Annotated in this window: 80 protein-coding genes and 2 pseudogenes; 32 read left to right on the plus strand and 50 right to left on the minus strand. The window is 70.6% G+C overall.

Features of this window, described 5'->3' with window-relative positions; all coding sequences use genetic code 11:
* Window positions 1-141: 141 nt before the first annotated feature.
* The 3 genes from AB0I94_RS37990 (at window position 142) to AB0I94_RS38000 (ending at window position 2,928) form a co-directional block, all read left to right on the plus strand.
* A complete protein-coding gene (locus tag AB0I94_RS37990) occupies window positions 142-1,068 on the plus strand; it encodes an ABC transporter ATP-binding protein (RefSeq protein ID WP_363314359.1) in 927 nt (308 codons plus the stop codon).
* On the plus strand, window positions 1,065-1,835 hold the full coding sequence (locus AB0I94_RS37995) for an ABC transporter permease (protein ID WP_363314360.1): 771 nt from the start codon (window positions 1,065-1,067) through the stop codon (window positions 1,833-1,835). The genes AB0I94_RS37990 and AB0I94_RS37995 overlap by 4 nt, the downstream gene beginning before the upstream one ends.
* A gap of 103 nt (window positions 1,836-1,938) precedes the next feature.
* Window positions 1,939-2,928: a COX15/CtaA family protein gene (locus tag AB0I94_RS38000; protein WP_363314428.1), complete on the plus strand. Its 990-nt coding sequence runs from the start codon at window positions 1,939-1,941 to the stop codon at window positions 2,926-2,928.
* 13 nt (window positions 2,929-2,941) lie between these two features.
* Here the strand turns inward: AB0I94_RS38000 and AB0I94_RS38005 are convergent, their stop codons facing one another.
* The 3 genes from AB0I94_RS38005 to AB0I94_RS38015 form a co-directional block, all read right to left on the minus strand.
* On the minus strand, window positions 2,942-4,030 hold the full coding sequence (locus AB0I94_RS38005) for an amidohydrolase family protein (RefSeq protein ID WP_363314361.1): 1,089 nt from the start codon (window positions 4,028-4,030) through the stop codon (window positions 2,942-2,944).
* A gap of 93 nt (window positions 4,031-4,123) precedes the next feature.
* Window positions 4,124-4,471, minus strand: coding sequence for a hypothetical protein (locus AB0I94_RS38010; RefSeq protein ID WP_363314362.1), 348 nt, complete (start codon window positions 4,469-4,471; stop codon window positions 4,124-4,126).
* Window positions 4,472-4,567: 96 nt separating this feature from the next.
* Window positions 4,568-5,521 (minus strand): heme o synthase, encoded by a 954-nt coding sequence (locus AB0I94_RS38015; RefSeq protein ID WP_363314429.1) that lies wholly within the window; start codon window positions 5,519-5,521, stop codon window positions 4,568-4,570.
* Between the two features lie 390 nt (window positions 5,522-5,911).
* Here AB0I94_RS38015 and tkt point away from each other — a divergent pair, with 390 nt between their 5' ends.
* The 5 genes from tkt to pgl are packed head-to-tail and all read left to right on the plus strand — an operon-like array spanning window position 5,912 to window position 12,489.
* Window positions 5,912-8,005 carry a transketolase gene (gene tkt, locus AB0I94_RS38020; RefSeq protein WP_363314363.1) on the plus strand — a complete coding sequence of 698 codons (2,094 nt, stop codon included), beginning with the start codon at window positions 5,912-5,914 and terminating at the stop codon, window positions 8,003-8,005.
* A 35-nt stretch (window positions 8,006-8,040) separates the two neighbouring features.
* The gene (gene tal / locus AB0I94_RS38025; RefSeq protein WP_363314364.1) at window positions 8,041-9,159 is read left to right on the plus strand and encodes a transaldolase; all 1,119 of its coding nucleotides are present in this window, start codon (window positions 8,041-8,043) and stop codon (window positions 9,157-9,159) included.
* Complete coding sequence (gene zwf / locus AB0I94_RS38030) at window positions 9,156-10,688, plus strand: glucose-6-phosphate dehydrogenase (RefSeq protein ID WP_363314430.1); 1,533 nt, start codon at window positions 9,156-9,158, stop codon at window positions 10,686-10,688. The genes tal and zwf overlap by 4 nt, the downstream gene beginning before the upstream one ends.
* Complete coding sequence (gene opcA / locus AB0I94_RS38035) at window positions 10,685-11,713, plus strand: glucose-6-phosphate dehydrogenase assembly protein OpcA (RefSeq protein ID WP_363314365.1); 1,029 nt, start codon at window positions 10,685-10,687, stop codon at window positions 11,711-11,713. Before zwf ends, opcA begins: the two co-directional genes overlap by 4 nt.
* Window positions 11,710-12,489: a 6-phosphogluconolactonase gene (gene pgl, locus AB0I94_RS38040; RefSeq protein ID WP_363314366.1), complete on the plus strand. Its 780-nt coding sequence runs from the start codon at window positions 11,710-11,712 to the stop codon at window positions 12,487-12,489. The genes opcA and pgl overlap by 4 nt, the downstream gene beginning before the upstream one ends.
* A gap of 96 nt (window positions 12,490-12,585) precedes the next feature.
* Here pgl and pgi read toward each other — a convergent pair whose 3' ends face one another.
* The 13 genes from pgi to AB0I94_RS38105 form a co-directional block, all read right to left on the minus strand.
* Window positions 12,586-14,238, minus strand: coding sequence for a glucose-6-phosphate isomerase (gene pgi, locus AB0I94_RS38045; RefSeq protein WP_363314367.1), 1,653 nt, complete (start codon window positions 14,236-14,238; stop codon window positions 12,586-12,588).
* A gap of 179 nt (window positions 14,239-14,417) precedes the next feature.
* Window positions 14,418-14,753, minus strand: coding sequence for an RNA polymerase-binding protein RbpA (locus AB0I94_RS38050; RefSeq protein WP_363208051.1), 336 nt, complete (start codon window positions 14,751-14,753; stop codon window positions 14,418-14,420).
* A 193-nt stretch (window positions 14,754-14,946) separates the two neighbouring features.
* Window positions 14,947-15,177 carry a preprotein translocase subunit SecG gene (gene secG, locus AB0I94_RS38055; RefSeq protein WP_363314431.1) on the minus strand — a complete coding sequence of 77 codons (231 nt, stop codon included), beginning with the start codon at window positions 15,175-15,177 and terminating at the stop codon, window positions 14,947-14,949.
* Between the two features lie 125 nt (window positions 15,178-15,302).
* The gene (gene tpiA, locus AB0I94_RS38060) at window positions 15,303-16,079 is read right to left on the minus strand and encodes a triose-phosphate isomerase (RefSeq protein ID WP_363314368.1); all 777 of its coding nucleotides are present in this window, start codon (window positions 16,077-16,079) and stop codon (window positions 15,303-15,305) included.
* Between the two features lie 6 nt (window positions 16,080-16,085).
* Complete coding sequence (locus tag AB0I94_RS38065) at window positions 16,086-17,297, minus strand: phosphoglycerate kinase (protein ID WP_363314369.1); 1,212 nt, start codon at window positions 17,295-17,297, stop codon at window positions 16,086-16,088.
* 108 nt (window positions 17,298-17,405) lie between these two features.
* Window positions 17,406-18,416, minus strand: a complete 1,011-nt coding sequence (gene gap / locus AB0I94_RS38070) for a type I glyceraldehyde-3-phosphate dehydrogenase (protein WP_363314370.1) — start codon at window positions 18,414-18,416, stop codon at window positions 17,406-17,408.
* Between the two features lie 189 nt (window positions 18,417-18,605).
* Window positions 18,606-21,587: a M14 family zinc carboxypeptidase gene (locus AB0I94_RS38075; protein ID WP_363314371.1), complete on the minus strand. Its 2,982-nt coding sequence runs from the start codon at window positions 21,585-21,587 to the stop codon at window positions 18,606-18,608.
* A gap of 159 nt (window positions 21,588-21,746) precedes the next feature.
* Window positions 21,747-22,736, minus strand: a complete 990-nt coding sequence (whiA, locus tag AB0I94_RS38080; RefSeq protein ID WP_363208056.1) for a DNA-binding protein WhiA — start codon at window positions 22,734-22,736, stop codon at window positions 21,747-21,749.
* Complete coding sequence (gene yvcK / locus AB0I94_RS38085) at window positions 22,727-23,734, minus strand: uridine diphosphate-N-acetylglucosamine-binding protein YvcK (RefSeq protein ID WP_363314372.1); 1,008 nt, start codon at window positions 23,732-23,734, stop codon at window positions 22,727-22,729. Before yvcK ends, whiA begins: the two co-directional genes overlap by 10 nt.
* A complete protein-coding gene (rapZ, locus tag AB0I94_RS38090) occupies window positions 23,731-24,663 on the minus strand; it encodes an RNase adapter RapZ (RefSeq protein ID WP_160504364.1) in 933 nt (310 codons plus the stop codon). The genes yvcK and rapZ overlap by 4 nt, the downstream gene beginning before the upstream one ends.
* Complete coding sequence (uvrC, locus tag AB0I94_RS38095; protein ID WP_363314373.1) at window positions 24,660-26,762, minus strand: excinuclease ABC subunit UvrC; 2,103 nt, start codon at window positions 26,760-26,762, stop codon at window positions 24,660-24,662. Before uvrC ends, rapZ begins: the two co-directional genes overlap by 4 nt.
* Before the next feature lie 207 nt (window positions 26,763-26,969).
* Window positions 26,970-27,803, minus strand: coding sequence for a hypothetical protein (locus tag AB0I94_RS38100; RefSeq protein ID WP_363314432.1), 834 nt, complete (start codon window positions 27,801-27,803; stop codon window positions 26,970-26,972).
* Window positions 27,804-27,808: 5 nt separating this feature from the next.
* A complete protein-coding gene (locus AB0I94_RS38105; RefSeq protein WP_363314374.1) occupies window positions 27,809-28,414 on the minus strand; it encodes a papain-like cysteine protease family protein in 606 nt (201 codons plus the stop codon).
* A gap of 228 nt (window positions 28,415-28,642) precedes the next feature.
* On the opposite strand from AB0I94_RS38105, the gene AB0I94_RS38110 reads away from it, so the two are divergent.
* Window positions 28,643-29,590 carry a hypothetical protein gene (locus AB0I94_RS38110; protein WP_363314375.1) on the plus strand — a complete coding sequence of 316 codons (948 nt, stop codon included), beginning with the start codon at window positions 28,643-28,645 and terminating at the stop codon, window positions 29,588-29,590.
* Between the two features lie 42 nt (window positions 29,591-29,632).
* On the opposite strand, the gene AB0I94_RS38115 is transcribed toward AB0I94_RS38110, so the two are convergent.
* Window positions 29,633-30,058, minus strand: coding sequence for a Rieske (2Fe-2S) protein (locus tag AB0I94_RS38115; RefSeq protein WP_363314376.1), 426 nt, complete (start codon window positions 30,056-30,058; stop codon window positions 29,633-29,635).
* 217 nt (window positions 30,059-30,275) lie between these two features.
* Between AB0I94_RS38115 and AB0I94_RS38120 the strand changes: the two genes are divergently transcribed.
* Window positions 30,276-31,187: a carbohydrate kinase gene (locus tag AB0I94_RS38120; protein ID WP_363314377.1), complete on the plus strand. Its 912-nt coding sequence runs from the start codon at window positions 30,276-30,278 to the stop codon at window positions 31,185-31,187.
* Window positions 31,188-31,238: 51 nt separating this feature from the next.
* Here the strand turns inward: AB0I94_RS38120 and AB0I94_RS38125 are convergent, their stop codons facing one another.
* Window positions 31,239-32,093: a helix-turn-helix transcriptional regulator gene (locus AB0I94_RS38125; RefSeq protein ID WP_363314378.1), complete on the minus strand. Its 855-nt coding sequence runs from the start codon at window positions 32,091-32,093 to the stop codon at window positions 31,239-31,241.
* Between the two features lie 102 nt (window positions 32,094-32,195).
* Here AB0I94_RS38125 and AB0I94_RS38130 point away from each other — a divergent pair, with 102 nt between their 5' ends.
* On the plus strand, window positions 32,196-32,786 hold the full coding sequence (locus AB0I94_RS38130) for a YceI family protein (RefSeq protein WP_363314379.1): 591 nt from the start codon (window positions 32,196-32,198) through the stop codon (window positions 32,784-32,786).
* An 8-nt stretch (window positions 32,787-32,794) separates the two neighbouring features.
* Here AB0I94_RS38130 and AB0I94_RS38135 read toward each other — a convergent pair whose 3' ends face one another.
* Window positions 32,795-33,559, minus strand: coding sequence for a crotonase/enoyl-CoA hydratase family protein (locus AB0I94_RS38135; protein WP_363314380.1), 765 nt, complete (start codon window positions 33,557-33,559; stop codon window positions 32,795-32,797).
* 145 nt (window positions 33,560-33,704) lie between these two features.
* Window positions 33,705-36,761, minus strand: a complete 3,057-nt coding sequence (gene uvrA, locus AB0I94_RS38140; protein ID WP_363314381.1) for an excinuclease ABC subunit UvrA — start codon at window positions 36,759-36,761, stop codon at window positions 33,705-33,707.
* A gap of 223 nt (window positions 36,762-36,984) precedes the next feature.
* On the opposite strand from uvrA, the gene AB0I94_RS38145 reads away from it, so the two are divergent.
* Both AB0I94_RS38145 and AB0I94_RS38150 read left to right on the plus strand, forming a co-directional pair.
* Window positions 36,985-37,710, plus strand: a complete 726-nt coding sequence (locus tag AB0I94_RS38145) for a maleylpyruvate isomerase family mycothiol-dependent enzyme (RefSeq protein WP_363314382.1) — start codon at window positions 36,985-36,987, stop codon at window positions 37,708-37,710.
* A 10-nt stretch (window positions 37,711-37,720) separates the two neighbouring features.
* Window positions 37,721-38,377, plus strand: a complete 657-nt coding sequence (locus AB0I94_RS38150; RefSeq protein WP_363314383.1) for an MBL fold metallo-hydrolase — start codon at window positions 37,721-37,723, stop codon at window positions 38,375-38,377.
* A 19-nt stretch (window positions 38,378-38,396) separates the two neighbouring features.
* Here the strand turns inward: AB0I94_RS38150 and aroQ are convergent, their stop codons facing one another.
* Window positions 38,397-38,858 (minus strand): type II 3-dehydroquinate dehydratase, encoded by a 462-nt coding sequence (gene aroQ, locus AB0I94_RS38155; RefSeq protein ID WP_363314384.1) that lies wholly within the window; start codon window positions 38,856-38,858, stop codon window positions 38,397-38,399.
* A 79-nt stretch (window positions 38,859-38,937) separates the two neighbouring features.
* Between aroQ and AB0I94_RS38160 the strand changes: the two genes are divergently transcribed.
* A complete protein-coding gene (locus AB0I94_RS38160) occupies window positions 38,938-40,254 on the plus strand; it encodes an MFS transporter (protein WP_363314385.1) in 1,317 nt (438 codons plus the stop codon).
* 29 nt (window positions 40,255-40,283) lie between these two features.
* Here AB0I94_RS38160 and AB0I94_RS38165 read toward each other — a convergent pair whose 3' ends face one another.
* The 6 genes from AB0I94_RS38165 to AB0I94_RS38190 all read right to left on the minus strand — a co-directional run bounded on the left by AB0I94_RS38165 (window position 40,284) and on the right by AB0I94_RS38190 (window position 48,488).
* Entirely contained in the window at window positions 40,284-41,381 is a 1,098-nt protein-coding gene (locus tag AB0I94_RS38165) for an ionic transporter y4hA (RefSeq protein ID WP_363314386.1), read from the minus strand.
* A 120-nt stretch (window positions 41,382-41,501) separates the two neighbouring features.
* Window positions 41,502-42,503, minus strand: coding sequence for a TerC family protein (locus AB0I94_RS38170; RefSeq protein WP_363314387.1), 1,002 nt, complete (start codon window positions 42,501-42,503; stop codon window positions 41,502-41,504).
* 230 nt (window positions 42,504-42,733) lie between these two features.
* Window positions 42,734-44,671 (minus strand): TerD family protein, encoded by a 1,938-nt coding sequence (locus tag AB0I94_RS38175; protein WP_363314388.1) that lies wholly within the window; start codon window positions 44,669-44,671, stop codon window positions 42,734-42,736.
* A 55-nt stretch (window positions 44,672-44,726) separates the two neighbouring features.
* Window positions 44,727-45,305, minus strand: a complete 579-nt coding sequence (locus AB0I94_RS38180) for a TerD family protein (protein WP_160504381.1) — start codon at window positions 45,303-45,305, stop codon at window positions 44,727-44,729.
* A gap of 134 nt (window positions 45,306-45,439) precedes the next feature.
* On the minus strand, window positions 45,440-47,578 hold the full coding sequence (gene uvrB, locus AB0I94_RS38185; protein WP_363314389.1) for an excinuclease ABC subunit UvrB: 2,139 nt from the start codon (window positions 47,576-47,578) through the stop codon (window positions 45,440-45,442).
* A 40-nt stretch (window positions 47,579-47,618) separates the two neighbouring features.
* On the minus strand, window positions 47,619-48,488 hold the full coding sequence (locus tag AB0I94_RS38190; protein WP_363314390.1) for an MHYT domain-containing protein: 870 nt from the start codon (window positions 48,486-48,488) through the stop codon (window positions 47,619-47,621).
* A 249-nt stretch (window positions 48,489-48,737) separates the two neighbouring features.
* Here AB0I94_RS38190 and AB0I94_RS38195 point away from each other — a divergent pair, with 249 nt between their 5' ends.
* The 3 genes from AB0I94_RS38195 (at window position 48,738) to AB0I94_RS38205 (ending at window position 51,681) form a co-directional block, all read left to right on the plus strand.
* Window positions 48,738-49,658, plus strand: a complete 921-nt coding sequence (locus tag AB0I94_RS38195) for a glycerophosphodiester phosphodiesterase family protein (protein ID WP_363314391.1) — start codon at window positions 48,738-48,740, stop codon at window positions 49,656-49,658.
* 52 nt (window positions 49,659-49,710) lie between these two features.
* Window positions 49,711-50,289: a methylated-DNA--[protein]-cysteine S-methyltransferase gene (locus AB0I94_RS38200; protein ID WP_363314392.1), complete on the plus strand. Its 579-nt coding sequence runs from the start codon at window positions 49,711-49,713 to the stop codon at window positions 50,287-50,289.
* Between the two features lie 129 nt (window positions 50,290-50,418).
* Entirely contained in the window at window positions 50,419-51,681 is a 1,263-nt protein-coding gene (locus tag AB0I94_RS38205) for an MFS transporter (protein WP_363314393.1), read from the plus strand.
* A 41-nt stretch (window positions 51,682-51,722) separates the two neighbouring features.
* On the opposite strand, the gene AB0I94_RS38210 is transcribed toward AB0I94_RS38205, so the two are convergent.
* Together AB0I94_RS38210 and AB0I94_RS38215 are read right to left on the minus strand one after the other, a co-directional pair.
* Window positions 51,723-52,088 (minus strand): cupin domain-containing protein, encoded by a 366-nt coding sequence (locus AB0I94_RS38210; protein WP_363314394.1) that lies wholly within the window; start codon window positions 52,086-52,088, stop codon window positions 51,723-51,725.
* A 107-nt stretch (window positions 52,089-52,195) separates the two neighbouring features.
* Entirely contained in the window at window positions 52,196-52,630 is a 435-nt protein-coding gene (locus tag AB0I94_RS38215; protein ID WP_363314395.1) for a VOC family protein, read from the minus strand.
* 99 nt (window positions 52,631-52,729) lie between these two features.
* Between AB0I94_RS38215 and AB0I94_RS38220 the strand changes: the two genes are divergently transcribed.
* Complete coding sequence (locus tag AB0I94_RS38220; protein ID WP_363314397.1) at window positions 52,730-53,635, plus strand: pseudouridine-5'-phosphate glycosidase; 906 nt, start codon at window positions 52,730-52,732, stop codon at window positions 53,633-53,635.
* Between the two features lie 34 nt (window positions 53,636-53,669).
* Entirely contained in the window at window positions 53,670-54,575 is a 906-nt protein-coding gene (locus AB0I94_RS38225) for a PfkB family carbohydrate kinase (RefSeq protein ID WP_363314433.1), read from the plus strand.
* A gap of 179 nt (window positions 54,576-54,754) precedes the next feature.
* Here AB0I94_RS38225 and AB0I94_RS38230 read toward each other — a convergent pair whose 3' ends face one another.
* Window positions 54,755-55,555, minus strand: a complete 801-nt coding sequence (locus tag AB0I94_RS38230) for a methyltransferase domain-containing protein (protein ID WP_363314398.1) — start codon at window positions 55,553-55,555, stop codon at window positions 54,755-54,757.
* A 146-nt stretch (window positions 55,556-55,701) separates the two neighbouring features.
* On the opposite strand from AB0I94_RS38230, the gene corA reads away from it, so the two are divergent.
* Window positions 55,702-56,838 carry a magnesium/cobalt transporter CorA gene (corA, locus tag AB0I94_RS38235; RefSeq protein ID WP_363314399.1) on the plus strand — a complete coding sequence of 379 codons (1,137 nt, stop codon included), beginning with the start codon at window positions 55,702-55,704 and terminating at the stop codon, window positions 56,836-56,838.
* A 162-nt stretch (window positions 56,839-57,000) separates the two neighbouring features.
* Here the strand turns inward: corA and AB0I94_RS38240 are convergent, their stop codons facing one another.
* From AB0I94_RS38240 to AB0I94_RS38250, 3 genes are all read right to left on the minus strand, one after another.
* Complete coding sequence (locus AB0I94_RS38240; protein ID WP_363314400.1) at window positions 57,001-57,420, minus strand: CBS domain-containing protein; 420 nt, start codon at window positions 57,418-57,420, stop codon at window positions 57,001-57,003.
* A gap of 185 nt (window positions 57,421-57,605) precedes the next feature.
* Complete coding sequence (locus AB0I94_RS38245; RefSeq protein ID WP_363314401.1) at window positions 57,606-58,010, minus strand: PPOX class F420-dependent oxidoreductase; 405 nt, start codon at window positions 58,008-58,010, stop codon at window positions 57,606-57,608.
* A 131-nt stretch (window positions 58,011-58,141) separates the two neighbouring features.
* Complete coding sequence (locus AB0I94_RS38250) at window positions 58,142-58,774, minus strand: uridine kinase (protein WP_363314402.1); 633 nt, start codon at window positions 58,772-58,774, stop codon at window positions 58,142-58,144.
* A gap of 117 nt (window positions 58,775-58,891) precedes the next feature.
* Here AB0I94_RS38250 and AB0I94_RS38255 point away from each other — a divergent pair, with 117 nt between their 5' ends.
* From AB0I94_RS38255 to AB0I94_RS38265, 3 genes are all read left to right on the plus strand, one after another.
* Window positions 58,892-59,647 carry a DUF2293 domain-containing protein gene (locus AB0I94_RS38255; RefSeq protein WP_363314403.1) on the plus strand — a complete coding sequence of 252 codons (756 nt, stop codon included), beginning with the start codon at window positions 58,892-58,894 and terminating at the stop codon, window positions 59,645-59,647.
* Window positions 59,648-60,017: 370 nt separating this feature from the next.
* A complete protein-coding gene (locus AB0I94_RS38260; RefSeq protein WP_363314404.1) occupies window positions 60,018-60,497 on the plus strand; it encodes an anthrone oxygenase family protein in 480 nt (159 codons plus the stop codon).
* Between the two features lie 135 nt (window positions 60,498-60,632).
* Window positions 60,633-62,123 carry a glutamate synthase subunit beta gene (locus AB0I94_RS38265; RefSeq protein ID WP_363314405.1) on the plus strand — a complete coding sequence of 497 codons (1,491 nt, stop codon included), beginning with the start codon at window positions 60,633-60,635 and terminating at the stop codon, window positions 62,121-62,123.
* Between the two features lie 33 nt (window positions 62,124-62,156).
* Here AB0I94_RS38265 and AB0I94_RS38270 read toward each other — a convergent pair whose 3' ends face one another.
* Complete coding sequence (locus AB0I94_RS38270) at window positions 62,157-62,372, minus strand: DUF397 domain-containing protein (protein WP_361188955.1); 216 nt, start codon at window positions 62,370-62,372, stop codon at window positions 62,157-62,159.
* 93 nt (window positions 62,373-62,465) lie between these two features.
* Window positions 62,466-63,326 carry a helix-turn-helix transcriptional regulator gene (locus AB0I94_RS38275; protein WP_363314406.1) on the minus strand — a complete coding sequence of 287 codons (861 nt, stop codon included), beginning with the start codon at window positions 63,324-63,326 and terminating at the stop codon, window positions 62,466-62,468.
* A 206-nt stretch (window positions 63,327-63,532) separates the two neighbouring features.
* Between AB0I94_RS38275 and AB0I94_RS38280 the strand changes: the two genes are divergently transcribed.
* A complete protein-coding gene (locus AB0I94_RS38280; RefSeq protein WP_363314407.1) occupies window positions 63,533-63,958 on the plus strand; it encodes an ATP-binding protein in 426 nt (141 codons plus the stop codon).
* 30 nt (window positions 63,959-63,988) lie between these two features.
* A complete protein-coding gene (locus AB0I94_RS38285; protein ID WP_363314408.1) occupies window positions 63,989-64,456 on the plus strand; it encodes a hypothetical protein in 468 nt (155 codons plus the stop codon).
* Window positions 64,457-64,640: 184 nt separating this feature from the next.
* Here AB0I94_RS38285 and AB0I94_RS38290 read toward each other — a convergent pair.
* Together AB0I94_RS38290 and AB0I94_RS38295 are read right to left on the minus strand one after the other, a co-directional pair.
* Window positions 64,641-65,012: pseudogene (locus AB0I94_RS38290) on the minus strand (acetoin dehydrogenase dihydrolipoyllysine-residue acetyltransferase subunit); the annotation flags it as partial.
* Window positions 64,976-65,299 (minus strand): alpha/beta fold hydrolase, encoded by a 324-nt coding sequence (locus AB0I94_RS38295; RefSeq protein WP_363314409.1) that lies wholly within the window; start codon window positions 65,297-65,299, stop codon window positions 64,976-64,978. The pseudogene AB0I94_RS38290 and the gene AB0I94_RS38295, both read right to left, overlap by 37 nt.
* 471 nt (window positions 65,300-65,770) lie before the next feature.
* On the opposite strand from AB0I94_RS38295, the gene AB0I94_RS38300 reads away from it, so the two are divergent.
* Window positions 65,771-67,591: an ABC transporter ATP-binding protein gene (locus AB0I94_RS38300; RefSeq protein WP_363314410.1), complete on the plus strand. Its 1,821-nt coding sequence runs from the start codon at window positions 65,771-65,773 to the stop codon at window positions 67,589-67,591.
* Between the two features lie 15 nt (window positions 67,592-67,606).
* Here AB0I94_RS38300 and AB0I94_RS38305 read toward each other — a convergent pair whose 3' ends face one another.
* The 3 genes from AB0I94_RS38305 to AB0I94_RS38315 form a co-directional block, all read right to left on the minus strand.
* The gene (locus AB0I94_RS38305) at window positions 67,607-67,819 is read right to left on the minus strand and encodes a hypothetical protein (protein ID WP_363314411.1); all 213 of its coding nucleotides are present in this window, start codon (window positions 67,817-67,819) and stop codon (window positions 67,607-67,609) included.
* Between the two features lie 116 nt (window positions 67,820-67,935).
* Window positions 67,936-68,625: a DUF899 domain-containing protein gene (locus tag AB0I94_RS38310; protein WP_363314412.1), complete on the minus strand. Its 690-nt coding sequence runs from the start codon at window positions 68,623-68,625 to the stop codon at window positions 67,936-67,938.
* A 136-nt stretch (window positions 68,626-68,761) separates the two neighbouring features.
* Window positions 68,762-70,123, minus strand: a complete 1,362-nt coding sequence (locus tag AB0I94_RS38315) for an amidohydrolase (protein WP_363314413.1) — start codon at window positions 70,121-70,123, stop codon at window positions 68,762-68,764.
* A gap of 105 nt (window positions 70,124-70,228) precedes the next feature.
* Here AB0I94_RS38315 and AB0I94_RS38320 point away from each other — a divergent pair, with 105 nt between their 5' ends.
* Complete coding sequence (locus AB0I94_RS38320; protein ID WP_363314414.1) at window positions 70,229-71,185, plus strand: endonuclease/exonuclease/phosphatase family protein; 957 nt, start codon at window positions 70,229-70,231, stop codon at window positions 71,183-71,185.
* 18 nt (window positions 71,186-71,203) lie between these two features.
* On the opposite strand, the gene AB0I94_RS38325 is transcribed toward AB0I94_RS38320, so the two are convergent.
* Window positions 71,204-72,268, minus strand: coding sequence for a phosphatidylinositol-specific phospholipase C domain-containing protein (locus AB0I94_RS38325; protein WP_363314415.1), 1,065 nt, complete (start codon window positions 72,266-72,268; stop codon window positions 71,204-71,206).
* Window positions 72,269-72,477: 209 nt separating this feature from the next.
* Here AB0I94_RS38325 and AB0I94_RS38330 point away from each other — a divergent pair, with 209 nt between their 5' ends.
* Window positions 72,478-72,978 (plus strand): DUF3574 domain-containing protein, encoded by a 501-nt coding sequence (locus tag AB0I94_RS38330; protein WP_363314416.1) that lies wholly within the window; start codon window positions 72,478-72,480, stop codon window positions 72,976-72,978.
* 33 nt (window positions 72,979-73,011) lie between these two features.
* Here AB0I94_RS38330 and AB0I94_RS38335 read toward each other — a convergent pair whose 3' ends face one another.
* A complete protein-coding gene (locus tag AB0I94_RS38335; protein WP_363314417.1) occupies window positions 73,012-74,952 on the minus strand; it encodes an FUSC family protein in 1,941 nt (646 codons plus the stop codon).
* A gap of 192 nt (window positions 74,953-75,144) precedes the next feature.
* Between AB0I94_RS38335 and AB0I94_RS38340 the strand changes: the two are divergent.
* Window positions 75,145-75,234 (plus strand): annotated as a pseudogene (locus AB0I94_RS38340) (winged helix-turn-helix transcriptional regulator); the annotation flags it as partial.
* Window position 75,235: 1 nt separating this feature from the next.
* Here the strand turns inward: AB0I94_RS38340 and AB0I94_RS38345 are convergent.
* Entirely contained in the window at window positions 75,236-76,714 is a 1,479-nt protein-coding gene (locus AB0I94_RS38345; RefSeq protein WP_363314418.1) for an SWIM zinc finger family protein, read from the minus strand.
* Window positions 76,711-79,722 (minus strand): DEAD/DEAH box helicase, encoded by a 3,012-nt coding sequence (locus tag AB0I94_RS38350; RefSeq protein WP_363314434.1) that lies wholly within the window; start codon window positions 79,720-79,722, stop codon window positions 76,711-76,713. The genes AB0I94_RS38345 and AB0I94_RS38350 overlap by 4 nt, the downstream gene beginning before the upstream one ends.
* Window positions 79,723-79,925: 203 nt before the next feature.
* Between AB0I94_RS38350 and AB0I94_RS38355 the strand changes: the two genes are divergently transcribed.
* On the plus strand, window positions 79,926-80,351 hold the full coding sequence (locus AB0I94_RS38355) for a RidA family protein (RefSeq protein ID WP_363314419.1): 426 nt from the start codon (window positions 79,926-79,928) through the stop codon (window positions 80,349-80,351).
* Window positions 80,352-80,373: 22 nt separating this feature from the next.
* Here AB0I94_RS38355 and AB0I94_RS38360 read toward each other — a convergent pair whose 3' ends face one another.
* The 3 genes from AB0I94_RS38360 to AB0I94_RS38370 form a co-directional block, all read right to left on the minus strand.
* On the minus strand, window positions 80,374-81,627 hold the full coding sequence (locus tag AB0I94_RS38360) for a glycoside hydrolase family 6 protein (RefSeq protein ID WP_363314420.1): 1,254 nt from the start codon (window positions 81,625-81,627) through the stop codon (window positions 80,374-80,376).
* Window positions 81,628-81,946: 319 nt separating this feature from the next.
* Entirely contained in the window at window positions 81,947-82,669 is a 723-nt protein-coding gene (locus AB0I94_RS38365; RefSeq protein ID WP_363314421.1) for an aspartate/glutamate racemase family protein, read from the minus strand.
* Window positions 82,669-84,192 (minus strand): NCS1 family nucleobase:cation symporter-1, encoded by a 1,524-nt coding sequence (locus tag AB0I94_RS38370; protein WP_363314422.1) that lies wholly within the window; start codon window positions 84,190-84,192, stop codon window positions 82,669-82,671. Before AB0I94_RS38370 ends, AB0I94_RS38365 begins: the two co-directional genes overlap by 1 nt.
* Window positions 84,193-84,377: 185 nt before the next feature.
* Here AB0I94_RS38370 and AB0I94_RS38375 point away from each other — a divergent pair, with 185 nt between their 5' ends.
* Entirely contained in the window at window positions 84,378-85,034 is a 657-nt protein-coding gene (locus tag AB0I94_RS38375; protein WP_363314423.1) for a GntR family transcriptional regulator, read from the plus strand.
* A gap of 138 nt (window positions 85,035-85,172) precedes the next feature.
* Here AB0I94_RS38375 and AB0I94_RS38380 read toward each other — a convergent pair whose 3' ends face one another.
* Genes AB0I94_RS38380 through AB0I94_RS38390 form a run of 3 tightly spaced genes read right to left on the minus strand, consistent with a single transcriptional unit; the run spans window position 85,173 to window position 89,265 of the window.
* Window positions 85,173-86,378: an MFS transporter gene (locus AB0I94_RS38380; protein ID WP_363314424.1), complete on the minus strand. Its 1,206-nt coding sequence runs from the start codon at window positions 86,376-86,378 to the stop codon at window positions 85,173-85,175.
* Window positions 86,375-87,901, minus strand: a complete 1,527-nt coding sequence (locus AB0I94_RS38385) for a YfcC family protein (protein ID WP_363314425.1) — start codon at window positions 87,899-87,901, stop codon at window positions 86,375-86,377. Before AB0I94_RS38385 ends, AB0I94_RS38380 begins: the two co-directional genes overlap by 4 nt.
* Window positions 87,898-89,265: a M20/M25/M40 family metallo-hydrolase gene (locus tag AB0I94_RS38390; protein WP_363314426.1), complete on the minus strand. Its 1,368-nt coding sequence runs from the start codon at window positions 89,263-89,265 to the stop codon at window positions 87,898-87,900. Before AB0I94_RS38390 ends, AB0I94_RS38385 begins: the two co-directional genes overlap by 4 nt.
* Window positions 89,266-89,433: 168 nt before the next feature.
* Here AB0I94_RS38390 and AB0I94_RS38395 point away from each other — a divergent pair, with 168 nt between their 5' ends.
* Window positions 89,434-89,904 carry an RNA-binding S4 domain-containing protein gene (locus AB0I94_RS38395; protein ID WP_363314427.1) on the plus strand — a complete coding sequence of 157 codons (471 nt, stop codon included), beginning with the start codon at window positions 89,434-89,436 and terminating at the stop codon, window positions 89,902-89,904.
* Window positions 89,905-90,016 lie beyond the last annotated feature (112 nt).

Genomic DNA, 90,016 nt, shown 5'->3' on the forward strand with positions numbered 1-90,016 from the left:
GTCTCCGCCAGATCCAGTACCGCAGCAACCTCATCGACGGATGCCTCGCCGAAACCGGCCTCATCTTGACGACATCACGCCAACAAGGTCAGTAGCAGCCCCCTGGCCGCGGGCCCCGGATCGCTCTCTAGACTTCCCGGCATGGGAATTGAGTCCGTCGTCCAGGTCACCGGCCTGGTCAAGCGGTACGGCAAGAAGACCGCGGTGGACGGCCTCGACCTGCGGGTCCGCGCGGGCACCGTCACCGCTGTCCTCGGGCCGAACGGCGCCGGGAAGACCACCACGATCGAGACGTGCGAGGGCTATCGCAGGCCGGACGCGGGCACGGTCCGCGTCCTTGGCCTCGACCCGGTACGCGAGGCCGGCGCGCTGCGCCCCCGCATCGGCGTCATGCTCCAGTCCGGCGGCGTCTACTCCGGTGCCCGCGCCGACGAGATGCTGCGTCACATGGCGAAGCTGCACGCGCACCCCCTGGACGTGGGCTCGCTCATCGAACGCCTGGGCCTGGAGAGCTGCGGCCGCACCACCTACCGGCGGCTCTCCGGCGGCCAGCAGCAGCGCCTCGCGCTCGCGATGGCGGTGGTCGGACGGCCCGAACTGATCTTCCTGGACGAGCCGACCGCGGGCCTGGACCCACAGGCACGCCGGGCCACCTGGGATCTCGTACGTGATCTGCGCACCGACGGCGTCAGCGTCATCCTCACCACGCACCACATGGACGAGGCCGAGCAGCTCGCCGACGAGGTCGCGATCATCGACGCGGGCAAGGTCATCGCCGAGGGCACCCCGGAGGAGCTGTGCCGCGGCGGCGCCGAGAACACCCTGCGCTTCTCCGGGCGTCCCGGACTCGACGTCGGCTCGCTCCTCAAAGCGCTGCCGCCCGACTCGGCGGCGGCCGAACTCACCCCCGGCGCCTACCGCGTGAGCGGCACGGTCGACCCGCAGCTGCTCGCCACGGTCACCTCCTGGTGCGCCCAGCACGGTGTGATGCCGGAGAAGATCGCCGTCGAACGCCACACCCTGGAAGACGTCTTCTTGGAGCTCACAGGCAAGGAGCTGCGCGGATGAGCGCCGCCGGTACGTACACACCGAAGCCGGGCGCCGCCCCGCTCCCCCGCATGATCGCCGCGCAGGCGGCGCTCGAGACGAAGATGCTCCTGCGCAACGGCGAGCAGCTGCTGCTCACGGTGGTGATCCCGGCCCTCCTGCTGGTGTTGTTCAGCGCGGTCGACATCGTCGACACGGGCAAGGGCGAAGCCGTGGACTTCCTCGCGCCCGGCATCCTCGCCCTCGCCGTGATGTCGACGGCGTTCACCGGGCAGGCCATCGCCACGGGCTTCGAGCGGCGCTACGGCGTGCTCAAGCGGCTCGGCGCCTCGCCGCTGCCCCGCTGGGCGCTGATGGCGGCGAAGACCCTGTCGGTCCTGGTCACCGAGGTCCTGCAGATCGTCCTCCTCACGGTGATCGCCTTCGCGCTCGGCTGGTCACCGCACGGCAGCCCCTTCGCCGTGCTCCTCCTCCTGATCCTCGGCACCGCGGCCTTCTCCGGCCTCGGACTGCTGATGGCCGGCACCCTGAAGGCCGAGGCGACGCTCGCCGCCGCGAACCTCGTCTTCCTGCTGCTGCTGGTGGGCGGCGGTGTCATCGTGCCGCTGGACAAGTTCCCGGACGCCGCCCAGGCGGTGCTCGGCCTGCTGCCGATCTCCGCCCTCTCGGACGGCCTGCGGGACGTGCTCCAGGACGGCGCGGGGATGCCGTGGGGGAACCTCGGGATTCTGGCGGTCTGGGCGGTCGTCGGGCTCGGGGCGGCGGGCAAGTTCTTCCGCTGGGAGTAGGCGGGCGAGCGGACCGGGCGTAAGGCGCGTCACAGAAGCACCGGATACGTCCCCCTCGTGAAGCCGTGCACAAGCGGCCCCCTACGATGGGCCCGTGCCAAACGTGACCCGAGCCGACGCCGCTCAAGCCGTGCGCAATCCGCTCGCCTTCATCGCCGAGCGCTGGACCCCGCAGCAGCGGACCGTCCGGCGCGCCGCCCTCATCTCGCTCGCGATGACGGTGTGCATCGTGGTCACCGGCGGCGCCGTCCGTCTCACCGGTTCCGGCCTCGGCTGCCCGACCTGGCCCAAGTGCACCGACGAGTCCCTGACGGCCACCCACGAGATGGGTTTCCACGGATACATCGAGTTCGGCAATCGCCTGCTGACGTACGTGCTCTGCGCGGCCGTCGGCTGGGCGATCATCACGGCGCGCTCGCAGAAGCCGATGCGGCGCAGCCTGACGCGGCTCGGCTGGGTCCAGTTCTGGCTGGTCATGGGCAACGCCGTGCTGGGCGGCATCGTGGTGCTCGTCGGCCTGAACCCGTGGACGGTCGCGGCGCACTTCCTGCTCTCCACCGCCCTGATCGCGGTCGCCGTCACGATGTGGCAGCGCACCCGCGAGGGCGACGGCGAGGCGCGTCCGCTGGTCGGCAAGGCCGTGGCGCAACTGGTGTGGTTCCTGGTCGCGGCGTCCGTGCTGCTCATCGCGGTCGGCACGATCGTGACGGGCTCCGGTCCGCACGCGGGCGACTCCAGCGAGGTGCCGCGGATGGGCTTCGACTGGGAGACCGTCAGCAAGCTGCACGCCGTGCTCGCCTGGATCGTGGTGACACTGACGTTCGCCCTGTGGTTCGTCCTCAAGGCGGTCGACGCCCCCAAGGGCCCGCTGCACCGCACCCGCGACCTGTTCCTGATCCTGCTCGCCCAGGGTGCGATCGGGTATGTCCAGTACTTCACGGACCTGCCCGAGGTCCTCGTCGGCCTGCACATGTTCGGCTCGTGCGTGGTCTGGATCGGCGTGATGCGCGTCCTGCTCTCACTGCGCGAACGGCCGTACGCCACCGCCGACGTGCCCTCCCAGACCGGCGACTCCCAGCTGTCGGCCGTCTGACGCCTGAGAGTCCTCAGGCGTCCGCGAGCCCGTACACGCGGCGGGCGTTGCCCGCCGCGATGAGCCCCGCGACGCGCTGCGCGTCCGGCAGCGCCCACGCACCCTCCGCGACCCATCCGCCGAGCACGCGCCCCAGCGCCTCCCCGAAGAGCCGCGCGCCCACCACGTGCAGCTCGGGAAGGCCGTGGGCGCCGCTGGAGAACAGCAGCTTGCCGAAGGGCGCGAGCTCCAGGATCTCCGCGAGCACGGCGGCGGCGCGGGCCCCCGTGCGCACCAGGGCGGGGCCCAGATCGGCGTACACGTGCGGGAAGATCCCCGCGAGGTCCGCAGCGTTGCGGTGGTACGGATAACCGTGCAGCAGCACCAGATCGGTGCCGAGCCCCGCGGTCGCCCGCGCGAAACCGCCGAAGTACCCCTGCGGGTCACCGGCCCCCGCGTGCAGTTGCAGCGGACGCCCCGACGCGACGGCGATCCACAGCAGGTGCCTGAGCAGCACGGGGTCCTGGAGCGCCCCGCCCACCTGCCGCCGGGCCAGCCAGCGGCCCGCCGCTCCCCGCACCTCGCCGGGGCCCGGCGGTTCGGGGGCCAGGGCGAGAGAGCGCCGCACGCCCGCGACCGAGGTGAACGCGACGGCGTTCGCGGCGGCGGCGTGCACCGACTCGGCGAGGTTGGCGAGGAACGAGTCGACGGTGCCGGAGGTGTCGGCCACCTGTTCGGCCAGTAATTCCAGGCGGACGATCTCGTGAGCGTCGGCGTCACCGGTGGACGCCATCTCGCCGGGCCCCGTCAGATCGCCGGGCAGCCCCGTGTCGACGAGGTACGTCGTGATGCCGCTGCCCCGCAGCAGCCGCCGCCCCGACTCCAGGACACCCAGATCGCGGCGGCGGGCGAGATAGCGGGCGGGCGGGCAGTGCGGTTCGAGGCCGAGCAGCGGCGGGCACCAGCGGCGTACGGCGAAGCCCGTCTGGGTGTCGAAGAAGGTGGTGCCGGGCGCGGGCGGGCCCTCGCCGCGGCCGAGGTGGGCCTCGAAGGTGCCGAGGCCCAGCTCCGTGCGCAGCACACCGTGGCAGTACTGGTCCACCAGGGACGGCGTTTCGATCATCCGGGCTCCCTGCGGACGGACCGTGCTCTTGTCCGTCCTAACGGGTGACCCGGGCGTCAGGTGTTGCTTGCGGCCGTTCCGTCCGCGACGGCCTCAGCCGTTGCTCGGGCCGCCGAGCTGGATGCCGGCCATGCGCGACCACTCGTACGGGCCGGTCTTCACCTTGGCCGCGAAGTCACCGTCGAACTCCTCGTGGACGGTGATCCCGGCCTTCTCGACGGCGCTCTGCGCGATGGCGTAGGTGGGCGCCACCAGGTCGCCCCAGCCGCCGTCCTCGCCGACCAGGACGATGCGAGTGCCTTCGTGCCCGATGTACGCGACCTGGCCCTCGGCGCCGCCGTGCGCCTTGGCGAAGGCACCGATCTGCTTGGCCAGCTTCGCCGCCTTCTTCTCCGCGCGGGCGGCCTGCTTGCTGTCCTCAACCTGCTGCGTCTCTGCCATAGCCAGGATGCTACCGACGGGTAGATCAACTGGCGACGGGCGGGGCGCGTGGCGTTGGACACCACGCGCCCCGCCCGTCGGCGAAGTCCTGAGGACTCAGCGGAGGAAGGGGTCCACCGCCACCGCGACGAAGAGCAGCGAGACGTAGGTGATCGACCAGTGGAAGAGCCGCATCTCCTTGAGCTTGCCGCCGGTCACCTCGGCCTTGGCGCGGTTCTGCAGGCCGTGCGCCTCCCACAGCCACCAGCCGCCGGTCACGAAGGCGACCGCGGTGTAGAACCAGCCGGTGTAGCCGAGCGGCTGCAGCAGCAGCGAGACGGCGACCATCACCCAGCTGTAGAGGACGATCTGACGCGCGACCACCTTGTTCGAGGCGACGACCGGCAGCATCGGCACGCCCACGCGGGCGTAGTCCTCCTTGACCTTCATGGACAGCGGCCAGTAGTGCGGCGGCGTCCAGAAGAACATGACGAGGAAGAGGATGACCGGCGCCCACGACAGGGAGTTGGTGACCGAGGACCAGCCGATGAGGACCGGCATACAGCCCGCGATGCCGCCCCAGACGATGTTCTGCGAGGTCCGGCGCTTCAGGATCATCGTGTAGACGACCACGTAGAAGAGCAGCGCGCCGAGGGCGAGCCACGCGGACAGCCAGTTGACGACGAGGCCGAACAGCAGCGTGGAGGCGACCGCCAGCGCGACGCCGAAGACGAGGCACTCGCGGGGGCTGACCATGCCCGTGACCAGGGGCCTCTGGGACGTGCGGTCCATGAGGGCGTCGATGTCACGGTCGATGTACATGTTGAGCGCGTTTGCGCCGCCCGCCGAGAGGTAACCCCCCAGACAGGTCACGAAGACCAGCCAGAGGTCGGGCACCCCCTGCTCGGCGAGGAACATCACCGGAACGGTGGTGATCAGGAGGAGCTCGATGATTCGCGGCTTGGTCAGCGCCACGAACGCCATGACACGGGCCCCGAGCGGCCGGTGGCTTGGGCTAGAGCTCGCCCCGATTGCTCCCGCTGGACGGGATTCAACGGCCGTCACGCACACCCCTGACAGAGACTTCCCAGCAAGCCGCGTCGGACGTTCAGACATGAAGATCCGGTAAAGGCTCGCGCGTACCACGCCACTGTAGACGTTGCCCATACCTCGCCCTTCGCGGGGGTGGGGTCGTGTTGAGCGGCATGTTGGTACGCCCGAAACACGGGCTCGACACCCATTCAGATGAGCGGTGCGGTACTCGTTCCGAGAGTCCAGATGAGCGGCCTGTGGATCACATGGTGAACACCGTGGATCCCTTTCAGGAGGCGGATACCGGCACACCCCGGCACTCTGGAATGACTCGAAAAAATGCACGTCTTTACAGCGGTAGGCTCGACATTGGCCGGTGGGATCTACATCGCCGGCATTCGACATTGTGGAGAGGAGCCCTGACTCAGGGTGAGCACCAAGCCGACCACCACAGACCTCGAGTGGACCGAACTGGACCAGCGGGCTGTTGATACTGCCCGCGTCCTGGCCATGGACTCCGTACAGAAGGTCGGCAACGGCCATCCTGGTACGGCCATGAGCCTCGCGCCCGCCGCGTACACCCTCTTCCAGAAGGTGATGCGGCACGATCCCGCGGACGCCGACTGGACCGGGCGCGACCGGTTCGTCCTTTCCGCGGGCCACTCGTCCCTGACCCTCTACATCCAGCTCTACCTGGCCGGCTTCGGCCTGGAGCTCGATGACCTGAAGGCGTTCCGCACGTGGGGTTCCAAGACCCCCGGCCACCCGGAGTACGGGCACACCACGGGCGTGGAGACGACGACCGGTCCCCTCGGCCAGGGCGTCGCGAACGCCGTGGGCATGGCGATGGCCGCCCGCTACGAGCGTGGCCTGTTCGACCCGGAGGCCGCTGCCGGCGAGTCGCCGTTCGACCACCACATCTTCGCGATCGCGGGCGACGGCTGTCTCCAGGAGGGCATCTCCAGCGAGGCGTCGTCGCTGGCCGGGCACCAGAAGCTCGGCAACCTCGTACTGCTGTGGGACGACAACCACATCTCCATCGAGGGCGACACGGAGACCGCGGTGTCCGAGGACACCATGAAGCGGTACGAGGCCTACGGCTGGCACGTCCAGCGCGTGGAGCCCAAGGAGAACGGCGACCTCGACCCGGCCGCCCTGTACAAGGCGATCCTGGCCGCGAAGGCGGAGACGGAGCGCCCCTCCTTCATCGCGATGCGTTCGATCATCGCCTGGCCCGCGCCGAACGCGCAGAACACCGAGGCCGCGCACGGCTCGGCGCTCGGCGACGAAGAGGTCGCGGCCACCAAGCGCGTCCTCGGCTTCGACCCGGAGCGGACCTTCGAAGTCTCGGACGAGGTCCTCGCGCACACCCGCGCCGCCCTCGACCGCGGCCGTGACGCCAAGGCCGAGTGGGAGAAGGGCTTCGCCGCCTGGCGGACCGCCAACTCCGCGCGCGCCGCCGAGTTCGACCGCGTCGCCGCGGGTGAGCTGCCGGCCGGCTGGGAGGAGAAGCTCCCGGTCTTCGAGACGGGCAAGGGCGTCGCGACGCGTGCTGCGTCCGGCAAGGTCCTGCAGGCGCTCGGCGCGGTGATCCCCGAGCTGTGGGGCGGCTCCGCCGACCTCGCCGGCTCGAACAACACCACGATCGACAAGACGTCGTCGTTCCTCCCGGCGGGCAACCCGCTGCCGGAGGCGAACCCGTACGGCCGCACGATCCACTTCGGTATCCGCGAGCACGCCATGGCCGCGGAGATGAACGGCATCGCGCTGCACGGCAACACGCGCATCTTCGGCGGCACCTTCCTGGTGTTCTCCGACTACATGCGCAACGCCGTGCGTCTGTCCGCGCTGATGCACCTTCCGGTGACGTACGTCTGGACGCACGACTCCATCGGTCTCGGCGAGGACGGCCCGACGCACCAGCCGGTCGAGCACCTGGCCTCGCTGCGCGCCATCCCCGGCCTGAACGTGGTCCGCCCGGCGGACGCGAACGAGACGGCGGTCGTGTGGCGCGAGATCCTCAAGCGCTACACCAAGGAGTTCGGCAAGGGCGCCCCGCACGGCCTCGCGCTGACCCGTCAGGGCGTGCCGACGTACGACCGCGAGGTCACCGAGGGCGCGGTCAAGGGTGGCTACGTCCTGTTCGAGGCCGACGGCGGCACCCCCGAGGTCGTCCTCATCGGCACCGGCTCCGAGGTGCAGCTCGCCGTCGAGGCGCGCGAGCAGCTCCAGGCCGCGGGCGTTCCGACGCGCGTCGTCTCGATGCCGTGCGTCGAGTGGTTCGAGGCGCAGGACCAGGGGTACCGCGACAGCGTCCTGCCGCCGTCCGTCAAGGCGCGCGTGGCGGTCGAGGCGGGCATCGGCCTGACCTGGCACCGCTTCGTGGGTGACGCCGGCCGCATCGTTTCGCTGGAACACTTTGGCGCTTCCGCGGACGGCAAGGTGCTGTTCCGTGAGTTCGGGTTCAGTGCCGATCACGTCGCCGCCGCAGCCCGGGAATCCATCGAAGCCGCTCAGCGCTGACGCGAACATACGACCAAGTAGGAGATGTAATCCTCATGACAGACGCACTCAAGCGCCTCTCCGACGAAGGCGTCGCGATCTGGCTGGACGACCTGTCGCGCAAGCGGATCACGTCCGGCAACCTCGCCGAACTGATCGACCAGAGCCACGTGGTGGGTGTCACGACGAACCCGTCGATCTTCCAGAAGGCGATCTCGCAGGGCGACGGCTACGACCAGCAGCTCTCGGAGCTCGCCGCCCGCGAGGTCACGGTCGAAGAGGCCATCCGCATGATCACGACGGCGGACGTCCGTGACGCCGCCGACATCCTGCGCCCGGTCTTCGACGCGACGGGCGGCCAGGACGGCCGCGTGTCCATCGAGGTCGACCCGCGCCTGGCGCACAACACGAAGGCCACGACGGCCGAGGCCAAGCAGCTCGCCTGGCTGGTGGACCGTCCGAACGCGCTCATCAAGATCCCTGCCACCCAGGCGGGCATCCCGGCGATCACCGAGGTCATCGGCCTCGGCATCAGCGTCAACGTCACGCTGATCTTCTCGCTCGAGCGCTACCGCATGGTCATGGACGCGTACCTCGCGGGGCTGGAGAAGGCCAAGGAGCGCGGCCTGGACCTCTCCAAGATCCACTCGGTGGCTTCCTTCTTCGTGTCCCGCGTGGACACCGAGATCGACAAGCGCCTCGACGCCATCGGTACGGACGAGGCGAAGTCCGCCAAGGGCAAGGCCGCGCTCGCCAACGCCCGGCTCGCCTACGAGGCGTACGAGGAGGTCTTCTCCTCCGACCGCTGGGCCGCGCTCGACAAGGCGCAGGCCAACAAGCAGCGTCCGCTGTGGGCCTCGACCGGCGTCAAGGACCCGGCGTACAAGGACACCCTGTACGTCGACGACCTGGTCGCGCCGAACACGGTCAACACGATGCCGGAGGCCACCCTGGAGGCCACCGCCGACCACGGCTCGATCACCGGCAACACGATCGCGGGCACCTACGACCAGGCGCGTGCCGAGATCGCCGCCGTCGAGAAGCTCGGCATCTCGTACGACGAGGTCGTGCAGCTCCTCGAGGACGAGGGCGTCGACAAGTTCGAGGCTTCCTGGAACGACCTGCTCAAGTCGACCGAGGCCGAGCTCAAGCGCCTCGCTCCTTCGAAGGGCTGACCACTTTGTCAAGCAGCAATCCGCTGCGTGACGCCGCAGACCGACGGCTCCCGCGTATCGCGGGGCCGTCGGGCCTGGTCATCTTTGGCGTCACGGGCGATTTGTCCCGTAAAAAGCTCATGCCCGCTGTCTACGACCTCGCCAACCGGGGCCTGCTGCCGCCGGGCTTCGCACTCATCGGCTTCGCGCGTCGCGACTGGGAGGACGAGGACTTCGCCCAGGTCGTCCACGACGCGGTCAAGCAGCACTCGCGTACGCCGTTCCGTGAGGAGGTCTGGCAGCAGCTCATCCAGGGGATGCGCTTCGTCCAGGGCAACTTCGACGACGACGCCGCCTTCGAGCAGCTCAAGGCCACCATCCAGGACCTCGACAAGGCGCAGGGCACGGGCGGCAACTTCGCCTTCTACCTCTCCGTGCCCCCGAAGTTCTTCCCGCAGGTCGTCCAGCAGCTCAAGAAGCACGAGCTCGCGGAAGCCCCGCAGGGCTCCTGGCGCCGTGCCGTCATCGAGAAGCCCTTCGGGCACGACCTGGCGTCCGCCAAGGACCTCAACTCGATCGTGCACGAGGTGTTCGCCCCGGACCAGGTGTTCCGGATCGACCACTACCTCGGCAAGGAGACCGTCCAGAACATCCTGGCGCTCCGCTTCGCCAACCAGATGTTCGAGCCGATCTGGAACCGGTCGTACGTCGACCACATCCAGATCACCATGGCCGAGGACATCGGCATCGGCGGCCGTGCCGGCTACTACGACGGCATCGGCGCCGCCCGCGACGTCATCCAGAACCACCTGCTCCAGCTGATGGCGCTGACCGCGATGGAGGAGCCCGCCTCCTTCGACGCCGACGCGCTGGTCGCCGAGAAGGCGAAGGTCCTCGGCGCCGTTCGGCTGCCGAAGAACCTCGGCGAGAGCACGGTCCGCGGGCAGTACGCCGCCGGGTGGCAGGGCGGCGAGAAGGCCGTCGGCTACCTCCAGGAAGAGGGCATCGACCCCAAGTCGAAGACCGACACCTACGCGGCCATCAAGCTGGAGGTGGACAACCGCCGCTGGGCGGGCGTCCCCTTCTACCTGCGTACGGGCAAGCGTCTGGGCCGCCGCGTCACCGAGATCGCGGTCGTCTTCCAGCGCGCGCCCCACTCCCCCTTCGACCACACGGCGACGGAGGAGCTGGGCCAGAACGCGATCGTCATCCGCGTCCAGCCCGACGAGGGCATCACGGTCCGGTTCGGCTCGAAGGTGCCCGGCACCTCGATGGAGATCCGCGACGTGTCGATGGACTTCGCGTACGGCGAGTCCTTCACCGAGTCCAGCCCGGAGGCGTACGAGCGCCTGATCCTGGACGTCCTGCTCGGCGACGCCAACCTCTTCCCGCGCACGGAGGAGGTCGAGCTGTCCTGGAACATCCTCGACCCGATCGAGGAGTACTGGGACAAGCACGGCAAGCCCGCGCAGTATTCGTCCGGGACCTGGGGCCCGTCCGAGGCGGACGAAATGCTCGCACGAGACGGACGGAGCTGGCGTCGCCCATGAAGATCGACCTTACGGACACCACGTCCAGCAAGATCAACAAAGCGCTCGTGCAGGGGCGCAGGGCGATCGGCACCCCGGCCGTCGGCATGGTGCTCACCCTCGTCATCGTCACCGACGAGGAGAACGCCTACGACGCCCTGAAGGCCGCCAACGAAGCGTCCCGCGAGCACCCCTCGCGCACGCTGGTCGTCATCAAGCGTGCCGCGCGCTCGCCCCGTGACCGCACGACGTCGCGCCTCGACGCCGAGGTACGGGTCGGCGTCGAGGCGGGCACCGGCGAGACGGTGGTCCTGCGGCTGTACGGCGAGGTCATCAACCACGCCCAGTCGGTGGTCCTGCCGCTGCTGCTTCCCGACGCCCCCGTGGTCGTGTGGTGGCCGGTCAACGCGCCGCTCAACCCGGCCAAGGACCCGCTCGGCGCGCTCGGCCAGCGCCGCGTCACGGACACGTACGCCGCCGAGCAGCCGATCCACGAGCTGACCGCGCGCGCCGAGGCCTACCACCCCGGCGACACGGACCTCTCCTGGACCCGGATCACCCCGTGGCGCTCGATGCTCGCGGCGGCCCTCGACCAGATCGCCTGCAAGGTGACGTCGGTCGAGGTGGAGGGCGAGGAGTTCAACCCGAGCTGCGAGCTGCTCGCCATGTGGCTCGCGGACCGGCTCGGCGTCCCCGTGAAGCGCTCGCTGTCCGCGGGCCCCGGCCTCACCGGCGTACGCATGGACACCGACTGCGGCCCCATCGTGCTCGGCCGGGCCGACGGCTCGCTCGCCACGCTCTCCATCCAGGGGCAGCCCGACCGCGCGGTGGCGCTCAAGCGCCGCGAGACGTCCGAGCTGATCGCCGAGGAGCTGCGCCGTCTCGACCCGGACGACACCTACGCGTCCGCGCTGAGGTACGGCGTGGACCGCCTGGGCGAGTACCGCGAGGAGACATCCGTTCCCGCGGTGGAGGAGCCCGCGGAGGCGGCGAAGAAGAGCGCTCCCGCGAAGAAGACCACGGCCAAGAAGGCGGCGACGAAATGAGCGCGGCCCCGCAGCTGGTGGTCCACCGCGACAAGGAGCTGATGGCGCAGGCCGCCGCGGCCCGTCTCATCACGAAGATCGTCGACGCGCAGGCCGCCCGCGGCTCCGCGTCGGTGGTCCTCACCGGTGGCCGCAACGGCAACGGCCTGCTGGCGGCGCTGAGTTCGTCCCCGGCGAAGGACGCGATCGACTGGTCGCGCCTGGACCTGTGGTGGGGCGACGAGCGCTTCCTGCCGGACGGCGACCCGGAGCGCAACTACACCCAGGCCAAGGAGGCGCTGCTCGACTCGGTGCCGCTCAACCCGGCCCGGGTGCATCCGATGCCCGCGTCGGACGGCGCGTACGAGGTGGACGCGGCGGCCGAGATGTACGCCGCCGAACTCACCGCGGCCGCGGGGCCCGAGGACCACGGTCCGGTGCCGACGTTCGACGTGCTGATGCTCGGTGTCGGCCCGGACACCCATGTCGCCTCGCTCTTCCCGGAGTTGCCCGCGGTCCGTGAGACGGAGCGGTCGGTGGTCGGCGTGCACGGCGCGCCCAAGCCGCCGCCCGTGCGCATCACGCTCACGCTCCCGGCGATCCGGTCGGCGCGTGAGGTGTGGTTGCTCGCCGCCGGCGAGGACAAGGCGAACGCCGCGGCGATCGCCCTGTCGGGCGCGGGCGAGGTACAGGCGCCCGCCGCGGGCGCGTACGGCAGGGCGCGGACGCTGTGGCTGCTCGACGCCGCTGCGGCCTCGCAGCTGCCGCGCGATCTGTATCCGCCGGCTTCTCCCTGAGCCCGGCTCCGCCTGAGCCTGGTTCTGCCTGAACGGCTGCGCAAGCAGTACGGCCCGGTCCACCTCCTGGTGGGCCGGGCCGTACTGTTCAGCGGCTCAACGCCCGCGCAGCGTCCGGTACTTGGCGACGAGCGCGGTGGTCGAACCATCCAGGTCCGGCACGTCCGCGCCCTCCGTCAGGGCCGGCTCGATGCGCTTGGCGAGGACCTTGCCGAGCTCGACGCCCCACTGGTCGAACGAGTCGATGTTCCACACGGTGCCCTGGACGAACACCTTGTGTTCGTACAGCGCGATGAGTTGACCGAGAACCGACGGCGTCAGTTCCTTGGCGAGGATCGTCGTCGTCGGATGATTGCCCTTGAACGTCTTGTGCGGGACGAGCTCGTCCGGCACCCCCTCGGCCCGGACCTCGTCGGGCGTCTTGCCGAAGGCCAGCGCCTGCGTCTGCGCGAAGAAGTTGGCCATCAGCAGATCGTGCTGGGCGACAAGACCGGGCAGCAGATCGGCGACGGGCTCGGCGAAGCCGATGAAGTCGGCCGGGATCAACTTCGTGCCCTGGTGGATGAGTTGGTAGTACGCGTGCTGGCCGTTGGTGCCCGGGGTGCCCCAGACGACCGGTCCCGTCTGCCAGTCGACCGGCTCGCCGTCACGGTCGACGGACTTGCCGTTGGACTCCATGTCGAGCTGCTGGAGGTAGGCGGTGAACTTGGAGAGGTAGTGCGAGTACGGCAGGACCGCGTGCGACTGCGCGTCGTGGAAGTTGCCGTACCAGATGCCCAACAGGCCAAGGAGCAGCGGCACGTTGGACTCGGCGGGCGCCGTTCGGAAGTGCTCGTCGACGAGGTGGAAGCCGTCCAGCATCGCGCGGAAGGCGTCCGGGCCGATCGCGATCATCAGCGAGAGACCGATCGCCGAGTCGTACGAGTAGCGGCCGCCGACCCAGTCCCAGAACTCGAACATGTTGGCCGTGTCGATGCCGAAGTCGGAGACCTTCTCGGCATTCGTCGACAGGGCCACGAAGTGCTTGGCGACGGCGCTCTGGTCGGCGCGCAGACCGGTCAGGAGCCAGTCGCGCGCGGAGGTCGCGTTCGTGATCGTCTCGATCGTGGTGAACGTCTTCGAGGCGATGACGAACAGCGTCTCGGCCGGGTCCAGGTCCCGCACGGCCTCGTGCAGGTCGGCGCCGTCGACGTTCGACACGAAACGCACGGTGAGGTCGCGGTCGGTGAAGGAGCGCAGCGCCTCGTACGCCATGGCGGGGCCGAGATCCGAGCCGCCGATGCCGACGTTCACGATGTTCTTGATGCGCTTGCCGGTGTGCCCGGTCCACTCGCCGGAACGGACCTTGTCGGCGAAGGCGGCCATCTTGTCGAGCACGGCGTGCACGGCCGGCACCACGTTCTCGCCGTCGACCTCGATCACCGCGTCCCGCGGAGCGCGCAGGGCCGTGTGCAGGACGGCGCGGTCCTCGGTGGTGTTGATCTTCTCGCCGCGGAACATGGCGTCCCGCAGACCGAAGACATCGGTGGCCGCGGCGAGCTCGCGCAGGAGCGTCAGCGTCTCGTCCGTGACGAGGTGCTTGGAGTAGTCGACGTGCAGGTCACCGACCTGGAGCGTGTACTGCGTGCCGCGCGCCGGATCCTTGGCGAAAAGATCACGCAGCTGCACCTCCCCCAACTGCTCACGGTGCTTGCCGATCGCCGCCCATTCGGGCGTCTGGTTGAGCCTGCCGCGGCTTTCTGCGTTCATCTCGGACTTCAGCCTTCTCTCGTACCTGTGTACGTACCTTGCCCCGCTGCACGATCCAACCTAATTGATCAGGGCCCGATATGAGATCTCTGAAGCTGTCTGTCCGCACACGTGCCGGTAAACGCCGCGTGAAAAACACAGCGGCCGGACATCCACAGATGTCCGGCCCTTCTCGCGCCCTAGATCTCGCCCCGCAGCTTTGCCAGCGCCTCCGCGAGAATCGCCTCACCGTCCGCGTCGGTGCGCCGCTCCCGTACATACGCCAGGTGCGTCTTGTACGGCTCGGTGCGGGGCGGGTCCGGCGGGTTGTCTCGGTCCTGACCTGCGGGGAAGCCGCAGCGAGGGCAGTCCCAAGTATCGGGGACCTGCGCGTCGCTGGCGAAGCTGGGCACCGTCTCGTGTCCGTTGGAGCACCAGAAGGAGATGCGCAGACGCGGCGCGGACTCACCGCGCTCGGCCTCGCCCATCGGCCCCGCCCCGACCCGACTTCCACGGATCGCGTTGCCACTTGCCACGGTCGTAACTCCCTGCGTGATGGTGCTGCTGCGGGCGCCTCAGTCTACGTAAGGCCCAACGCGCGTCCAGTGTTCGGAGTTACACCCTCACCCCGACACGCAAGCCCCATGATAATCCGCGCTGGAGAGCGCGCACCGTACATGGGGCTTTAAGCGAAGCTTTCGCAAGGTAGCAATCAAGCCGCTTTCGCGGTCAGTTGTTCACCTTCATCAACAGGCCGAGCACGACAATGCACGCGAACCAGATAAGACCGACCACGACGGTGATGCGGTCCAGGTTGCGCTCGGCGACCGACGAGCCGCCGACGGAGGACTGCATGCCGCCACCGAACATGTCGGAAAGACCGCCGCCCTTGCCCTTGTGCATCAGGACAAGAAGCATCATCAGCAGGCTGAAGACGATCAGGGCGATCGAGAACCCCATAACCACGGCTGGACCAACTTCCTCGGATCTGAATCGACTCTGTATCGACGACGGGGGCCGGATGCCTCGCTGTGCGAAGCCGCCCGGCCCCCGCAAGGGTACGACGTATCGGCGCTACCGCATACTCACTGGTCGCGGAAGCGCACGATCTTGACGAACTCGTCGGTGTCGAGCGCCGCGCCGCCCACGAGGGCGCCGTCGACGTCGGGCTGCGCCATGATCGCGGCCACGTTGCCGGACTTCACGGAGCCGCCGTACTGGATGCGCACCTTGTCGGCGAGCTCCTGGGAGTACAGCTCGGCCAGTCGGCCGCGGATCGCGCCGCACACTTCCTGGGCGTCCTCGGGGGTCGCGACCTTGCCGGTGCCGATGGCCCACACCGGCTCGTACGCGATGACGATGGACTCGGCCTGCTCGGCGGGGAGGTCCTTCAGACCGCCGTCGAGCTGGGCGAGCGTGTACTGGATCTGCTGGCCGGCCTCACGGATGTCGAGGCCCTCGCCGATGCAGAGGATCGGGGTCAGGCCGTGCTTGTAGGCGGCCTTCACCTTGGCGTTGCAGATCTCGTCGGTCTCGTCGTGGTACTGACGGCGCTCGGAGTGGCCGACGGCCACGTACGTGCACTTCAGCTTGGCCAGCATCGGGCCCGAGATCTCGCCGGTGTAGGCACCGGTGTCGTGCGCCGAGATGTCCTGGGCACCGTACTTGATCTTGAGCTTGTCGCCGTCGACCAGGGTCTGCACCGAGCGGAGGTCGGTGAAGGGGGGCAGGACGGCGACCTCGACGGCCTCGTAGTCCTTGTCGGCCAGGGCGAAGGCGAGCTTCTGGACGTGCGCGATGGCCTCGAGGTGGTTGAGGTTCATCTTCCAGTTGCCCGCCATCAGCGGGGTACGCGTAGTCATCAGGTGTCAGTTCTCCAGTGCGGCGAGGCCGGGGAGCGTCTTGCCCTCGAGGTATTCGAGGGAGGCGCCGCCGCCGGTGGAAATGTGGCCGAATGCGTTCTCGTCGAAGCCCAGCGTGCGGACGGCCGCGGCGGAGTCGCCACCGCCGACGACCGTGAAGGCCGGGGAGTCGAGGAGGGCCTGGGCGACCGCCTTGGTGCCCTCGGCGTAGTCGGGGTGCTCGAAGACGCCCATCGGGCCGTTCCAGAAGACGGTGGCCGCGTCGGTGAGCTTCGAGGCGTAGAGCTTACGGGTCTCGGGGCCGATGTCGAGGCCCTCCTGGTCGGCCGGGATGGCGTCCGCGGCGACCGTGGTGGGGTTGGCCGGGGCCTTGGTCTTCAGGTCCGGGAACTCGGTGGAGACCAGCACGTCGACGGGGAGGACCAGCTCGACGCCGCTGTCCTCGGCCCGCTTCATGTACTCCTTGACGACCGGGATCTGGTCCTCCTGGAGGAGGGAGATGCCGACCTCGTGGCCCTGGGCCTTGAGGAAGGTGTAGGCCATGCCGCCGCCGATCAGGAGGCGGTCGGCCTTGCCGAGCAGCTGGTCGATGACGGCCAGCTTGTCGGAGACCTTGGCGCCGCCGAGCGCGACGACGTACGGACGCTTGACGTCCTCGGTGAGCTTCTTCAGGACGCCGACCTCGGTGGCGATGAGGTAGCCCGCGTAGTGCGGCAGGCGCGCCGGGAGGTCGTACACGGAGGCGTGCTTGCGATGCACCGCACCGAAGCCGTCGCCCACGTAGACGTCCGCGAGGGCGGCGAGCTTGTCGGCGAACTCGCCGCGCTCGGTGTCGTCCTTGGACGTCTCACCGGCGTTGAAGCGGAGGTTCTCGATGACGGCGACCTGGCCGGACTCGAGACCGTCGACGGCGTCGTGCGCGGCCGGGCCGACCGTGTCCTGGGCGAACGCCACGGGCTTGCCGAGGAGTTCACCGAGTCGCTCGGCGGCGGGAAGCAGCGAGAACGCCGGGTCCGGGGCGCCCTTGGGGCGGCCGAGGTGCGAGGCGACGATCACCTTGGCGCCGGCTTCGGCGAGCTTGGTGACGGTCGGCAGGACGGCGCGGATGCGGCCGTCGTCGGTGATGGTGCCGTCGGCGAGCGGCACATTGAGGTCGGCGCGGACGAAGACCCGCTTGCCTTCGACCCCTTCGGAAAGAAGTTCGTCGATCGTCTTCATGGCTGGACTCCAGGACTCCTTAAGAGGGCTGACGTGCGACAAGGCCCGGACCACGCAGTATTGCGCGGTCCGGACCCTGTGCTTACATCGAGGTGCCTGCTCTGCTGATCAGAGCTGACCGCCGACGAAGACCGTGAGGTCGACGAGGCGGTTGGAGTAGCCCCACTCGTTGTCGTACCAGCCGAGGATCTTCACCGTCTTGCCCTCCTGGACCATGGTCAGGGAGGAGTCGAAGGTGCAGGACGCCGGGTCGCCGACGATGTCCGAAGACACGATCGGGTCCTCGGTGTAGGTGAGGAAGCCCTTGAGGGCGCCATCGTCGGAGGCCTTCTTGAACGCGGCGTTGACCTCGTCCTTGGTGACCTCGCGCTGCAGGTCGACGACGAGGTCGGTGGCGGAACCGGTCGGGACCGGGACGCGCATCGCGATGCCGTCGAGCTTGCCCTTGAGCTGCGGAAGGACCAGAGCGGTGGCCTTGGCGGCACCGGTCGTGGTCGGGATGATGTTCTCGGCGGCGGCGCGGGCGCGACGCAGGTCCGAGTGCGGGAAGTCCAGGATGCGCTGGTCGTTGGTGTACGCGTGGACCGTCGTCATCAGGCCCTTGACGATGCCGAAGTTCTCGTCGAGAACCTTGGCCATCGGCGCCACACAGTTGGTGGTGCAGGACGCGTTCGAGATGACGTGGTGGTTGGCCGCGTCGTACTTGTCCTGGTTGACGCCCATCACGATGGTGATGTCCTCGTCCTTGGCCGGAGCCGAGATGAGGACCTTCTTGGCGCCACCGGCGATGTGCTTCTCGGCATCGGCCTTCTTGGTGAAGATGCCGGTCGACTCGATCACGATGTCGACGCCGAGCTTGCCCCACGGAATGTCGGCGGGGTTGCGCTCGGACAGCACCTTGATGGTGTGGCCGTCGACCGTGATGGTGTCCTCGGTGTGCGACACCTCGGCCTTGAGACGGCCCATGATGGTGTCGTACTTCAGGAGGTGCGCCGTAGTCGCGGTGTCACCCAGGTCGTTGACAGCCACGATCTCGATGTCCGCACCCTGCTCAAGCAGCGCCCGGAAGTAGTTGCGCCCGATGCGGCCGAAGCCGTTGATGCCTACGCGGATCGTCACGAACCGATCTCCTCGTTGGTACGCCGGTTTCAGACGCCGGCGAGTTGTATGGGATGTCCCCGACCGCCTCCGACCCTACCTCTCTGAGGGCCTTTGGGTGACATCGACAGGGGGTCCGGACGGCACGGTGGCTCGTACCCCCGAGTAGGGAGCACGAGCCACCGGGACCCAGGTCCTGATTACGCAGCGTCAGCGGCGCAGATGTGCAAGGGATGCGCCCATAAGAGCGGCCCGTTCGGCCTTTCCGGGTACATGCTCGAACCCGAAGCCGAGCAGCACGCTGTCACGCGCTGTGACGGCCGCGTAGGGCTTGTAGAGCTCTCCCGTACGGGCCCAGTCACCCGTGATGTTGGGGCTTCCGGGGGGCGCCGGAGCGACCGCCCAGGTGCCCAGCGAGGCCTCGAATCCCTCGGTCTGCGTGGCGTTGCCTCCTATCACGAGCTGGGCGTTGTCGGCAAACAGTCCGCGGCCCCCGCTGGAGGGGTCGGTGATGGCGCTGAGGGACACCTCGACCGTCTTGCCCGCGTAGGCGCTCAGGTCGAAGGAGACGGGCTTCCAGCCGCCGGAGGAGCCGGTGAAGCTGTTCCAGCTCCCGCTGGTGCCGGACGCCGTGCAGCCGGTCGCCGACTGGGTCAGATAGTGGCGCAGGAACGGGTGCCCGTTGAGGAAGAATCCGGCCTCGCACTCGGCGGGCACGGTCTGGGACGAGTTCCCGTTCGCGTCCGGGAGCGTGGTCCAGTCGTCGTCGCCGGTGGTGTGCGCCTCGAGCACGCCGTGGTCGTAGCCGGTCTCCAGGTTCCAGTTGAGCGCGAACCGCAGCTCCGGCTTGTCCGCGGCCGAGACCCCGGTCAGGTCGATGGTGCGGGTCAGCCGCTTCCAGTCCTGGTCGGCGTGGGACGCCGAGGCCATGCCCTGGCCCTCGAAGGGCGCGTACGGGTTGGTGAGCCCCGGGTAACTGCCTGCCGCCGCACTCTTGAACTGCGGGAACTCGTCGGCGGGCAGGCTGTCGGACGTGACGGTGTAACGGCCCGCCTTGTCCAAGGGGTTGCCCTCGGCTGCGGCGAGCGGCGTCTTCACGCCGTCGAGCGCTCCGCTGCCGGCGAAGCTGGTGGCGCCGGGCGCGTTGAGGCGTTCGTACGCGCCCAGGTAGTACTGCGCGAAGTCGTTGGTCAGCGCGTCTCCGAGGTCCACGTTGCCGCCCGTGCGCTCACCGGACTCGATCAGCTTGCCGCCCTCGTTGAGGTAGGCGCGCAGGGCGAGTTGGGTGGCCGCCGACGGCACCGGGTCGCCGGTGTAGTGCACGACCGCGGAGAAGTGCGACAGGACGCCGAGCGGATGCGGGGCGCCTTGCTCGGCGACGTCCCAGACCACGGCCGAACGGCCGTTGGCCTTCAGGGCGTCGACGTACTTCTGGGTCTGCTGCGCCGTGGCGCCCTCCTCGGCGACGACGAGGGTGTTCGCCTTGGCCCGCTCGGTGACGGTGTACGTGAAGTGCGGGCTCTGTGTGCGGCCCTTCTTGGTGCGGCCCGTGAACCAGACCTCGACCTTGTCGCCCACGCGCGCGTCCTCGACCTCGGCGCGGTACTGGTCGAAGTGGAGGTTGTCCTCACCGCCGTACGTCTCGCCGCCCTTCCAGGCCTTGAGGTCCTCGTCGTGCGTACGGCCGCCGTTGATCCGGTAGTTGAGTTCCTTGTCGCGCACCGACTTGCGGGCGGTGACGGCGACTTCCTGGTCCCCTCCGCGGGCGTACGAGTCCGTGAAGGTGTCCGGCGTGAAGTCGGGGGCCTCGATGCCGGTGACGGAGACCGGCTGGTCGGGGTGGAGTGCGGTCTCGGCCACGGCGAGCGCGTACGGGACGTTCTTGGCGAACTCGTCCTGGATCAGCTTCTCGTCGTCCGGGAAGGTGAAGATCGAGGCGCAGTCCTCGGGCTTCCAGGGGTCGTTCGGGTCGATGTTGGAGACGGTCTGACAGGTGGACATCTCCGGGGTGAACATCGACATGCCGTTGATGTTGGCCGCGTGACCGTCCGACTCGCCGTTGGTGGTGTAGAGCTCCGAGGCGACCTGCGGGTGGTAGCCGGGGATCGCGGGCTTCTCCGGGGTGCCCGCGAGCGCCTTGTAGAGCACGTCGTCGGGGGTGGGGGTGGCGACCTGCCAGCCCACTCCGTAGAGGATCAGTTCGGCCGCCGAGTGGTAGTTGATGCCGTACTCGAAGCCGATGCGCTTCTGGAACCGGTCGAGTGCCTTGGTCTCGGGCTCGGAAAGGGGGCCCGTGCCGCGATAGGTCTCCGAGGAGGGCGCCGGGGACGAACCCTCGTTGTCGTAGCCCCACTTGTAGGCGAAGTTGCGGTTGAGGTCGACGCCGTCGCCCGCAGCGATCTTGCCGTCGCCGTCGATGTCGCGGAGGTTCTTGCGCCACTGGCGTTCGCCGTCGGCCGCGTGCGTGAAGTCGTAGCCGTCGGGGTTGGCGGAGATCACGAACCACAGCTCGGTGGAGTCCACGAGCTTGGTGATCTGCCTGTCCTTGCCGTAGTTGTCGAGGTAGTGGTGCATCAGGCGGCGGGTCATCTCGGGGGTGATCCACTCGCGCGCGTGCTGGTTGGACAGGTAGAGCGTGGACGGCTTGGAGCCGTCCTTGGACTTGCTCGCGCCCTTGGAGAGCTTCAGGGCGAGGATGTCCTGTCCCCCCACCGACTTGCCGATGGAGACGACCTTGGTGAGGCCGGGGTGGGCCTGACCGGTCTTGACGATCTCCTCCTTGAGGCCGCCCTTGCCGCTGTACGGGCGGAAGACGCCGTCCCCCGCGGCCTTGAGCTTCTGCTGCGTACTGGCCGACACCTTCTGCTCGGTGAGTTCGACGCCCTCGCTCTCGACGCCCTTGGCCTGCGCCTCGGTCAGATAGACCTCGACGCGGGCGGTGCCGCGCTCCCGGGTCTGCCCCGCGAGCTCGTGGGCGTCCTGGCCCGCCTCGATGAGGATCGGGATCTGCTTCTCGGTGACCCGGGCCTCGTAGACCTTCACGGCCGCCGGGTCATCGGCGGCCGGGGCCTTCGCCCCGCTGTCGGCCTGGGCGGGCGGCACTGCGACAAGGCCGCCGACGAGCAGTGCGCCCGCGGCGACGACGGATCTGAAACCGGCTCTGGATCTTTTGGATCTCTCTCTTGGTCTCACGAGCCCCCCTGCGATTGTCCGGCACATTTGTGCGCGAACGCCAGGCTCGTCACACTTCATGATCATGTCAATATGGCGTCAGGCGTAGCGCGGAAAAGGATGCGAAGAAGCCGCCGATGCCTTGTGGGCACCGGCGGCTCTGGAAGAAGCTGGGGGCCGTCAGACGGCCATGTTGTCGGCGAGCTCCTCGCTCAGGTTGGACTCCGTACCCGGAATCCCCAGGTCCTGGGCGCGCTTGTCCGCCATGGCGAGCAGCCGGCGGATGCGGCCGGCGACCGCGTCCTTCGTCAGCGCCGGGTCGGCGAGCGCGCCGAGCTCCTCCAGGGACGCCTGCTTGTGCTCCATGCGCAGCCGTCCGGCCGCCGCGAGGTGCTCGGGGACCTCGTCGCCGAGGATCTCCAGGGCGCGCTGCACGCGGGCACCCGCCGCGACGGCCGCGCGGGCCGAGCGGCGCAGGTTGGCGTCGTCGAAGTTGGCCAGGCGGTTGGCGGTGGCGCGCACCTCGCGGCGCATCCGCCGCTCCTCCCAGGCGAGCACCGACTCATGGGCGCCGAGCCGGGTGAGCAGGGCGCCGATCGCGTCGCCGTCCCGGACGACCACGCGGTCCACGCCGCGCACCTCACGGGCCTTGGCCCCGATCTGCAGCCTGCGCGCGGCGCCGACCAGGGCGAGCGCGGCCTCCGGGCCCGGGCAGGTGACCTCCAGGGAGGAGGAACGGCCCGGCTCGGTCAGCGATCCGTGCGCGAGGAACGCCCCGCGCCACGCGGCCTCGGCGTCACAAGTGGCCCCCGAGACCACCTGTGGCGGCAGCCCTCTGATGGGGCGCCCCCGGCCGTCCACGAGCCCCGTCTGACGGGCCAGCTGATCGCCGCCCGCAACCACCCGAACGACGTAGCGCGAGCCGCGCCGCAGCCCGCCGGGGGCCATCACGATCAGCTCCGAGCTGTGCCCGAAGATCTCGAGAATGTCCCGCTTGAGCCGCCGCGCGGCCATCGCCGTGTCCAGCTCCGCCTCGATCACGATGCGGCCGCTCACCAGGTGAAGGCCGCCCGCGAACCGCAGGATCGCCGAGACCTCTGCCTTCCTGCAGCAGGTCCGGGTGACGGGAAGCCGGGAGATCTCGTCCTTCACCGCTGCCGTCATCGCCATGGGCCGATCCTTCCATGCATCCGAAAAATACGGTCGTACGCGGTGGCCAGGAGCTCCGGATCGTGCCTCGGAGTGCCATCGTGCCTGGCCACCGGCGCCAGCTCGACCGTGGCGCCGAGCCGCTTGGCGGCATCGGTGAGTGACTCACGGTCGGGCACGGCGGCGTCGTCGGCCAGCACCACGTCCAGGGCGAGTTTAGGGGCGTGTCGGGCCAAAACCTCCAAATGACGCTGCGGAGAGAACCCATCGGTTTCGCCGGGTTGCGGCGCGAGGTTGAGCGAGAGGACCCTGCGGGCCTTCGTCTGGATGAGCGCGTCGAGCAGTTCGGGGACCAGCAGATGCGGGATCACCGAGGAGAACCAGGAGCCGGGGCCGAGCACCACCCAGTCCGCGTCGAGCACCGCGGCGACCGCTTCGGGGACGGCCGGCGGGTCGTGCGGAACGAGGTGCACGGACTGCACCTCACCCGGGGTGAGCGCCACCGTGGCCTGTCCGCGCACCGTGTCCACCTCGTCGGGGCGCTCCGGGTCGTGCCCCTTGACCAGGGCCTGGAGCTCCAGCGGCACCGCCGACATGGGCAGCACGCGGCCGTGCGCGCCGAGGAGCTTGCCGACCAGGTCGAGGGCCTGTACGTGGTCGCCGAGCTGTTCCCACAGGGCCACGATCAGCAGATTGCCGACCGCGTGCTCGTGCAGGTCGCCCTTGGACTGGAAGCGGTGCTGGATGACGCGGGACCAGGTCTGGCCCCAGTCGTCGTCCCCGCACAGGGCGGCCAGCGCCTTGCGCAGGTCACCCGGCGGCAGGACGCCCAGTTCATCGCGGAGCCGGCCGCTGGAGCCGCCGTCGTCGGCGACGGTGACCACGGCGGTGAGGTCACCGGTGATGCGGCGCAGCCCGGCGAGAGAGGCCGACAGGCCCATCCCGCCGCCGAGCGCCACGACCTTGGGCTGAGCGCTCCGCTTGCGGCCCAGACGGTTCAGCCGCAGGGAGGACTTCACTCTCGCCCCATGTCCCGATGGACGAGGACGGTCTCGACGCCCTCGGACACGAGGCGCGCCGCGAGCTTCTCCGACATGGCGACGGAGCGGTGCTTGCCGCCCGTACAGCCGACCGCGATCGTCACGTAACGCTTGCCCTCGCGGCGGTATCCCGCGGCGATGAGCTGGAGCAGCTCGGCGTACCGGTCGAGGAACTCCTTGGCACCGGGCTGATTGAAGACGTAACCGGACACCTCCTCGTTGAGCCCCGTGAAGGGCCGCAGCTCCGGCACCCAGTGCGGATTGGGCAGGAAGCGGCAGTCCACGACGAGGTCGGCGTCGACCGGCAGGCCGTACTTGTAGCCGAACGACATGACCGTGGCCCGCAGCTCAGGCTCCTCGTCGCCCGCGAACTGGGCGTCCATCTTGGCGCGCAGCTCGTGCACGTTCAGGCTGGAGGTGTCGATCACCAGGTCCGCGTCGCCACGCAGCTCGCGCAGGAGTTCGCGCTCGGCCGCGATGCCGTCGACGATGCGGCCGTCGCCCTGCAGCGGGTGCGGGCGGCGCACCGACTCGAAGCGGCGCACCAGGGCGTCGTCCGAGGACTCCAGGAAGACGATGCGCCGGGTGACGTTCTTGGCCTCCAGGTCCGCGAGGGACTGGCGCAGATTGTCGAAGAAGCGGCGGCCACGCACGTCGACGACGACCGCGATGCGGGCGACGTTCCCCTGCGAGCGGGCGCCGAGCTCCACCATGGTGGGGATCAGCGCGGGCGGCAGGTTGTCCACGACGAACCAGCCGAGGTCCTCGAGACACTTCGCCGCGGTGCTGCGTCCGGCTCCCGACATGCCGGAGATGATCACCAGCTCCGGGACCACCTCCGCGGCCTCACCTGGCGTGATGGTCGTGCCCGTACTCACTTGCTCGCCGCCTTCGTCATGCTCGGTCATGTCTCCTGCCCCCGTCGTTCTTCTGAGGTGCCCGCGGAAACGGGCCCCTCGCCATCCTCCGAGGTGCCCGTGCGCACGGGCTCCTCTTCTTCAATGATCTCTCCGGTCGCCGTGTTCACGGCGGGCCCGGCGGGAGTCGCTCCGGCCAGGGCCACGATGACGGCCTCGGCCGTCTTGCGGCCTATGCCCGGAACCTCGCAGATCTGGTCGATTGTCGCGGATCGCAGCCTCTTCACCGAACCGAAGTGCTTGATCAGCGTCTGCTTGCGTGCGTCGCCGAGGCCCGGCACGGCGTCCAGCGGCCCGGCCTTGAAGCGCTTGGCCCGCTTGGCACGCTGGTAGGTGATCGCGAAACGGTGCGCCTCGTCGCGTACCCGCTGGAGAAGGTACAGGCCCTCGCTGGTGCGCGGCAGGATCACCGGGTCGTCGTCGCCCGGCACCCAGACCTCTTCGAGGCGCTTGGCGAGGCCGCACACCGCGATGTCGTCGATGCCGAGCTCGTCCAGGGCCCGCTGGGCCGCCGCCACCTGCGGTTTCCCGCCGTCCACGACGACGAGCTGGGGCGGATAGGCGAAACGCTTGGGGCGGCCGTCCTCCTCGGTCAGGCCGTTCGCCTCGCCGTTCGGCGCGCCGATCTCGCCCGACACGGAGGGCGTACCGGTGCCGCCCGGCTCCTCGGGGTCCCACTCCCCCGTCTTCTCCTTGTCGAAGAGATAGCGCTTGAAGCGGCGCGTGAGCACCTCGTGCATCGAGCGGACGTCGTCCTGACCCTCGAAGCCCTTGATCTGGAAGCGCCTGTACTCGCTCTTGCGGGCGAGGCCGTCCTCGAAAACGACCATCGAGGCCACGACGTCGTCACCCTGCAGATGCGAGATGTCGTAGCACTCGATGCGCAACGGCGCGCTGTCGAGGTCCAGCGCCTCGGCGATCTCCTCCAGGGCGCGGGAGCGGGTGGTCAGGTCGGAGGCGCGCTTCGTCTTGTGCAGCACGAGCGACTGCTGTGCGTTGCGCGCCACCGTCTCCATGAGCGCCTTCTTGTCGCCGCGCTGCGGGATGCGCAGCGAGACGTTCGAACCGCGACGCTCGGTGAGCCACTGCTGAACGGGCTCTATCGGGTCGGGCAGCGCGGGGACGAGGACTTCCTTCGGTACGGAGTCGCCGCTCTCCTCTCCGTAGAGCTGCTGGAGGGCGTGCTCGACCAGGTCGCCGCTGGTGACCGCCTCGACCTTGTCGGTGACCCAGCCGCGCTGGCCGCGCACACGGCCGCCGCGGACGTGGAAGATCTGGACGGCCGCCTCCAGCTCGTCCTCGGCGAGGGCGATGAGGTCGGCGTCCGTGGCGTCGGCGAGGACGACGGCGCTCTTCTCCATGGCCTTCTTGAGGGCCCCGACGTCGTCGCGGAGGCGGGCCGCCTTCTCGTACTCCATGTCCTCGGCGGCTTGCGCCATCTGCCGCTCGATCCGGCGGATGTACGCGCCCGTGCGGCCCGTCATGAACTCGCAGAAGTCCTCGGCGAGTTCGCGGTGCTCCTGAGGGGAGACCCGCTCCACACAGGGCGCCGCGCACTTGCCGATGTAGCCGAGGAGGCAGGGGCGGCCGGTGCGCTCGGCGTTCTTGAAGACTCCGGCCGAGCAGGTGCGGACGGGGAAGACACGCAGGAGGAGGTCCACGGTGTCGCGGATCGCCCACGCATGACCATAGGGCCCGAAGTAGCGGACGCCCTTCTTCTTGTGGCCGCGCATCACCTGGACGCGCGGAAACTCCTCGTTCATCGTCACCGCGAGGTACGGATAGCTCTTGTCGTCGCGGTACTTGACGTTGAACCGGGGGTCGAACTCCTTGATCCAGGAGTACTCCAGCTGCAGCGCCTCGACCTCGGTGGAGACCACGGTCCACTCGACGGAGGCGGCCGTCGTCACCATCGTGGCGGTGCGCGGGTGCAGGTTCGTCAGGTCCTGAAAGTAGCTGGCCAGGCGCTGACGCAGGCTTTTCGCCTTGCCTACGTAGATCACCCGGCGGTGTTCGTCGCGGAACCGATAGACCCCCGGCGAGTCGGGGATCTGTCCCGGCTTGGGGCGGTAGCTGGAGGGGTCTGCCATGCTCCACACCCTACTGGCGGGGGCTGACAGTCAGGGGTTGGAGGGGGCTGCGTTCCGCTTCGGGGCGGGGCTGGGGGCTTGGGGCTCCGGAGCTGGGGATTCCGGAGATTGAGAACCGTCCACTCCCCTCCCCCTCTCTTCCTCCCTTGAGCCCACCCGCCCCGGAGGGCGGGTGGGTGGGGAGCCCCGGCCGGAGGTCGGGGCAGGTCAGCCGTGCTGCCGCGTGCGACGGCGCAGGACGGCGACCCCGGAGAGGCCGAGGGCGAGCAGGGCGCCCGCTCCGGCCACGGAGGAGGCGACCGTGACGGGTCCGTCAGCCGAAGCCGCGGCGGCAGGAGCAGCCGGAGCCGCCGAGGACTCTCCACCCCGCTCCTTCGGGGCGAAGCCCCCCGCCTTGCCGGACTTCGCGTACGCGCTTCCGGGCAGCTTGTCGGCGTACGCCTCGTGCACGCGCTTCTGGTAGGCGGCGACCGAGGCGCCGCCCGCCCCCACGGCACGCACCGCGTCCGCGTCGAGCGGCAGCACCCGCCCCCGCCCCTGCACGTACCAGGCATTGATCTGCGGCTCGTGGAAAACGGTGCCTCCGGGGAGCTTGTCGGCGCCCACGCGCGCGTAGTGCGTCTCGTCGTCCCCTGTGGCGATGTTCACCACCTGCCAGGAGCTACCCTGCCTCACCGTCCACAGGGAGGCCTCCTGCCCGTCGGAGGAGACCGCCTTGCTGGCGAGGAACTCGACGCGGGCGACCGGCGCGCCCTTCTCCCCGGCGACGAACTCCGGGGAGAGGTAGCGCACGGGCACCGCCTCGTCGCCCTGCACGCGCGGGTCCGCAGCGGCCTTGCTGACGGCCCCCTCCCGCGCGAAGAAGCGGGAGAGCGTGTCGAGGGTCTTGGGGGCGCTCGCGGCGTCGTGGGCCGCCTCACGGGAGGCGGACGAAGGACCGGAGTCCGCGGTGGCCGACGGCGCGGCGAAGCCGAGCAGCAGCGTGGCGGCCGAGCCGGCGAGCGCCGCCCTCAGCAGGTGGCGGGGAAAGTCACGGGTCATCGCGCTCACGCCCCTATCCGGTACAGCGAGTGCGTCCAGGAGAAGGTGTTGTTGTTGACGTACCAGTTGTGCGAGGCCCAGTTGTAGCGGTCGCTGGAGGGCCACGGATCGCCCCAGTAGACCCAGCTGCTCGCGTCGTCGTACCCGTAGAGGACGTGCATGTGACCGCCACCGTTCGACCACTGGATGCGGGTCTCGACCGGGCGGCCCGCGTTGATCTCAGCCTGCACGGTCGGGTAGCGCAGCCAGCCGCTGACATACGAACCGGCGTTGATGCCCGCCCAGTCCAGACCGTTCTGCACGTCGCCGAGCGTGGCCTGCGAGTTGGGGCACTCGGTGTTCTGGCTGCGCCCGAAGGCGGCGTTGCAGAACTGGTTCTGGCTGTACTTCTTGCCGTAGAAGGTGGCGATCGTGTTTCCGGCCGCGGCCCAGCACCAGTTGGTCTTCTGCTGGGCCTGCATCGTGATGTTCAGGCGCTTGGCGGCGAGAGCGGACTGATCGTCGGGCGCGGCCGTGGCCGTGGCCGACGGTGCGGCGACCAGGGCGGCCGCCACGAGGGCGAGCGCGGGCAACCGTCTGCGTCCGCCGTACCTGCTGGTTCTGTGGCGCATCGCGTTCCTCCCATGCGGGGGGTGGGGTGGTGGAGGAGCGCGTCCGGACGCTGCGATTGAGCATCGAGTGTTGTCGGGTGCAGGTCAACAAGGTTCAATGCGGGATTACCTGGGCCGTGAACGTCGGCGTACGTATGTGAACACCCCTCGTACGCCCACCTGGCGGCCCGCTCCGACCGGCGCGTACGCCCGGACGGCCGATGTGAATGTTCACAGGAGGGCCTTGCGATGCGGCACGGCACACAGCTCGCGGACGGCGCGCCTGCGGACCTGGAGGCCGCCCTGCGCACCGGCCCCTTCCACGTGGCGCTGCGGGCCGCGATCGCCGCACGGCGCCTGCCCCTGCAACGCGTACGGCATCATCTCGCCCGGCAAGGCGTCAACGTCGGGGTGACCAGCCTGAGTTACTGGCAGCAGGGCGCCCGGCGCCCCCAGCGCACCGAGTCGCTCCGTGCCGTGCGCGCCCTGGAGGAGATCCTCGACCTCCCCGAGGAGTCGCTGATCCGGCTCCTCGCCAAGCCCTCCGAGCGCCCCGACTGCGAACGCCCCGCCGCCCGCTCCTACCGCTCGCTCCTGGACGCGTCCGACGTCCTCCAGGAGCTGATCACCGAACTCGGGTCACCCCTCGACGGCGGCCTGCACACCATCGGCCACCACGAGCGGGTACGGATCGGCGGGCGCCGCGAGCTGCTGGGCCGCGACTCGCAGCACGTCGTGCGCGCCCACCGGGACGCCGTCGACCGCTACCTCGCGATCTACCACGGCGACCCCGGCTGTGTCCCGGAGCGCGTCGCCGTGCACGCCCTGGAGAACTGCCGCCCGGGACGTGTGCGGTGGCACCACGAGACAGGGGTGCTCGTCGCCGAACTGCTCTTCGACACGCGCCTGCGCGCGGGCGACACGCATCTGTTCCGTTACGGCTTCGAGGACGGCACCGCGGGGACGGCCACCGAGTACTTCCGGGGCTTCACCTTCGCGGGCGGGCAGTACGCGCTCCAGGTGCGCTTCGACGAGGGGGCGCTGCCCGTACGATGCCACCGCTTCACCCAGCATTCGGCCGCCGCACCGCGCGGCGGGCGCCAGGAGCTGACGCTGAGCGGCAGCCACCGGTCGGTGCACGTCGTGGAGCCGCAGGTGCGGGCGGGGATCGTGGGGATCGCGTGGGACTGGGAGTGAACGGGCGCGCGGGGCTGGGAGTGAACGGCCGCGCGGCCGCCCTCAGCCCGCGACGATCTTGCCGTCCTCCACCTTCACCGGCAGCTCCGGGAGCGGCGTGACGGCCGGATCGTGCAGCACCTTGCCGTTCGTGGCGTCGAACTGGCTTCCGTGGCAGGGGCAGATGAGCTTGTGGCCCTCAAGCTTGTTGATGGGGCACTTGGCGTGCGTACAGATCGTGCTGAACGCCTTGTACTCGTCGTCGGAGATACGGCTCACGACCACGTTCTCGTCCTTGTAGAGCTTCGAGGCCCCCACCTTCACCTCGTCGGACGCGCCGAGGTCCGTCGGCGCGGTCGGCGCCGAACGGTTGGAGCCGCCGCCGTCGCCACCGCCGGACGAGCAGGCCACGGCCCCCAGCCCCGCGGCCGGGACGATGGCGGCGGCGCGCAGCACGGTGCGGCGGGCGGGGGGCGGCGTGCCGGGCATGGAGTCTCCACAGGTCAGGCGCTTCGGTGACGGATCAGACCCTACCGGTGGGGTGCCGCTTGCCCGCGTTGGGCGCGACCGTGCCCGAGTGCCGCCCGTACCGGGCCACGGCCGCGGGAAAGCTCTAGCCTGTGGCGACAGGCGGGGAGCACGTCCGCAACACAACACCGCAGCGCACCGACCGCATGCGCGATCGCAGAGCCGAGAGGAACCACCCGTGATAGTCGTCGCAGGAGAGGCCCTGATCGACCTCGTCCCGCAGGGCCCCACCGACGCCGGGCTGCCCGCGCTCGCCCCGCGGCTCGGCGGCGGTCCGTACAACACCGCGGTGGCACTCGGCCGTCTCGGCTCCCGCGTCGCCTTCTGCTCGCGGATCTCCACGGACGCGTTCGGCGAGGCGCTGATCGACGCGCTGCGGACCGCGGGCGTCGAGGTGTCGTACGTGCAGCGGGGCGCCGAGCCGACCACGCTCGCGGTCGCCTCCATCGGCGCGGACGGCTCCGCCGGTTACTCCTTCTACGTCGAGGGCACGGCTGACCGGCTCTTCACGGCCCCGGACCGGCTGCCCGACGACGTACGCGCGGTGTCGTTCGGCACCTGCTCGCTCGTCCTCGAACCGGGCGCGAGCGCGTACGAGGTGCTGATGCGCCGGAAGGCGGCGCGGGGCGTCTTCACCGCGCTCGACCCCAATGTCCGGGCGGGTCTGATCCCGGACGCGGATGCCTACCGGGCCCGGTTCAAGAGCTGGCTGCCGTCGGTCTCGCTGCTCAAGCTGTCCGAGGACGACGCGAGTTGGCTCGGCGGCACACCGCGCGAGTGGCTCGCTTCCGGGCCCGGCGCGGTGGTGATGACGCGGGGCGGCGAGGGTCTCACCGTCTTCACGCGGGACGGCGGGGAGTGGTCGGTGCCGGGCGAGGCGGTCGACGTGGTGGACACCATCGGCGCGGGAGACACGGTCAACGCGGCGCTGCTGCACGGGCTGCAGGCTCGGGACGCGCTGTCCGTGGAGGCCCTGAGCGCCCTCGGCGCGGACAGTTGGGGCGAGGTGCTGCGCTTCGCGGCACGCGCGGCCGCCGTCACCGTGTCCCGCGCGGGCGCGGAGCCTCCGTACGCGAAGGAGTTGGGCTGACCCAAGTGACTCAGGTGACTCACGTGAGTCGGGTGACTCGGCGTGAGGCTCTCAGCCGGTCACCGCGCGGAGGCCGCCGGGCCGGCGGCCGTTGAGGCGGTCGAGCGCCGCCGATGAGGCCTCGTCGGCGGGCAGGTGGACGACCAGACGCTGGCCGTCGGCGTCCGGCAGCGTCAGCGTCTCGTACGACAGCCGCACCGCACCGGCCTCCGGGTGCGTCAGGCGCTCGACGCCGCTCTGCCGGGGCAGCCTCGGCACGGCCTCCATCCGGTCGGCGAAGGGCGCGCCGGCCACGACGGTCAGCTCGTCGGCGAACGCCTCGGCATGAGGGTCGGGGAGCATGGACGCGGCCCGGTACACGGCGACCTGCTCGTCGGCGGCCTGGTCCCACTCGGGGTAGGCGGCGCGGGCCCGCTCGTCGGTGAACAGAAAGCGGATGAGATTGGGCCGCTCGTCGTCGAGGAGCCCGATGGGCCGCATGATCCGCTCGTAGCCCGAGGTGTAGGCGAGGACGTCGCCGAGCCGGTTGAGCAGGACGGCGGGGGTGGGCTCCAGGCGGTCGACGAGCGCCCGCACGGTGGGGCGCACCGACCGCGACGGCACGCTCGCCGTCGGGCAGCAGGGGTCGCCTCTCGTCGCCTTCTCCAGGTTGCGCAGGTGGAGGCGTTCCTCCAAAGACAGCCGCAGGGCGTCCGCGAGCGCCCCCATCACCTGCGGGGACGGGTGGCGGTCGCGGCCCTGTTCGAGGCGGGTGAGGTACTCGACGCTGACACCCGCGAGGGTGGCGACCTCCGAGCGGCGCAGGCCCGGTGTGCGGCGCCGGGGCCCGGTCGGGAGCCCGACTTCGGCGGGCGTGACCGCTTCACGGGAGGTGCGCAGGAAGGTGCCGAGCTCGTTGTCGCTCACCGGCCGAACGTACCAGCCGTCGCCCGGCCGCAGCGTGGCCCTGTCACTACCAGTCTCGGCTCGGCCTTCCTCGGGCGCGGGCGGCCTCGCATCGTGGACGGCATGACCACTGACACGAGCGCTTCCGGCACGAGCACCGCCCCGACGACCGCGCTGCCCCTCCCCACCGGGAGCTGGGAGATCGATCCGTTCCACTCCGCCGTCAACTTCACCATCCGCCACCTCGGGATCTCGAAGGTGCGGGGACGGTTCACGGAGCTGTCGGCCGAGCTGGTCGTGGGCGAGAGCGCAGGGACGTCGTCGGTGACGGCGACCATCGCCCTGGCCTCGATCGACACCGGCAACAAGGACCGTGACGCCCACGTCCGCGCGCCGGACCTTCTTGACGTGGAGCGCCGCCCCACGATGACGTTCCGCTCGACGCGGGTGCGCGGCGGCGAGGACGAGTGGACCCTGGAGGGCGAACTGACCATCGGTGACGTCACGAAGCCCGTCACCCTCGCCGTCGAGTTCGGCGGTCTCCAGGCCTTCCCGGGCGACTCCCGACGCCATGCGGGGTTCGAGGCGACCGGGGAGATCAGCCGTGGGGACTACGGGCTCGACTTCGGTACCGGGCTGCTCGGTGATGTGGTGAAGATCCAGCTGGACATGCAGTTCCTGGAGCCTGCCGACTCCCCCGCCGCTCAGGGCTGAGCCGGGCCTCAGCCGTCCGTGAACTCGCCGTGCCGGCCCGCCCCGGCGGCGAACCTGGCCGCGCCGTCCGCCGCCTCGGTGAGGGACCGCAGGCCGTGACGGAGTTCGCCCGCCATCGCCTCCTCCTCGGTCAGGCCCCCCTGCTCCTGGACGGACAGCCGGTCGTTTTGAAGGCAGGTCTGGGGGAACGCCGCGATCTCCGCGGCGAGGCGTTCGGCCGCCGCGCGGCAGGTGCCCGGCGGTACGGTCCGGTTGACCAGGCCCATCGCGAGCGCCTCCGCCGCGGGGACGGGGCGCCCGGTGAGCACCAGGTCCATGGCCCGGCTCTCGCCGATGAGCCGGGGCAGCCGCACCGTACCGCCGTCGATGAGCGGGACGCCCCAGCGGCGGCAGAAGACTCCGAGTACGGCGTCATCGTCGGCGACCCGCAGATCGCACCAGAGGGCGAGCTCCAGGCCTCCGGCGACCGCGTGTCCGGAGATCGCCGCGATGACGGGCTTGGTGAGACGCATGCGGGTCGGCCCCATGGGCCCGTCGCCCTTGTCGGTCACCTCGTTACCGGACGGTGTCCCGACGGCCTTGAGGTCCGCACCGGCACAGAACGTGCCGCCCTCGCCCCACAACACGGCGACGTGCGCGTCGGCATCCGCGTCGAAGGCACGGAACGCGTCGGCGAGGGCGCGGGCGGTGGGCCCGTCGACGGCGTTCCGCACGTCGGGCCGGGACAGCACGATGGTGGTGACGGGGCCTTGGCGTTCGCTGCGTACGGGCATACCGGCCAGGCGAACATGGGAACGGGCCGCCGGACAAGGGGAAACCCTGCCCAACGGCCCGTTCACAGCACCTCGGGGGCGCCCCGAAGGGGCGCGGGGAACTGCGCGACCAGCCACAACCCACCCGCGGATGGGCATTACCGCATCAGGCCTTACGAGCCCTGGTCGCCTTCTTCGGAGCAACCTTCTTGGCGGTGGTCTTCTTAGCGGTGGTCTCCTTGGCGGTGGCCTTCCTAGCCGTCGTCTTCTTGGCGGCAGTCTTCACCGTCGCCGACTTCTTCACCGCCGCCGAGGCCACCACCTTCTTCGCTGCGGCCTTGCGCGCCGGAGCCCGCCCCTGCGAGGACCCGTCACTGAACCGGTCCACCGCGAGGATGTCCCGCAGGAACTTGCCCGTGTGGCTCGTGGCGACCCCGGCGACCTCCTCGGGTGTGCCCTCCGCGACGACCAGACCGCCGCCGTTGCCGCCCTCGGGGCCCATGTCGACGACCCAGTCCGCGGTCTTGACGACGTCGAGGTTGTGCTCGATGACGATGACCGTGTTGCCCTTGTCGACCAGGCCGGACAGGACCGTGATCAGCTTGCTGATGTCCTGGAAGTGCAGACCCGTGGTCGGCTCGTCCAGGACGTAGACGGTGCGTCCCGTCGATCGCTTCTGGAGCTCGGAGGCCAGCTTCACGCGCTGTGCCTCACCACCGGAGAGCGTCGGCGCGGACTGGCCGAGCCTGACGTACCCGAGGCCCACGTCGTTGAGCGTGCGCAGGTGGCGGGAGATGGCCGGCACCGCCTCGAAGAAGTCGAGCGCTTCCTCGATCGGCATGTCCAGGACCTCGGCGATGGACTTGCCCTTGTAGTGGACGTCCAGCGTCTCGCGGTTGTAGCGCGCCCCGTGGCAGACCTCGCAGGGGACGTACACATCCGGCAGGAAGTTCATCTCGATCTTGATCGTGCCGTCACCGGAGCAGTTCTCGCAGCGACCGCCCTTGACGTTGAAGGAGAAGCGGCCGGGCAGATAACCCCGGACCTTCGCCTCCATCGTCTCCGCGAACAGCTTGCGGACGTGGTCGAAGACTCCGGTGTACGTCGCCGGGTTCGACCGCGGCGTGCGGCCGATGGGCGACTGGTCGACGTGCACGACCTTGTCGACGAGGTCGTCGCCCTCCACGCGCGTGTGGCGTCCGGGGACGGACCGGGCGCCGTTCAGCTCGCGCGCCAGGTGCGTGTAGAGGATGTCGTTGACCAGCGTCGACTTGCCGGAGCCCGAGACGCCTGTGACGGCGGTGAGGACACCGAGAGGGAAGGAGACGTCGATGTCCTGGAGGTTGTTCTCCCGGGCGCCGTGCACCGTCAGCCGGCGGGTGGGGTCCGCGGGGCGGCGCACGTCCGGCACCGGGATGGACTTCTTGCCCGACAGATACTGCCCGGTGATCGACTTGTCGTTGGCGAGCAGCTCCTTCATGGAGCCGCTGTGCACGACCTTGCCGCCGTGTTCACCCGCGCCGGGGCCGATGTCCACGACCCAGTCGGCGACCTTGATGGTGTCCTCGTCGTGCTCGACGACGATGAGTGTGTTGCCCATGTCGCGCAGGCGCACGAGGGTCTCGATCAGGCGGTGGTTGTCGCGCTGGTGCAGGCCGATGGACGGCTCGTCCAGAACGTAGAGAACACCGACCAGGCCCGAGCCGATCTGCGTGGCCAGACGGATGCGCTGGGCCTCACCTCCGGAGAGGGTGCCCGCCGCGCGGTTCAGGGAGAGGTAGTCCAGGCCGACGTCGACCAGGAACCGCAGCCTCTCGTTGACCTCCTTCAGGACGCGCTCGGCGATCTTCTTGTCGCGGGCGCCCAGCTTCAGCTCGGCGAGGAAGTCCGCGCAGTCGCTGATGGACATCGCCGAGACCTCGGCGATGGACTTCCCCATGACCGAGACGGCCAGGACGACCGGCTTGAGACGCGTGCCCTCACAGGTGGGACAGGGCACCTCGCGCATGTAGCCCTCGAAGCGCTCGCGGCTCGCGTCGCTCTCGGCCTCGCTGTGGCGGCGCTTGACGAAGGGGACGGCGCCTTCGAAGGCGGTCGTATAGACCCGCTCGCGGCCGTACCGGTTCCTGTAGCGCACCTCGATCTGCGTCTTGTGGCCGTTCAGCAGGGCCTTCTTGGCGCGCTGCGGGAGTCCGGCCCAGGGCATGTCGGTGGAGAAGCCGAGGGCGTCGGCGAGCGCGCCGACGAGCCGCCCGAAGTACTCCTTGGTGTGGCCGTGCGACCAGGGGTGGATGGCGCCCTCGTCGAGCGACTTGTCCTCGTCCGGGACGATCAGCTCGGGGTCGACCTCCATGCGCGTACCGATGCCGGTGCAGTCCGGGCAGGCGCCGAAGGGCGAGTTGAAGGAGAAGGAGCGGGGCTCGAGCTCCTCGAAGGACAAGTCGTCGTACGGGCAATAGAGGTGCTCCGAGTACAGGCGCTCGCGTTCGGGGTCGTCCTCGGGGAGGTCGACGAAGTCGAGCACGACCATGCCGCCGGCGAGGCCGAGCGCGGTCTCCACGGAGTCGGTCAGGCGGCGCTTGGCGGAGTCCTTCACCGTGAGGCGGTCGATGACCACCTCGATGGTGTGCTTCTCCTGCTTCTTCAGGGTGGGCGGCTCGGAGAGCTGGATCGTCTCGCCGTCCACGCGGGCGCGGCTGTAGCCCTTGGTCTGGAGGTCGGCGAAGAGGTCGACGAACTCGCCCTTGCGCTCGCGCACCAGCGGCGAGAGGACCTGGAAGCGGCTGCCCTCCGGCAGTTCGAGAACCTTGTCGACGATGGCCTGCGGCGACTGCCGGGCGATGGGACGGCCGCACTCGGGGCAGTGCGGCTTGCCGATGCGCGCGAAGAGCAGGCGGAGATAGTCGTAGACCTCGGTGATGGTGCCGACCGTGGAGCGCGGGTTGCGCGAGGTCGACTTCTGGTCGATGGAGACCGCGGGCGAGAGGCCCTCGATGAAGTCGACGTCCGGCTTGTCCATCTGGCCGAGGAACTGCCGGGCGTACGAGGACAGCGACTCCACGTACCGCCGCTGGCCCTCGGCGAAGATCGTGTCGAACGCGAGCGAGGACTTGCCCGACCCGGAGAGCCCGGTGAAGACGATGAGGGAGTCGCGCGGGAGGTCGAGCGAGACGTTCTTGAGATTGTGCTCGCGCGCGCCACGGACGATGAGACGGTCGGCCACGCCGGTCCGCACCTTTCTTGAGAGAAGTGACAGGGGCGGGACCCCCGTCGTTCACAGACTAGGGCGAGCCACTGACAACGCCGGGGCGGTCGCCCTGGTTGATAACAAAACCGGGCCACCAAGAATGCCCGGTGCCGCACTCGACCATATAGCACGTGCATTCGATTTGCGGTGCTGCTCAGATGCCTTCACCCGAACGTGTGGCGCGACTATCGTCGGGCGCATGATTGATCATGTGCGCGACCTGGCGTCTGTACGTGACGCGACCGACCGGCTGCTCAGCGCAGCCGCGAAACTGAACAACGATTCGACTGCCGAGCCGTCACGCCTTCCGGGCTGGACCCGCGGCCATGTCCTCGCTCACATCGCGCGGAACGCGGACGCGCTCGTGAATGTGCTGGCCGGGCGGCCCATGTACGTCAGTGGTGACGCACGCGACAACGACATCGAACGTGACGCGCCCCGGCCGCTGACCGAGCAGCTTGCGGACGTACGCGAGTCCGCGGAGCGCTTCGAGGCCGCGGGCACGATCCCCGCGGACTGGTCCCGGACCGTCGAGCTGCGCAACGGCGTCACGGACTCTGCGGCGAACGTGCCCTTCCGGCGGTGGATCGAGGTCGAGCTGCACCACGTGGACCTCGGCATCGGCTACGAGCTTGAGGACCTCTCGGAGGAGTTCACGCAGCGGGAGATCAACTTCCTCGCCAACCGCTTCCGGAACGCCCCGGGGCTGCCCGCGCTGATGATCAAGCAGGACGACGGCCGGGGGCTCTGCACGGGAGCCGTGGAGGGCGTCACGCTGGAGCAGATCAAGAGCGGCTACGAGTCCCCCGTGGACATCACCGTCAGTGGCCGCCAGGCCGACCTCCTCGGCTGGCTCTCCGGCCGTCGCGACGGCTCCGCGCTGAGGGCCGAAGGCGGGCTCCTGCCCTCCCTGCCGCCGCTATAGGCTGAGGTACATGACGTACAGCGGAGCAGTGAAGGTCGGCGGCGGCGCGGACGTGCACGAGCTGCAGGACCTGATGATCTCGAAGGTCGCGGTCGGCCCGATGGACAACAACGCCTATCTGCTGCGCTGCCGGGCCACGGACGAACAGCTTCTGATCGACGCGGCGAACGACGCCGAGACGCTGCTCACGCTGATCGGTGACGACGGCATCATGTCCGTCGTCACCACCCACCAGCACGGCGACCACTGGCAGGCACTCGCCGCGGTCGTCGAGGCCACCGGGGCCCGGACCTACGCGGGCCGCGAGGACGTCGCCGGCATCCCCGTACCCACGGACGTCCCGCTCTCGGACGGCGACACCGTGAACGTCGGGCACGTCTCCCTCACCGCGCGCCACCTGGTGGGTCACACCCCGGGCTCGATCGCCCTCGTGTACGACGACCCGCACGGCCACCCGCACGTCTTCACCGGCGACTGCCTCTTCCCCGGCGGCATCGGCAACACGCACCAGGACCCGAAGGCCTTCGCGAGCCTGCTGCACGACGTCGAGACGAAGATCTTCGGCACGCTCCCCGACGAGACCTGGGTCTACCCCGGCCACGGGAGCGACACGACGCTGGGCGCCGAGCGCCCGCACCTCCAGGAGTGGCGTCAGCGAGGCTGGTGAGCCCCGTACGGCGACGGGCTCAGGCCGCGCCGACCAACGCCGCCACCCGTTCCACCGCGAACGCGTACCCCTGCACACCGCACCCCGCGATGACACCGTCGGCGCGCTGGGAGACGTACGAATGGTGCCTAAACGCCTCCCGCTGATGGATGTTGGAGATGTGGACCTCCAGCACCGGCATCCCGTCACAGGTGTTGAGCGCGTCCAGGATCGCGACTGACGTGTGGGAGTAAGCGGCCGGGTTGATGACGATGCCCGCGTGGTGCTCGCGCGCCTCGTGGATCCAGTCCACCAACTGACCCTCGTGGTTGCTCTGCCGCAGATCCACGGTGCCGCCGTGCGCGGCCGCCGCCTTGGCGCACAGCGCCTCCACGTCGGCGAGGGTGTCGGAGCCGTAGATCTCGGGCTGGCGCTGACCGAGCAGGTTCAGGTTGGGGCCGTTCAGGATCATGATCGGGGCGTTGGCAAGGGTGCGCGTCATGCCGTCAGCGTACTGAGGAGGCTCCCCGCGCCTCCGCACGCCCCCGTGACCGGCCGTCACAGCGGGTAGTTGACGCGGCATGCGCAAGAGCCACTCCCCCGCCGGGCCACCTTCTCCGCCCAGACCCCCGTCGCTGGCCCGGATCGCGGCCGCCTCGCTCGCCGGGACCGCCATCGAGTTCTACGACTTCTTCATCTACGGGACGGCCGCGGCCCTCGTGCTCGGGCCCCTCTTCTTTCCGACCTTCTCTCCGCTCGCGGGAACTCTCGCCGCCTTCGCGACATTCGGAGTGGGCTTTGTGGCGCGGCCCCTCGGGTCCGTCCTCTTCGGGCACATCGGTGACCGGCGCGGGCGGCGGCCCGTGCTCATGATCTCGCTGCTCCTGACCGGCCTCGCCACGGTCGCCGTCGGCTGTGTGCCCACGTACGACTCCATCGGGATCGCCGCTCCCGTGCTGCTCCTTGTGCTGCGGTTCCTGCAAGGTCTTGGGCTCGGCGGGGAGTGGGGCGGGGCGGTGCTTCTGACCGCCGAGCACGCGCCGCCCGAGCGGCGCGGGCTGTGGTCGAGCTTTCCGCAGATGGGGCCGCCCTTCGGGTTCCTGCTTGCCAACGGGATCATGCTGGTGCTCTCGGCGACCCTCACCGACGCGCAGTTCACCTCCTGGGGGTGGCGCGTGCCGTTCTGGGCGGCGGGCCTGCTCGCGGCGGCCGGGCTCGCGCTGCGGTCGTCCCTCGCGGAGAGCCCGAGCTTCCTGGAACTGCGGGAGCACGCGCGCGTGCCGCTCGCCGAGGTGGTGCGCGAGCACTGGCGGCTCGTGCTGCTCACCGCGGGCGCGCTCGCCGTCGGGTACGCGGTGTTCTACGCCGTGACGACGTGGTCCCTCGCCTACGCGGTGGAGCGCCTCGACGTGAGCCGTACGGTCATGCTCACCTGCATCATGGCGGCGGTCGTGGTGAAGGGCGCGGTGACGCCCGTGGCCGCGATGCTCGGTGACCGGTACGGACGGCGGCCCCTGTGTCTGCTGGGGTGTGCGCTCTGCGCGCTCTGGATGTTCCCGATGATCGCGCTGCTCGCGACCGGCGAGCCGCTGCTGATGTTCCTCGGCTTCCTGGTCGCGATGCTCGCGTTCATCACGATGTTCGCCGTGATCGCCGCGTATCTGCCCGAGCTGTACGAGCCGCGGGTGCGCTGCACGGGCGCCGCGGTGGGCTACAACCTGGGCGGCGTACTCGGTGGCGCGCTCACGCCGATCGTGGCGACGGCGGTGGCGCGGGGCGAGGGGACTCCGTGGGGCGTCGCGGCGTATCTGACGGCCGTGGCCCTGCTGAGCCTTGGCTGCTTCGCGCTGTTGCCCGAGACGCGCCCCGCTCCAAAACCGGCCCCTGCCACGGCGTGACCGACGGGCGTACGTGGACCTCGTGGTCCTCAGGGCGTGACCGCGAGCTCCAGGTACGCCGCGAACAGCACCAGGTGCACACCGCCCTGCAGCAGAGTGGCGCGCCCTGGCACCACCGTGAGCGTGCCGACGATCACGGTGAGCGCGAGCAGCACCATATGGGTCGGGCCGAGTCCGAGCACCAGCGGCCCGGAGAGCCAGACCGAGGCGACGGCGACGGCCGGGATGGTCAGGCCGATGCTGGCCATCGCGGACCCGAGGGCGAGGTTGAGGCTGGTCTGCACCCGGTCGCGGCGGGTGGCGCGCAGGGCCGCGATGGTCTCCGGCAGCAGCACGAGCAGCGCGATGATCACGCCTACCACGGAGTGCGGCATGCCGGCGCTCTCCACGCCGGACTCGATGGTCGGCGAGACCCCCTTGGCGAGGCCCACCACGCCGATCAGGGCGAGGGCGAGCAGACCCACGCTGATCAGGGCGGAGCGGGTGGAGGGCCCACCGGCGTCCTCGGAGTCGATCACCTCGCCCTTGCGGGTGATCGGCAGGAAGTACTCGCGGTGCCGCACGGTCTGCGTGGTCACGAACAGGCCGTACAGGACGAGTGAGGCGAGGGCGGCGAAGGTGAGCTGCGCGGTGGAGAACTCCGGTCCCTGCTTGGTCGTGGTGAAGGTCGGCAGGACCAGGCTGAGGGTGGCGAGCGTGGCGACGGTCGCGAGGGCGGCGCCGGTTCCCTCGGACTGGAAGACGACGACGCGATGGCGGAGCGCGCCCACCAGGAGGCACAGGCCGATGATGCCGTTGCAGGTGATCATCACGGCGGCGAACACGGTGTCGCGGGCCAGCGTCGCGCTCTTGTCGCCGCCGTCGATCATGAGGGTGACGATCAACGCGACCTCGATGACCGTCACGGCGACCGCGAGGACGAGCGAGCCGAAGGGTTCACCGACGCGGTGCGCGATCACCTCGGCGTGGTGCACGGCGGCGAGCACGGCCCCGGCCAGCACGAGCGTCACCACGGCCACGACCACGCCGGGCAGATCGCGTCCCCAGGTGAGGGCGAGCAGGACGACGGCGAGGACCGGCACGACCGCGGTCCACTGCGTGGCGAGTGCCCGGAGCCGAGTGATCATGCCTTCGATGCTGCACTGCCCTCAGCGGGCACGCGACCGGGACGGAAACGGCACGGGCAGTGGCCCGCGGCATCCGCCGCGGGCCACTGCCCGTGCTGGTAACTCCTGCGTTCGACGCCGTCAGGCCTCGATGCTGTCCTTCGGAGTCTCGTCGGCCGCCTTCTCCGCGGCCTCCTTCTTCGCCTGCTTCTTGGTGGCCATGAGGCTGGTGATCGTCGTGATCACCAGGACACCGCAGATGACGCCGAGCGAGACCGGGATGGAGATCTCGGGGACGTGCAGACCGTTCTCGTGCAGGGCGTGCAGGACCAGCTTCACGCCGATGAAGCCCAGGATGACCGAGAGGCCGTAGCTGAGGTGGACCAGCTTCTTGAGCAGTCCGCCGATGAGGAAGTACAGCTGGCGCAGACCCATCAGGGCGAAGGCGTTCGCCGTGAAGACGATGTACGGGTCCTGGGTGAGGCCGAAGATCGCGGGGATCGAGTCCATCGCGAAGAGCAGGTCGGTGGTGCCGATGGCGAGCATGACGACCATGAGGGGCGTCATGATCTTCTTGCCGTTCTTCTGGATGAACAGCTTCGTGCCGTGGTACCGGTCGGCGACGCCGAACTTCTTCTCGGCGGCCTTCAGGAGGCGGTTCTCCTCCCACTCCTCTTCCTCGTCGCCGGCGCGCGCCTCCTGGATGAGCTTCCAGGCGGTGTAGATCAGGAACGCGCCGAAGATGTAGAAGACCCAGGAGAAGTTGGCGATGACCGCGGCGCCTGCGGCGATGAAGATCGCTCGCAGTACGAGCGCTATCAGCACACCGAACAGCAGCACCCGCTGCTGGAGATGGCTGGGCACCGAGAACTTCGCCATGATCAGGATGAAGACGAAGAGGTTGTCGACACTGAGTGACTTCTCGGTGATGAAGCCCGCGAAGAACTCGCCCGACGCCTGGCCCCCGCCCCAGATCAGCAGGCCCACTCCGAAGAGCGCGGCCAGCACGATCCAGACGACCGTCCAGATTCCGGCTTCCTTGATCGATACGTCGTGGGGCTTGCGCCCGATGAAGAAGTCGACCGCGATCAGGGCGATGAGACCAAGAATGGTCAGCACCCAAAGGGTCATTGAAACGTCCACTGCGCCTCCGGCGTCGTACGGCTACTGATCAGCGTCGTCGCTGCCGGAGGTCTCTTCCACCCGAGGCGGCTCACCGCCCCGCGGGCCGACGCCCCGGGACCGATGGCGGTCCGTATTGACGGGTACGTCGCGTTCGGGAGTACTCCCCTCCGCTGCAAGAAGAGTACGTGAAGTACCAAGGATTAGTAAAGAAGATGGCAAACGAAAGCCAAAACCCCAGGTCGGAAAGGTCAGCGGCCGCCCGTGCGCCGGGCGTGCGCGACCTGGTTCAGGACCTGCTCGATCACCCGGCTGCCGGGCGGCGCCATCGGCGGTTCGTACGTCCACGCGTGACCGACCCAGGGGTCGGCGAGGTGGTCGTCGGCCACCGGGGTCAGGCGCAGCAGCGCACGCCAGAGCGGGTCGAGCAGCGGGCCGTACTCGGCGGCGTCCTCGCGGTCGGCGACCATCATCAGGTGCACGCCGACCGCCGGGCCCTCGTCCGCGAGGTAGCGGAGCTGGGTCACGGCGCGGTCGTCGAAGCCGTGCGGGAAGTCGTTGACGATCAGGAGCTGCTCGGCGGTGTCCAGGTCCGGCGGCAGCGCGTCGGCGGCGCCCGCGCGGATCGCCATCTGCACCAGGTCCACGCGCTGGGTGAGCTTGGCGAGCACGGCGGAGACGCCTGCCGCCCCGGCGGTGGGGGGTTCGTCGAGCACGCCCGCCGTCACCAGCGGGGAGAGCGCGCCTGCCGCGGAGCCCGCCGCGTCGATGACGTGCACCGTGAACTCACCCGCGGGATAGACCGCGAGCAGGCGCGCGGCGTGCGCGACCGCGCTGTCCATGGCGAGGCGGCGCAACTGGTCCGTGTCGGCCACGGAGTCCGTGCCCGACGAGCGGCCGCTGTCGATCCACAGACCGCGCTCCAGGGGCAGCCGGACCAGCATCGGGATGTGCAGGTCGGGGCGCTCGGGCAGGTGGAGGTCGCCAAGGCGCAGCGCCATGGGGATCTCCATGGGTGCGCGGTAGGCGTGCCAGACCGGGCTGTCCCAGCCCGCGTACGCCATGGGCAGGGCGGGCTCGACGACCTCGGACTCGGCGGCGAGCTGGCCCAGGTCGCGGTCGAGGGCGGCCCTCGCACGGTCGACGAGGAGGCCGTGCTTGGCGCGGGCTGCCTCGCGCGCGATGTCCCCGGTGTTGCCGATGCGGCTGCGCGGATCGGAGAGGACCTTGTCGAGTTCCTGGTCCATGCGGGACTCGGCGAAGTCGACGGCGCTTCGGTACGCGGCCGTGGTGCGGGCCAGGTCCTCGAACATGCCCCACACCTGGTTGTAGAGGCGCTCCTCCAGCGACCAGCCGGTCGCGTCGCCCGCCACGGGCTGGGCGGGCTTGCCCGGTTCGGCCGGTGCAGCGGCCGGCGGGGGCGGCGGCGGCGCGCTGGTCTGGCGGCCGGGGTGGGTGTAGTTGACCGGGCCGCCCGTGGTGCCACTCGCGTCGCCCGGCTGGTGCGCCGGGGCGGGCTGCGGTGCCGCGGTGCTGTCCGGGCCCGGCGCCGCGGGCACGGGTGCGGCGGTCTGTCCCGTCGTGCGCACGCGGGCCTCGTCCGAGGAGCGGGGCGGCGGCGCGGACACCGAGCGGGCCAGGCCCTGGGCCACCGCTTCGTTGATCGAGCTCGCCAGCTCGTGCGCCTGTGGGAGGCCCTGGTCGGTGAGCATGTCGGCGAGGCCGCCCGCGTATCCCTGGCCGACGGCGCGCACCTTCCAGGCGTCCTGCCTGCGGTAGAGCTCCAGGGCGACGACGGCGGACTCGGCGTCCAGGTCGGTGATGGTGTAGCTGGCGACCTCGGAGCCGTCGAGAGCGGTGACGGCGACGAAGGGGGCGGCGAGGGAGCCGAAGCTGACCGGCCCTCCGACGCCGACGGGCAGCGCGAGGAGGACGTTGACCCGGTGCACCGCCTCCGGGACGGCGCCGAGGTCCACCGCGAGGCGATGGTCGGCTGCCGCCTGCCGGGGCACTTCGAGTCCCGGCAGCGTGGGCGAGCCGGGGTGGGCCACCCACTCCGTGCCACGCACCTTGCCCTGGTCGTCGCTGAGCGTGACCCCCGCCACGATCGGCTTGCCGATCGAGACCCGGATCTCCAGACGGGTCTCGGGAAGCGGGTGGTTCTGCCCCCGGACCAGCTCGGCCGTCATCGCCTTCGTCCCCCTTGTGCCCTCTGTACTTGTTTGTGCCGCGCGTGCCGCCTGTTTACAGGTGCGGCAGGATCGACGGCATCAGGTCCTGGAAGGTGCGGCCGTTGGCGGGATTGCCGATGGCCGTCATCTGCCAGCCCGTGCCCGCGCGGTGGACCTTCGCCATGATCTGCGCGGTGTACTGACCGCCGCCGTCGAGTGTGTAGCGGGCGAGCTCCTGGCCGTTGGTCTCGTCGACCAGGCGGCAGAACGCGTTCTGCACTTCCTGGAACGTCTGGCCCGTGAAGGAGTTCACCGTGAAGACGATCTGGTCGATGTGGACCGGGATCCGCTGCAGGTCGACGAGGATCGCCTCGTCGTCCCCGCCCTGGCCGACACCGCCGACCAAGTTGTCACCGGTGTGCCGCACGGAACCGTCGTCACTGACGAGGTGACGGAAGAACACGACGTCCACCGGCTGCTTGTCGGCGAACAGGACCGCCGACGCGTCCAGGTCGACCTCGCGCGTGCGCGTGCCGAACAGGCCACGCCTCGGGGCCGCTTGCCAGCCGAGTCCCATGCGCACCGCGGACAGGGCGCCCCCGTCGTCCTTCTGCAGGTTGATGGCCTGACCCTTGGTCATGTTGACCGTCACGCGCTGTCCCCTCTCGAACTGCCCTGGGCAACCGCCGGTCTGTGCGGTTGCCCAGCACCCTACGCAGAGGCACTGACAGTGCCGCACCGCGGGCAGCACTTTGTGTCGGTCTTGCAACACACCAGGCAGTACGCCTACGCCTGCCCCGCCTCCCTCATCTGCCTGAGCTCCTTCTTCATCTCTGACACCTCGTCACGCAGCCGTGCCGCGATCTCGAACTGGAGGTCCGCGGCGGCAGCGCGCATCCGGGCGGTCATCTCCTCGATCTGCTCGGCCAGTTCGGCCGCGGGGCGGTTGGTGGGCACCTTCTCGGCGGCCTTGCCCTTGGCCGCCCTGCCGGCCTTCCCGCCGAGCGCCGGCACCGGCGCCTTGGCGGCTGTCCCCGCGTCGGCGCCCTTCCCCTTGCGGTAGTCCGTGCCGAGGAGTTGCTCCGTGTCGACCTCCTCGCGCGCGATCGCCGACACGATGTCGTTGATCTTCTTGCGCAGCGGCTGCGGGTCGAGCCCCTTCTCCTTGTTGTACGCGATCTGCTTCTCGCGGCGGCGGTTCGTCTCGTCGATGGCCTGCTCCATCGCCGGGGTGACCTTGTCCGCGTACATATGGACCTGCCCGGAGACGTTGCGCGCCGCGCGGCCGATGGTCTGGATCAGTGAGGTGCCGGAGCGCAGGAAGCCCTGCTTGTCGGCGTCGAGGATCGACACCAGGGAGACCTCGGGCAGGTCGAGTCCCTCACGCAGGAGGTTGATGCCGACCAGGACGTCGTACTCACCGGCGCGCAGCTCGCGCAGGAGCTCGACGCGGCGCAGGGTGTCGACGTCGCTGTGCAGATAGCGGACCTGGATGCCCAGCTCGAGGAAGTAGTCGGTGAGGTCCTCGGCCATCTTCTTGGTGAGCGTGGTGACCAGGACGCGCTCGTCCTTCTCCGTGCGCGTGCGGATCTCGTGCACCAGGTCGTCGATCTGCCCCTCGGTGGGCTTGACCACCACCTCGGGGTCGATGAGGCCGGTGGGGCGGATGATCTGCTCGACGAAGCCGTCGCCGCGCGAGAGTTCGTACTTCCCCGGGGTCGCGGAGAGGTAGACGGTCTGGCCGACGCGGCCGAGGAACTCTTCCCACTTCAGCGGACGGTTGTCCAGCGCGGACGGCAGCCTGAAGCCGTGGTCCACCAGGGTGCGCTTGCGCGACGCGTCCCCTTCGTACATCGCGCCGATCTGCGGGACCGTGACGTGCGACTCGTCGATGACGAGCAGGAAGTCCTCGGGGAAGTAGTCGAGGAGGGTGTTCGGGGCGGTGCCGGGCGCACGGTCGTCGAAGTGCATCGAGTAGTTCTCGACGCCGGAGCAGGAGCCGATCTGGCGGAGCATCTCCAGGTCGTACGTCGTGCGCATGCGAAGGCGCTGGGCCTCCAGCATCTTGCCCTGCTTCTCCATCTCGGCGAGGCGCTCGGCGAGCTCCTTCTCGATGCCGGTGACGGCCTTCTCCAGGCGCTCCGGTCCCGCCACGTAGTGCGAGGCCGGGAAGACGTACAGGTGGTCGTCGTCGCTGATGACCTCGCCCGTGAGGGGGTGCAGCGTGGAGAGCGCCTCGATCTCGTCGCCGAACATCTCGATGCGCACGGCCAGCTCTTCGTAGACCGGGAAGATCTCGATGGTGTCGCCGCGGACGCGGAACGTGCCGCGGGCGAAGGCCACGTCGTTGCGGGTGTACTGGATCTCGACGAAGCGGCGCAGGAGCTGGTCGCGGTCGATCTCGTCGCCGACCTTGAGCGACACCATCCGGTCGACGTACTCCTGCGGGGTGCCGAGGCCGTAGATGCAGGAGACGGAGGCGACCACGATGACGTCACGCCGGGTGAGCAGCGAGTTCGTCGCGGAGTGGCGCAGGCGCTCGACCTCCTCGTTGACCGAGGAGTCCTTCTCGATGTACGTGTCCGACTGCGGGACGTACGCCTCGGGCTGGTAGTAGTCGTAGTACGAGACGAAATACTCCACCGCGTTGTTCGGGAGGAGCTCTCGGAACTCGTTGGCCAGCTGGGCGGCCAGCGTTTTGTTCGGCGCCATCACGAGGGTGGGGCGCTGGAGCTTCTCGATCATCCACGCGGTGGTGGCCGACTTTCCGGTGCCGGTCGCGCCGAGCAGGACGACATCCTTCTCACCTGCGCGGACGCGCCGCTCCAGGTCGGCGATGGCCGCCGGCTGGTCGCCGCTTGGCGTGTAGTCACTGACGACCTCGAAAGGTGCCACCGTGCGTTCGATCTTGGATACGGGCCGCATGGAATCCACCGTACGACCCCGCACTGACAACGGGGTCGGATCACCAGCTCTGCGGGGTCTTCGGACCGGGTCGCTGCGGGGGCCTGCGGCCCGCCCGAGGGTCGTGGCGGTCGCCCGAGCGAGGGACGGGGGGGTAGGGGGCGTGCTGTCCCTGTGCGGCACTCCGCAGGTCGGTCTTGCCCATCACCATCAGCGGGTCGAACATCACGATCACCCCCGCGAGGAGCAGGAAGGCGAGCGGGCCGATCATCATGGGCGCCAGCAGTTCGGCGGGTGAGTCTCCCGCGGTCGGCGCCGCGTCCGAGCCGTGCAGATGGACGCTGAGGGCGGCCATCCCCACGTAGTGCATGCCGCTGACGGCGAGACCCATGACGAGACTGGCGCCCAGGCTCCAGAGGAATCCCCTGACCTGCCCGGCCGCCCACAGGGCCGCGGTGGCGGCGACGACGGCGATCACGACGGACGCGGAGACGGTGAGGGTGTTGTACTCCAGCGTCCCGCGCAGACGCATACCGGCCATTCCCAGATAGTGCATCGAGGCGACGCCCAGACCGGTGATCGTTCCCCCGGTGAACAGCGCCGTCCCGGTCGCGCCGCGGTAGCCCACGATGAAGATCCCGATGCCGACCATGAGTATGGCCACGCCGAGACTCGCGAAGGTCAGCGCCTTGTCGTAGTGGATCGGGGCCTCATCGACGGTGAAGCCCATCATGGCGATGAAGTGCATGGTCCAGATGCCGGACCCGATCGCCGCCGACCCGAGTGCGAGCCAGCCCGGCCGCCAGGAGTGCGCGACGAGGAGCGACCTGGTGGTGCAGCGCAGGCCGAGCGCTCCGCCGAGACACGCCATGAGGTACGCCGCCACCGGCGTGACAAGTCCATAGCTGAAACCGTCGACCGTGCCCTGCATGCGCGGTAGCCCTCCGCCCGTTGTGTTCGAATGCCCGGGATTGCCCCCAAGTGGCCCAAGCCAATCCCTGTACTGACAGGCCATGAGCTGACGCAGAGAGTAAAGCTCACTCCGGAACTCGCGAACGATTTTCCGGGAAAGAATCCCGGCTGTCTCCGTTCAACCTGTGGCCATCCTGCACCTGTCTCGCGTTGGCCGTGGACTGTCACTCTCATCCGGTCCGTGCCCGCACATCGCGAGGAGTCACCGTTGTACGCACGCGTTGCCGCTGCCACCACCGCCGCTCTTCTTGGAGCCGGTGCACTGGCTCTCCCTTCCGCCTCCGCTCACGCCGCCGACCAGAAGTCGGCGCAGACGGCCACGCGGACGCCCGCCCAGACGTCCGCCTCGCACGACAGCCCCCTGGTGGTCGCGCACCGGGGCGCTTCCGCCTACGCGCCCGAGAACACTTTCGCAGCCATCGACAAGGCGGCTGACATGGGGTTCCGGTGGGTGGAGAACGACGTCCAGCGCACCAAGGACGGCGAGCTCGTGATCATGCACGACGACACCCTGAAGCGGACGACGAACGTCGAGGAGCTCTTCCCCGACCGCGCGCCGTGGAAGGTCGCGGACTTCACCGCGGCGGAAATCGCCAAACTGGACGCGGGCAGCTGGTTCAGCCCGAAGTACGCGGGTCAGCGGGTGCCGACCCTGAAGCAGTACATGAACCGCGTCTCGCGCAACCACCAGAAGCTCGTCTTTGAATTCAAGAAGCCCGAGCTGTACCCGGGCATCGAGAAGCAGGGCCTCGACATCCTGCGCAAGACGGGCTGGCTGGACCGGCACCACGTCAAGAGCAAGCTCGTCATCCAGAGCTTCAGCGCGAACAGCGTCAAGGAGGTCCACCGGCTGCGGCCGGACATCAAGACCGGCTTCCTCGGTAAGCCCGCGGTCGCCGATCTGCCCGAGTACGCCAAGTTCTCCGACCAGATCAACTCGACGCACGGGTCCATATCGCGTGAGTACGTCGCCGCGATCCACGCCCTCAAGGGGCCGCACCGCAAGCCCCTGGAGATCTTCACGTGGACCGTGAACGACGCGGCCGCAGCCAAGCGGGTGGCCGAGTTCGGGGTGGACGGCATCATCACGAACACGCCCGATGTCGTGCGTAAGGCCATAGCCGACTGACGCGGCTTCGCCGTGGGCGGCGTTGTCAGTGCCCGGTCGTACGGTGGTCCACATGAACGCCAACGGGCAGCACGGGCAGGGCCGGCCGGATCAGGACGGATCGCGGCAGGTGGTGTGGGCCGTCGTGGCGAGCGACATCGGCCCACTGCTGCTCGCCGCGACCGACGAAGGCCTGGTCAGCGTCGTCTTCCACGCCACTGAGGAGATACGCGACAAGGCGCTCGAGCGGCTCGGCTCCCGGTTGGGGGCCGAACCGGTCGAGGCTCCCGGGTCTCCGCTCCTCGCCGAGCCCATACGTCAGCTCTCGGGGTATTTCGCGGGCGAGCGGCACGACTTCGAGCTGCCGCTCGACTGGTCGCTGATCTCCGGCTTCAACCGCCAGGTCCTGCGCGAGCTGACCACCGTTCCGTACGGCGCCGTCGTGGGGTACGGCGACCTCGCCCGCCGCGTGGGCCAACCCGGCGCGGCCCAGGCGGTCGGTATGGCGATGGGCGCCAACCCGCTGCCGGTCGTGGTGCCGTGCCACCGGGTCGTCGAGAGTGACGGCGGCATCGGCGGTTTCGGCGGCGGCCTCGAGACCAAGCGCCGGCTTCTCGCCCTGGAGGGGGTACTGCCACAGCCGCTGTTCTGACGCCGCCGCCCGCGAGGCCGTGCTCCCGGGAGCTCCCGGGACCCACGCCTGCCGGGACCGCTTCCTCGGCGCCTCGGTGAGCCGGGAAATCCCTGTTCCCGTGTCCGCACGTCCTGGCACACTGCGTCAGTGACTTCGACCCTCGACGCTCCTGACATACCCGCGCCAGAAGCGCTGCCCGCGCTGCGCCGCCGGACCATGGCGGTGCTCGTCTCCAGTCAGATACTGGGCGGGCTCGGGGTACCGATCGGCATCGCCCTCGCGCCGATGCTGGCGACCGAGGTGAGCGGGACGGAGGCGCTGTCCGGCCTCGCGCCCACCGCGTCCGTGGCCGGCACGGCCCTGCTCTCGCTGCCGCTCGCCGCCCTGATGACGTCGCGCGGACGGCGGCCCGGCCTCGTCCTCGCGTACGCGATCGGCGCACTGGGAGCGGGACTCGTGGTCCTTGCCGCGGTCATCGAGAGCTTCCCCCTGCTGCTGCTCGGCATGGCCGGCTTCGGGGCGGGCTCGTCGGCCAATCTCCAGGCCCGCTTCGCCGCGTCCGACCTCGCCGAGCCCGACCGGCGCGGCCGCGCCATCTCCCTCGTCATCTGGGCCACCACCATCGGCTCGGTCCTCGGCCCGAACATCGCCGCGCCCACGAGTCGCGCCTTCTCCGGCACCTCCATACCCGAGGCGGCCGGGCCCTTCCTCTTCGCCGCCGGGATCTTCGCCGTCGCCGGTCTCGTGGTGGCGGTGCTGCTGCGTCCCGACCCCCTGCTCACCGCCCGCGCGCTCGCCCCGCAGGAGAACCACTCCGCGCAGAGCCGCTCGCTGCGGGCCGGTGTCGCCGCGGTGGCCGCGTCGCCGATGGCCCGGCTCGCCCTGGTGACGGTGGCCGCGTCGCACACGGTGATGGTCTCGATCATGGTCATGACCCCGGTCGACCTGGGGCACCACGGAGCGAGCCTGCAATTGGTCGGCCTGGTCATCAGCGGCCACATCGCGGGCATGTACGCGCTCTCGCCGGTGATGGGCTGGCTCGCCGACCGGTTCGGGCGGCTCTCCGTGATCGGGCTCGCGGTCGGGCTGCTGTGCTGCGCCGCGCTGCTTGCCGGTACGGCCGGGCCGAGCCACGGCCAGACCGCCGCCGGTCTCTTCGTGCTCGGCCTCGGCTGGTCCGCGGGCCTGGTGTCGGGCTCCGCGCTGCTCACCGACTCGGTGCCGCAGCCCGCGCGCGCCGCCGTGCAGGGCCTTTCGGACCTGACCATGAACACGGCGGCGGGCATCGGCGGCGCGGCGGCGGGCCTGATCGTGGCGCAGGCGAGCTACGGCTGGCTCAACCTCATCGGGGTCTGCGTACTGCTGCCGATGGCGGCGCTCGCGCTCCGCCGAGCGGTCAAGAAGGCCTGAGCCGAACAGGCCTGACCCAGAGGGGGGCCGGAGCCCGGCGGTCAGGGCAGTGTGATGTGGTACGCCTTGCGCAGCGTCTCGTGCACGGTCCACGTCGTACGGTCGCCCTCGCGCAGGACGGCGGCGTCGCCGGGGCCGACCTCGATCACGTCGCCGCCCTCGACCGCGATGGTGGCGCGGCCGCTGACGACCACGAAGAGCTCGTTCGCCTCGGTGTCGGTGACCACGCCGGGCGTGATCTGCCAGATGCCGCGCAACTGCTTGCCGTCGGCCGACTCCCACAGGACCTTGCCGGTGACCTCCGGGGTGCCCGAGACGATCTGCTCGGGGTCGAGGGGCTCGGCCTCCAGGTCGACATCCGGAATGTGCACGGCAAAGGACGCAACGGCTTGATCATTCGTGGTCATGGCCGGTCACCTTAGCTGGGCACGGCGCGGCCTTCGGGACGGGGCACCTCATCTCCGCCGTCCTCCGCCCTCCCTCACCGTTCCCCGCCGTTCTCCGCCGCGTCCGTCTACTCCTCCCCGTAGTGCCGCGCTTCGAAGATGTTGCCGTCCGGGTCGCGGAAGTAGAAGCTGCGGCGGGCCATGCCGCGGGCGCCGAACGCGTTGTGCGAGATGTCCGACACCGGGGTGCCGTGCTCCTCCAGGCGGGCGCGCAGTGCCTCGAATGCGGTCTCCGCCAGGGCGAGGCAGACATGGTTGACCGGGTGGCCGGCGCTCTTGTCCGCGTCCGGTACGACGTTCATGCGCTCGGCGAGCGAGAGGGGGGCGAGGTCGAAGATGGTCTCTTCGTTGAGCCGAACGGAGGGGAACGAGGCCTTGCCCGCCGTGAAATCGGCTACGCGCAGGGGTTCGAGGCCCAGCACTTTCTCGTAGAAGCCGGCTGCCGCCGCGGGATCGCGCACCCACAGGACGACGTGGTCGAGACGTGTCGTGTTGTCCGTCATGCCGTCAGGCTGCTGTCCCGTCCCCGGCGCCGCAAGGGTTTGGCGCGGCGCGCCGGTCGCCAGGGATGAGGGGAGACCCGACAGGCAGGAGGCAGGCCCGTGTTGGTGGTGTCCGACGAGGTACAGACGGCTGTGGCGGACCGGCGGCCCGTGGTCGCCCTGGAGTCCACGATCATCGCGCACGGGCTTCCGCGCCCGCGCAATCTCCAGGTCGCGCGTGAGCTCGAAGAGGTCGTACGCGAAGAGGGGGCCGTCCCCGCGACGATCGCCGTCCTGGACGGACGCCCTCATGTCGGCCTGGACAAAGGGCAGCTGGAACGGATCGCGAACGAGGACGACATCCGCAAGCTGGGCCACCGCGACCTGGCGCTCGCGGTCGCGGCGGGCGCGAGCGGGGCGACGACGGTGTCCGCGACGGCGCTGCTCGCCGCGCGGGCCGGCATACGGGTGTTTGCCACGGGTGGGCTCGGCGGGGTGCACCGGCAGTGGACGGTGACCCAGGACGAGTCCGCCGACCTGGGGCTGCTCGCCCGGACGCGCATCACGGTGGTCTGCGCGGGGGTGAAGTCGATCCTGGACGTGGCGGCGACGCTGCAGCGCCTGGAGACGCTGGGCGTGGCGGTGGCCGGGTACGGGACGGACCGCTTCCCCGGCTTCTACCTCACCGACTCCGGGCATCCGGTGGACTGGACGCTGCGGACCCCGGCGGAGGTCGCGGCGGTGATGCGGGCCCAGGACGCGGTCGGCGGCCCGGAGTCCGCGCTCCTCGTGGCGAACCCCGTGCCGGAGCCCGAACAGCTCGATCCCGAGCTCCACGCGCGCGTGCTGGCCGAGGCATTGCAGGAGTGCACCGACCGGGCCATCACCGGCCAGGCGGTCACACCCTTCCTCCTGGACCAGCTGATGCGACGTACCGAGGGCGCATCACTGAACGCCAATCTCGCGGCGGTACGGGGCAATGTGCGCCTCGCGGGACGCATCGCGACGGCTTGGGCGGGGCGGTGAGGTGGGGGCGGTGACGTGGGAACGGGGCGGGGCGGTGGCGTCGGGGCAAGGTGGGGCCTTGTTGGTCGTGGGGGATGTCGTCACCGACGTTGTCGCCCGGCACCGAAGGCCGCCGCTTCCCGGCACGGACACCGTGGCGGCGATCCGTACGGTGCCGGGCGGCGCGGGCGCCAACGTGGCGTGCTGGGCCGCCTCCTGGGGATGCCGCGACGTGCGGTTCCTGGGACGGGTCGGCGCGGACTCCGTGGCGTGGCACGAGGAGGCGCTCACCCGCGCGGGGGTGCGTCCACGGCTCGTCGTCGACTCCGAGGCGCCTACGGGGACAGTGATCTGCCTGGTCGACGAGGACGCCGGGGCCGAGCGGACGTTCCTGACGGACAGCGGAGCGTCACTGCGTCTGTCGGCCGCGGACTGGTCGCCGGGGTTCTTGGACGGCGTGGGCCGGCTGCACCTGTCGGGGTACTTGTTCTTCGCCGGGCCGAGCAGAGAGGTGGCCGAGACGGCCCTGGCGGCGGCACGCGCGCGTGGAGTGCCGGTAAGCGTGGACCCGGCGTCGGCGGGCTTCCTCGTCGAGCTGGGGGTGGAGCGGTTCTTGGCGGCGGTGGACGGCGCGGATGTGTTGCTGCCGAGCGAAGGGGAGGCGGCGTTGCTGGGGGATGCGGGCGACCTGGAGGAGGCGGCTGCGCAGTTGAGTCGCCGGTTCCCCGTGGTGGTGGTCAAGCGGGGCGCCGCGGGGGCATTGGTCGCCCGGGAGGGTGAGGTGCTGGCCGAGATCCCCGCGCTGCCGGCCCGCGCGCTGGACTCGACGGGGGCGGGCGACGCGTTCACGGGGGCGTTCCTTGCGGCGGGACTGCGCGGCGCGGGGCTCAAGGAGGCTGCGGCGGAGGGGTGCGGGGCGGGAGCCAGGGCCGTAGAACTGTTGGGCGGCAGACCGGCATAGGGGTGCGGTGCTCCTGGCAGCACACCCCCGCCAGTCCCCCACTCCGACACCGCGGGGCAACCGGGCGGGTGAGCGAGAAGTCCTGTTCGGGTGCCGGGGGGACGGGTGGGCCGGAAAGGCTTTTCAGGTGCCGGAGGGGACGGTGAGCGGGAGGGAGAAGACGCAGCGCCCCGGGGGGGCTACGCCTTGCGGCCCCAGGCTGAGATCAGAGGCGGCGTGGCCAGGTCCAGCGGTTCCGCGGTGATGTTCGTCAGGTGGTCGGTGATGTCCGACTCCGTGGCGAGGCCCGCGGCCGTCAAGGCCGTGCGGGACTGCTGGACCGTGGCCGTCTCCAGGGCCGCGCAGGCGGGCGAGGTCAGCGGGAAGTACGCATCGGCCTCGACCTGGCACAGCCCCGCCGCACGGAGCAGGCGGGGCAGCCCGCGGCCGTACGCGAGGTCGGTGCCGCGCTGGCTGAGCAGCGCGTGCCGGAGGCGGTTGGCCAACTGCTGGGCCGGTCCGTGCTCGTCCGGGCAGGACAGGGGCTGCAGAGCCGGGTCCACCTCCTCCACCAGCAGGCGGCCCCCCGGCCGCAGAGCCCGGATCATCGAGCGCAGGGCCTGCTCCCGGTCCGGCACCCGGGCGAGGACGAGCCGCGCGTGGACCAGGTCGAAGCCCCCGCCGGGCGGCGCCTCCGCGCCCACGTCGTGGATACGCACCTCGACCGGCGGTCGGGCGGCCGACGTATGCCAGGAGATGTCCGCGTCGGTCGCGAGGACCCGACCGGTGGGGCCGACACGCTTGGCGAGCCAGGAGACCACCGAGGTGCCGCCCGCACCGACCTCCCAGCAGCGCCACCCCGGCCCGATCCCGAGCCGCTCGATGTGCCGGAAGGTCGTGGGGTCGAAGAGTGCGGAGAAGGCTTCGGAGTGATGACCCGCACCCGCCGCCTCGGCGTGCCGTTTCCGATTAGCAGTCAGATAGCCGTCGATGAGCGTCATACGGCAATTATCACGATAGGGCGGCTTGCCCTGGGGAGGCAGCCCCGAACGCCCGGATCGGAGTCTTCCGTTCCCACAGGCTCTCGTCGCACCGTCGCAGCTCCCTGGCACACTGGCACGTCAAGCACCAGAACGAGGAGCCCCGCATGTCGATGGCAGGCAACCTGCGAAAGGTAGGGAACCTCCGCAAGGTAGGCGGCCTACGGAAAGTCGCGCGGGTCGCCCAGCTCGTGCGCAAGCACAACCGCGTCGACCTGAGTCACCCCGCCCGCTCCCCGCTGGGCTCGGCCGTGGTGAAGTGCGTGACGTATCGGAAGGGCGTGCGCCAGGACGGCGGCCGTGACCTCGTCGAGGAGGTCGAGCGTATCCGTGAGAGCGGTGAGGGGTTCGTGTGGCTCGGGCTGCACGAGCCGACGGAGGAGGAGTTCGCGGGCATCGCCGAACTCTTCGACCTGCACCCGCTCGCCGTCGAGGACGCGATCCACGCCCACCAGCGGCCGAAGGTGGAGCGTTACGACGAGATGCTGTTCGCCGTGTTCAAAACCGTTTGTTACGTGGAGCACGCCGAACTCACCGCGACCAGCGAGGTGGTGGACACCGGCGAGATCATGGTCTTCGTCGGCAAGGAGTTCGTGATCACTGTGCGGCACGGCCGCCACGGTTCGCTCGGCCCGCTGCGCGAAGAACTCGAATCGGCGCCCGAGCAGCTCGCCCAGGGCCCCGCGGCGGTCCTGCACGCGCTGGCCGACCACGTCGTGGACGACTACCTCGCGGTGACGGACGCGGTACAGGCGGACATAGACCAGGTGGAGATGGACGTGTTCTCCAAGGACGGGGAGCGCGCCGACCCCGGCCGGATCTACCAGCTCAAGCGCGAACTCCTCGAACTGAAGCGGGCCGTGGTGCCGCTCGGCCGCCCCCTGCAGATCCTCTCCACCCAGCCGATGCGGGCGATCGCCCCGGAGATACAGGCCTACTTCCGGGACGTCGACGACCACCTCAAGCGGGTCACGGAGCAGATCGCCGCCTTCGACGAGCTCCTGAACTCCATCCTCCAGGCCCATCTGGCGCAGGTGACGGTCGCGCAGAACGAGGACATGCGGAAGATCACCGCCTGGGCCGCCGTGATCGCCGTGCCGACGATGGTCTGCGGTGTGTACGGGATGAACTTCGACCACATGCCCGAACTGCACTGGAAGTACGGGTACGGACTGGTGATCGGCGTCATCGTCGCCACCTGTTTCGCGCTCTACCGCGGCTTCCGCCGCAACGGCTGGCTCTAGCCCGAAGAGTCGTGCCCCTTGGTGACACGCCTTGCGGGGGCGTGCTCTATGGGGTCACGAGCCACGGACGAGGGGACGGTCTCGGTGACCGCCGAGCGCCGAGGCGGCCGGGGCGGGCGAAGGCGGCCGGGGCGGGGGCGCTCGGGGCGGAGGCGGGGGCGGTCAGCCCTTCGCGTACACGCTTTCGACCCAGCTCGCGAGCTGGGTGTCGTCGAGGTGCGTGGCGAGGTCGGCCTCGCTGATCATGCCGACCAGGCGCTTGTTCTCGATGACCGGGAGCCTGCGGATCTGGCTGCCCTTCATCTCCTGGAGGACCTCGTCGATGTCCGCGCCCGAGTCGACCCAGCGGGGCGTGCCCTTGGCCATATCGCCCGCGGTCACCCGGGACGGGTCGTGGCCCATCGCCACGCAGCCGACCACGATGTCGCGGTCGGTGAGGATGCCGCAGAGCCGCTCGTTCTCGTCGCTGATCGGCAGCGCGCCCACGTCGAGCTGTCGCATCAGTTGTGCGGCGCGGTCCAGGGTCTCGTGTGCGGGGATCCATTGGGCGCCGCGGTGCATGATGTCTCCGGCGGTGGTCATGTGGTACCTCCCGGTGCCGGCCGGCCGGCGCGGCGCGGAGGCGCCGCTAGTCCCGGCGCCCTTCATTCTCGCCGGGCCCTCGGGGGTCCGCACTCCGAGAGCGGATGTCCCGGACGGGACAGGGGCGCGGGCTCGGGATCACGCCGGTGCGTGCTGGTACCCGACCCGTACCCGCACCCGGGCTCTCAAGCCGAGAAGCCGACGATCTTCTCCGGAGTCACCCGGACGATCACTCGGACCTCCTCGTCCTTCTCGCCGGGCGGGTCGATGCCCAGATACTTGTGCGAGAGCTCGTACGGAAGCCGCTTCTCCGGATCAGGGAGGATCTCGGCGACGCCGCGGATCTCGGTCGACGAGTACGGGTTGGCCAGGTCGAAGACCGAGAGGCTGACGCGTGGGTCGCGTTCGAGGTTGCGGACCTTCTGCCGCCGCGCCGTGGAGGAGAACAGCACGGTGTCGCCTTCCCGTTTGATCCACACCACCGAGTTCTGCGGGGCGCCGCCGGGGCCGAGGGTCGCGACGCTGGCGAAGTTCTTGCCGTCGAGGAGGGTGCGGACCGATTCGCTGAAGTGGAGCGCTGTCGTTGCCATGCCCAGACTCTAACTACATGCACGTGCATATAAAAGCTCTTTGGTTGAACATCTCCTTTCACGTGTGTGCGGGCGTGCGGGCCTTCGGGCCTCCATGCCATCGGCTTTCGTGCCATCGGGCTTTCGTGCCTTCAGCCGCTCCATGCCGGATGCCGTGGATCGTCCGCGCGTACGACGACGTCGGCCACCGCACCGGGGTCCGTCTCCGCCTCGTACCGCTCGAAGGCGGGCAGGGTCCACCGCTCGCTCTCTGCCGTACGCCGCCGCAGGGCACCCGGCGAGAGGCTCGTGTGGACCACCAGGTCGAAGGGGAACCAGTGACCGAGCAGCAGTGGGCCGTGCAGCAACAGCAGAGCTCCCGGCCGCAGTTGGACGTACGGGCTGCGCGTCGCGCGGTCCATCTCCGGGTCCCACAGGTCGGGCAGTACTCGCCCCGTGCCGCCCGGGTCCAGCGGCCCGAAGACCTCGCGCCAGAGGGCGCCGGTGTCGAACCAGCCGCTGTAGTACGCCTCCACGTCCTCGCGCCCGTATTCGAGGCGTAGCGAGGCGGGGCGCAGAAAGCCTTCCGTGCCGACGACGAGCGCGGACCGCCCGCGTACCCGCAGCGCGTCGGCCACGCTCCGGGCCAGCTCGCCTGGCCTGCCCGCAGGGGCACCGTCGAAGGCGATGCGGGGCCAGGGGCTCGCGTCGGCCGTCTTCAGGTCGAGCAGCCGGTCGGCGAGGGTGTCCGTGAGCCGGTCCCAGGTGATCGCTTCGAGTCGCACCCGTCCCATGATGCCGGGCTCTTCCCGTCCCGGCGCCGGGCCCTTCCTCCGCCATGCCGCCCCTCCCCCCTCCCCTCCACGGCGGTACGCGCCCACTGTCGAGGGAATGATTCCTTCATGGCACCAAATGCCCTCACCCGGAAAGTACTTCTTGCCATCCAGCCCCTCAGGCGCCGGCACTGTGCGGAGTGCCGCGGCGGGCCGCTCGCCCTCCTGGTCGTCCAAGAAGCCGAGCCGCGCTGCCTGGACTGCGCCGACCTGGGTCATCTCGTCTTCCTGCCACGCGGCGACACCGCGCTGACGCGTCGGGCCCGCGAGGGCAGCGGGCTCTCGGCGGTGGTCGTCCGCCTCAACCGGCGCCAGGGCCGGTACGAGCGGCAGGGTGTCCTCGTCGAGGAGGAGGCGCTCGCACGGGCCGAGGAGCGGTGCCTCGCGGACGCGGAGGCGCGGGCGCGCCGCCGGGCACGGGACGCGGCGCGCCGGGCGGTGGAGGACGTCCGCTTCACCGCGGCCTTCGCGGAGGAGATACGGCGGCTCTTCCCGGGCTGCCCCGATGAGCGGTGCAGGGCGATCGCCGCGCACGCGTCCGTGCGGGGCAGTGGGCGGGTGGGCCGGAGCGCGGCGGGCCGGGCCTTGTCCGCGTCCGCCGTGACGGCGGCGGTGGTGGCCGCCGTCCGGCACACGGAGACGCCGTACGACCGCCTCCTCATGAGCGGAGTTCCCCGCGGGGAGGCCCGCCGCCGGATCGCCCCGACGGTCGAGGCGACGCTTCGGTCCTGGCAGGGGGGCGGGCGGCCTCTGGCCCCTGGGCCCACGGCAGTTGGGGACTCCTGGCCGGGGTCCTACGGGCCACCTTGCCCTCCCCTTACGTGACGGGCGCGCTCCTGGCCCGCCGCTTCGCGGCGATTCTTTCCCGCCCACCCACCCGATTGCCCCGGGTCAACAGGTGTCGGGATGAGGGATACCCACCAGGAGGCGCTCTCGCCGCTTGACGCGGGGTGTTCGGGTGGGCGGGCGGGGGAGTTCCGCCGCGAAGCGGGCGGAAAGTTTGCAGCAAGCCAGCTGAAAGCCGACAACGAGCCCCCCCCCAGGCCCCCCGGCCAGACGCAAGCGCATGCGGTCGCGCGCCACGCGCATGGTCACCGCCCGGCAAGGACTATTCACTTGTGGTGCGGGGCCGCGCCATGGAGGATCACTGCGGCTCGCTCACCTGACGGCTGCCTTACACAACGCGGGAGTTGCCATGATCGAGGGTCCCTACTTCGTGCTCGTCGTGCTGGGAGCGCTCGCCTGCGGCCTGGTCGCGGGAGCGTTCGTCGCGTTCTCGACGTTCGTGATGCGAGGCCTTGCCGCACTGCCCCCGGCACAAGGCATCGCAGCCATGCAGTCGATCAACGTCAAGGCGGTCACCGCCGGGTTCATGACCGTGTTCATGGGCGCCGCGGGCCTCAGCGTGGTCGTCGCTGTCGTCACCTTCGTGCTCTGGCCCGACGACGGCACCGTCGAGCTGCTTCTGGGCAGCGCGCTGTACCTGTTCGGCTCGTTCGGGGTCACCATCGCCGCGAACGTCCCGCGCAACGACGCCCTCGCCAAGCTCGACGCGCACGCACCGGAGAGCGCGGACCGCTGGCGTGCGTACGTCAGCGAATGGACCATGTGGAACCACATCCGGGTCGGAGCCTCGCTGGCCGCCTCGGCCTCCTTCATCCTCGCCCTGACCTGACCGCCCTCCGCTCCTGGCCTGTCCCACCTCCGCCCCTGACCTGGCCCGCTTCACCCCCGGGCCGCGGGCGTGCCCCGTACCCCCTCCCGTCGTACAGTGGCCGAAAGCCTGTGAAAGCACCCGAGGGAGACGGCCATGGCCGACCCCAGAGGCTTCCTCACCACCGCCCGTCAGGAATGGCCGCGCCGGCCCGTCGGCGAGCGGGTCGAGGACTGGGACGAGGTGTACGTCCCCGGCGCGCTGCTGCCCATCGTCGAGCGGCAGGCCGACCGCTGCATGGACTGCGGCATCCCCTTCTGCCACGACGCCTGCCCGCTGGGCAATCTGATCCCCGACTGGAACGACCTGGTCTCGCGCGCCGACTGGCGTGCCGCGGCAGACCGGCTGCACGCGACGAACAACTTCCCCGAGTTCACCGGCCGCCTCTGCCCCGCCCCCTGCGAGGCGGGCTGCGTCCTCGCGATCAACCAGCCCGCGGTGACCATCAAGAACGTCGAGGTGGCCATCGCCGACCGCTCCTGGGCGGACGGCCTCGATCCGCCCCGCGCCCCGGACCGGCACTCCGGCAGGACGGTGGCGGTCGTCGGTTCAGGACCGGCCGGGCTCGCCGCCGCACAGCAGCTGACGCGCGCCGGACACACCGTCGTCGTGTACGAGCGCGACGATCGCGCCGGCGGCCTCCTGCGGTACGGAATCCCCGCGTTCAAGATGGAGAAGCACCACGTGGAGCGGCGGCTCGCGCAGATGCGGGACGAGGGCACGGTCTTCCGTACGTCCGTCACGATCGGGCAGGACATCGGCGCCGCCGAGCTGCGGACCAGGCACGACGCGGTGGTGCTCGCCACCGGCGCCACCGCGTGGCGCGAACTCGATGTCGCCGGGCGGGAGTTGAACGGCGTCCACCAGGCGATGGAGTACCTTCCGCTGGCCAACCGCGTGTGCGAGGGAGACCTCGACACCTCCCCGCTGTGCGCGGCGGGAAAGCACGTCGTGATCGTCGGCGGCGGGGACACCGGAGCTGACTGCCTGGGCACGGCGATACGCGAAGGGGCCGCCTCCGTCACGCAGTTGGACATCTACGGGCGGCCCGGTGACGTACGCGACGAGCTGGCCGAGCCGTGGCCGACGTACCCGAAGGTCTACCGCCTCTCCCCCGCCCACGAGGAGGCGGGCGAGCTGCGCACGGCACCGGCCGCGGACGCGGACGCACGCATGTTCGCCGCGTCCACGCTCCGCTTCACCGGCGACGCGGCGGGCCGGGTGAACGCCCTGCACCTGACCGAGGTCGACGCTGACCGTCGTCCTCGCCCCGGCACCACCCGTGAGCTTCCCGCCGATCTGGTGCTGCTGGCGCTCGGATTCACCGGGCCCGACCGGACCGCGGGCGGCTTGGTCGACCAGCTCGGCGTGGACGTCGAGGACCGCGGCACCCTCGCCCGCGGCGCGGACTTCGCGACCAACGTGCCGGGAGTCTTCGCGACCGGCGACGCGGCCCGCGGCCAGTCACTGGTCGTATGGGCGATAGCCGAGGGCCGCGCGACCGCCGCCGCGGTCGACCGATGGCTGACCGGCGCGACCGGCCTCGCGGCACCGATCAGCCCGTACGACCGCCCGATGACCGCCTGAGACCGCCCCCCGGACGGGAACAGCCCGTGCGGCTCACGACAGCAGGAAGTCGGCCTCCCCCGCCTTCGCCCCCTGGATGAACGCGTTGATCTCGCCGTACGTGTAGATCAGCGCCGGGCCGTCCGGATCGGCCGACTGGCGGACCGCTACCCGGCCGTCGGCCAGCTTCATGGCCTCCAGGCAGTTGCCGCCGTTGCCGCCGCTCCACGGCTTGTGCCAGCCCTCGCTGCCGAGTTCACGGGCAGGCATGCCGTTGTAGATCCGGGAGTCGTCCCGGGAATCGGGGCGGGACCCGGCTCCGGGTTTGGACCCGGGTCGCGTGCCGGCTCGGTGTCGATCCATTCACAGCTCCTTGCGGAGGTCCCGGAGGATCTCCTTTGTGCGATGTGCCGTCGCGGCTTGCGCCGCCATGCGGTCCATGACCTCGAGGTGAGTCGCCACCTCGGTGCGCGCGTCCAGATAGACAGCGCCGGTCAGGTACTCGCTGTAGACCATGTCCGGCAGCTCCGCCATGGCGAAGCGGAAGAGCACGAACGGTCCGTACGTGCCCGGGTGCGGACCCGCCGCGAACGGCGCGACCTGCAACGTCACATGAGGAAGTTCGACGGCTTCGAGCAGCTTGTCGATCTGCTCACGCATCACCTCGGGACCGCCCACGGGTCTGAGCAGGGCGGTCTCGTCCATCACGACCCAGAGCCGTGGCGCGTCCTCGCGGGTGAGGAGCGACTGGCGCTCCATGCGCAGCGCCACGTACCGCTCGATGTCCTCGGGATTGGTCTGGCCGATCGCTCCGGAGCGCATCACACCGCGTGCGTACTCCTCGGTCTGCAGCAGACCCGGCACGAAGTGCGGTTCGTAGGACCTGATGAGGCTGGCTGCCCCCTCAAGGCTGACGTACATGCTGAACCAGCCCGGCAGGATGTCGTGGAACCGCTGCCACCAGCCCGGCTTGTTCGCCTCCTCGGCGAGCGTCACGAAGGCGTCGGCCTCGTCGTCGGCGACGCCGTAGGACTTCAGGAGGAGCTGGAGATACGGGATCTTGAGTGCGACCTCGGCCATCTCCATGCGGCGGACCGTGGCGGGGGCCACGCGAAGGATCCGCGCGGCCTCCTCTCGTTTGAGGCCCGCGCGCTCACGCAGGTCCTGCAAACGACGGCCTAGGACGACCTGGCCGACGGTCGGCGCGGACCGCGGTTCGCTCACGTCCTACCTCCACGTACTCCATGACATGCCAATTCACTCCGCACCTGGAGCCGTTGCCAGCAGTGTGCCATGTGCCGTCTCGAAGGAACACGCCACTGTGCACTTTTCAGAGTGGGTCTTGCCAAGGTGTTCCCGGCGGGGCGATAGTGGATGGCGTGACTCCGCCCGCGTCGTTACACACAGCTGCCGCCGAAGCCCCTGTTGGCATGACCGCCGACGCGTGGGCCGAGAGCGGCTCCGAGCTCTGCGTCAGCTTCGCGCTGGTGCCACGGCCGGGCTCCGCCTCTCAGGCCAGACGGCTGGCGAACGCCCAGCTCCTCGGCTGGGACATAGGCGAGGACACCCGCGACGCCGCCGCCCTCGTGGTCTCCGAGCTGGTCACGAACGCGATCGTGCACACCGCGAGTCACCGGATCGTGTGCGAGCTCTGCACGAAACCCGGGTCACTGCGCATAGCTGTGCGTGACGATGGATACGGATCGGGTGTCCCTCGCCCCGCCCAGGAAGGGCCCGACACCGATGAGGAGCACGGGAGGGGATTGCTTCTCGTCGAGGCGGTGAGCGACGCGTGGGGCGTGCGGGACGAGGGACCCGGCGCCGGCCTCACCGTATGGGCGGAACTCCGGGCGTGAGGTGACAGAGGGTGCGGGCGTGAGGACGACGTGGACAGGGGGCGTGTGAGCGCGGTGACGGTGCGGCGGCTGTTGGATCTGGACACGCTGGTCCGCCTTGAACGGAGGCGGTCCGCCGCTGCCTCACCACCGCCGCCGACGAGGCTCGCCGTCCCGGCCGGGATGACGCAGCCTCTGGGGTGCGACGCGGTGTCGGTGCCCGCCCGGTTCGGGCCCCGCCTGATGGCGCGGCTGCCGCGCGTGGGGTGCGTGTACGAGGACGCGGACGCGGGGCGGTGGTGGTGGATCGTGCCGGCCGACTCCGATGTCGCCCTCGAGTGGCCCTCTCCCGCGTATTACGCCGCCGGAGCGGTGGTGCCGGGCGCTCAGCGCGCTCCCGCGCTGATTCACAGCCCTTCCGAGGGCGAGGTTCCCTATACGCCGCCGATTCCGCTGTACCTGGCTTGGTGCAGGGCCACGGGGACCACGCCGGGGTGGTCTCGGGCTGTGCGGGCTTAGCCTCCGGCGGTCTTTCCCAGCCTGTCCGGCGTTCGAGGACGAACCCGGCGGAGCCGGTGATCGACGGCGACGAAGCTCCCCATCCCCCCGTCACCGCCGCCTCCACCGCCGCGACGACCTCGCCCGGCGCCTCCATCTGCACCATGTGCCCCGCCCGCTCGATCACGCGGACAGCGGCCCTTCCCTCCAGGGACTTCGCGTTGGCCGCCGGGATCACCCGATCGGCCGCGCCCCACACGGCGACCGTCCGCACGCCCGTCGGCAGCAGGGGCCTCACGTCCAGAGCCGCACCGCCGTCCGGGGCGGCCAGGATCGGCAGGAGCAGGCGGAGCGCCTCGTCGACGCCGTCCAGACGCTTGTACTTCAGGAGGTCGTCCACCAGGCGGCGCGTCACGAGCGCCTCGTCGGCGAACAGCTTGCGCAGGTGCGGACGGAGTTCGCGCCGCATCCCCGCCTCCGCGAAGCCACGCAGGTAGGCGGCGTCCACATCCGGGCCGTATCCGGCGGGCGCGATCAGCGTCAGGGAACGGACCCGGTCAGGTACCGCCGCCGCCATCGCCGTGACCACCGCCCCCCCCCCAGCGAGTGCCCCACCAGATGCGCCCGTTCGATGCCGAGGGCGTCGAGGAAGTCCGTGACGACCGCGGCCAGCGAGGCCAGGCTGCCGTCGCCGACCTCCTTGCCGGACTCTCCGTGGCCCGGCAGGTCGAGCGCGTACACGGTGTGGCGCGCCGCGAGCGGCTCCTGCACGAAGAGCCAGGAGTTGTTGTCGCCGCCGTACCCGTGGACCGTCGCGCTCGTCGTCGAGGTGGGCGCACACCCCGGCGGCGGACGCCTCCTCACCTGCGTACAAGTGGGCGAAGCCGGGGATGTCGCCGGTCGCGAACTCCTCGTGGAGGCGCTCCTCGAAGCCACGGATCGTACGCATCGTGCGGTACGCGTCCAGGAGGGCGGCTCGGTCCAGGCCGTGTTCACGGGGGACTCGGGGTGTCCGGAGAGTTTCGGTCACGGAACAACTCCCTTGCCTGCGCCGGTGCCAAGTCGCCTGCATGGGGTATGGCACTGCGGCCTGGGTGAAGCGGCAACAGTTGCCCGGGGTTGCGATGCCCCACCCGACGTACGCAAACGGAGAAGGAGAAGCAGACGAACCACAACAAGGACAACTCCCGTAAGCGGTCAGCTACTTCAGGCAAAGGGACAAGGACAGGAGCGGGGACTTCAGGGTCGGAGAAGCTGCTCTTCGGCGGCCCCCTGCGCTACGACACCGGCTGGGCACAGTACGAGGAAGCCTTCCTGCAGCTGGGGTTCCGGTCCATGCTGAAGCGTCTTCCGGCGCTGCTCGCCGTCAGCTTCCGGCTCGCGTGGCAGGCCGACCGGTCGGCCGCGCGCATCGTCGTCACCGCCGAGGTGGGCCGCGGACTGGCCCAGGCGGTGAGCCTCCTCGCGGTCAACAGCGTGCTCGGGCGCCTGCTGACCGACGCCCCGCTCCCCGACCGGCTGCGCGGCGCGGCGCCCGCCCTGATGACGGTGGCGGCCGTGCTGTTCGTCGCCGCGCTGCTTCGCGCCGCGTCGACGTACGCGACGGGGCGCCTCGAACCGAAGGTCGAGCGTGTCGCCACCGAGCAGTACCTGGAGAGGGCCGCGTCGGTGGAGCTGTCGGCCATCGAGGACGACGCCTTCCACAAACTGCTCGACACGGCGCAGTACGGTGCCGCGTCCGCCCGCCGCATGATCGGCATCGCCACGCGTGTGGTGAACGCGATGATCTCGCTGATCGCCGCGGCGAGCGTGCTGACCGTCCTGCACCCGGTGCTGCTTCCGCTCCTGGTGACGATGGTCCTGCCGAGCGCGTGGAGCGCCCTGACGATCGCCCGGCGCCGCTATGTCTCCTTCCACGCGTGGGTGCAGCACGCCCGCGCCGGACGCCTCATCGGCAGCCTGCTCACGGAGGAGCGGGCGGCCCCGGAGATCCGGGTGCACGGCGTGGGCCCCTTCCTGCTGCGGCACTTCCGGTCCATGTCGGAGGCCGCGGAGGAGGAGCAGGCGCGCCTCGCGCGGCTTGCCGCCCGGACGGGCCTGATCGCGGCGGCCTGGACGGGCATCGCCACCGCGGCGACGTACGCGACGCTCGGCGGGCTCATGCTCGCCGGGGCGATGGCGCTGTCCGTCGCGGGCACCGCCGTCATCGCGATCCGCACCGGCGCGTCCAACCTCGACACCCTCGTCGTGGAGATCAACTCCCTGCACGAGGACGCCCTGTTCGTCGGTGACCTGGAGCGGCTCTTCGTGGAGGCGGCGCAGCGTGAGATCCCGGCCGGTGGCGCTGAACTGCCGCCGGACCCGGAGGAGATACGGTTCGAGAACGTCTCCTTCCGTTATCCGGGGGCCTCGGACAAGGACGCGCTCAGCGAGGTCTCCCTGAGCCTGCCCACCGGGAAGATCGTCGCCTTCGTGGGCGAGAACGGCTCCGGCAAGACCACGCTGGTGAAGCTGCTCGCCGGCCTGTACGCGCCGAGGGACGGCCGGATCATGTGGGACGACGTCGACGCGGCGACCGCGGACCGGCGCCAACTGGCGGGACGCATCGCGATGGTGGCGCAGGACTTCAAGCGCTGGCCGTTCACGGCGCGCGTGAACATCGCGATCGGCCGGTCGTCGGTGCCGCTGACGGACGACCGGATCGGCGCCGCGGTCGAGGAGGCCGGTGCCGAGGACGTCGTGGCCGATCTGCCGCGCGGGCTGGACACCTTGCTGGCCCGCGCGTTCACCGGCGGGCACCAGCTGTCGGGCGGCCAGTGGCAGCGGCTCGGCATCGCGCGCGCCGCCTACCGGCGCGGCAGCATCCTCATCGTGGACGAGCCGACGGCGGCGCTCGACGCCCGCGCCGAACTCGAGGTCTTCGAGAAGATCAGAGCCCTGGCCGGGACGGGCCAGACCGTCATCCTCATCACCCACCGCCTGGCGTCGGTGCGCCACGCTGACCTGGTCCACGTCCTGGACAGCGGGCGCCTGGTGGAGTCGGGCACACCGGACGAACTCCTGCGGACAGGCGGTGTCTACGCGGAGCTGTACGCGCTGCAGGCCGACCAGTTCACGGCGAAGGTCCCCTCACCGAACGGGCACGCCGAGCGCTGAGGGGGGTGCTCGGGTCTATGCCGCGGCGGCTATCTCCGGCAGGTCGGTGACAGCGGACTCGCGCACGACGGGCTCGCGCACGATCACCAGGAAGGCATCGGACGCGAGGTCCATCACGACCTCCGCCCGCTGCCCTTCCATGCGGCGGGCCCGCGCGAACTCTTCCGCGGGCCACGATCCTCGCGGCCCACCGGCCGGAAAGCGTTCAAGTACCACTCGACTGTTCATCATCGTCCTTCTGTTCCCCCGTTGGCAGTCCTCATGGACTCTTTCGGAGTAGAACGCGCCGCGGGGTGGAAAGGACTCGCAACGTGACGGACCTGACACCTGGTTGTGCCGGTTCCTCACATCTCGTACTCGTCGTGATACCTGAGCCGGTCGCTGCCCGCGGGCGCCCCGAACCCCGTCGCCCGGCCCTTCGGCTCCTCCCACTCCTCCTGCCGGCCGAGGGCGGTGAGGTCCAGGAGGCTCGAATAGGAGGCGATCCAGTCGGTGCCGCGGTCGTACGTCGAGTACGTGTGGAAGACGCGGTCGCCGTCCCGCAGGAAGCAGCTGAGGCCCGGCTGCTCGAAGGACTCCTCGCCCTCGCCGACGGTGGCGTCGAAGTCGTGGTTGAAGTCGCTGCCGTGGGAGGAGTACCACGGCACCGTCCAGCCCATCCGGGCCTTGAAGGGCAGGATCTTGGTGAAGGGCGCGCGGGAGACGGCGATGAAGTTCGTGCTGCGGGCCCGCAGATGGGCGAGGTGACCGATCTGGTCGAGGAAGGCCGAGCAGCTTCGGCAGCCCGCGTCCCACTCCGGGGCGAACATGAAGTGGTAGACGATCAGTTGGGCGTCGCCGTCGAAGAGGTCGAACAGCGTCGCCTTGCCGTCGGAACCGTCGAACAGGTACTCCTTGCCGATCTCGACCATCGGAAGCCGCCGCCGCTCGGCGTTGAGCGCGTCGCGTGCCCGCGTCTGCGCCTTCTCCTTGACGAGCAGGTCCTTGCGCGCGGCGAGCCACTCCTCGCGCGTGACGATGTCGGGAAGTCGCATGGTCCCTCAGTCCCTCCTGCGGACCCGCCCCTCGGATCCGTACGTCTGCGAGGGGTGACCTGCGCGGTCGTCGGAACTCATCGGTCGCGGCGAAGAAACCTCGAAGAATTTGCAAGGAGCTGGTCAGGAAGGCCCCTCAGCCCTCATAGTCCTGGATCCGCTTTCCGTGGCCGCGGTCGATCAGGGCGGGAAGTTCGGCGCTCAACTCCGCGACGGTCCGCGGCACGTCGAGGGTGAGCAGCTTCCGGTCGCGCATCAGGATCCGCCCGTCGACGATCGTCGTGGTGACGTCCGCGGAGCGGGCGCTGTGCACGAGCGTGGCCGCGAGGTCGTGCACGGGCTGGGTGTGCGGTCCCGTGAGGTCGACGAGGACGATGTCGGCGCGGCGCCCCGGCGCGAGGCTGCCGATCTCGCCGCCGAGACCGACGGCTCGCGCGCTCTGCAGCGTGGCGTGGTCGAGCGCCTGGCGCGCGGTGAGCCAGGCCGGGTCGCGCTGCGTGGACTTCTGGACGAGTGCGGTGAGCGCCATGGACTCCCAGACGTCCAGGGTGTTGTTGGACGCCGCGCCGTCCGTGGCGAGGCCGACGGGGACGCCGATGCCGCTCAGGGCGCGTACGGGCGTGGTGTCCCAGCCGAACTTCAGGTAGCCGCGCGGCGCGGACGCCACCGCGATGCGTCCCCTGCCTTGCCGCAGCACGGGCAGGTCACGGTCGAGGATGCCGGTGCCGTGCGCGATGAGGATGTCGACGTCGAGCAGTCCGGCGCGGTGCAGGATCTCGATGGGGGTGAGGCCGTGGCGCTGAAGGCTGTTGTCGGTCTGGGCACGGTTCTCGGCGGCGTGCAGATGGACCATCAGGCCGTGCTCGGCGGCGAGTTCCGCGGTCGCGGCGAGGTCCGCTTCGTCGACGGTGTACGGGGCGTGCGGGGCGAGCGAAGTGGTGACGCGGCCGTCGGCGGCGCCGCGCCGCCTCAGCGCGAACTCCAGGGAGGCGGCGCGGCCCTCGGGCCCCTGCGAGGAGAAGAACGCCGCTCCGAGGTTGGCTCGGAGCCCGCTCTCGGCGACGACGTCGGCGACGGTGTCCATCGCGAAGTAGTGGTCGGCGAAGGTCGTCACGCCGCCCCGGATCATCTCGGCGCAGGCCAGCCGCGCGCCGAGCCCGACGACGCGCTCGGTCAGGTTGGACTCGATGGGCCAGATCCAGTCGTTGAACCACTCGTGCGCCGGCAGATCCTCCGCGATGCCGCGCAGGGCCACCATCGGCGTGTGCGTATGGCAGTTGATCAGGCCCGGCAGCGCCGCCTGGCCGCGTGCGTCGATGCGTTCGGCGGCCTGGAGTCCGGCGACATCGGGGGTGGTGGTGACGGCGTCGATGCGGCCGTCACGTACGACGACGGCGGCGTCGTCGAGGAATCCGACCCGGCCTTCCGCGTCGTGGACGAGGGCCGTGCTGCCCGTGATGACGAGATCGGCGGGGCCGTGCGCGGGGGGCGGCGTCATCTCTTCAAGGTACGGGGAGTGCGCATCCCGTGCCCTGTCGCGTCACCGTTTTCGCGGGCACGCTGACGTCAACCCGAACACCTCGCCGCACAGGGGGAGCCCGCCATGCTCGTCGGCACCTGGAACCTGGAGAACCTCTACCGGCCCGGCGGAAAGTTCGGGCCCACGGACAAGGCGGCGTACGAGGCGAAGCTGGCTTCGCTCGCGGCGACGATCAAGGCGCTGAACCCGAGTGTGCTCGGCGTGCAGGAGGTCGGCGACCCGGAGGCCCTCGCGGATCTGGCCGGGATGCTGGAGGGCACCTGGCACACCACGCTCTCGGAGCACGCGGACGAGCGCGGCACCCGGGTCGGCTTCCTCAGCTCCCTGCCGGTGTTCGTCGTGGCCGACGAGGACCGCTTCCCCGAACCGCTGCGCCCGGTGCAGTCCGGTGACGCGGGCAGGCCGGTGACGCGGGCGGGCCGCGGAGTGCTCGCGGTGACGGTGACGACGCGCGCCTTCTTCTTCGATGTGGCCGTCTGCCATCTGAAGTCGAAGCTCCTGTCGTACGGAAACGGCCGGTTCCAGCCGCGGGACGAGGGCGAGCGGGCCCGCTTCGGGGCGTACGCGCTCTACCGGCGCTCCGCGGAGGCCACGCTGGTGCGCTCGCTTTCCGACCGCCTCCTGAAGGGTGACGGCCGTGCGCACGATGTCGTGGTGCTCGGCGACCTGAACGACGAGGTGTCGGCGGCGACGACGCAGATCCTGCTCGGCCCGCCCGGCTCCGAGATCGGCACCCCCGGATTCGACAAGCCGGACGAGGGCGACGCGCACCGGCTGTGGAACGTGGCCCCGCTCATCCCGCCCGAGCAGCGTTACTCCCGTATCCACGCGGGCCGCCGCGAGCTGATCGACCACGTCCTGGTGAGCCGCGGCTTCCTGAACCTGGTCAAGGCGGCGGGCACGGGCGTGCCGGGCTCGACGGCGACCGCGCTGCCGTCGGTGCGGGACGAGGACCCCGCTGAGCGGCGGAACGCGCGGGGCTCGGACCACGCGCCGGTGTGGGTACGGATCGAACGCTAGCCGCGATGCTCGTGCGGGTCAGCCGCGCGGGAGCACCGTCGAGAGGACTCCCGGCAGCGGATACCAGTCCGACGACACGATGCTGGCGTTGTTTCGCGCGAGCAGGGCGACGCGGGCCCGGGCCTCGGCCTCGGTCGGATTCACCGGGTCGATGGCCGGGGCGACGCCGTGGGCGTCGGACATCACGACCAGATAGCGCCGGTCCGCGTACCACTTGGTGTCGATGGTGCCGCCCGCGTACGCGGACGCGTCGCCGTCGAACAGCACGAACCAGGGCCGTATCGCCGCGTCCGTGTACCGCCCGCGCGGGTCGCCCGCCTCGGCGCCGAGCACGGCGGGGAAGGCGGCGGCCTCACCGAGGCGCCCGGCGGCCTTGAGGTCGCGCAGGTGAGCGGCGTACTCGCGATCGGTCCACAGGGTGTCGGCCGGGTTGCCCTGTTCGACGGTGCCGGGGATGAGCTCGACGATGAACTTGCCCGCCAGGGCGCTGCGCTGGGGCCAGCCGTCACTCCGTACGGCCTCGTCGAGGGTGGCGTGCCCTCCGGCGAGCTGGCCGGGACGGTAGACGGCGTCGCCGAGCTTGCTCTTCAGGAGGGCGTCGAGGTCGGCGGGCCCGCGTCCGTTCCTCCCCCGGAAGCCGTCCTTCAGCTCCACCTTGAGGAGGATGGGACGGTGGCCGGGGTGGGCGTCGTGCCAGCTCTTCATGTCCGCGAGGCATCCGGCGAGGTTCTGGTTGCGCGCCTTGGTGCGCAATTCGGCCGGAGTCGCGGCGTTCTCGCAGTTGTTGTCGTTCCCGACCGGGTTGCTGTGCGAGACGCGCCACCCGCTGCCGAACGCATTGGTCCACACGTCGAGTTCGAGCATGCCGGCGCCGGAGTCGAGCGCGTCGGCGAAGTACCGGTACTTCGCCTTCTCGTAGGCGTTGTGGACGCCGACGCCGGTGGTGGACGCGTACGGCGACCGCGGTGCCGGATCGTCGGCGGCCGAGGCGGCGGTGCCGCTCGCGGACCCCGCGGCTGTGAACGCGAGTGCGCCTGCCGCCACGACCGCCATGGCCAGGCCTGTCCCAGTACGTGCCCTCATGCCCCGCCGCCCCTTCGCCGCTTCGGTCAAGTCACGCGCAACGTATGGGGGTTGAGTGTCGTATGGGAAGACGGCGACTTACGGTCGAGAGTCAGATCCAGCCGTGCGGGCGTACGGCGGGGGGCGCGTGGCGTGGCGTGTCGGCTACGGTCTGCGCCCGTTATGGATCAAGTTATGGACCACGTCACGCAGAGAAAGGGACCAGCCCCATGCCTCTCACCCTCCCCCGCATCTCCCGCATCTCCCGCACCCGGCTCGCCGTGACCGCGGCCGCCGCCGCGGTCCTCGCGGTCGGCGCCCCGGCCGCGTACGCCTCGCTGGACCCCGGCCCCGACACGCGCTCGCCCGGCACGACCACCACGTCGCAGATCTCGCGTGGTGACGCGTACACCGAGACCCGCCTCCTCTTCGGGACCGAGCGCCCCGACGGTGGTCCCGATGTGACCGACAAGCAGTTCATGGAATTCATCGACGACGAGGTGACGCCGTCGTTCCCCGACGGGCTCACGGTGCAGGACGGCCGCGGCCAGTGGCGGGACTCGAACGGCAAGATCGAGCGTGAGCGTTCGTACGAGCTGATCCTGCTGTATCCGACGTCGCAGGCGCACAAGCGTGACGCCGCGATCGAGGAGATCCGCGAGGACTACGTGAAGGAGTACGCGCAGGATTCGGTGGCCCGCCTTGACGACCGGCTGCGGGTGGACTTCTGAGGCTTGCGCAGGGATTTCTGAGCTTTCCCGTGGTCACGCCACCGTGGTGAGCTCCGCGAGCAGCGCGTCGAGGCGCTCCGCGTGCCGCCGCGGCAGGCGCCCCGTGTCGTCGACGTGCACCGCGCAGGCGGTCGTGGTGTCGACGAGGCGTTCGAGGGTGGCCGCCACCCGCTCCGAGCCTTCGGAGTGCCGGGCCAGGGCGGGGAGTTCGGCGGCCGCCAGGTCGATCGCGGCGCGGGCCTCGGCCAGCGTCCGGTAGGCCTCGCGCCGCAGGGCCCAGCGGTCGGCGCGGTGGTCGGTGCGGTAGCCGGTGCGGTAGCCGGTACCGGCGAGGCCGCCGGTAGCCGCGCCGCTCAGGACGTGGCGCAGATACGCGTGCGCGCAGGCGCGGGCGGCCGAAAGCCGGTCCTGTACGCGGCCACCGCGCTGCCCCGGCCATGGCAGATGTCCGACGAGCAGGACGATCCCGCAGGCGAGCAGCGTCTCGCCGATCCGCCCCCAGGAGGCCTGCGGTTCCCCGCCCACCATGACCAGGGCGAGGACGAGGACGGTGACGACGGCGGTCTGTGCGGCGAAGTGCCGGGTCGCCACGGGGATCAGCCCGCCGCACACGGCGACGACGGCGACGAGCCCGGCGGGTCGTGGCAGCAGGGCGGCGAGCGCCGCGAAGAGGACGGCGCCGATGACGGTGCCGAGGGCGCGGCACAGGACGCGCGACGCCAGCGGTCCGAGGTCGGGCTTGACCAGGAAGACCGCGGTGGCGGGAAGCCAGTACCAGTGCGGGTGGTGCAGGGCCTGCGCGACCGCGGCGCTCGTCCCGAAGCAGAGCGCGACCCGCACGCCGTACTCCCGCCCGCCGGGCCCGGCCGCCGTGCGCAGTACGTCGAGGGGTCGGCGCCCGCGGCCGTGCGGGGGCCGCGCCGCGCCGCTGTCGAAGGCTTCGGCGGCGTGCAGCAGCGCGTCATCGAGGGCGCGCAGCCCGGCGCCGGAGCGGGAGGGCGCGGGCAGCGGCCCGCAGGGAACGCCGTCGCGGATGGCGGCGGCGAGGCGGCGAGGCCCCTGACTCGTACGCGGTGGGAGCGGCTCACCGGCCCAGGCGAGCGCGGTCGCCGCCTCGCCGAGCGGCAGGGCGGCGAGGTACTGGGCGTGCAGCCGCCGCTCCGCCGCCGAGCCGGCGTGCCTGCGCAGGCGTGGCCCGGAGAGGGCATCCTGGGCGTGGTCGAGGGCGGCGGTGAGGGCGGCGCGGCGGGCGGTCGCGTGCGGGGTGCCGGCCGCGTCGAGGAGAGCGGCGACGGCTTCGTAGACGGCGGATACGGCGGTGCGTTCGCCGTCGAGGCGGTAGGGCAGGGCGAGCCTGCCGGCCCCAGTGCGGGCACCGGCGCCGTTCCATCCCTTGCCGACAGCGGGCGAAGGCAGCACGAGCCGCAGCACGATCAGCCAGGCGGCCCCGGAGAGAAAGAACAGCGCCCGCTGCCAGCCGGGCTCGGGCATCGGCATCCCTGCCCCGATGGCTGCGGCGACGAGCAGCTGCGTACCACCGGCCGAGGCGACGGGCCCCACCGCGCTGAAGGCCCCGGCGAACAGACCGAGGAGGGCGAACAGCACAGGGAGCACGTAAGACGCTCCGGCGGCTCCGGAAAGTTCGGCGGCTCCGTCCGCTCCATCCGCTCCGGCGACTCCGGCGACTCCGGCGACGTAGGCACCGAGGACGAGCCCGCCCGCTCCGGCGACCGCGGGCACGCCGAGCCGCCGCACGGCGACCCGCCGGCTCCCTGGCCGGTCGTTGATCCCGGCCAGCATGGCCCCGAGCGCGGCCACCACCCCCGCGGAGACCCACCCGAAGACCACGCCCGCGCACAGCAACGGCCCCGTGGCCAGCACACCCCGCAGGACGGCGTGCCACGGCACGGGCCCACGCTGCGTACGCAGGGCATGGCCGAGCCAAGGCGGAAGGGAAGCTGCGCGCGGGATCACCGGGCTCACCGTGTTCCTGTGTCGTCATCGGGGGGGCATGGACGGGTACGTGCCGCCGGACGACATCGGCCTGGGCTTGTGATCAACCGTAGGCGTCGATTTTGGAGGAAAAGGAACGGGCGTGTTGCGTCGATGTGACGGTTCACGGACGCTCGCGCCCGGGCTGCTCTCTGAGCACCTCCACCAGTGCGGAGGAGAGCCGTACCCGGCATCAGCGAACGGATGCTGATACTCCAGCTGCGGGAGATGGAGAACAGCGGCCTGGTGCACCGCGAGGCCTATCTTACGGTCCGACCATCGCCGTCAGAGCCCCGACCGGGTCCGCGTCCGCCTCCCCCTCCGGCCACCAGTCGGCGCGCCCCGGCTCGCTTCGGTACGGATACCAGCGGGCGTCTCGGCCGAAGCGGAGTTGCAAGGAGCCCTGGGCGTCCGTGAGTTGGTTTCGGTGGATCGTCATGCGGGGGAGGTCCGCCGCGATCAACGCGCCCCTCGCTCGGTCGAACGGGCCCGCCGGGGGGTCCCACGGGGACTCCAGGACTGCCAGGCCCTCCTCGCCGCCCTGCCGCCAGGCCGCCGCCGCGCGGGCGAGGTCCGCCGGGGTGTGGCCCACCGCCCTTGCCAGTTCCGAGAATTGGCGGCTGAACGTGCGGCGGCCCGTCAGACCGGGGTGGGAGGCGGCCAGGCGGACCGCGTCGCGCCAGGGGTCGGTGGTGGGGAAAGGGTCCGCGCCAGTGGCCAGGTACGCGTAAGCCCGGTTCGCCGTGTCCGTGGCCAGGAACTCCAGGGATGTGGGGTCGGGCGCACCCGGGAGCGAGGGGAGGAGGGGGGGCTCGCCGGGGTGTGGCGGGGGTGGGAGCGGGGCCGGGAGCGGGGGACGGTAGTCCGTGGCCAGGATGTCCCTGGCCAGGGTTCCGGGGAGCTCTTCACCGGTCGCCGCGCCCGGCTTCCCGGCGGCGGACTGCTCGCGCGCCGCCTGGTGCGCGTTGCGCTGGGCCAGTTCGTCGAGGAGTGCCTGTTCGTCTCCGCCTCGCAGGAAGAGGAGTACGAAGGGGTCCGCGTCCAGCAGCCTGGCCGTCTGGTAGGTGAGGGCTGCCGCGTGCTTACAGGGGCGGCCGTGGTCCGGGCAGGTGCAGGACGGGACCAAGTCGCCCGCCCCCGGCAGGAGTTGGACCCCTGACCGCTCTGCCGCCTCCACCAGCGCGTGCGGCATGTCCTTGTCCAGGAGCGCCGCGATGTGCGCGGGTTCCGTGGCCACCGCGTCCAGGAAGCGGTCCCAGTCCTCGGGCGTGAGGGTGCGCATGCGGATCTCGGCGCGGTAGGGGCGCGGGCGGCTTCCGTGTACGTACGCCACGATGCGGCCCGGCGCCACCGTGATCGTGTCGACGTGCCCCGCACGGGCGTAGGCCCGGCCGCGGGCGAGGCGCCCCGCGTCGAGCGACGTTCCCTCCAGTGCGCCGATCCAGGCGTTCCCCCACCAGGAGGTGGCGAACGGGGCCTGGGGGTCGGGATGTTGGGGCAGGGGAGGGAAGACGCGGCCGGCGCCGGTGGCGCGACTTGCGGCGGTCGTTCCGGTGCGGTCGGCAGAGGTCACTCCGGTGCGACTGGCAGCGGTCGTTCCGGTGCGGTCGGCGGATCGGCCGCCGGGGTTCATGCCGGACCGTCCGGCGCGGCCGGCTCCGGCACGGCCGGCTCCGGCCCCGGCCCCGGCGCGGTCGGCTCGGAAACCGCCGTCCCCACCGTCGCCGCCACGTCCGCCCCTCACGACACCCTCCGCAACGACACCAGATCCGCCAGCTCCGCGTCCGAGAGCTCCGTGAGCGCCGACTCCCCGCCCTCGCCGAGCACCGCGTCCGCCAACGCCTGTTTCGCCGCCAGGAGTTCGGCGATGCGGTCCTCCACCGTCCCCTCCGTGATCAGGCGGTGGACCTGGACCGGCTGGGTCTGGCCGATGCGGTAGGCACGGTCGGTGGCCTGTTCCTCCACCGCCGGGTTCCACCAGCGGTCGTAGTGGATGACGTGGCCCGCCCGGGTGAGGTTCAGGCCCGTGCCCGCCGCCTTGAGGGAGAGCAGGAACACCGGGGCCTCGCCCGACTGGAAGCGGTCCACCATCTCCTCCCGCCGCTTGACCGGCGTACCCCCGTGCAGGAGTTGGGTGCCGATGCCGCGCCGGGACAGGTGCGACTCGAGGAGGCGGGCCATCTCCACGTACTGCGTGAAGATCAGGACCGCGCCGTCCTCCGCCAGGATCGTGTCGAGGAGTTCGTCCAGGAGTTCCAGCTTCCCCGAGCGCGAGCGGCCCGCGCGCGTGACGATCTCGCCGTCCTTCAGGTACTGCGCCGGGTGGTTGCAGATCTGCTTCAGCGCCATCAGCAGTTTCATGACCAGGCCCCTGCGCGCGATGCCCTCGGACGCCTCGATGCGGGCCAGCGTCTCGCGTACGACAGCCTCGTAGAGCGACGCCTGTTCGCGGGTGAGCGTCACCGGGTGGTCCGTCTCCGTCTTGGGAGGCAGCTCCGGGGCGATGCCCGGGTCGGACTTCTTGCGGCGCAGGAGGAAGGGGCGTACCAGGCGGGCGAGGCGGGCCATCGCCTCGTCGTCCTCACCGCCTTCCACCAGCCGGGCGTGGCGGGCCCGGAACGACTTGAGCGGGCCCAGCAGGCCCGGCGTCGTCCAGTCCAGGAGCGCCCAGAGTTCGGAGAGGTTGTTCTCGACCGGGGTGCCGGTGAGAGCCACTCGCGCCGCGGAGGGGATCGTACGCAGCGCCTTCGCCGTCGCCGCGTGCGGATTCTTGACGTGCTGCGCCTCGTCCGCCACTACCAGGCCCCAGGGGTGGGCGGCCAGTTCGGAGGAGCTCGTACGCATCGTTCCGTACGTCGTCAGGACGAAGCCGCCCGCCAGGTCACCGTCCAGGCTGCGGCCCGTCCCGTGGAAGCGGTGCACCGGGACGCCCGGCGCGAAGCGCTCGATCTCGCGCTGCCAGTTGCCGAGCAGCGAGGCCGGGCAGACCACCAGCGTCGGCTCCGGCCGAGCCCGGTGCAGATGGAGGGCGATCAGCGTGACCGTCTTGCCGAGGCCCATGTCGTCGGCGAGACAGCCGCCGAGGCCGAGCGAGGTCATCCGGTCCAGCCAGGCGAGGCCCCGAAGCTGGTAGTCGCGGAGGGTGGCGGCGAGCGCGGGCGGCGGGGCGAGGGGGCGCAGCTCGTCGGTCAGGCGTTCCCGCAGCCGGGCCAGCGCGCCGGTCGGGACCGCCTCGACGCGTTCGCCCTCCACCTCCGCCGCTCCCGTCAGCGCGACGGACAGCGCGTCCACGGGGTCCAGGAGGCCCAGATCCCGCTTGCGCGCCTTGCGTACGAGTTCGGGGTCGACCAGGACCCACTGGTCACGGAGGCGGACGACCGGGCGGTGCGCCTCCGCCAGGATGTCCATCTCCGCCTCGGTGAGGGGTCCCCCGGAGCCGCCCTCCCCGTCATCAGAGCCGAGCGCCAACTGCCAGCGGAATTCCAGCAGTCGCTCGGTCTTGAAAAAGTCGAAGTTGTCGGCCGCGGTGCCCGGTGCGGGGCGTACGACAGCGGTCGCCGTCAGGCCGCGCGTCAGCTCCCGGGGCCAGTGCACGGCCACCCCCGCGGCGGCGAGCCTGGTCGCCGCCGCGCCGAGGAGTTCGTACAACTCCCCCTCGCTCAGTGGCAGTACGTCGGGGCGAGGCCGTTCCAGGAGACGGGTCAGCGGCGGCCATACGCGGGCCGCGCGCCGCACCGCGAGCAGGGTGTCCACGCGGGCTCGCGGGCCGAAGTGATCGGTGCCGGTCCAGAGTTGCTCCGCGTCCGCCACGAGGGTGGGGTCGGCGAGGCTGTGCACCTGCACGACGGCCGCGGCCGGGCTCGCCACGCTCTCGCCGGTGCTCCCCGTCCGTCCGCCGTCAGGTACGTCGTCCGCCGCTCCGTCGAACACCTCGTGCGCGCGCAGATCGAGGCGCAGCGACACCCGTACGCCGGCGTCCATCCCGGCCGCCACCTCCGCGGCCCACTCCCGCGCGCCCGGCAGCCGCTGCGGCTCGCGTGCGGCGAAGGGGGCGCCGACCGCGTGCGCCGCGGCGGGCGTACGCGGCAGGGCGTCCACCACCGCGTCGACGAAGGCCCTGACCAGGGCGAACGGCTCGGGGAGCAGGAGGGGTCCACTGCCGGGCAGTGGCACGGCGTGCGCCTCGGCCGGCATCGCCGCGGCGATCGCCCGCAGCTGCGTGACGTCGGCGGCGTCCAGCGGCCCCGCCCGCCACGCGTCGAGGTCCCCGCCGGTCAGACCGGGCAGCAGTCTGCCCCGCGCGGCCAGGTGCAGGGCATGCCGGGCGGCGGCGGCCCAGCAGGCCACGGCGGGGTGCAGGGGCGCGGTGCGCAGGAGCAGCGGGAGGGCTTGTGCCACGGGCAGGGTCAACGCGGGGACGGTACGCGTACGGACGCCCTTGCCATGGGGGCGCGCGACGGCGATCTCCTCTTCGACAGCACCGGGCACACCCCGCACACGGGCAGCACCGCCCGCACCGCCTCCGCCCGGGAGGCCACCGGGGGCACCGGCGGCACCGGCGGCTCCGGCCAGTCCACCCCCACCCGGCCCGTCGGTCGCGTCGCCCGCAGCCACTCCCCCCGCCAGCCCCTCCGGCACCCTCCCCCGCGGCGCCCAGAACGCGATCCGGCCCTCCCTTGGCACCTCGGCCGGGAGGAATGTGGCAGCGCAGGACCGCACGAGCTCACCGAGCCGTCGCTCGGCGGACGGCACGGCGTCGGCGGCATTCGTGTGCGCGGTGATTCCCGCCTTCACGTGTACCACCTCGCTCACCCTCAGTCACTCGTACGCCGTTCCCGCACGCCAGCCTAGGCCAGCCGCCCCGAGGCGGACGCCGGGCGGCCCGCACCGCGGCCACGCCCGACCCGGCGGAATTCAGATGCGCCGGTGCGCCCCACTCCTCCAGGATCGGACCCATGACCGCCACACAGCGCACCGTCGTGCCCACCCTCTTCCCTCCGCCCGGATACGCCCACGCCGCCCTCGTCGAGACCGGCACCACGCTCGCCTTCATGGCGGGGTCTGTGCCGCTCGATCCCGAGGGGAACCTCGTCGGAGAGGGCGACGTGGCACGCCAGACCGAGCAGGTCATCGCCAATCTCGACGAGGCCCTGCGCGCGATCGGCAGTGATCTGACGCAGGTGGTGGCCAGCACGGTGTACGTCGTGAGCGACGAGCCCGGCCCGCTGAGCGAGGCCTGGGAGGTTGTCCGTGCCTCCGACCTGCTCGCGAAGGGCCCGCACACCTCGACGCTGCTCGGCACGACCTGCCTCGGCTATGCCGGTCAGCTGGTCGAGATCACCGCCACGGCCGTGGTCCCGGGGACCGCCACTACTGCCTGAGCCGACACCCCGCTCCCCCGCCCTACTCCCGCGCCCTGCTCGCAAGCCCCAGCGCGTACTCCGGCCACCACTGCCCCGCCCTCGGTCCGCCCCGGCACGTTCCGTCGGACTCACCGGGGCGCTTGACCCACAAGTAGGCGTCGAGGGCGGCGTCGCCGGTGGCGGTGGTGGGCGGAGTCCCGAGGGCGCGGCCCGGCGGGTTGCACCAGGGCTCGTCGCCCTCGCCGGTGTAGGGACCGTTGCCGTTGCGGCTGCTGTCCACGACGAAGTGCTTGGCGCCGCCGAGAGCCGCGGCGATGCGGTGCCCGTACGCCGAACTCTCGGAATCGGTGTGATAGTTGGAGACGTTGACGGCGAAGCCGTCGGCCTTGCCGATGCCGGACTGCCGCAACGGACCCAGCAGTCGCCGCTCGTCGGGGATCCAGCCAGCGTTTCCCGCGTCCAGGTAGACCTTGGTGTGCGGGCGGGCCTTGAGGCGGTCGATGACGTGGGCGAGCAGACCGTACCGCTCGTCGGCGTCGACCTGCCCGCAGCCCGCGATCTTCTGCGCGACGGCGTCCGGTTCGACGATGACGTACGCGAAGCGGTCGTCGATGCCCTCGGCGAGTTCGTCGGCCCACCGCCGGTACTCCGACGCGTTCGCCGCGCCGCCTCCGGAGTGGCCACCGCAGTCGCGGTGCGGGATGAAGTACGCGACGAGCACCGCGGTACGCCGCGCCTCGGTGGCCGCGAGCGTGACCGCGCGGGCGGTGGGCCCAGGGTTGTCGCCGTGCAGCCAGACGGCCTGAGGGCGCCCCGCGATGCGCTGGATCAACTCGGCGTCGGCGACCCGCCCCTGGCTTCGCCATGCGGTGACCTGGCGAGCGGCGGCACTGTCCGGGTCGACCCAGAAATCGGGGGCGGGGGCGGTGTCCGCCGGGGTGGGAGTGACCGCCGGGGTGGGAGGGGTGACCGCCGGGCTGGGAGGGGTGACCGCCGGGGTGGGAACCGGAACGGGGGCAGCGGGATCCGGGGTGGGCGCGGCGGAGGCCGAGCTGGGAACCGGGACGGGGGCAGCGGGAGCAGAGGTGGCCGCGGCGGGATTCGGGGTGGGCGCGGCGGCGGCCAAGGCGGGCGCGCGCCCGTTCCCGTCACGCGGGCCCGCACCGTCCGCTTGAGCGCCGCCCGACACCACCGCACTCAGCAGGAGCGTGGCGACGAGAAACCGGACGAAGGGAGGGCGGGGGCGGGGGCGGGCTCGGCCGGCTGATCGGAAGGGCGGCTGCGACTGCGACACCGGGCACCTCCAGCTGCTCGGCACCGGACGGGCCCGGCGCGTTCCCCGGAGTCTGCGGTCGCCCCACCTCCGCCATGCCTGCGTACCGCCGGACGGGTGACGAATCCCCCGAAGAATCACTCCGACGGCCGCGCCCAAGTCGCCGCTCCCGGCGGGTGCTTGGCCCGGCCACCGGCACGACTGCCGACCAACCCGAACCCGCCAAGCGCCCCAACGAACGCCTCCCCGCCCTGGCCTGGCGAGGGCAGGGCAGCAGATCACCCGAAGAGGAACCCCCGGCCCGCCCCTGCCCCGCGGAGGCCGGACCGACCCCGAAGAATCACCCCGTCGACCGCGGCCGCCCCCAAGTCCGCGCCTTCGGCAGGGGTTTGGCATAGCCGCCGACGCGGCTCGTGGTCAGGCCGAGGGTGACGAGGGACTCGGCGAGCTTCACCGCGGCAGCCACTCCGTCGACCACCGGCATGTCGAGAGCGGCACCGACCTTCTCCTGCAGTCCGGTCATCCCCGCGCAGCCGAGGACCAGGACCTCGGCTCCCGCGTCGCGGGCCCGCTCGGCGGCCGAGCGGAAGGCGCGGGTGGTGACCTCGCGGTCCCCGAGGTCGAGGACGCCGAGCCCGGTTCCGACCACGGCGGCGCAGTTCTGTGCGACGCCCGCCGCGTGCAGGCTGTCCTCGATCTGGCCGCGCGCACGGTCGAGGGTGGTGACGACGCCGTACCGCCGCCCGAGCAGGCAGGCGAGATGGGCGGCGGCCTCGGTGATGTCGACGACGGGCACGTCCAGGAGCTCTCGGGCGCCCTCGCGTCCGTGCTCGCCGAACCCGGCCATGACCACGGCGTCGTACGGCTCCTCGTGTCCGCGCAGGGTGTCGAGGACGGCGGCCGCCGAGAGGTAGCTGTCGAGCCACCCCTCGGCGGACTCCGGCCCCCAGGCGGGGGTGAGGCCGGTGATCGTGGTGCCGGGGCCGGCCGCGCCCCTGGCACCCCGCACGATCTCCTCGGTCATCGCCCGGGTGGTGTTGCAATTGGTGACGACGATGCGCACTAGCCCTCCACCCCGGCCACAGGACCGGACTCCACCCCGGCCACAGGACCAGGCCCCGCTGCGGCCACGACCAGAGCCGCGGCGGCCCGCTCGGCGCGGCACAGCACCGCGTAGAGCAGCGCGGCCGAGGCCGTCCCGATGAACCAGGAGTACGGCGCCACGTAGTCGAAGAACGGCACGAGCGCGCACACCGCGGCGACACCGGCGGTCGGCACGAAGGCCCCCAGCGCCTTCGGGTTGACGCCCCTCTTGTAGTAGTACGGCGATCCCGGTTCGGCCTTGAACAGCGCCTCGGCGTCGATACGCCCGCGCTTCACCCAGAAGTAGTCGACCGCGATGATCCCGAACAGCGGTCCGAGGAAGGCGCCGAGACCGCCGAGGAAGTAGTTCACGACGGTCGGGTTGGAGTAGAGGTTCCACGGCGTGACGAGCAGCGCGGCGACCGTGGAGATGATCCCGCCGATCTTGAAGGTGATCTTCTGCGGCCAGACGTTGGCGAGGTCGTACGCGGGGGAGACGAAGTTGGCCACGATGTTCACGCCCATGGTCGCGACGGCGAAGGTGAGCGCCCCGAAGATCAGCACCCAGGTGTTGCCGATCTCGGCGACCAGTTCGGCGGGGTCGGTGATGGCCTTGCCGAAGACCTCCAGGCTGCCCGCGGTGACGATGACGGAGAGGATCACGAAGGCCGTGGAGTTGATGGGCAGGCCCCAGAAGTTGCCGCGCTTGACGGTGCGATAGTCGGGGGCGAAGCGCGAGAAGTCGCAGAAGTTGAGCATCAGCGTGCCGTAGGTGGCGAGGATGAGCCCGATGGCGCCGAACCACTGCCGCACCTGCTCACCGGTGGAGACCGGGTTGGGGGTGCTGGTGAGGGAGATGGTCCAGCCGGCCTTCCAGAGGATCCACACGGCGAGGGCGATCATCACGACCCAGATGGCGGGCCCGCAGAAGTCCTGGAACTTCCGTACGGATTCCATGCCTTGGGTCATGATCAGCCCTTGCACGAGCCAGAGGGCGACGAACGAACACCAGCCGAGGGCGTGCAGCCCGAGGAAGGAGTGCTCGGTCCACGCGTCGAGGCTCGGGAAGGCGGCGACCAGCATGACGTTGACGGCGATGGAGGCCAGATACGTCTGGATTCCGTACCACATGATGGCGATCACGGCCCGGATCAGGGCGGGGATGTTGGCGCCCCAGACGCCGAAGCTGATCCGGCTGACGACGGGGAACGGCACGCCGTGGCGCTGGCCGATGCGCCCCATCATGTTCATCCCGACGTAGATGAGCACGAAGCCGACGAGCAGCGAGGTGAAGATCTGCCAGACGTTCAGGCCGAGGACCAACAGCCCCGCGGCGAACGTGTAGTTGCCGAGGTTGTGGACGTCGGACATCCACAGGGCGAAGAGGTCGAAGACCTTCCACTTGCGTTCGGCGGAGGGTGCGAGGTCTTCGTTGGTGAGGCGGGGGTCGGGCACGAAGTCGGTCGCGGCGCCCGGGGCGTCGGCGCGCTGGGTGAGGGACACGGATGCCTCCTGCGAAGGGGACGGAGGTGCGGCCTGCAAAAGGGGACGGAGGTGCGGCGCTCTTTGGTATACCAAAGTTTGGTATACCAAAGATTCCGTCATGCTCCCGCTCTCGTGGGCGCCCGGCAATGTCCGTACGGTTACGAATCGGTAAATCGACGCGGGGTTCGGCGATGATGGGCCTCATGACGACCGTGGAACAGCCGCTGGCCGCCGTACGCGAACGTGTGCTCGCCGAGCTGCGGCAGGAGATCATCGCCGGACGCCTCGGACCAGGCGACCGCCTGGTCGAACGGGAGCTCGCGGAGCGCCTCGGGGTGTCCAGGGTCCCGGTCCGCGAGGCGATCCGGGCGCTGGTCGCTGAGGGCTTCGTCACCTTCGAGACCCCCCGCAGGACCGTGGTCCGCCGCCTGACCCGCACCGACGTCACCGAACTCTTCGAACTGCGCGAGGCGTTGGAGGTCTACGCGGCGGGGCGCGCGGCGGAACGGGCGTCGGAGGAGGGTCTCGCGGAGCTTTCCGCCCTGCTCGACAGCGCGGCCGACGCGACGCGCACGGCGGACGCGGAGGCGATCACGGACATCAACACGCGCTTCCACGACCGTCTTCTCGCGATGGCGGGGAACGGTCTGCTGACGTCGGTCATGGAGCCGGTGGACGGGCGGCTGCGGTGGATGACGCGGCGCAATGAGGAGTGGACGCATCTGCTCGCGGAGCACCGGGAGCTGTATGAGGCTGTGGCTTCGGGGGACGCGGGACGCGCGCGGGACGTGGCACTGGCCCACGTACGGACCAATTACCGGTCTACGGTGCGGCAGCTCTTCGGGGAGGAAGAGGACTAGCCCCGCGCGGTCCCCAGCAGTAACCGACAGTCCCCAGCCCCGCCCATGCCGTGGTCGTACGGCTCGATCTCCGGATAAAGGCCCATCGCCCGAAGACAGCCCGCTGAGCACGATCACCTGGGCCGCCACGTGCCCCGGTCATCCGGCCCGCAGGCTCCGCATCCGCCCGTACGCGTACACGCAACCCGCGAGGGCCAGGTCCGAGAGCAGCATGAACCCGATCGAGTACGAGTCCTTGGCGCTGTAGATCGCTCCCATGACCAGCGGTGGGACGAAGCCGCCGAGGCCGCCCATCGCTCCGACGATCCCGGTCACGGATCCGACCTGCGCCTGTGGCGTCACCTGCGAGACGAGTGCGAAGACGCTGCCGCTCGCCGTGCCGAGGCCTGCCGCCATGACCAGGAAGCAGATCGTGCCGCCGGGGTTCAGGGACGGTTCGAAGGCCTGCGCGATGGCGAAGACCGCGACGACGGCCAGCGCGATCGAGGTGACCGACGCGGGGTGGATCCGGTCCGAGAGCCAGCCGCCGATGGGGCGGAAAACCACCGTGACCAGTGCGAACCCGGCCGCCTTGGTGCCCGCGTCCGTGGGCGAGAGGTCGTACCACGTCTTCAGATACGTGGGCAGATAGACCCCGAAGGCGACGATGCCGCCGAAGCCGATCGCGTACAGAGCGGATAGTTCCCACGTCACCCGAAGCCGCCCGGCCTCTCCGAGACGGGTCGCGAGGGGGCTCGTCGGCACCGGCCGGTCCGGGCGGTCGGTGATGAGCAGCGCCCCGAGCACCGCGAACGCCGCGAGCGCGACCGCCACCACCAGGAACGGCAGGTTCTCGCCGTGCTTGGCGATCCGCGGCGTGAAGTAACCGGAGAGCGCCACACCGCCCATGCCCATCCCGAAGACGCCGAGCGCGAAGCCCCGGTGCGCTGGAGGGAACCAGGAGTTGACCAGCGGGATGCCGATCGCGAACGTCGTCCCGCCCAGGCCGAGCAGGAAGCCGACCGCGAGCATCGCGACGTAGTTGCCCTTGGCCAGGATGATCAGCAGCACCGGCACGATGGTGAGCGCCGAGACCAGCGGGAACATCAGTTTGGCGCCGTAGCGGTCGGTGAGCGCGCCGACCGGGACACGGCCGAGCGAGCCGACGATGACCGGCACGGCGACCAGCAGGGACTGCGCGAACGAGGAGAGCCCGAGCCGCTCCCCGAAGTCGCTGCCGAGCGGCGCGATCAGGGCCCACGCCCAGAAGGTGAGCGTGAACCCGACGGTGGCCACGACGAGGTTGCGGTAGGCGGCGGCCGAAGGACGAGCCGCCGCGGCTGTGGCTGGGGAGTTCGTTGTCATGTGAGAGCCGCTCCAAGCGCCACGAAGGCGCAGATCAGTACGGAAAGGATGGCGAGCAGTGGCCACACGAAGCGCAGGTACTTGTCGTAGCCGACCTTCGCGAGCGCGACGCCGCCGATGGTCACGGCCGTGGTCGGGACCCAGAGGTTCATCCACCCGCTCGCCGCCTGCCAGGCCGTGACGACGACGGAGCGCGAGACCCCGGCGAAGTCGGCGAGCGGGGCGAGGATCGGCATGGCGAGGGTCGCGTGGCCCGAGGTGGACGGGATCAGGAAGGCCAGCGGCAGGTTCACGACGAAGACGATGATCGCGAAGAGCCAGGAGGACGTGCCCTTCACCACGCCCTCGATGGAGTGCAGGACGGTGTCCGTGACCTTCGAGTTGTTCATGATCACGGTGACGCCGCGGGCCAGCACGATGACCAGTGCGGGCGAGATGAAGTCGGCCGCGCCCTGGGTGATCGTGGAGCTGAGCTTCTGCTCGCCCATCCGTGCCACGCACCCGACGAGCACGGCCGCGCAGAGGAAGAGCGCCGCCAACCGCGGGAAGGACCAGCCGAGTTCGAAGCCGTACGGCTTCGCGTCGGCGTCGCCCGTCAGCGCGCTCGACCAGGGCACCACCGAGAAGATCATGAAGGCGAAGACGAGCGCCACCAGGACGAGCACGGCCTTGTGCAGCCGCGTCAGCTCGGGCACCTCGCCCGCGTCGGCGGCGGTCTGCTCGCGGTCGCCGGGCAGGAAGCCGGTGAGGGAGCGTTCGGGGTTCTTCTGTACGCGCTTCGCGTAACGGATGACGTAGGCGATGGTGACCGCGGTCAGGACGATCCACATCGCGAACCGCAGAATGATGCCGTCGCCGAGCGAGATGTCCGCGGCGGAGGAGGCGACCCCGGTCGCGAAGGGGTTGACCGTCGAGCAGAGCACGCCGATTCCGGCGCCCAGGATGATCGCGCCGACCGCGACCATGCGGTCGTAGCCGAGGGCGAGCATCAGCGGCACGATCAGGCCGTAGAAGCCGAGCGTCTCCTCCGCGAAACCCTCGACCGTGCCGAGGACGGAGAAGACGAGCATCACACCCGCGATCAGCAGCGCGCCGCGCTCGCGCAGCCGGTGGGCGAGGCGGCCGATGCCGCGGTCGAGGGCGCCGGTGGCGAAGACGACGGTGATGAACGCGCCGATGGCGAGCACGAACAGGAACACGCCCGCGCTGCCGTACAGCTCACCGGCCAGGTCGGGCCCGACGACGCCCGACTTCTCGTCCTGGATGCCGTACAGGCCGTTGACCGGGGCGAGGAAGAGGTCGCCAAGCCGGTCGACGAAGGTCTGGCCGGAGTCGACGCGGTGGTAGCTGCCCTGGACGGGGGCGCCCTTGTCGTCGCGGTCGTAGGCGCCGGAGGGGATGAGGAAGGCGAGCAGCCAGACGGCCACGGTGACGATCGCGAGGACGGTCAGGGCGCTGGGGAAGGTGAACTTGCGTTTGTGCCGGGGCTCTTCGGTCCCGGGATCGGTCGCGGTGGCACTCATGCGCCGTTCTTCCCGCCGGCGGCCGGGCCGCCGAAGTCGGCGGCGTACTCACGCACGAAGGCGACCATGGCGATGACCGTGTTGCGCAGCTCGGAGAAGAGGACGCGTTCGTTCGGGGCGTGCAGATTGCACATGCTGTCCTGGGCGCCGAAGAGCAGGACCTCGGCGCCGGGTGCCGCCTTCGCGAGGCCGTTGACCAGGGGGATGGAGCCGCCGGTCGCCACGAACGAGGCGTCGTCGCCCCAGGCCTCCTTGAGTGCGGCGCGGGCGGCGCGGTAGGCGGGTCCGCCGGTGGCGGCCTCGTAGCCGGGGCCGGTGTCGCCGGGCGTGACGGTGAGGTGGACGCCGAAGGGGGTGAGCGAGCGCAGGTGGTCGACCAGCTTGGCCTGGGCCTCCCTCGGGTCCTGACGGGGATGGAAGCGCAGGTTCAATTTGGCGCGCGCGTACGGCACGACAGCGGACGCCGCGTGCTCGACGCCGGGCGCGTCCAGGCCGATGACGGTGATCGCGGGGCCGCTCCAGAGCCGTTCACCGAGGCTGCCGCTGCCGATGAGCGGCACCCCGTCCACCACCCCGGCGAGCTCGCGGAACTCCTCCTCGGTGTAGCTCGTGCCGCTCCAGTCCTCGCGCCGCAGCCCTTCCACGGCGACGTCTCCGTGTACGTCGTGAAGGGTGGCCAGGGCCTTGAGGAGCACGAGCAGCGCGTCGGGCGCCGCGCCGCCGAACTCCCCGCTGTGGCGCGGCTCGTCAAGGGTGCGCACCTCCACGACGACTTCGGACGCGCCGCGCAGGGCGGTGGTGAGGGTGGGGGTGCCCGGCCGGAGGTTGCCGAGATCGGCGACGACCATGGCATCGCAGGCGAAGCGCTCCGGGTCGGTGGGCGGGTAGTCGTCGAAGGCGCTGCCGTACTCTTCCTGCCCCTCGATGACGATCTTGATCCCGACGGGCGGGCGGCCGCCGTAGGCCCGCAGCATCCCCAGGTGCGCGATGACGTTGGACTTGTCGTCCGCGATGCCCCGGGCGCGCAGGCCTCCCTCGATCGCGGTCGGCTCGAAGGGCGGCGACTTCCACAGGCTCTCGTCGCCGGGCGGCTGGACGTCGTAGTGGCCGTAGAGCAGGACGGTCGGCGCCTCGGGCGTGGGCGGTGGGATCTGCCCGTAGATCACGGGTGCGGTGTCCGGCAGGTCGAGCCGCTCGACATGGGGCACTCCCGCTTCCCGCAACAGCTCGACCAGCAGGTCGTGCGCCTCCTGCACCGGTGCGGCCGGGAAGCCCGGGAAGGCGATCGACGGGATCGAGGCAAGGCGTACGAGGTCGGCGCGCAACGTGTCCATCAGGTCATCGACAGTGGCTTCGGGCTTCATGGTCGGCACCCCTCGGTCTACGTCCCGCTTTGCGGCGAATAGACCGAATTATCGGACTCCGAGGGGGACGGTTCCCGTACGGCTCGCCGGACGGACCGGGATGCCGCACTGCTGTCGCGCACCCCTCGCCCCGGCCCTGAACCACCGGGCAGGCATTAAAGTCGGGGCATGGCTTCGCAGAACGCAGGCGGTGGCGGTAACGGGCCCGGCGGTGCACCGGCGGGCACGGCTACGGGCGGTGGCGCGGGCGGGGGCGCGGGTCCGGCCGGGGGTTCGGTGCGCGTCGACGCCTGGATCTGGTCCGTACGCCTGGTCAAGACCCGCTCCATGGGCGCGGCGGCCTGCAAAGGCGGGCATGTGCGGGTCAACGGCGAGCGCGTGAAGCCCGCTTACGGCCTCCGCGTCGGCGACGAGGTGCGCCTGCGCCACGCGGGCGGCCGTGAACACGTCGTCGTCGTCAAACGCCTCATCCGCAAGCGCGTCGGCGCGCCGGTGGCCGCGGAGTGCTACGTCGACAACAGCCCTCCCCCGCCGCCCCGCGAGGCCGTGGCCCCCGCCGGCGTACGGGACCGGGGAACGGGCCGCCCCACCAAGCGCGACCGCCGCGAGATGGAACGACTGCGCGGCTTCGAGGGCTGACGGCGGCGCCCCTGCCCCGGTGTCGAGGGCCAGGAAGCCTCCGGCTCTGCTCATCAGCCGGCTCCGCCGACGGGCACCCCCGAACTGCGTCCGCACCGCGTGGCGGTGGGTC

The organism is Streptomyces sp. NPDC050147 (genome assembly GCF_040660195.1).
Taxonomy (GTDB): Bacteria; Actinomycetota; Actinomycetes; order Streptomycetales; family Streptomycetaceae; genus Streptomyces.

Bases quoted from the DNA above. Each gene is read 5' to 3' on its own strand.
- AB0I94_RS38150 (WP_363314383.1), top strand. From the start codon at position 37,721: ATGACGTACAGCGGAGCAGTGAAGGTCGGCGGCGGCGCGGACGTGCAC.
- AB0I94_RS38065 (WP_363314369.1), bottom strand. From the start codon at position 17,297: ATGAAGACGATCGACGAACTTCTTTCCGAAGGGGTCGAAGGCAAGCGG.
- AB0I94_RS38255 (WP_363314403.1), top strand. From the start codon at position 58,892: ATGGCACCAAATGCCCTCACCCGGAAAGTACTTCTTGCCATCCAGCCC.
- AB0I94_RS38325 (WP_363314415.1), bottom strand. From the start codon at position 72,268: ATGAGGGCACGTACTGGGACAGGCCTGGCCATGGCGGTCGTGGCGGCA.
- AB0I94_RS38330 (WP_363314416.1), top strand. From the start codon at position 72,478: ATGCCTCTCACCCTCCCCCGCATCTCCCGCATCTCCCGCACCCGGCTC.
- AB0I94_RS38375 (WP_363314423.1), top strand. From the start codon at position 84,378: ATGACGACCGTGGAACAGCCGCTGGCCGCCGTACGCGAACGTGTGCTC.
- AB0I94_RS38215 (WP_363314395.1), bottom strand. From the start codon at position 52,630: ATGACGGACAACACGACACGTCTCGACCACGTCGTCCTGTGGGTGCGC.
- AB0I94_RS37995 (WP_363314360.1), top strand. From the start codon at position 1,065: ATGAGCGCCGCCGGTACGTACACACCGAAGCCGGGCGCCGCCCCGCTC.
- AB0I94_RS38145 (WP_363314382.1), top strand. From the start codon at position 36,985: ATGATTGATCATGTGCGCGACCTGGCGTCTGTACGTGACGCGACCGAC.
- AB0I94_RS38300 (WP_363314410.1), top strand. From the start codon at position 65,771: ATGCTGAAGCGTCTTCCGGCGCTGCTCGCCGTCAGCTTCCGGCTCGCG.
- rapZ (WP_160504364.1), bottom strand. From the start codon at position 24,663: ATGACCGAGCATGACGAAGGCGGCGAGCAAGTGAGTACGGGCACGACC.
- AB0I94_RS38315 (WP_363314413.1), bottom strand. From the start codon at position 70,123: ATGACGCCGCCCCCCGCGCACGGCCCCGCCGATCTCGTCATCACGGGC.
- AB0I94_RS38200 (WP_363314392.1), top strand. From the start codon at position 49,711: ATGAACGCCAACGGGCAGCACGGGCAGGGCCGGCCGGATCAGGACGGA.
- AB0I94_RS38175 (WP_363314388.1), bottom strand. From the start codon at position 44,671: ATGACGGCCGAGCTGGTCCGGGGGCAGAACCACCCGCTTCCCGAGACC.
- corA (WP_363314399.1), top strand. From the start codon at position 55,702: ATGTCGATGGCAGGCAACCTGCGAAAGGTAGGGAACCTCCGCAAGGTA.
- AB0I94_RS38395 (WP_363314427.1), top strand. From the start codon at position 89,434: ATGGCTTCGCAGAACGCAGGCGGTGGCGGTAACGGGCCCGGCGGTGCA.
- AB0I94_RS38100 (WP_363314432.1), bottom strand. From the start codon at position 27,803: ATGACCCGTGACTTTCCCCGCCACCTGCTGAGGGCGGCGCTCGCCGGC.
- aroQ (WP_363314384.1), bottom strand. From the start codon at position 38,858: ATGACGCGCACCCTTGCCAACGCCCCGATCATGATCCTGAACGGCCCC.
- tal (WP_363314364.1), top strand. From the start codon at position 8,041: ATGACAGACGCACTCAAGCGCCTCTCCGACGAAGGCGTCGCGATCTGG.
- AB0I94_RS38280 (WP_363314407.1), top strand. From the start codon at position 63,533: ATGACCGCCGACGCGTGGGCCGAGAGCGGCTCCGAGCTCTGCGTCAGC.
- pgl (WP_363314366.1), top strand. From the start codon at position 11,710: ATGAGCGCGGCCCCGCAGCTGGTGGTCCACCGCGACAAGGAGCTGATG.
- AB0I94_RS38130 (WP_363314379.1), top strand. From the start codon at position 32,196: ATGACCACTGACACGAGCGCTTCCGGCACGAGCACCGCCCCGACGACC.
- tpiA (WP_363314368.1), bottom strand. From the start codon at position 16,079: ATGACTACGCGTACCCCGCTGATGGCGGGCAACTGGAAGATGAACCTC.
- AB0I94_RS38305 (WP_363314411.1), bottom strand. From the start codon at position 67,819: ATGAACAGTCGAGTGGTACTTGAACGCTTTCCGGCCGGTGGGCCGCGA.
- AB0I94_RS38110 (WP_363314375.1), top strand. From the start codon at position 28,643: ATGCGGCACGGCACACAGCTCGCGGACGGCGCGCCTGCGGACCTGGAG.
- AB0I94_RS38355 (WP_363314419.1), top strand. From the start codon at position 79,926: ATGACCGCCACACAGCGCACCGTCGTGCCCACCCTCTTCCCTCCGCCC.
- AB0I94_RS37990 (WP_363314359.1), top strand. From the start codon at position 142: ATGGGAATTGAGTCCGTCGTCCAGGTCACCGGCCTGGTCAAGCGGTAC.
- AB0I94_RS38190 (WP_363314390.1), bottom strand. From the start codon at position 48,488: ATGCAGGGCACGGTCGACGGTTTCAGCTATGGACTTGTCACGCCGGTG.
- AB0I94_RS38270 (WP_361188955.1), bottom strand. From the start codon at position 62,372: ATGCCTGCCCGTGAACTCGGCAGCGAGGGCTGGCACAAGCCGTGGAGC.
- AB0I94_RS38245 (WP_363314401.1), bottom strand. From the start codon at position 58,010: ATGGCAACGACAGCGCTCCACTTCAGCGAATCGGTCCGCACCCTCCTC.
- AB0I94_RS38005 (WP_363314361.1), bottom strand. From the start codon at position 4,030: ATGATCGAAACGCCGTCCCTGGTGGACCAGTACTGCCACGGTGTGCTG.
- AB0I94_RS38380 (WP_363314424.1), bottom strand. From the start codon at position 86,378: ATGACAACGAACTCCCCAGCCACAGCCGCGGCGGCTCGTCCTTCGGCC.
- AB0I94_RS38310 (WP_363314412.1), bottom strand. From the start codon at position 68,625: ATGCGACTTCCCGACATCGTCACGCGCGAGGAGTGGCTCGCCGCGCGC.
- AB0I94_RS38385 (WP_363314425.1), bottom strand. From the start codon at position 87,901: ATGAGTGCCACCGCGACCGATCCCGGGACCGAAGAGCCCCGGCACAAA.
- AB0I94_RS38105 (WP_363314374.1), bottom strand. From the start codon at position 28,414: ATGCGCCACAGAACCAGCAGGTACGGCGGACGCAGACGGTTGCCCGCG.
- AB0I94_RS38390 (WP_363314426.1), bottom strand. From the start codon at position 89,265: ATGAAGCCCGAAGCCACTGTCGATGACCTGATGGACACGTTGCGCGCC.
- AB0I94_RS38230 (WP_363314398.1), bottom strand. From the start codon at position 55,555: ATGACGCTCATCGACGGCTATCTGACTGCTAATCGGAAACGGCACGCC.
- AB0I94_RS38210 (WP_363314394.1), bottom strand. From the start codon at position 52,088: ATGACCACGAATGATCAAGCCGTTGCGTCCTTTGCCGTGCACATTCCG.
- opcA (WP_363314365.1), top strand. From the start codon at position 10,685: ATGAAGATCGACCTTACGGACACCACGTCCAGCAAGATCAACAAAGCG.
- AB0I94_RS38160 (WP_363314385.1), top strand. From the start codon at position 38,938: ATGCGCAAGAGCCACTCCCCCGCCGGGCCACCTTCTCCGCCCAGACCC.
- AB0I94_RS38260 (WP_363314404.1), top strand. From the start codon at position 60,018: ATGATCGAGGGTCCCTACTTCGTGCTCGTCGTGCTGGGAGCGCTCGCC.
- AB0I94_RS38320 (WP_363314414.1), top strand. From the start codon at position 70,229: ATGCTCGTCGGCACCTGGAACCTGGAGAACCTCTACCGGCCCGGCGGA.
- secG (WP_363314431.1), bottom strand. From the start codon at position 15,177: ATGGGGTTCTCGATCGCCCTGATCGTCTTCAGCCTGCTGATGATGCTT.
- AB0I94_RS38265 (WP_363314405.1), top strand. From the start codon at position 60,633: ATGGCCGACCCCAGAGGCTTCCTCACCACCGCCCGTCAGGAATGGCCG.
- pgi (WP_363314367.1), bottom strand. From the start codon at position 14,238: ATGAACGCAGAAAGCCGCGGCAGGCTCAACCAGACGCCCGAATGGGCG.
- AB0I94_RS38115 (WP_363314376.1), bottom strand. From the start codon at position 30,058: ATGCCCGGCACGCCGCCCCCCGCCCGCCGCACCGTGCTGCGCGCCGCC.
- AB0I94_RS38240 (WP_363314400.1), bottom strand. From the start codon at position 57,420: ATGACCACCGCCGGAGACATCATGCACCGCGGCGCCCAATGGATCCCC.
- whiA (WP_363208056.1), bottom strand. From the start codon at position 22,736: ATGGCGATGACGGCAGCGGTGAAGGACGAGATCTCCCGGCTTCCCGTC.
- uvrC (WP_363314373.1), bottom strand. From the start codon at position 26,762: ATGGCAGACCCCTCCAGCTACCGCCCCAAGCCGGGACAGATCCCCGAC.
- AB0I94_RS38165 (WP_363314386.1), bottom strand. From the start codon at position 41,381: ATGATCACTCGGCTCCGGGCACTCGCCACGCAGTGGACCGCGGTCGTG.
- AB0I94_RS38010 (WP_363314362.1), bottom strand. From the start codon at position 4,471: ATGGCAGAGACGCAGCAGGTTGAGGACAGCAAGCAGGCCGCCCGCGCG.
- AB0I94_RS38135 (WP_363314380.1), bottom strand. From the start codon at position 33,559: ATGCCCGTACGCAGCGAACGCCAAGGCCCCGTCACCACCATCGTGCTG.
- uvrB (WP_363314389.1), bottom strand. From the start codon at position 47,578: ATGCGGCCCGTATCCAAGATCGAACGCACGGTGGCACCTTTCGAGGTC.